At 56.9% G+C, this 113278-nt stretch carries 102 protein-coding genes, 2 tRNA genes, 5 pseudogenes and 1 riboswitch (2 of these 110 only partly in view); of the genes and pseudogenes, 52 read left to right on the top strand and 57 right to left on the bottom strand.

The features are described 5' to 3' along the window. Positions 1 to 736, top strand: the 3' portion of a protein-coding gene (locus ACMGGU_RS05715) for a YcbJ family phosphotransferase (protein WP_045908382.1). Its footprint begins 158 nt before the window's first position; 736 of the gene's 894 nt are visible here — the last part of the coding sequence; its start codon lies beyond the left edge, outside the window; its stop codon occupies positions 734 to 736. Here ACMGGU_RS05715 and elyC read toward each other — a convergent pair. After that, positions 713 to 1492 carry an envelope biogenesis factor ElyC gene (gene elyC / locus ACMGGU_RS05720; protein ID WP_048027210.1) on the bottom strand — a complete coding sequence of 260 codons (780 nt, stop codon included), beginning with the start codon at positions 1490 to 1492 and terminating at the stop codon, positions 713 to 715. The two genes, ACMGGU_RS05715 and elyC, sit on opposite strands and share 24 nt — an antisense overlap. A 124-nt stretch (positions 1493 to 1616) precedes the next feature. Between elyC and cmoM the strand changes: the two genes are divergently transcribed. From cmoM to ACMGGU_RS05755, 7 genes and pseudogenes are all read left to right on the top strand, one after another. Further along, positions 1617 to 2396: a tRNA uridine 5-oxyacetic acid(34) methyltransferase CmoM gene (gene cmoM, locus ACMGGU_RS05725; protein ID WP_032649174.1), complete on the top strand. Its 780-nt coding sequence runs from the start codon at positions 1617 to 1619 to the stop codon at positions 2394 to 2396. 3 nt (positions 2397 to 2399) lie between these two features. Next, positions 2400 to 3722: a chromosome partition protein MukF gene (gene mukF / locus ACMGGU_RS05730; RefSeq protein ID WP_008499955.1), complete on the top strand. Its 1323-nt coding sequence runs from the start codon at positions 2400 to 2402 to the stop codon at positions 3720 to 3722. Then, positions 3703 to 4407, top strand: coding sequence for a chromosome partition protein MukE (mukE, locus tag ACMGGU_RS05735; protein ID WP_008499954.1), 705 nt, complete (start codon positions 3703 to 3705; stop codon positions 4405 to 4407). Before mukF ends, mukE begins: the two co-directional genes overlap by 20 nt. After that, a complete protein-coding gene (gene mukB, locus ACMGGU_RS05740; protein ID WP_063621312.1) occupies positions 4407 to 8858 on the top strand; it encodes a chromosome partition protein MukB in 4452 nt (1483 codons plus the stop codon). Before mukE ends, mukB begins: the two co-directional genes overlap by 1 nt. A gap of 178 nt (positions 8859 to 9036) precedes the next feature. Further along, positions 9037 to 10860, top strand: a complete 1824-nt coding sequence (ldtD, locus tag ACMGGU_RS05745; RefSeq protein ID WP_262796044.1) for a L,D-transpeptidase — start codon at positions 9037 to 9039, stop codon at positions 10858 to 10860. A 174-nt stretch (positions 10861 to 11034) separates the two neighbouring features. Next, positions 11035 to 11585: pseudogene (locus ACMGGU_RS05750) on the top strand (DUF882 domain-containing protein). Between the two features lie 20 nt (positions 11586 to 11605). Next, positions 11606 to 12253: an MBL fold metallo-hydrolase gene (locus tag ACMGGU_RS05755; protein WP_008499950.1), complete on the top strand. Its 648-nt coding sequence runs from the start codon at positions 11606 to 11608 to the stop codon at positions 12251 to 12253. Between the two features lie 48 nt (positions 12254 to 12301). Here the strand turns inward: ACMGGU_RS05755 and aspC are convergent, their stop codons facing one another. From aspC to pncB, 4 genes are all read right to left on the bottom strand, one after another. After that, positions 12302 to 13492 carry an aspartate transaminase gene (aspC, locus tag ACMGGU_RS05760; RefSeq protein ID WP_008499949.1) on the bottom strand — a complete coding sequence of 397 codons (1191 nt, stop codon included), beginning with the start codon at positions 13490 to 13492 and terminating at the stop codon, positions 12302 to 12304. A 184-nt stretch (positions 13493 to 13676) separates the two neighbouring features. Beyond that, complete coding sequence (gene ompF, locus ACMGGU_RS05765) at positions 13677 to 14735, bottom strand: porin OmpF (protein WP_045908376.1); 1059 nt, start codon at positions 14733 to 14735, stop codon at positions 13677 to 13679. Positions 14736 to 15341: 606 nt separating this feature from the next. Beyond that, positions 15342 to 16742: an asparagine--tRNA ligase gene (gene asnS / locus ACMGGU_RS05770; RefSeq protein ID WP_023615887.1), complete on the bottom strand. Its 1401-nt coding sequence runs from the start codon at positions 16740 to 16742 to the stop codon at positions 15342 to 15344. A 166-nt stretch (positions 16743 to 16908) separates the two neighbouring features. Continuing rightward, positions 16909 to 18111 (bottom strand): nicotinate phosphoribosyltransferase, encoded by a 1203-nt coding sequence (gene pncB, locus ACMGGU_RS05775; RefSeq protein WP_048027215.1) that lies wholly within the window; start codon positions 18109 to 18111, stop codon positions 16909 to 16911. Between the two features lie 254 nt (positions 18112 to 18365). On the opposite strand from pncB, the gene pepN reads away from it, so the two are divergent. Continuing rightward, the gene (pepN, locus tag ACMGGU_RS05780; RefSeq protein ID WP_196346079.1) at positions 18366 to 20978 is read left to right on the top strand and encodes an aminopeptidase N; all 2613 of its coding nucleotides are present in this window, start codon (positions 18366 to 18368) and stop codon (positions 20976 to 20978) included. Positions 20979 to 21084: 106 nt separating this feature from the next. On the opposite strand, the gene ssuB is transcribed toward pepN, so the two are convergent. From ssuB to ssuE, 5 genes are read right to left on the bottom strand one after another with little or no spacing between them, the layout of a single operon-like run. Continuing rightward, complete coding sequence (ssuB, locus tag ACMGGU_RS05785; RefSeq protein ID WP_196346080.1) at positions 21085 to 21855, bottom strand: aliphatic sulfonates ABC transporter ATP-binding protein; 771 nt, start codon at positions 21853 to 21855, stop codon at positions 21085 to 21087. After that, on the bottom strand, positions 21852 to 22643 hold the full coding sequence (gene ssuC / locus ACMGGU_RS05790) for an aliphatic sulfonate ABC transporter permease SsuC (protein ID WP_420300323.1): 792 nt from the start codon (positions 22641 to 22643) through the stop codon (positions 21852 to 21854). The genes ssuB and ssuC overlap by 4 nt, the downstream gene beginning before the upstream one ends. A gap of 9 nt (positions 22644 to 22652) precedes the next feature. Then, positions 22653 to 23798, bottom strand: a complete 1146-nt coding sequence (gene ssuD / locus ACMGGU_RS05795; RefSeq protein ID WP_045908372.1) for an FMNH2-dependent alkanesulfonate monooxygenase — start codon at positions 23796 to 23798, stop codon at positions 22653 to 22655. Continuing rightward, entirely contained in the window at positions 23795 to 24757 is a 963-nt protein-coding gene (locus ACMGGU_RS05800; RefSeq protein ID WP_048027225.1) for a sulfonate ABC transporter substrate-binding protein, read from the bottom strand. Before ACMGGU_RS05800 ends, ssuD begins: the two co-directional genes overlap by 4 nt. Further along, positions 24750 to 25325 carry an NADPH-dependent FMN reductase gene (gene ssuE / locus ACMGGU_RS05805; RefSeq protein ID WP_008499940.1) on the bottom strand — a complete coding sequence of 192 codons (576 nt, stop codon included), beginning with the start codon at positions 25323 to 25325 and terminating at the stop codon, positions 24750 to 24752. The genes ACMGGU_RS05800 and ssuE overlap by 8 nt, the downstream gene beginning before the upstream one ends. Before the next feature lie 248 nt (positions 25326 to 25573). On the opposite strand from ssuE, the gene pyrD reads away from it, so the two are divergent. Together pyrD and zapC are read left to right on the top strand one after the other, a co-directional pair. Continuing rightward, complete coding sequence (gene pyrD, locus ACMGGU_RS05810) at positions 25574 to 26584, top strand: quinone-dependent dihydroorotate dehydrogenase (protein ID WP_023618346.1); 1011 nt, start codon at positions 25574 to 25576, stop codon at positions 26582 to 26584. A gap of 166 nt (positions 26585 to 26750) precedes the next feature. Beyond that, entirely contained in the window at positions 26751 to 27293 is a 543-nt protein-coding gene (gene zapC / locus ACMGGU_RS05815; RefSeq protein WP_032651189.1) for a cell division protein ZapC, read from the top strand. Here the strand turns inward: zapC and ACMGGU_RS05820 are convergent. Further along, on the bottom strand, positions 27290 to 28399 hold the full coding sequence (locus ACMGGU_RS05820; protein WP_420300324.1) for a YcbX family protein: 1110 nt from the start codon (positions 28397 to 28399) through the stop codon (positions 27290 to 27292). The genes zapC and ACMGGU_RS05820 overlap by 4 nt on opposite strands. A gap of 98 nt (positions 28400 to 28497) precedes the next feature. On the opposite strand from ACMGGU_RS05820, the gene rlmKL reads away from it, so the two are divergent. From rlmKL to rmf, 6 genes are all read left to right on the top strand, one after another. Next, entirely contained in the window at positions 28498 to 30606 is a 2109-nt protein-coding gene (gene rlmKL, locus ACMGGU_RS05825; RefSeq protein WP_196346082.1) for a bifunctional 23S rRNA (guanine(2069)-N(7))-methyltransferase RlmK/23S rRNA (guanine(2445)-N(2))-methyltransferase RlmL, read from the top strand. Between the two features lie 12 nt (positions 30607 to 30618). Next, the gene (locus ACMGGU_RS05830) at positions 30619 to 32526 is read left to right on the top strand and encodes an ABC transporter ATP-binding protein (RefSeq protein ID WP_196364796.1); all 1908 of its coding nucleotides are present in this window, start codon (positions 30619 to 30621) and stop codon (positions 32524 to 32526) included. 13 nt (positions 32527 to 32539) lie between these two features. Further along, positions 32540 to 33793, top strand: a complete 1254-nt coding sequence (gene pqiA / locus ACMGGU_RS05835) for a membrane integrity-associated transporter subunit PqiA (RefSeq protein WP_008499934.1) — start codon at positions 32540 to 32542, stop codon at positions 33791 to 33793. Between the two features lie 4 nt (positions 33794 to 33797). Next, the gene (gene pqiB / locus ACMGGU_RS05840; RefSeq protein WP_024907768.1) at positions 33798 to 35438 is read left to right on the top strand and encodes an intermembrane transport protein PqiB; all 1641 of its coding nucleotides are present in this window, start codon (positions 33798 to 33800) and stop codon (positions 35436 to 35438) included. Then, positions 35435 to 36001, top strand: coding sequence for a membrane integrity-associated transporter subunit PqiC (gene pqiC, locus ACMGGU_RS05845; RefSeq protein WP_045908366.1), 567 nt, complete (start codon positions 35435 to 35437; stop codon positions 35999 to 36001). Before pqiB ends, pqiC begins: the two co-directional genes overlap by 4 nt. A gap of 255 nt (positions 36002 to 36256) precedes the next feature. Then, positions 36257 to 36424: a ribosome modulation factor gene (gene rmf / locus ACMGGU_RS05850; RefSeq protein WP_013097261.1), complete on the top strand. Its 168-nt coding sequence runs from the start codon at positions 36257 to 36259 to the stop codon at positions 36422 to 36424. Positions 36425 to 36495: 71 nt separating this feature from the next. Here the strand turns inward: rmf and fabA are convergent, their stop codons facing one another. Next, positions 36496 to 37014, bottom strand: coding sequence for a 3-hydroxyacyl-[acyl-carrier-protein] dehydratase FabA (fabA, locus tag ACMGGU_RS05855; RefSeq protein ID WP_008499931.1), 519 nt, complete (start codon positions 37012 to 37014; stop codon positions 36496 to 36498). A 68-nt stretch (positions 37015 to 37082) separates the two neighbouring features. Then, a complete protein-coding gene (locus tag ACMGGU_RS05860) occupies positions 37083 to 38843 on the bottom strand; it encodes an AAA family ATPase (RefSeq protein WP_196352640.1) in 1761 nt (586 codons plus the stop codon). Between the two features lie 186 nt (positions 38844 to 39029). Here ACMGGU_RS05860 and matP point away from each other — a divergent pair, with 186 nt between their 5' ends. Continuing rightward, positions 39030 to 39482, top strand: a complete 453-nt coding sequence (matP, locus tag ACMGGU_RS05865) for a macrodomain Ter protein MatP (protein ID WP_008499929.1) — start codon at positions 39030 to 39032, stop codon at positions 39480 to 39482. Between the two features lie 66 nt (positions 39483 to 39548). Here matP and ompA read toward each other — a convergent pair whose 3' ends face one another. Both ompA and sulA read right to left on the bottom strand, forming a co-directional pair. After that, positions 39549 to 40604, bottom strand: a complete 1056-nt coding sequence (ompA, locus tag ACMGGU_RS05870) for a porin OmpA (protein WP_008499928.1) — start codon at positions 40602 to 40604, stop codon at positions 39549 to 39551. 354 nt (positions 40605 to 40958) lie between these two features. Continuing rightward, positions 40959 to 41468: an SOS-induced cell division inhibitor SulA gene (gene sulA, locus ACMGGU_RS05875; RefSeq protein ID WP_032637628.1), complete on the bottom strand. Its 510-nt coding sequence runs from the start codon at positions 41466 to 41468 to the stop codon at positions 40959 to 40961. A 217-nt stretch (positions 41469 to 41685) separates the two neighbouring features. Here sulA and ACMGGU_RS05880 point away from each other — a divergent pair, with 217 nt between their 5' ends. Beyond that, positions 41686 to 42312 (top strand): TfoX/Sxy family DNA transformation protein, encoded by a 627-nt coding sequence (locus tag ACMGGU_RS05880; protein WP_023618860.1) that lies wholly within the window; start codon positions 41686 to 41688, stop codon positions 42310 to 42312. On the opposite strand, the gene yccS is transcribed toward ACMGGU_RS05880, so the two are convergent. Beyond that, a complete protein-coding gene (gene yccS, locus ACMGGU_RS05885; protein WP_111966972.1) occupies positions 42269 to 44431 on the bottom strand; it encodes a YccS family putative transporter in 2163 nt (720 codons plus the stop codon). The two genes, ACMGGU_RS05880 and yccS, sit on opposite strands and share 44 nt — an antisense overlap. Before the next feature lie 19 nt (positions 44432 to 44450). Then, entirely contained in the window at positions 44451 to 44897 is a 447-nt protein-coding gene (locus tag ACMGGU_RS05890) for a YccF domain-containing protein (RefSeq protein ID WP_023343701.1), read from the bottom strand. A gap of 123 nt (positions 44898 to 45020) precedes the next feature. On the opposite strand from ACMGGU_RS05890, the gene helD reads away from it, so the two are divergent. Further along, the gene (gene helD, locus ACMGGU_RS05895; RefSeq protein ID WP_395299934.1) at positions 45021 to 47075 is read left to right on the top strand and encodes a DNA helicase IV; all 2055 of its coding nucleotides are present in this window, start codon (positions 45021 to 45023) and stop codon (positions 47073 to 47075) included. A 59-nt stretch (positions 47076 to 47134) separates the two neighbouring features. Here the strand turns inward: helD and mgsA are convergent, their stop codons facing one another. Further along, the gene (mgsA, locus tag ACMGGU_RS05900; protein ID WP_008499922.1) at positions 47135 to 47593 is read right to left on the bottom strand and encodes a methylglyoxal synthase; all 459 of its coding nucleotides are present in this window, start codon (positions 47591 to 47593) and stop codon (positions 47135 to 47137) included. Between the two features lie 80 nt (positions 47594 to 47673). After that, complete coding sequence (csgI, locus tag ACMGGU_RS05905) at positions 47674 to 48336, bottom strand: curli synthesis inhibitor (protein WP_045908361.1); 663 nt, start codon at positions 48334 to 48336, stop codon at positions 47674 to 47676. A 173-nt stretch (positions 48337 to 48509) separates the two neighbouring features. On the opposite strand from csgI, the gene ACMGGU_RS05910 reads away from it, so the two are divergent. Continuing rightward, on the top strand, positions 48510 to 48923 hold the full coding sequence (locus ACMGGU_RS05910; RefSeq protein WP_008499920.1) for a CoA-binding protein: 414 nt from the start codon (positions 48510 to 48512) through the stop codon (positions 48921 to 48923). Positions 48924 to 48960: 37 nt separating this feature from the next. Here ACMGGU_RS05910 and hspQ read toward each other — a convergent pair whose 3' ends face one another. Together hspQ and rlmI are read right to left on the bottom strand one after the other, a co-directional pair. Next, positions 48961 to 49278 (bottom strand): heat shock protein HspQ, encoded by a 318-nt coding sequence (hspQ, locus tag ACMGGU_RS05915; protein ID WP_008499919.1) that lies wholly within the window; start codon positions 49276 to 49278, stop codon positions 48961 to 48963. 60 nt (positions 49279 to 49338) lie between these two features. After that, a complete protein-coding gene (rlmI, locus tag ACMGGU_RS05920; protein ID WP_045908360.1) occupies positions 49339 to 50529 on the bottom strand; it encodes a 23S rRNA (cytosine(1962)-C(5))-methyltransferase RlmI in 1191 nt (396 codons plus the stop codon). Positions 50530 to 50698: 169 nt separating this feature from the next. On the opposite strand from rlmI, the gene ACMGGU_RS05925 reads away from it, so the two are divergent. After that, positions 50699 to 51508, top strand: coding sequence for a DUF4225 domain-containing protein (locus ACMGGU_RS05925; protein ID WP_048027254.1), 810 nt, complete (start codon positions 50699 to 50701; stop codon positions 51506 to 51508). Here ACMGGU_RS05925 and ACMGGU_RS05930 read toward each other — a convergent pair. Then, positions 51505 to 51819: a hypothetical protein gene (locus ACMGGU_RS05930; RefSeq protein ID WP_047071946.1), complete on the bottom strand. Its 315-nt coding sequence runs from the start codon at positions 51817 to 51819 to the stop codon at positions 51505 to 51507. The two genes, ACMGGU_RS05925 and ACMGGU_RS05930, sit on opposite strands and share 4 nt — an antisense overlap. A 201-nt stretch (positions 51820 to 52020) precedes the next feature. Here ACMGGU_RS05930 and ACMGGU_RS05935 point away from each other — a divergent pair, with 201 nt between their 5' ends. From ACMGGU_RS05935 to yccX, 3 genes are read left to right on the top strand one after another with little or no spacing between them, the layout of a single operon-like run. Then, positions 52021 to 52578, top strand: a complete 558-nt coding sequence (locus ACMGGU_RS05935) for a kinase inhibitor (RefSeq protein WP_395299935.1) — start codon at positions 52021 to 52023, stop codon at positions 52576 to 52578. Positions 52579 to 52588: 10 nt separating this feature from the next. Continuing rightward, positions 52589 to 53377 (top strand): AraC family transcriptional regulator, encoded by a 789-nt coding sequence (locus tag ACMGGU_RS05940; protein WP_262801897.1) that lies wholly within the window; start codon positions 52589 to 52591, stop codon positions 53375 to 53377. A gap of 11 nt (positions 53378 to 53388) precedes the next feature. Beyond that, positions 53389 to 53670 (top strand): acylphosphatase, encoded by a 282-nt coding sequence (gene yccX, locus ACMGGU_RS05945; RefSeq protein WP_196346086.1) that lies wholly within the window; start codon positions 53389 to 53391, stop codon positions 53668 to 53670. Here yccX and tusE read toward each other — a convergent pair. The 6 genes from tusE to ACMGGU_RS05975 all read right to left on the bottom strand — a co-directional run bounded on the left by tusE (position 53667) and on the right by ACMGGU_RS05975 (position 59883). Next, positions 53667 to 53996, bottom strand: coding sequence for a sulfurtransferase TusE (gene tusE, locus ACMGGU_RS05950; protein ID WP_008499913.1), 330 nt, complete (start codon positions 53994 to 53996; stop codon positions 53667 to 53669). The genes yccX and tusE overlap by 4 nt on opposite strands. A 68-nt stretch (positions 53997 to 54064) precedes the next feature. Further along, a complete protein-coding gene (locus tag ACMGGU_RS05955) occupies positions 54065 to 54616 on the bottom strand; it encodes a LuxR C-terminal-related transcriptional regulator (RefSeq protein ID WP_023617861.1) in 552 nt (183 codons plus the stop codon). 10 nt (positions 54617 to 54626) lie between these two features. Further along, a complete protein-coding gene (locus ACMGGU_RS05960) occupies positions 54627 to 55784 on the bottom strand; it encodes a CfaE/CblD family pilus tip adhesin (RefSeq protein WP_395299936.1) in 1158 nt (385 codons plus the stop codon). A 1-nt stretch (position 55785) separates the two neighbouring features. Further along, positions 55786 to 58503, bottom strand: a complete 2718-nt coding sequence (locus ACMGGU_RS05965; RefSeq protein ID WP_420300325.1) for a TcfC E-set like domain-containing protein — start codon at positions 58501 to 58503, stop codon at positions 55786 to 55788. 72 nt (positions 58504 to 58575) lie between these two features. Next, positions 58576 to 59082, bottom strand: a complete 507-nt coding sequence (locus ACMGGU_RS05970; RefSeq protein WP_045908356.1) for a CS1 type fimbrial major subunit — start codon at positions 59080 to 59082, stop codon at positions 58576 to 58578. A 75-nt stretch (positions 59083 to 59157) separates the two neighbouring features. Beyond that, positions 59158 to 59883, bottom strand: coding sequence for a fimbrial protein (locus ACMGGU_RS05975; protein ID WP_231597078.1), 726 nt, complete (start codon positions 59881 to 59883; stop codon positions 59158 to 59160). A 327-nt stretch (positions 59884 to 60210) separates the two neighbouring features. Between ACMGGU_RS05975 and ACMGGU_RS05980 the strand changes: the two genes are divergently transcribed. Together ACMGGU_RS05980 and ACMGGU_RS05985 are read left to right on the top strand one after the other, a co-directional pair. Continuing rightward, positions 60211 to 60966 (top strand): winged helix-turn-helix domain-containing protein, encoded by a 756-nt coding sequence (locus ACMGGU_RS05980; RefSeq protein WP_395299938.1) that lies wholly within the window; start codon positions 60211 to 60213, stop codon positions 60964 to 60966. Then, positions 60963 to 61439, top strand: coding sequence for a hypothetical protein (locus ACMGGU_RS05985; RefSeq protein ID WP_045908354.1), 477 nt, complete (start codon positions 60963 to 60965; stop codon positions 61437 to 61439). Before ACMGGU_RS05980 ends, ACMGGU_RS05985 begins: the two co-directional genes overlap by 4 nt. Before the next feature lie 53 nt (positions 61440 to 61492). Here ACMGGU_RS05985 and yccA read toward each other — a convergent pair whose 3' ends face one another. Next, positions 61493 to 62152, bottom strand: coding sequence for an FtsH protease modulator YccA (gene yccA, locus ACMGGU_RS05990; RefSeq protein WP_023335168.1), 660 nt, complete (start codon positions 62150 to 62152; stop codon positions 61493 to 61495). A gap of 270 nt (positions 62153 to 62422) precedes the next feature. Here yccA and ACMGGU_RS05995 point away from each other — a divergent pair, with 270 nt between their 5' ends. Both ACMGGU_RS05995 and ACMGGU_RS06000 read left to right on the top strand, forming a co-directional pair. Beyond that, positions 62423 to 64051 carry an ABC transporter substrate-binding protein gene (locus ACMGGU_RS05995; protein ID WP_069719487.1) on the top strand — a complete coding sequence of 543 codons (1629 nt, stop codon included), beginning with the start codon at positions 62423 to 62425 and terminating at the stop codon, positions 64049 to 64051. 130 nt (positions 64052 to 64181) lie between these two features. After that, positions 64182 to 64269 (top strand) — tRNA-Ser (locus ACMGGU_RS06000). Between the two features lie 64 nt (positions 64270 to 64333). On the opposite strand, the gene ACMGGU_RS06005 is transcribed toward ACMGGU_RS06000, so the two are convergent. Continuing rightward, entirely contained in the window at positions 64334 to 64738 is a 405-nt protein-coding gene (locus ACMGGU_RS06005; RefSeq protein ID WP_045908352.1) for a GNAT family N-acetyltransferase, read from the bottom strand. Positions 64739 to 65052: 314 nt separating this feature from the next. Between ACMGGU_RS06005 and ACMGGU_RS06010 the strand changes: the two genes are divergently transcribed. Further along, positions 65053 to 65310: a YjhX family toxin gene (locus ACMGGU_RS06010; RefSeq protein WP_420300326.1), complete on the top strand. Its 258-nt coding sequence runs from the start codon at positions 65053 to 65055 to the stop codon at positions 65308 to 65310. A gap of 106 nt (positions 65311 to 65416) precedes the next feature. Here the strand turns inward: ACMGGU_RS06010 and ACMGGU_RS06015 are convergent, their stop codons facing one another. From ACMGGU_RS06015 to ACMGGU_RS06035, 5 genes are all read right to left on the bottom strand, one after another. Further along, positions 65417 to 66253, bottom strand: a complete 837-nt coding sequence (locus tag ACMGGU_RS06015; protein ID WP_045908349.1) for an alpha/beta fold hydrolase — start codon at positions 66251 to 66253, stop codon at positions 65417 to 65419. A gap of 155 nt (positions 66254 to 66408) precedes the next feature. Continuing rightward, complete coding sequence (locus ACMGGU_RS06020) at positions 66409 to 66627, bottom strand: acyl carrier protein (RefSeq protein ID WP_008499867.1); 219 nt, start codon at positions 66625 to 66627, stop codon at positions 66409 to 66411. Between the two features lie 17 nt (positions 66628 to 66644). Beyond that, positions 66645 to 68078 carry an AMP-binding protein gene (locus ACMGGU_RS06025; protein WP_325818651.1) on the bottom strand — a complete coding sequence of 478 codons (1434 nt, stop codon included), beginning with the start codon at positions 68076 to 68078 and terminating at the stop codon, positions 66645 to 66647. Further along, a complete protein-coding gene (locus tag ACMGGU_RS06030) occupies positions 68075 to 69193 on the bottom strand; it encodes an MBOAT family O-acyltransferase (RefSeq protein WP_048222390.1) in 1119 nt (372 codons plus the stop codon). Before ACMGGU_RS06030 ends, ACMGGU_RS06025 begins: the two co-directional genes overlap by 4 nt. 128 nt (positions 69194 to 69321) lie before the next feature. Beyond that, positions 69322 to 70458 (bottom strand): D-alanyl-lipoteichoic acid biosynthesis protein DltD, encoded by a 1137-nt coding sequence (locus ACMGGU_RS06035; RefSeq protein ID WP_420300327.1) that lies wholly within the window; start codon positions 70456 to 70458, stop codon positions 69322 to 69324. Between the two features lie 278 nt (positions 70459 to 70736). Here ACMGGU_RS06035 and ACMGGU_RS06040 point away from each other — a divergent pair. Then, a tRNA-Ser gene (locus ACMGGU_RS06040) sits at positions 70737 to 70824 on the top strand. A 69-nt stretch (positions 70825 to 70893) separates the two neighbouring features. On the opposite strand, the gene ACMGGU_RS06045 is transcribed toward ACMGGU_RS06040, so the two are convergent. After that, the gene (locus ACMGGU_RS06045) at positions 70894 to 71775 is read right to left on the bottom strand and encodes an AraC family transcriptional regulator (protein WP_048222395.1); all 882 of its coding nucleotides are present in this window, start codon (positions 71773 to 71775) and stop codon (positions 70894 to 70896) included. A 228-nt stretch (positions 71776 to 72003) separates the two neighbouring features. On the opposite strand from ACMGGU_RS06045, the gene ACMGGU_RS06050 reads away from it, so the two are divergent. Genes ACMGGU_RS06050 through ACMGGU_RS06065 form a run of 4 tightly spaced genes read left to right on the top strand, consistent with a single transcriptional unit; the run spans position 72004 to position 76945 of the window. Further along, positions 72004 to 73842: a DUF2264 domain-containing protein gene (locus ACMGGU_RS06050; RefSeq protein WP_420300328.1), complete on the top strand. Its 1839-nt coding sequence runs from the start codon at positions 72004 to 72006 to the stop codon at positions 73840 to 73842. Next, the gene (locus ACMGGU_RS06055) at positions 73839 to 75119 is read left to right on the top strand and encodes an oligosaccharide MFS transporter (protein WP_262764464.1); all 1281 of its coding nucleotides are present in this window, start codon (positions 73839 to 73841) and stop codon (positions 75117 to 75119) included. Before ACMGGU_RS06050 ends, ACMGGU_RS06055 begins: the two co-directional genes overlap by 4 nt. Before the next feature lie 13 nt (positions 75120 to 75132). Beyond that, positions 75133 to 76323 carry a glycoside hydrolase family 88 protein gene (locus ACMGGU_RS06060; RefSeq protein ID WP_045908342.1) on the top strand — a complete coding sequence of 397 codons (1191 nt, stop codon included), beginning with the start codon at positions 75133 to 75135 and terminating at the stop codon, positions 76321 to 76323. A gap of 22 nt (positions 76324 to 76345) precedes the next feature. Next, entirely contained in the window at positions 76346 to 76945 is a 600-nt protein-coding gene (locus ACMGGU_RS06065) for a DJ-1/PfpI family protein (RefSeq protein WP_196346097.1), read from the top strand. Between the two features lie 123 nt (positions 76946 to 77068). On the opposite strand, the gene ACMGGU_RS06070 is transcribed toward ACMGGU_RS06065, so the two are convergent. The 3 genes and pseudogenes from ACMGGU_RS06070 to hpxO form a co-directional block, all read right to left on the bottom strand. Beyond that, positions 77069 to 78004 (bottom strand): PDR/VanB family oxidoreductase, encoded by a 936-nt coding sequence (locus ACMGGU_RS06070; RefSeq protein ID WP_252077334.1) that lies wholly within the window; start codon positions 78002 to 78004, stop codon positions 77069 to 77071. An 11-nt stretch (positions 78005 to 78015) separates the two neighbouring features. After that, positions 78016 to 79053, bottom strand: coding sequence for a molybdenum cofactor-independent xanthine hydroxylase subunit HpxD (gene hpxD, locus ACMGGU_RS06075; protein WP_048027296.1), 1038 nt, complete (start codon positions 79051 to 79053; stop codon positions 78016 to 78018). A gap of 14 nt (positions 79054 to 79067) precedes the next feature. After that, positions 79068 to 80221, bottom strand: a pseudogene (hpxO, locus tag ACMGGU_RS06080) (FAD-dependent urate hydroxylase HpxO). A 239-nt stretch (positions 80222 to 80460) separates the two neighbouring features. Here hpxO and uraD point away from each other — a divergent pair. Then, positions 80461 to 80961 carry a 2-oxo-4-hydroxy-4-carboxy-5-ureidoimidazoline decarboxylase gene (gene uraD / locus ACMGGU_RS06085; RefSeq protein WP_196346100.1) on the top strand — a complete coding sequence of 167 codons (501 nt, stop codon included), beginning with the start codon at positions 80461 to 80463 and terminating at the stop codon, positions 80959 to 80961. After that, positions 80958 to 81281: a hydroxyisourate hydrolase gene (gene uraH, locus ACMGGU_RS06090; RefSeq protein ID WP_248221106.1), complete on the top strand. Its 324-nt coding sequence runs from the start codon at positions 80958 to 80960 to the stop codon at positions 81279 to 81281. The genes uraD and uraH overlap by 4 nt, the downstream gene beginning before the upstream one ends. Here uraH and guaD read toward each other — a convergent pair. Further along, positions 81261 to 82580, bottom strand: coding sequence for a guanine deaminase (guaD, locus tag ACMGGU_RS06095; protein ID WP_252077333.1), 1320 nt, complete (start codon positions 82578 to 82580; stop codon positions 81261 to 81263). The two genes, uraH and guaD, sit on opposite strands and share 21 nt — an antisense overlap. 102 nt (positions 82581 to 82682) lie before the next feature. Continuing rightward, positions 82683 to 84179 carry an NCS1 family nucleobase:cation symporter-1 gene (locus tag ACMGGU_RS06100; protein ID WP_008499855.1) on the bottom strand — a complete coding sequence of 499 codons (1497 nt, stop codon included), beginning with the start codon at positions 84177 to 84179 and terminating at the stop codon, positions 82683 to 82685. A 144-nt stretch (positions 84180 to 84323) separates the two neighbouring features. Between ACMGGU_RS06100 and ACMGGU_RS06105 the strand changes: the two genes are divergently transcribed. The 3 genes and pseudogenes from ACMGGU_RS06105 to puuE all read left to right on the top strand — a co-directional run bounded on the left by ACMGGU_RS06105 (position 84324) and on the right by puuE (position 86728). After that, positions 84324 to 85040 (top strand): GntR family transcriptional regulator, encoded by a 717-nt coding sequence (locus ACMGGU_RS06105; RefSeq protein WP_126287638.1) that lies wholly within the window; start codon positions 84324 to 84326, stop codon positions 85038 to 85040. Next, a pseudogene (locus ACMGGU_RS06110) lies at positions 85040 to 85908 on the top strand (aspartate/glutamate racemase family protein); the annotation flags it as partial. The gene ACMGGU_RS06105 and the pseudogene ACMGGU_RS06110, both read left to right, overlap by 1 nt. Continuing rightward, a complete protein-coding gene (gene puuE, locus ACMGGU_RS06115; protein WP_252077534.1) occupies positions 85829 to 86728 on the top strand; it encodes an allantoinase PuuE in 900 nt (299 codons plus the stop codon). The pseudogene ACMGGU_RS06110 and the gene puuE, both read left to right, overlap by 80 nt. A 181-nt stretch (positions 86729 to 86909) precedes the next feature. Here puuE and hpxZ read toward each other — a convergent pair. The 4 genes and pseudogenes from hpxZ to hpxW all read right to left on the bottom strand — a co-directional run. Then, positions 86910 to 87229: pseudogene (gene hpxZ / locus ACMGGU_RS06120) on the bottom strand (oxalurate catabolism protein HpxZ); the annotation flags it as partial. Beyond that, complete coding sequence (locus ACMGGU_RS06125) at positions 87226 to 88623, bottom strand: AtzE family amidohydrolase (protein WP_252077332.1); 1398 nt, start codon at positions 88621 to 88623, stop codon at positions 87226 to 87228. The pseudogene hpxZ and the gene ACMGGU_RS06125, both read right to left, overlap by 4 nt. Further along, positions 88620 to 88808 carry an oxalurate catabolism protein HpxX gene (gene hpxX / locus ACMGGU_RS06130; protein ID WP_008499849.1) on the bottom strand — a complete coding sequence of 63 codons (189 nt, stop codon included), beginning with the start codon at positions 88806 to 88808 and terminating at the stop codon, positions 88620 to 88622. Before hpxX ends, ACMGGU_RS06125 begins: the two co-directional genes overlap by 4 nt. Before the next feature lie 10 nt (positions 88809 to 88818). Then, a complete protein-coding gene (gene hpxW / locus ACMGGU_RS06135) occupies positions 88819 to 90402 on the bottom strand; it encodes an oxamate amidohydrolase (RefSeq protein WP_252077331.1) in 1584 nt (527 codons plus the stop codon). Between the two features lie 144 nt (positions 90403 to 90546). Between hpxW and hpxU the strand changes: the two genes are divergently transcribed. The 7 genes and pseudogenes from hpxU (at position 90547) to hpxK (ending at position 96895) form a co-directional block, all read left to right on the top strand. Next, the gene (gene hpxU / locus ACMGGU_RS06140; RefSeq protein ID WP_048027314.1) at positions 90547 to 91386 is read left to right on the top strand and encodes a MurR/RpiR family transcriptional regulator HpxU; all 840 of its coding nucleotides are present in this window, start codon (positions 90547 to 90549) and stop codon (positions 91384 to 91386) included. A gap of 193 nt (positions 91387 to 91579) precedes the next feature. Beyond that, positions 91580 to 92362: a transporter substrate-binding domain-containing protein gene (locus ACMGGU_RS06145; RefSeq protein WP_262796066.1), complete on the top strand. Its 783-nt coding sequence runs from the start codon at positions 91580 to 91582 to the stop codon at positions 92360 to 92362. Positions 92363 to 92366: 4 nt separating this feature from the next. After that, the gene (locus ACMGGU_RS06150) at positions 92367 to 93032 is read left to right on the top strand and encodes an amino acid ABC transporter permease (protein WP_048027626.1); all 666 of its coding nucleotides are present in this window, start codon (positions 92367 to 92369) and stop codon (positions 93030 to 93032) included. After that, complete coding sequence (locus tag ACMGGU_RS06155) at positions 93032 to 93688, top strand: amino acid ABC transporter permease (protein WP_071882588.1); 657 nt, start codon at positions 93032 to 93034, stop codon at positions 93686 to 93688. Before ACMGGU_RS06150 ends, ACMGGU_RS06155 begins: the two co-directional genes overlap by 1 nt. Beyond that, positions 93669 to 94405: pseudogene (locus ACMGGU_RS06160) on the top strand (amino acid ABC transporter ATP-binding protein). Before ACMGGU_RS06155 ends, ACMGGU_RS06160 begins: the two are co-directional and overlap by 20 nt. 13 nt (positions 94406 to 94418) lie before the next feature. Further along, positions 94419 to 95660, top strand: a complete 1242-nt coding sequence (locus ACMGGU_RS06165) for a pyridoxal-phosphate-dependent aminotransferase family protein (RefSeq protein ID WP_262796067.1) — start codon at positions 94419 to 94421, stop codon at positions 95658 to 95660. Then, complete coding sequence (hpxK, locus tag ACMGGU_RS06170; protein WP_262796068.1) at positions 95657 to 96895, top strand: allantoate amidohydrolase; 1239 nt, start codon at positions 95657 to 95659, stop codon at positions 96893 to 96895. The genes ACMGGU_RS06165 and hpxK overlap by 4 nt, the downstream gene beginning before the upstream one ends. On the opposite strand, the gene ACMGGU_RS06175 is transcribed toward hpxK, so the two are convergent. From ACMGGU_RS06175 to ACMGGU_RS06195, 5 genes are all read right to left on the bottom strand, one after another. Continuing rightward, positions 96892 to 98142, bottom strand: a complete 1251-nt coding sequence (locus ACMGGU_RS06175) for an MFS transporter (protein ID WP_420300329.1) — start codon at positions 98140 to 98142, stop codon at positions 96892 to 96894. The genes hpxK and ACMGGU_RS06175 overlap by 4 nt on opposite strands. Before the next feature lie 48 nt (positions 98143 to 98190). Then, positions 98191 to 99747: an MFS transporter gene (locus ACMGGU_RS06180; protein ID WP_262796070.1), complete on the bottom strand. Its 1557-nt coding sequence runs from the start codon at positions 99745 to 99747 to the stop codon at positions 98191 to 98193. 39 nt (positions 99748 to 99786) lie between these two features. After that, positions 99787 to 101151 (bottom strand): glycoside hydrolase family 28 protein, encoded by a 1365-nt coding sequence (locus tag ACMGGU_RS06185; RefSeq protein ID WP_262796071.1) that lies wholly within the window; start codon positions 101149 to 101151, stop codon positions 99787 to 99789. A gap of 219 nt (positions 101152 to 101370) precedes the next feature. Then, the gene (locus tag ACMGGU_RS06190) at positions 101371 to 103050 is read right to left on the bottom strand and encodes a hypothetical protein (RefSeq protein WP_262796072.1); all 1680 of its coding nucleotides are present in this window, start codon (positions 103048 to 103050) and stop codon (positions 101371 to 101373) included. A 163-nt stretch (positions 103051 to 103213) separates the two neighbouring features. Further along, the gene (locus ACMGGU_RS06195; protein ID WP_262796073.1) at positions 103214 to 104215 is read right to left on the bottom strand and encodes a magnesium transporter; all 1002 of its coding nucleotides are present in this window, start codon (positions 104213 to 104215) and stop codon (positions 103214 to 103216) included. Positions 104216 to 104275: 60 nt separating this feature from the next. After that, positions 104276 to 104445, bottom strand: a riboswitch (M-box (ykoK) riboswitch). A gap of 159 nt (positions 104446 to 104604) precedes the next feature. On the opposite strand from ACMGGU_RS06195, the gene ACMGGU_RS06200 reads away from it, so the two are divergent. Next, positions 104605 to 105108, top strand: coding sequence for a DedA family protein (locus tag ACMGGU_RS06200; RefSeq protein WP_111966941.1), 504 nt, complete (start codon positions 104605 to 104607; stop codon positions 105106 to 105108). 1 nt (position 105109) lies between these two features. Here ACMGGU_RS06200 and ACMGGU_RS06205 read toward each other — a convergent pair whose 3' ends face one another. After that, positions 105110 to 105859, bottom strand: coding sequence for an SDR family oxidoreductase (locus ACMGGU_RS06205; RefSeq protein WP_048027333.1), 750 nt, complete (start codon positions 105857 to 105859; stop codon positions 105110 to 105112). A 100-nt stretch (positions 105860 to 105959) separates the two neighbouring features. Between ACMGGU_RS06205 and ACMGGU_RS06210 the strand changes: the two genes are divergently transcribed. Further along, positions 105960 to 106319 carry a winged helix-turn-helix transcriptional regulator gene (locus ACMGGU_RS06210; RefSeq protein ID WP_063621345.1) on the top strand — a complete coding sequence of 120 codons (360 nt, stop codon included), beginning with the start codon at positions 105960 to 105962 and terminating at the stop codon, positions 106317 to 106319. A 1-nt stretch (position 106320) separates the two neighbouring features. Here ACMGGU_RS06210 and ACMGGU_RS06215 read toward each other — a convergent pair whose 3' ends face one another. Beyond that, positions 106321 to 107115 carry an SDR family NAD(P)-dependent oxidoreductase gene (locus ACMGGU_RS06215; RefSeq protein ID WP_045908317.1) on the bottom strand — a complete coding sequence of 265 codons (795 nt, stop codon included), beginning with the start codon at positions 107113 to 107115 and terminating at the stop codon, positions 106321 to 106323. A gap of 124 nt (positions 107116 to 107239) precedes the next feature. Next, entirely contained in the window at positions 107240 to 107683 is a 444-nt protein-coding gene (locus ACMGGU_RS06220) for a winged helix-turn-helix transcriptional regulator (RefSeq protein WP_008499834.1), read from the bottom strand. A 152-nt stretch (positions 107684 to 107835) separates the two neighbouring features. Between ACMGGU_RS06220 and agp the strand changes: the two genes are divergently transcribed. Beyond that, positions 107836 to 109077: a bifunctional glucose-1-phosphatase/inositol phosphatase gene (gene agp / locus ACMGGU_RS06225; RefSeq protein ID WP_104948910.1), complete on the top strand. Its 1242-nt coding sequence runs from the start codon at positions 107836 to 107838 to the stop codon at positions 109075 to 109077. Between the two features lie 33 nt (positions 109078 to 109110). Here the strand turns inward: agp and ACMGGU_RS06230 are convergent, their stop codons facing one another. Together ACMGGU_RS06230 and wrbA are read right to left on the bottom strand one after the other, a co-directional pair. After that, a complete protein-coding gene (locus ACMGGU_RS06230) occupies positions 109111 to 109338 on the bottom strand; it encodes a YccJ family protein (protein ID WP_008499832.1) in 228 nt (75 codons plus the stop codon). Between the two features lie 20 nt (positions 109339 to 109358). Next, positions 109359 to 109955: an NAD(P)H:quinone oxidoreductase gene (wrbA, locus tag ACMGGU_RS06235; protein ID WP_006809323.1), complete on the bottom strand. Its 597-nt coding sequence runs from the start codon at positions 109953 to 109955 to the stop codon at positions 109359 to 109361. A 391-nt stretch (positions 109956 to 110346) separates the two neighbouring features. On the opposite strand from wrbA, the gene ACMGGU_RS06240 reads away from it, so the two are divergent. Next, positions 110347 to 110529, top strand: a complete 183-nt coding sequence (locus tag ACMGGU_RS06240; protein ID WP_420289722.1) for a general stress protein — start codon at positions 110347 to 110349, stop codon at positions 110527 to 110529. A gap of 104 nt (positions 110530 to 110633) precedes the next feature. Then, the gene (locus ACMGGU_RS06245; RefSeq protein WP_234082027.1) at positions 110634 to 111554 is read left to right on the top strand and encodes a DMT family transporter; all 921 of its coding nucleotides are present in this window, start codon (positions 110634 to 110636) and stop codon (positions 111552 to 111554) included. Positions 111555 to 111660: 106 nt separating this feature from the next. Here the strand turns inward: ACMGGU_RS06245 and rutG are convergent, their stop codons facing one another. Together rutG and rutF are read right to left on the bottom strand one after the other, a co-directional pair. Further along, the gene (gene rutG / locus ACMGGU_RS06250; RefSeq protein ID WP_196352613.1) at positions 111661 to 112983 is read right to left on the bottom strand and encodes a pyrimidine utilization transport protein G; all 1323 of its coding nucleotides are present in this window, start codon (positions 112981 to 112983) and stop codon (positions 111661 to 111663) included. A gap of 21 nt (positions 112984 to 113004) precedes the next feature. Continuing rightward, on the bottom strand, positions 113005 to 113278 hold the 3' portion of the coding sequence (gene rutF / locus ACMGGU_RS06255) for an NADH-dependent FMN reductase RutF (protein ID WP_420300330.1). It continues 221 nt past the right edge of the window; only the last 274 of its 495 coding nucleotides appear in the window; the start codon falls outside the window, past its right edge; it ends in the stop codon at positions 113005 to 113007.

Here is a 113278-nt window from a genome sequence, read left to right on the forward strand (position 1 = left end):
TGCCAGGCAGCTTGCATGGAAAATGTCGATGCTGGCGCGGGAGGGAACCGTGCGTATGCCGACGGTGTATGGCGTGATGACCCATGAGGAACACCCCGGCCCGGACGTACTGCTGATTGAACGTTTACGCGGTGTGCCCGTTGAAGCGCCCGCGCGAACGCCGGAACGCTGGGAGCAGCTGAAAGACCAGATTGTCGAGGCGCTGCTGGCCTGGCACCGTCAGGATAGCCGTGGGCTTGTCGGACCGGTTGACAGCACCCAGGAAAACCTCTGGCCGCTGTGGTACCGCCAGCGGGTTGAAGTGCTGTGGGGAACGCTTAACCAGTTCAACAATACCGGTTTAACCATGCAGGACAAACGTATCCTGTTTCGCACCCGGGAGTGCTTACCGGCCTTGTTCGACGGTTTTAATGACAACTGCGTGCTGATCCACGGCAATTTTACCCTGCGCAGCATGCTCAAAGACGCCCGCAGCGATCAGCTTCTGGCAATGGTGGGGCCGGGCATCATGCTCTGGGCACCGCGCGAATATGAGTTGTTCAGGCTCAGCGACAGCGGGGCGGCGGAAGGCTTACTGTGGCATTACCTCCAACGCGCCCCCGTTGCGGAAGCGTTTCTCTGGCGACGTTGGCTCTACCTGCTCTGGGACGAAGTCGCGCAGCTGGTGAACACCGGACGATTCAATCGCGCAAACTTCGATCTGGCAACAAAATCACTCTTGCCCTGGCTCGCCTGAGGATCCTTTCAGCCACTGCCAGAGGCGTCCGAGCGTCTCGTAGCCGACGCGGTCGCTATGCATCAGCCACACCGGGGAGGGGATCGCCCGTTCCCACGGGTTGAGCGGTGCGTCGATGGCCATCTGGTTTGCCGGTGCGGGAAGCGGGTGCAGGCCTTGCTTCTCAAAGAAAATCATCGCGCGCGGCAGGTGCGAGGCGGAGGTCACCAGCAGGAACGGGGCATCGCCAATCGCCTGCTTCACTGCAGCAGCCTCTTCTTCGGTGTCTTTCGGGCTGTCCAGCGTGATGATTGAGGAACGCGGCACGCCGAGAGATTCCGCGACCCTGGCGCCCGCTTCAGCCGTACTCACCGGGTTCGTTTTCGCCGCCGCGCCGGTGAAGATCATTTTTGATCCCGGATTCGCCAGCCACAGGCGAATACCTTCGTTCAGCCGTGGCAGGCTGTTGTTGATCAGGTTTGAGCTCGGAGCCCAGTCAGGATCCCAGGTATATCCACCGCCCAGCACCACGATGTACGACACTTTCTGATTTCCCTGCCATGTTGGGTACCTGTTCTCGATGGGGCGTAACAGGCCATCCGCGACCGGTTGCAGGCTCAACAGCAGCAAGACCAGCCAGCCGAGCGTGATAAGCGTTTTGCCACTCTTCTGAAAGCGACTGAACCACACCAGCGCCAGCCCCAGCGCGATGATGATGAGCAGCAGCGGAAGGGGAAGCATCATCCCTCCAATGTATTTCTTAAGGGTAAAAAGCATCCTTTTTGGTTCCTTTTTTGACCATATAGCAGGTGATTGCCGGTGATATTACACCAGAGAGGTTCATTCTCCGCGCGGGTGTGACAAAATAGCGGTTTTGCAGTTAGCGAGTGGAACTCTCCCAATGCGGGATCGCAATTTTGATGACATCGCGGAAAAATTTTCGCGCAACATTTATGGCACCACGAAGGGGCAGCTCCGTCAGACGATCCTCTGGCAGGATCTGGACACCATTCTGGCTACGTTCGGCGGCCAAACGTTGCGCGTGCTGGACGCCGGTGGTGGTGAAGGGCAGACGGCCATAAAAATGGCTGAACGCGGTCATCACGTCACGCTTTGCGATCTTTCTGCTGAAATGGTCGCCCGCGCGACGCGTGCGGCAGAAGAGAAAGGTGTGAGCGACAACATGCATTTTATACAATGCGCCGCTCAGGACATCGCACAGCATTTGGAAACCCAGGTTGATCTGATATTGTTTCATGCGGTGCTGGAGTGGGTTGCCGATCCGCAAAGCGTGTTACAAACCCTGTGGTCGATGTTGCGCCCGGGCGGCACGCTGTCGCTGATGTTCTACAATGCTAACGGCTTCCTGATGCACAACATGGTTGCGGGAAACTTCGACTATGTTCAGGTCGGGATGCCCAAAAAGAAAAAGCGCACGCTTTCCCCGGACTATCCGCGCGATCCACAGCAGGTTTATGGCTGGCTGGAAGCGATTGGCTGGCAGATTGTCGGGAAGACGGGCGTCAGGGTGTTTCATGATTATCTGCGTGAAAAACACAAACAGCGTGACTGTTTTGACACCTTAACAGAATTGGAAACGCGGTATTGCCGTCAGGAGCCTTTTGTCAGCCTTGGCCGCTATATTCACGTCACCGCGCACAAGCCGCAGATGCAAGGATAACCTATGAGTGAATTTTCCCAGACAGTCCCCGAACTGGTTGCCTGGGCCAGGAAAAACGATTTCTCCATCTCGCTGCCGGTAGACAGACTTTCATTCCTGCTGGCGGTCGCCACGCTGAACGGCGAGCGGCTGGATGGTGAAATGAGCGAGGGTGAACTGGTGGATGCGTTCCGCCACGTCAGTGATGCGTTTGAGCAAACCAGCGAAACCATTAGCGTCCGTGCCAACAACGCGATCAACGATATGGTGCGTCAACGTCTGCTGAACCGCTTTACCAGCGAGCAGGCGGAAGGAAACGCCATCTATCGCCTGACGCCACTGGGCATCGGCATCACCGATTATTATATCCGCCAGCGTGAATTTTCCACGCTGCGTCTTTCCATGCAGCTGTCGATCGTGGCGGGTGAGCTTAAGCGCGCCGCCGATGCGGCAGATGAAGACGGTGACGAATTCCACTGGCACCGAAACGTCTATGCACCGCTGAAATATTCGGTGGCGGAAATCTTCGACAGTATCGATCTGACCCAGCGCCTGATGGACGAACAGCAGCAGCAGGTGAAAGACGATATCGCACAGCTGCTGAATAAAGACTGGCGAGCGGCCATCTCCAGCTGTGAACTTCTGCTGTCAGAAACCTCCGGTACGCTGCGTGAGCTGCAGGATACGCTGGAAGCCGCAGGGGATAAGCTGCAGGCGAACCTGCTGCGTATCCAGGACGCGACGCTGGCGCACGACGATCTGCACTTTATCGACCGTCTGGTGTTCGACCTGCAGAGCAAACTGGACCGTATTATCAGCTGGGGCCAGCAGTCGATCGACCTGTGGATTGGCTATGACCGACACGTGCATAAATTTATCCGTACCGCGATCGATATGGATAAAAACCGCGTCTTTGCCCAGCGTCTGCGCCAGTCGGTGCAGACCTATTTCGATGCGCCGTGGGCGCTGACCTACGCCAATGCCGATCGTCTGCTGGATATGCGCGACGAAGAGATGGCGCTGCGCGATGAAGAGGTGACCGGTGAACTGCCGCCGGATCTGGAATATGAAGAATTTAACGAAATTCGCGAGCAGCTTGCGGCGATGATCGAAGAACAGCTCGCGGTCTATAAAACCAGACAAGCTCCGCTGGATCTTGGACTCGTGGTGCGCGACTATCTGGCGCAATATCCGCGCGCGCGCCACTTCGACGTTGCCCGCATTGTGGTAGACCAGGCGGTTCGCCTGGGTATCGCGCAAGCAGACTTCACCGGACTGCCGCCGAAGTGGCAGCCAATTAACGATTACGGAGCCAAGGTACAGGCGCATGTCATTGACAAATATTGAACAAGTGATGCCGGTTAAGCTGGCACAGGCGCTGGCGAATCCGTTATTTCCGGCGCTGGACAGCCAGCTGCGTGCCGGTCGTCACATTGGCTTAGACGAGCTGGATAATCACGCCTTTTTGATGGACTTCCAGGAGTACCTGGAAGAGTTTTACGCACGCTACAACGTGGAGCTTATCCGCGCGCCGGAAGGGTTTTTCTACCTGCGCCCGCGCTCCACGACGCTGATCCCGCGTTCCGTGCTCTCCGAGCTGGATATGATGGTCGGCAAAATTCTTTGCTACCTCTACCTCAGCCCGGAACGTCTGGCGAATGAAGGGATCTTCACCCAGCAGGAGCTTTACGACGAGCTGTTGACGCTGGCAGATGAGAGCAAGCTGCTCAAGCTGGTGAACAACCGCTCCACGGGGTCGGATCTTGACCGTCAGAAATTACAGGAAAAGGTTCGCTCTTCCCTGAACCGTCTGCGTCGTCTGGGGATGGTCTGGTTTATGGGTCACGACAGCAGCAAATTCCGCATTACGGAATCTGTCTTCCGCTTCGGCGCCGACGTGCGTGCGGGCGATGACGCGCGTGAAGCGCAGCTTCGCATGATCCGCGACGGTGAAGCGATGCCGGTGGAAAACCATTTGCAGCTCAATGATGAGCATGAAGAGAATCTGCCGGATAGCGGGGAGGAAGAGTAATGATTGAACGCGGTAAATTTCGCTCACTGACGCTGATTAACTGGAACGGCTTCTTTGCCCGAACGTTCGATCTGGATGAGCTGGTGACGACGCTCTCCGGCGGTAACGGTGCGGGTAAATCCACCACCATGGCGGCCTTTGTCACGGCGCTGATCCCTGACCTGACGCTGCTTCACTTCCGTAACACCACCGAAGCGGGGGCCACAAGCGGCTCCCGTGATAAAGGTCTGCACGGGAAGCTGAAGGCCGGCGTCTGTTATTCGGTTCTGGACGTCATTAACTCCCGCCATCAGCGCGTGGTGGTGGGCGTACGCCTGCAGCAGGTTGCCGGTCGCGATCGTAAAGTCGATATTAAACCGTTCGCCATCCAGGGGCTGCCAACGTCCATGCAGCCAACGGCGCTGCTGACGGAAACCCTGAACGAACGCCAGGCGCGCGTGCTGACGCTCCAGGAGCTGAAAGATAAGCTCGAAGCGATCGAAGGCGTGCAGTTCAAGCAGTTCAACTCGATTACCGACTACCACTCGTTAATGTTCGATCTGGGCGTGGTGGCGCGTCGTCTGCGCACGGCATCAGACCGCAGCAAATACTATCGCCTGATTGAAGCGTCTCTGTACGGCGGTATCTCCAGCGCGATTACCCGCTCCCTGCGCGATTACCTGCTGCCGGAAAACAGCGGCGTGCGTAAGGCCTTCCAGGATATGGAAGCGGCGCTGCGTGAAAACCGCATGACGCTGGAAGCGATTCGCGTGACCCAGTCTGACCGTGACCTGTTTAAACACCTGATCAGCGAAGCCACCAACTACGTGGCGGCGGACTACATGCGCCACGCTAACGAGCGCCGCGTCCACCTCGATCAGGCATTAGAATATCGCCGCGAGCTGTTTACCTCCCGTAAACAGCTGGTGGCCGAGCAGTACAAGCACGTCGAAATGGCGCGCGAGCTCGGTGAGCACAACGGTGCCGAGGGCGACCTGGAAGCCGATTACCAGGCCGCCAGCGATCACCTGAACCTGGTGCAAACTGCGCTCCGTCAGCAGGAAAAAATCGAGCGCTATGAAGCGGACCTCGACGAGCTGCAGATCCGTCTCGAAGAGCAAAATGAAGTGGTGGCCGAAGCCGCCGAGATGCAGGAAGAGAACGAAGCCCGCGCCGAAGCGGCCGAGCTGGAAGTGGATGAGCTGAAAAGCCAGCTTGCCGATTACCAGCAGGCGCTGGACGTGCAGCAGACGCGTGCGATCCAGTACACCCAGGCACTGCAGGCATTACAGCGCGCGAAAGAGCTGTGCCATCTGCCTGACCTGACGCCGGAAAGCGCCGACGAGTGGCTGGATACCTTCCAGGCCAAAGAGCAGGAAGCCACTGAGAAACTGCTGTCCCTCGAACAGAAAATGAGCGTTGCGCAAACGGCGCACAGCCAGTTTGAGCAGGCCTATCAGCTGGTCGTAGCGATTAACGGCCCGCTGGCGCGTAACGAAGCCTGGGACGTTGCCCGTGAACTGCTGCGCGACGGCGTGAACCAGCGCCATCTGGCCGAGCAGGTTCAGCCGCTGCGTATGCGTCTGAACGAGCTGGAACAGCGCCTGCGCGAGCAGCAGGAAGCCGAGCGTCTGCTGGCGGAATTCTGCAAACGTCAGGGCAAAAATTACGATTTTGACGAGCTTGAGGCCCTGCATCAGGAACTCGAGGCGCGTATCGCTGCGCTTTCAGACACGGTCTCCAGCGCCAGCGAACAGCGTATGACCCTGCGTCAGGAGCTGGAACAGCTGCAGTCCCGTTCGCAAGCGCTTCTGCAGCGTGCACCGGTCTGGCTGGCGGCCCAGAGTAGCCTTAACCAGCTCAGCGAACAGTGCGGCGAGCAGTTTGAATCCAGTCAGGAAGTGACCGAATACCTGCAGCAGCTGCTGGAGCGCGAGCGCGAAGCCATTGTTGAGCGTGATGAAGTCGGCACGCGCAAGCGTGAAGTCGACGAAGAAATTGAACGCTTAAGCCAGCCGGGCGGTGCGGAAGACCCGCGTCTCAATGCCCTGGCGGAGCGTTTTGGCGGCGTGCTGCTGTCCGAGATTTACGATGATGTCGGTCTGGACGATGCGCCATACTTCTCCGCGCTGTACGGTCCATCCCGTAATGCGATTGTGGTGCCGGATCTGTCGCTGATTTCTGAACAGCTTGCCGGCCTGGAAGATTGTCCGGAAGATCTTTACCTGATCGAAGGGGATCCGCAGTCGTTCGATGACAGCGTATTCAGCGTCGACGAACTGGAAAAAGCGGTGGTGGTGAAAATCGCTGACCGTCAGTGGCGTTACTCCCGCTTCCCGGAGCTGCCGCTGTTTGGCCGCGCTGCGCGCGAAAGCCGCATCGAAAGCCTGCACGCCGAGCGTGAAACGCTGTCTGAACGTTTTGCGACCCTGTCGTTTGACGTGCAGAAAACCCAGCGCCTGCATCAGGCGTTTAGCCGCTTTATCGGCAGCCATCTGGCCGTGGCCTTTGAAGCTGACCCGGAAGCGGAAATTCGCAAGCTCAATACCCGTCGCGGCGAGCTGGAGCGGGCGATTGCCAGTCATGAAAGCGACAACCAGCAGAGCCGCGTCCAGTTCGAGCAGGCGAAAGAGGGCGTCGCGGCCCTTAACCGTATTCTGCCGCGCCTGAATCTGCTGGCGGATGACACGCTGGCCGATCGCGTGGACGAGATCCAGGAGCGCCTGGATGAAGCGCAGGAAGCCGCGCGCTTCGTGCAGCAGCACGGCAATCAGCTGGCGAAGCTGGAGCCGGTTGTCTCTGTCCTGCAGAGTGACCCGGAACAGTTTGAGCAGTTGAAAGAAGACTATGCCTGGTCGCAGCAGGTGCAGCGCGAGGCGCGTCAGCAGGCGTTCGCCCTGACGGAGGTGGTGCAGCGTCGCGCCCACTTCGGCTACTCCGATTCGGCAGAAATGCTGAGCGGTAACAGCGATCTGAATGAAAAGCTGCGTCAGCGCCTTGAGCAGGCGGAAGCGGAACGTACCCGCGCCCGCGAGGCAATGCGCAGCCATTCCGCTCAGCTGAACCAGTACAACCAGGTGCTGGCCTCGCTGAAAAGCTCCTTCGATACCAAGAAAGAGCTGTTAAACGACCTGCAGAAAGAGCTTCAGGACATCGGCGTTCGTGCCGACAGCGGGGCAGAAGAGCGCGCGCGCATTCGTCGTGACGAGCTGCATGCTCAGCTGAGCAACAACCGTGCGCGTCGCAATCAGCTGGAAAAAGCGCTGACCTTCTGCGAAGCAGAAATGGATAACCTGACCCGTCGCCTGCGCAAGCTGGAGCGCGACTACTTTGAGATGCGCGAGCAGGTCGTGACCGCGAAGGCGGGCTGGTGCGCGGTGATGCGCATGGTGAAAGACAATAACGTTGAGCGTCGCCTGCACCGTCGCGAGCTGGCATATCTTTCTGCCGATGAGCTGCGTTCCATGTCGGATAAGGCGTTGGGTGCTCTGCGTCTGGCGGTGGCGGATAACGAACACCTGCGCGATGTTCTGCGCATGTCCGAAGATCCGAAACGTCCTGAACGTAAAATCCAGTTCTTCGTGGCGGTTTACCAGCACCTGCGCGAACGTATTCGTCAGGACATCATTCGTACTGACGATCCGGTCGAGGCTATCGAACAGATGGAAATCGAACTGGGTCGTCTGACGGAAGAGCTGACCTCCCGCGAGCAGAAGCTGGCGATCAGCTCCCGCAGCGTGGCGAACATCATCCGTAAAACCATTCAGCGCGAGCAGAACCGTATCCGCCAGCTCAACCAGGGTCTGCAGAGCGTGTCGTTTGGCCAGGTGAACAGCGTGCGCCTCAACGTTAACGTGCGCGAAGCGCATGCCACCCTGCTGGAAGTGCTGTCTGAGCAGCACGAACAGCATCAGGATCTGTTCAACAGTAACCGTCTGACCTTCTCTGAAGCGCTGGCGAAACTGTATCAGCGCCTGAACCCGCAGATTGATATGGGCCAGCGTACGCCGCAAACCATCGGTGAAGAGCTGCTGGATTACCGTAACTACCTCGAAATGGAGGTAGAGGTAAACCGTGGTTCAGACGGCTGGCTGCGTGCGGAATCCGGAGCGCTCTCAACCGGTGAAGCGATCGGTACCGGTATGTCAATTCTGGTGATGGTGGTACAGAGCTGGGAAGACGAAGCGCGCCGCCTGCGCGGCAAAGATATCTCCCCATGCCGACTGCTGTTCCTGGATGAGGCTGCGCGTCTTGATGCGCGCTCCATTGCCACGCTGTTTGAGCTTTGTGAACGTCTCGATATGCAGCTCATCATTGCGGCACCGGAGAACATCAGTCCTGAAAAAGGGACAACCTACAAGCTGGTGCGTAAAGTGTTCCAGAACAGCGAACACGTCCACGTTGTGGGGCTGCGTGGCTTTGCGCCGCAGCCGCCAGAGTCACTGCCAGAAACCACGGCGGACGCTTCCTGACGCGTTTTCCGATCCGAAGCGGCGCCCTGGCGCCGCTTTTTTTTTAAACTTAACTTGTGCTTAGGGCTGCGTTATCTTTAAACTTCTTTACATAAGGTAAGGCAACAGCTTAGCCGTCTACCTATAATGAAAGAAAGCCCCAACGTGATGGGCATGTCGTGAAAACAGGGGGCAAGGGATGTTGCTTAAGAAAGAATGTGGTCGTCAGCTGTCGGCGCTTAGTTTATGCCTGGCAGTGATGTTTGCTCCACTGTTAACCGCCCAGGCCGACGAGCCTGAAATTGTGCCGACTGACAGCTCGGCAACGACAGGCGCGCAGCCTACGTCGTTGTCCCAGCCGCTGGAACAGTCTCCGGCGACGGCTATCATGGCCGGTATTAAGCCGCTGCCGGAAGGCATCGATGCCGAATCGCTCAGCCAGCAGCTGCAGTCAGGGCTGCCGTCAGGCTACACGCCGGTCTATATCAGTCAGCTCACGCTCCTCTATGCTGCCCGCGATATGAAACCGATGTGGGAAAACCGCGATGCCGTGCGCGCCTTCCAGCAGCAGCTGGCGGAGGTCGCGATTGCAGGGTTTCAGCCACAGTTTACAAAGTGGGTTGAGCTGTTAACCGATCCTGCCGTGTCCGGTCAGGCACGGGACGTCGTGCTTTCCGATGCCATGATGGGCTATCTGCAGTTTGTGGCGGGTATTCCGGTCAATGGCAACCGCTGGCTGTATAGCGATAAGCCGTATAAGCTGGCGACGCCGGCGCTGTCGGTGATTAACCAGTGGCAGTTAGCCCTGGATAACGGCGAACTGCCGCGCTTTATTGCCAGCCTCGCACCAGCGCATCCACAATATGCCACTCTGCACGAGTCGCTTCTCGCGCTGGTGGGCGACTCGCGTCCATGGCCGCAGATGCGCGGCACCGCGACGCTGCGTCCGGGGCAGTGGAGCAGCGATGTGCCTGCTCTGCGTGAGATCCTGACGCGCTCCGGTCTTCTTGATGGCGGGCCACATATCGCTCTGCCTGGTGACGATCCACAAAACGGGGCGGTCAGTCCGTCAGCGCCCGTGAAAGAGAAAAAAGCGATTGCCGTCAACAATAAACCCGCAGCATACGATCGCGAGCTGGTTGCGGCAGTGAAGCAATTCCAGGCCGCTCAGGGACTGGGAGCCGATGGCGTCATTGGCCAGACGACACGAGACTGGCTGAACGTATCGCCTGCGCAGCGGGCTGGGGTGCTGGCGCTCAATATCCAGCGTTTGCGCCTGCTGCCTGGAACCCTCTCTACCGGGATTATGGTTAACATTCCGGCGTATTCACTGGTCTATTACCAGGACGGTAGCGAAAAACTGGCGTCACGCGTGATTGTCGGGCGTCCGGATCGCAAAACGCCGATGATGAGCAGCGCGTTGAATAACGTGGTGGTTAACCCGCCGTGGAACGTGCCACCGACGCTGGCGCGTAAAGACATTCTGCCGAAGGTCTGGAACGATCCGGGTTATCTGGAACGTCATGGTTATACGGTGATGCGTGGCTGGAACAGTAAAGAGGCCATCGATCCTTATATGGTCGACTGGTCGACAATCACGGCTTCTAACCTACCGTTCCGTTTCCAGCAGGCTCCGGGGGCGCATAACTCTTTAGGGCGTTACAAATTCAATATGCCGAGTTCTGACGCTATCTATCTGCACGATACGCCGAACCACAATCTGTTCCAGAAAGATACGCGCGCGCTGAGTTCTGGCTGCGTGCGCGTGAACAAAGCCTCGGAGCTGGCCAATATGCTGCTGCAGGACGCGGGCTGGAACGATACGCGCATTTCGGATGCCCTGAAGCAGGGAGATACGCGTTACGTTAATATCCGACACAATATTCCGGTCAATCTTTACTATCTGACGGCGTTTGTTGGCGAAGACGGGCGGACTCAGTACCGTACAGATATTTACAATTATGATCTCACCGCGCGATCCGGCGCACAAATTTTGCCAAAAGCGGAACAATTAATCAGGTAAATGAAGCAGTTCGGGAAAAATGATTGTCGTAAGTTAGGGTGAATAAGGGGCTATATCGCTGCAAGCCGCGTATTCACTGGGGTTGGGCGCCTTGACGTACCCGGTTTTGCCAGTTAAGGTGCCCTTCGTGCGCTAAGCATATTACGATTTCTTTTACCTGTAGACCTGATTATCATGGACAAATTTGACGCTAATCGCCGCAAACTGCTGGCGTTAGGTGGTGTTGCGCTTGGCGCAGCGGCCATCTTGCCGACGCCAGCATTTGCCACCCTCTCGACACCTCGTCCGCGAGTTTTAACGCTCAACAATCTTCATACCGGTGAGTCGTTAAAAGCGGAGTTCTTCGATGGCAGAGGCTATATTCAGGATGAATTAGCAAGACTTAACCATTTTTTCCGTGATTTCCGCGCGAATAAAATTAAAGCCATCGACCCAGGACTGTTTGATCAGCTTTTCCGCCTTCAGGGCCTGCTGGGTACCAGCAAGCCGGTGCAGCTTATTTCTGGTTATCGCTCGGTTGATACCAATAATGAACTGCGCGCCCACAGTCGCGGGGTAGCGAAAAAAGCTATCACACGAAGGGCCAGGCAATGGATTTCCATATTGAGGGCGTTTCGTTAGCCAATATTCGCAAAGCTGCGTTATCTATGCGCGCAGGTGGTGTAGGATATTACCCCAGCAGCAACTTTGTGCATATTGATACCGGTCCGGTTCGGCACTGGTAATAACGAAACACAGGAGCAGTATGAACTATCGTATTATTCCGGTTACCGCGTTCTCCCAGAATTGTTCACTCATCTGGTGCGAACAGACTAAACTGGCCGCGCTTGTTGATCCCGGCGGTGACGCTGAGAAGATCAAGCAGGAAGTCGCCGACAGCGGCGTGACGCTCATGCAGATTTTACTGACGCATGGTCACCTCGACCATGTGGGCGCAGCGGCTGAACTGGCTGAACACTACGGCGTGCCGATTGTCGGTCCGGAAAAAGAAGATGAGTTCTGGCTGCAGGGGTTACCTGCCCAAAGCCGCATGTTTGGCCTTGATGAGTGTCAGCCTCTGACGCCCGATCGCTGGCTGAATGAAGGAGAGCGCGTTAGCATAGGGAATGTGACTTTACAGGTGTTGCATTGTCCTGGGCATACGCCAGGCCATATCGTCTTCTTTGATGACCAGTCCCGTCTGCTGATCTCCGGCGATGTGATTTTCAAAGGTGGCGTAGGACGCAGCGATTTTCCGCGCGGCGATCACGGACAGCTGATTCAGTCGATTAAACAGAAGTTATTGCCGCTGGGTGATGATGTGACGTTTATCCCTGGGCACGGTCCGATGTCGACGCTGGGCTATGAACGGCTCCATAATCCGTTCCTTCAGGATGAAATGCCTGTCTGGTAACCCGCATAAAAAAAGCCTGCATAATGCAGGCTTTTTTATAGGCGCAAATTACAGTACGGCGACAATCGCTTCGCACAGCGGCGCCATGTTGTCAGGCGTCATGCCTGCAACGTTCACGCGGCCAGACGCCACGGCGTACACGCCGAACTCTTCACGCAGACGCAGAACCTGCTCTTTGGTCAGGCCGCTGAAAGAGAACATGCCGTTCTGTTTGATGATAAAGCTGAAGTCGCGATCCGCGCCTTTCTCCGCCAGGGTGTTCACAAACAGCAGGCGCATGCGCTGAATACGCTGACGCATATCGTTCAGCTCTTGTTCCCAGATGGCGCGCAGCGCATCGTTGCTCAGGATAGTCGCAACAACAGATGCACCGTGTGCCGGTGGGTTAGAGTAGTTAGCGCGGATAACGGATTTCATCTGACTGAACGCGCGATCGACGGTCTCATCGTTAGCCGCAACCAGCGTACAGGCACCTACACGCTCATTGTACAGACCAAAGTTCTTGGAATAGGAACTGGCAACGATCAGCTCCTGATGCACGGCAGCGAACGCGCGCAGGCCTTCAGCATCTTCTTCCAGACCACGAGCGAAGCCCTGGTAGGCAAAGTCAAACAGCGGCAGCCAGCCTTTCTCTACGGACAGCTTCGCCAGGTGTTCCCACTGCTCAAGCGTTGGATCGATACCGGTTGGGTTGTGGCAGCAGCCGTGGAACAGCACCACGTCACCCGCCTGCGCTTCGCTCAGGCTTGCCAGCAGGCCGTCAAAGTCCAGAGAGTGGTTTGCTGCGTCGTAGTAGGCGTATTCACGCACTTCCAGACCCGCAGAGTTAAATACGCTCTTATGGTTCGGCCAGCTTGGATTGCTTACCCAGACACGCTTCACAGAGGTGTTTTTCGCAAGGAAATCCGCCGCCACGCGCAGCGCGCCGGTACCGCCCGGGGTCTGAGCTGTACGGGCACGTTTGTCACTCACAATTGCGCTGCCTTTACCGAACAGCAGCTCCTGGGTGCAGCGACCAAATTCAGGGATACCATCAATACCGAGGTAGTTTTTGGTGGTTTCGTTTTCCAGCAGATACTGCTCAGCTTTCTTAACGCTGGTCAGTACCGGAGTTTTGCCGGTTTCATCTTTATATACACCAATACCCAGGTTGATTTTGCCAGGGCGGTCGTCGGCACGAAACAGATCGGCCAGGCCCAGAATCGGGTCGGCAGGAGCGGCGGTAATGTTCTCAAACATGACGAAGTTCCATTGTGATTACAGAAGTGAAATCCGCTATCAGGTTAACGGTAGATTTACAAAATGCCAACCGTTTGCGACGAAAAGCGTGCGGCTTTTCAAAAGTCGCCATTATTTTCTGTCACGCATAAAAAAACAGGGCCGTAGCCCTGTTCATTAAGCATATAACAAAGTGGTGTACTGATTAGAACTGGTAAACGAGACCCAGTGCTACGATGTCATCGTTGCTGAGACCCAGTTTGTTGTCATCTTTCAGCTGGTTGATCTGGTAGTCAACATAGGTGGACATGTTTTTGTTGAAGTAGTAAGTCGCGCCAATGTCGATGTAGTTGATGAAATCTTCATCACCAATGCCTTCAACGTCTTTCGCTTTAGATTTGTAGTAAGCGATGGATGGACGCAGACCGAAGTCGAACTGATACTGAGCGACAACAGAGAAGTCCTGAGATTTGTTAGCGAAACCGCTGCTGCCCAAACGTGCGGCGTTGTGCATTTCGCCGTACAGCGCTGCCAGGTAAATGTTGTTTGCGTCATACTTCAGGCCAGTTGCCCACTGCTCAGCTTTATCGCCTTTACCCCAAGCCAGAGTCTGCTGGTTGTTGGTACGGTCAGCTGCGCCGTACGCACCTACAACGCCAAAGCCTTCGAAATCATAGCTGACTGAAGTTGCCCAGCCGTCACCGTTAGAACGTACTGCATCAGCACGGTCATTTTTGCCCAGGTACTGAACGCCAAAGTTCAGACCGTCAACCAGGCCGAAGAAGCCGCTGTTACGGTAAGTCGCCAGACCACCATTACGGCTGGAGAAGAAGTTATCGCTCTTGCCAGTGTCGCCACCGAACTCTGGCAGCATATCGGTGATGCCGATTGCATCATACACCAGGCCATAGTTACGACCGTAGTCGAAGGAGCCTGCATCACCGAATTTCAGACCTGCGAACGCCAGACGGGTTTTGTTACCGGTCTGAGCATCGGCGCCTTCAGAGTTGTTACCCTGGAAGTTGTATTCCCACTGGCCATAACCGGTCAGCTGGTCGTTAATTTTTGTTTCGCCTTTGAAGCCCAGACGAGCATAGGTCTGGTCGCCATCGTTGCTGTCATCATCAGAGAAGTAATGCAGACCAACTGCTTTCCCGTAAAGATCCAGTTTATTAGCGTCTTTGTTATAGATTTCTGCAGCGTTCGCTGCACCGGCTACCAGCAGGGCAGGGATTACCACTGCCAGAATATTGCGCTTCATCATTATTTATTACCCTCATTGGTTTTTTTATGACACTCGCCACTGCCGTCAATAAATTCTGTCAATAAATATTTCCGGAACTATTGATGAGAGTTTGGTGTCTTTATGTATCTGACAGGCATCTTTCCATTCGCCGAAGCGTTTCGCTAGCCTGAAAGTGCTACAATTCTCAAGATTAGGTAACCAAAAGAAAATATGTGTAACTAAATGTGTATATTTGGGAACTTTGTGAACCACCTCAAACTTCAGAGCGTCCTGGCGAATTAAGCGACAGGACATATCCTATATATATGAATTCCTTATGATTAATTTGGATAAAGGCATTTCATATAAACAGACACTAAACGACTCGTTTTTTCTTATGGCGCCGAAAAGCCTTCTGGATGGCTGTAAAACTGGTTGAAATTTGTGCTATCGCTTGAGAATGTAATAATCGCAATAAGAATGGGGTTTATTTTTTGTGGCTGGATATTTCGTGGAAATAAAACGTAACAACCAGGGATTGTGACGGGGTGATGGTTTAAAGAAGCTGACTTTGCGCTGACGAAAACTGACAATGCAGAATAAAATAATGGCCAGCACAAGCTGGCCATTTTAGTCTTTTACCGATTAGAAGCTGGCGTTACGTGGTGTACGTGGGAACGGAATCACGTCACGAACGTTCTGCACACCGGTCACGTAGGCGATCAGACGCTCGAAGCCCAGACCAAAACCAGCGTGCGGTACGGTACCGTAACGACGCAGATCGCGGTACCAGCTGTAGTCCGCAGGGTTGAGACCCATCTCTTCCATACGTGCGTCCAGCACGTCAAGACGCTCTTCACGCTGTGAACCACCGATGATTTCACCGATGCCCGGCGCCAGGACGTCCATCGCCGCCACGGTTTTACCGTCTTCGTTAAGGCGCATATAGAAGGCCTTAATGTCTTTCGGGTAGTTTTTAACGACAACCGGCGCTTTGAAATGCTTTTCGGCCAGATAGCGCTCGTGCTCAGACGCCAGGTCTACGCCCCAGTAAACCGGGTTCTCGAACTTCTCACCGCATTTCTCGAGGATCGCCACCGCGTCGGTGTAGTCCACCTGCGCAAAATCGGCAGAGACGAAGCGCTCCAGACGGGCTACTGCGTCGCTGTCTACGCGCTCGGCGAAGAATTTCATGTCGTCCGGACGCTCTTCCAGCACCGCTTTGAAGACATACTTCAGCATCGCTTCTGCCAGACCCGCAACATCGTCCAGGTTGGCGAACGCCACTTCAGGCTCCAGCATCCAGAATTCCGCCAGGTGACGACTGGTGTTGGAGTTTTCGGCACGGAAGGTAGGGCCAAAGGTGTAGATTTTAGACAGCGCGCAGGCGTACGTTTCGCCGTTGAGCTGACCGGATACGGTCAGGAAGGCCTCTTTACCAAAGAAGTCTTTGTCATAGTCCACTTTACCTTCCGGGGTGCGCGGCAGGTTTTCGAGATCCAGCGTTGAGACGCGGAACATCTCACCGGCGCCTTCCGTATCGGACGCGGTGATCAGCGGGGTAGACACCCAGAAATAACCCTGCTCATCGAAGAAACGATGCAGCGCCTGCGCCAGCGTATGACGTACGCGAGCAACCGCACCAATCAGGTTGGTACGTGGACGCAGGTGCGCCACTTCACGCAGATACTCAATGCTGTGACGTTTAGCCGCCATCGGATAGGTATCCGGATCTTCAACCCAGCCGGTGACTTCAATGGCAGAAGCCTGAATTTCGAAACTCTGACCCTGACCCGGGGATGCCACGACCACGCCGGTGACAATAACGGAACAGCCCGTCGTCAGGTGCAGAACGTCATCATTGTAATTGGGCAGAGAATTATTAATGACGGCCTGTACAGGATCAAAGCAGGAACCGTCATAGACGGCAAGGAAGGAGATGCCAGCTTTAGAATCTCGGCGGGTACGCACCCATCCGCGCACGGTGACTTCCTGGTCAACGGCGACACGGCCCTGGAGTACGTCGGCTACAGGCACAACGCTCATAATATTCTCTCTGTTAATAGTCGGAAAAAATAAACACTTGTCCACCCTTATGGGGGGATATCTATGTTACCTGCCATCCGCTATCAGACAAGTAAATTTCGCAGTCAAAAGAGAAGAATTGAGAAATAAATAAGAAGAGGGGAGCCATGAAGGCTCCCTTAAGCGCTTAACTGGCTTTTTTGATCTGGGGAAGATCGAAGGCTTTGCGCAATGCGCGGACAAACGCCTTGTCATGGCAGATGGTTTTGCCTGGGCTGTCGGAGAGTTTCGCCACCGGCTTGCCGTTACATTCCACCAGCTTTATCACGATATTCAGAGGTTTTACCTGAGGAATGTCGCAGGTTAACCGGGTACCAATCCCAAAACTCAGGTTCACTCTGGCGTTGAAATGGCGATAGAGTTCGACGGCTTTCGCCAGATCGAGGTTATCGGAGAAGACCAGCACCTTGCTCATCGGGTCAATGCCCAGTTTCTCGTAATGGGCAATGGCCTTCTCGCCCCACTCAATCGGATCCCCTGAATCGTGGCGTAATCCCTGATAACGCTCCGCAAATTCAGGTCCAAAGTCGCGCAGGAAAGCATCCATCGTAATACAGTCGGTGAGGGCGATCCCGAGTTGATTCGGGTACTCCTCAAGCCATGCGGCCAATGCCGCGCGCTGGCTGTTTGCCAGGTCAGGGCTGATCTGCTGATGCGCCTGGAACCACTCGTGTGCCTGGGTACCCATTGGCGTCAGGTTGAGGCGGCGGGCCAGATCGTAGTTACTGGTGCCCACGAACCATGGCTCCTGTTGCAGACGTTTAACGATGGCCTCCTGGACGTCGCGCGAAAAACGGCGACGGGTGCCAAAGTCCATCAGGCGGAAGCGGGACATGTCCAGCCCTGCGGTCAGCGTGGAGAAGTCAGCGAGCTTATTTTCCAGCGAGGCAACCGCCTGCGCTACGCCCGTTTCCGGTGAGCGATAGCGGTGAGCCAGTTCACTGATCACCGCCAGAAGCGGCACTTCCCACATGATCACTTCCCGCCACGGACCTTCAAGGCGAATATCCAGCTTGCCGTTATCGTTAACCACGGTGACCTGCTCCGGTCTATAGCGGAAATCGCGCAGCCAGTTCAGGTAGTCGGCTTTGAAGAAAGGCAGGCCAGAAAGCCACTGATATTCCTCGTCCTGCAGCGTCAGATGCTGCATAGCATTGACCTGTTCACGAATGGCGTCTGCGTAGATACCGAGCAAGTCGTCGCCACGGCAGCGGAATTCCGCCGCGACATGAACGTCATAATAATGGTGGAAAACGGCTTGCTGCATGTGCAGTTTATACGCGTCGGTATCCAGCAACGTATGCAGAACTGGAGAAGCGAATTGAGTCATAGGTGCGCAGTAGCATCCTCTCACAGGAGCGTTTAGTACAATAAACAACTCCGGAGTATACCTTGTTTAGTGATTTATTGAACCCCGATCACAACATAAGCGCGTTTTATGGTCGAGGGCATTTTGTGCCCCGTGTTATACAAATGTAGCAAAAAAAGGTGTTGACCCTGAAAAGATGAACATTCTGCATAGCGCGTTTTGCGCAACAGGAATATATTGAAACGTTACTCGACAAACGATGCATAAGGTTTTCTATGACACAACAGCCACAAGCCAAATACCGCCACGACTACCGTGCGCCGGATTATCTGATTAGCGAAATCGATCTGACTTTTGACCTGGATGCCACTAAAACCGTTGTCACGGCGGTGAGTCAGGTGACGCGCCACAGCGCAACTGCCGTGCCGCTGCGTCTGGATGGCGAAGACCTGACGCTGGTCTCCCTGCATATTAATGATGAAGCCTGGTCGGACTATAAAGAAGAAAACAACCAGCTGGTCATCGACAACCTGCCGGATCAGTTTACGCTGCGCATCGTGAATGAAATCAGCCCGGCCGCCAATACCGCGCTGGAAGGGCTGTACCAGTCTGGCGTGGCGCTGTGTACCCAGTGTGAAGCGGAAGGGTTCCGCCACATTACCTGGTATCTCGATCGCCCGGATGTCCTGGCGCGCTTCACCACCAAGATCATCGCCGATAAAACCCTGTATCCCTTCCTGCTCTCCAACGGCAACCGCGTAGGTGAAGGCGAGCTGGAGAATGGCCGTCACTGGGTTCAGTGGCAGGATCCGTTCCCAAAACCGTGCTACCTGTTTGCGCTGGTGGCGGGCGATTTCGACGTGCTGCGCGACACCTTCAAAACGCGCTCAGGCCGCGAGGTGGCGCTGGAGCTGTTTGTTGACCGTGGTAACCTGGACCGCGCGCCGTGGGCGATGACCTCGCTCATCAACTCCATGAAGTGGGACGAAGAGCGCTTCGGCCTCGAATATGACCTCGACATCTATATGATCGTCGCCGTTGATTTCTTCAACATGGGCGCAATGGAAAACAAAGGCCTGAACGTCTTTAACTCCAAATACGTGCTGGCGCGCACCGATACTGCCACCGATAAAGATTATCTCGATATCGAACGCGTCATCGGCCACGAATATTTCCACAACTGGACCGGTAACCGCGTCACCTGCCGCGACTGGTTCCAGCTGAGCCTGAAAGAGGGCCTGACCGTCTTCCGTGACCAGGAGTTCAGCTCCGATCTGGGGTCACGCGCCGTGAACCGCATCAACAACGTGCGTACCATGCGCGGCCTGCAGTTTGCGGAAGATGCCAGCCCAATGGCGCATCCAATCCGCCCGGATAAAGTCATCGAAATGAACAACTTCTACACCCTGACGGTGTATGAGAAAGGCGCTGAAATTATCCGCATGATCCACACTCTGCTGGGTGAAGAGAACTTCCAGAAAGGGATGCAGCTCTACTTCGAGCGTCATGACGGCAGCGCGGCCACCTGCGACGATTTTGTGCAGGCAATGGAAGATGCCTCTAATGTCGATCTTTCCCACTTCCGCCGCTGGTACAGCCAGGCAGGTACGCCGATTGTTACCGTCAAAGACGATTACAATCCAGAGACCGAGCAGTACACCCTGACCATCAGCCAGCGCACGCCGCCGACGGCAGAGCAGGAAGAGAAATACCCGCTGCATATTCCGTTCAGCATTGAGCTGTACGATAACGAAGGCAAAGTCATTCCACTGCAGAAGGGTGGCCACCCGGTACACCACGTGCTGAACGTGACCCAGGCCGAGCAGACCTTTATCTTCGATAACGTCTATTTCCAGCCGGTGCCTGCGCTGCTGTGTGAATTTTCCGCGCCGGTGAAGCTGGAGTACAAGTGGAGCGATCAGCAACTGACGTTCCTGATGCGTCACGCGCGTAACGACTTCTCCCGCTGGGATGCCGCACAAAGCCTGCTGGCGACCTACATCAAGCTTAACGTAAACCGTCATCAGCAGGGCCAGCCGCTGTCGCTGCCTGTTCACGTAGCTGACGCGTTCCGCGCGGTCCTGCTGGATGAGAAAATTGACCCGGCGCTCGCCGCTGAAATTCTGACCCTGCCGTCAGCAACGGAAATCGCGGAGTTGTTCGAGATTATCGATCCGATCGCGATCGTGGCGGTGCGTGAAGCGCTGACCCGTACGCTGGCTGCTGAGCTGGCGGACGAGTTCCTCGCCATTTATAACGCCAACAAGCTTGACGCTTATCGCGTTGAGCACGCGGACATCGGTAAACGTTCTCTGCGCAACACCTGCCTGCGCTATCTGGCGTTTGGTGAAACCGAGCTGGCGAACACCCTGGTGAGCAAGCAGTATCACGAAGCGGATAACATGACCGACGCGCTGGCCGCGCTGGGCGCAAGCGTTGCCGCCGAACTGCCGTGCCGCGATGCGCTGATGCAGGAGTACGATGACAAGTGGCATCAGGATGGCCTGGTGATGGACAAGTGGTTCATCCTGCAGGCGACCAGCCCGGCGGCCGATGCGCTCAGCAACGTGCGCAGCCTGCTGAAGCATCGCTCCTTTACCCTGAGCAACCCAAACCGCGTGCGTTCGCTGATTGGCGCGTTTGCCAGCAGCAACCCGGCCGCGTTCCACGCCGAAGACGGCAGCGGTTATCAGTTCATGGTGGAAATGCTGACCGAGCTGAACAGCCGTAACCCGCAGGTGGCGTCGCGTCTGATTGAGCCGCTGATCCGTCTGAAACGCTACGATGCGAAGCGTCAGGCGAAGATGCGTGCCGCGCTTGAGCAGCTGAAAGGGCTGGAAAACCTGTCTGGCGATCTGTACGAGAAGATTGCTAAAGCCTTAGCGTGATGTAGAAAAAAAAGCCCGGTGGGCAGGTAAACGCAAAACGGCAACCTCGGTTGCCGTTTTTAGTGTTTCCTTCCTCTCCCCGTGGGAGAGGGCCGGAGTGAGGGTGTCAGACATTAGCCTTAACTCGCCGCAACTCCGTTTCCCCTCGCTTCATCACCCGATCCAATACCTCAGCCTCCAGCTCCGCCAGTCTTGCCGAACCCACGCGACGGGGCCGCGGAAGATCCACAGTCAGATCCAGACCGATTTTCCCGTCCTCTATTAACAGCACCCGGTCGGCCATTGCGACGGCTTCACTCACGTCATGCGTCACCAGCAGTACCGTAAAGCCGTGCGCCTGCCAGAGGGATCCAATCAAATCCTGCATTTCGATTCGCGTCAGGGCGTCGAGCGCGCCCAGCGGTTCATCGAGCAACAGCAGTCCCGGACGGTGAATCAACGCCCGCGCCAGCGCCACGCGCTGCTTCTGTCCACCCGAAAGGGCAGCAGGCCACTCATCGGCGCGATTTTCCAGCCCAACGGCGGCCAGCGCCTGGCGGGCTTCATCCCGCCAGCTCCCCTTAAGGCCGAGCCCGACATTGTCGATAACCGTTTTCCACGGCAGCAGCCGCGCGTCCTGGAACATCATGCGGGTATCGTCCTGGATATTCGCAAGCGGCGTTGTCCCTGCCAGAATGTCGCCGCCGTTGGGGGCTTCCAGTCCGGCCAGCAGCCGTAGCAGCGTACTCTTGCCGCCGCCGCTGCGCCCGACAACGGCCACAAACTGTCCGGCGGGAATATGCAGATCCAGCCCGTTAAGAATGGTGTTTTCGCCGTAGCGTTTGGTGACGCCGTTCAGCAGTAACGGGGTCCCCTGATTCAGTCGTGCCGTATTCATGCTTTCGCCTCCTGAAGGGTATAGGCCGGGTTCCAGCGCAGCCAGCTGCGCTCCAGCCACTGGGCGCTGACGTCAGCGAGTTTGCCGAGCAGGGCATAAAGGATAATGGCAACCACCACCACGTCCGTTTGCAGGAATTCACGGGCGTTCATCGCCAGGTAGCCAATCCCGGAGTTAGCTGAGATGGTTTCCGCCACAATCAGCGTCAGCCACATCAGGCCGAGCGCAAAACGCACGCCGACCATAATGGAGGGCAGGGCGCCCGGCAGAATCACATGAATAAAGAGGGAAAAACCCGATAAGCCGTAGCTGCGCGCCATCTCTACCAGACCGCGATCGATATTGCGGATGCCGTGCCAGGTATTGATGTAAATCGGGAAGAGCGTGCCCAGTGCCACGAGGAAGATCTTGGCACTCTCATCAATTCCAAACCACAAAATGACCAGCGGGATCAGCGCCAGATGCGGCACATTACGCAGCATCTGGATGGAGGTATTCAGCAGCCGTTCACCCCAGCGTGAAAGGCCGCTGATCAGGCCCAGGACCAGCCCGATACTGCCGCCGATGGAAAACCCGATCACGGCGCGCCAGGAGCTGATCGCCAGGTGCTGCCACAGTTCTCCGCTAACGCTCAGCGACCAGAACGCTTCTACAACGCCCTCCGGAGAGGGCAGAATGCGGCTCGACAGCCAGCCGGTAGACGATGCGAGCTGCCAGAGCGCCACAATGCCGACGGGTAAAAACCACGGTGCGGCGCGCAGCAGCCATTTTTGTGAGGTGGCAGACATGGTCACTCCTTAGCTCTGTGCGGCTTTGCGTGGAATGAATTCGTTCGCCACGGCTTCGCCCTGAAGCTGGAGCCGCTGCGGCTGTGGCACCTCCGGAATGGCGACATCCAGGTGCGGGAACAGCAGTTCGCCCACCTTGTACGCCTCTTCCAGATGCGGATAACCGGAGAGAATAAAGCTGTCGATGCCCAGTTCGGCGTATTCATTGATACGCGCGGCCACGGTCGGGCCATCGCCGACCAGCGCTGTGCCTGCACCGCCGCGCACCAGACCGACGCCCGCCCACAGGTTCGGGCTGATCTCCAGGTTCTCGCGCTTGCCGTTGTGCAGGGACGCCATCCGGTGCTGCCCGACGGAGTCGGTTTTGGCAAATGCGGCCTGGGCTCTGGCGATCGTTTCATCATCCAGATGGGAGATCAGGCGGTCCGCCGCCTGCCAGGCTTCTTCATTGGTCTCGCGCACAATCACATGCAGACGGATACCGAAGCGCACCTTGCGGCCATGGGCGGCCGCCTTCGCGCGAACCTGGGCAATTTTTTCTTTTACCAGTTCAGGCGGTTCGCCCCAGGTCAGATAGAGATCGACCTGCTCTGCTGCCAGATCCTGCGCCACATCCGACGACCCGCCAAAATAGAGCGGCGGGCGCGGCTGCTGCACCGGCGGAAAGTAGAGCTTCGCGTCGCGAACGTGAATATGCTTGCCTTCAAAGGTAACGGTTTCCCCTTCCAGCAGGCGTCGCCAGACGCGGGTGAACTCGGCGGAGGCCTCATAGCGTTCGGTGTGGTCGAGGAACACGCCGTCGCCCGCCAGCTCCTGCGGATCGCTGCCCGTCACCAGGTTAAACAAGGCGCGGCCGTTGGACAGTCGGTCCAGCGTTGCCGCCTGACGTGCCGCCACGGTAGGAGAGACCACGCTCGGGCGTAACGCGACCAGGAATTTCAGACGCTGAGTGACCGGGATCATCGACGCGGCGACCAGCCACGCATCTTCACATGACCGTCCGGTCGGGATCAGCACCCCGGTGAAACCGATACGGTCCGCAGCCTGAGCAATCTGCTGCAGGTAGCCATGGTCAACCGGGCGTGAACCCTCTTCTGTGCCAAGATAGTGTCCATCACCGTGGGTGGGTAAAAACCAGAAAAGATTCAGACTCATGATTTAGCTCCTTCTTTGCCTGCGGGTTGCCAGATGCGTTCGCGAATAGTGACCTGTTTTGGAACCAGGTGGTTTTGATAGAAGAGGTCGGCTGTTTGCTGCTGAAGCGCGGCGACGTGCGCGTCAACGGGCGTAATGGTGGTCGGCGGGCGGTGGTTGAGATAGCTCGCGATCACCGGCTCAGGTAAGCCCATGGTTTTCGCCAGCAGGGCAATGCTCTCCTGACGCTGGCTCTGAGTCAGGGCATCGGCCTGGGTAAAGGTATCCAGCACGCCCTGAATAAATGCGCCGTTCTTTTCCGCATAAGGGCGCGCGGCCAGATAGAACGAGCCGGTCTGCTTCAGCGTGGTACCGTCTTTCAGCACGCGAACGCCGCCCTGCAGTAATGCGGCGGAGTAGTACGGATCCCAGATGGCCCAGGCATCAACGTTCTTCTGCTGGAACGCGGCGCGCGCGTCGGCAGGCGTCAGGTAAACAGGCTGAATGTCAGTGAACTTGAGCCCGGCCTCTTGCAGGGCACGCAGCAACAGGTTGTGTGAGCTGGAACCTTTCTGGAATGCGACCTTATGGCCTTTGAGATCGGCGACACTTTTGATATCGCTGTTTTCAGGCACCAGGATCACCTCGGCTTTCGGCTTGGGCGGCTCAACGCCTACATAGACGAGGTCCGCTCCCGCCGCCTGGGCAAATATTGGCGGAATATCGCCCGTGCTGCCGAGATCGATACTGCCCACGTTAAGGGCCTCCAGCATCTGCGGGCCGGCAGGGAACTCCACCCAGGAGAATTTGGTGTCCGGGAAGCGTTTTTCCAGAAGCTGGTGGCTTTTTGCCAGCACCATGCTGACGCTGCCTTTCTGATAGCCGATACGTAAGCTTTCCGGAGCCGTTTCTGCGGCATGGGCCAGCGAGGTAAATGCCATCAAACCGGCCAGTCCGATGCGGGTTAAGATTTTAAACATGGGCGACTCCTTGAGGCTGACCAAACGCCGGGGCCTGGATATCCCGGCGATGCAGGGCATGCCAGAAGGTTTCCAGAGCGTTATCGAGGCGGGTTTGCAGGTTGGGCGTAAAGTGGGGTTTGTGCTGATAGTCGATAACCTGTGAGTCATCGGCGAAAACGCCGTGGAGGATCTCCTGCGCTTTCAGCGCGTTCAGCACCGGCTTCAGGGCGTAATCCACGGCCAGTAAATGGGCAACCGTACCGCCCGTTGCCAGCGGCAGCACCACCTTTCCGTCCAGCGCGCGTTCCGGAAGCAGATCGAGCAGGGTTTTCAGCGCCCCGGAAAAAGAGGCTTTATAAATGGGCGTTGCCACGATCAGGCCGTCCGCGCCGTTAAGTTGCTCAATGAGGGTTTTCAGGGCGGGGCTGTCGAAACGGGCGTAGAGCAAATCTTCAGGTTCGAAGTTATGCAGGTTCCAGTGGCACACTTCCACATCCAGAGCATTCAGTTTTTCACGGGCATATTCCAGCAGGGCGCTGGAGCGTGACGGGAATCGTGGACTTCCGGCCAGGGTAATGACGCGCATACTTCCTCCTTATAACTAATTGTTTGCTTTTATCTAACATTCATAACAATTTTAAGGAGTGTGACACCGCGCGTTTATTCCACTAAATGATTTATCTGCAATTAAAATGCGAAAAAGTGCATAAGAAACAGGCGGGGAGGTAAACGATTGCGTTTTGCGCTGATTTTTTGCCGCAGGTCAATTCCCTTTCGCGCCGGGATCGCCCATAATCCCCTCCCGGTTTGCACACCGGGAATCCAGGAGAGTTCATGTACTACCCCTTCGTTCGTAAAGCCCTTTTCCAGCTCGACCCTGAGCGCGCTCATGAATTGACATTCCAGCAATTACGTCGTATTACCGGAACGCCTCTGGCCGCGCTGGTGCGCCAGCATGTGCCGGTAAAACCTGTGCAGTGCATGGGGCTGACCTTTAAAAATCCGCTGGGTCTGGCGGCCGGTCTGGACAAAAACGGCGAGTGCATTGATGCCCTGGGCGCGATGGGCTTTGGCTCCATTGAAATCGGCACCGTTACCCCGCGCCCGCAGCCGGGAAATGACAAGCCGCGCCTGTTCCGACTGGTGGAAGCCGAAGGGCTGATCAACCGCATGGGCTTCAATAACCACGGTGTTGATCACCTCGTTGAGAACGTTAAAAAAGCCCACTTTGACGGCATTCTGGGCATCAATATCGGCAAAAATAAAGACACGCCGGTCGAGCAGGGTAAAGATGACTATCTGATTTGTATGGAAAAAGTCTACGCCTATGCCGGTTATATTGCGGTGAATATTTCTTCCCCCAATACCCCGGGGCTGCGATCCTTACAATATGGTGAGGCGCTGGACGATCTTCTGAGTGCCATTAAAAATAAACAAAATGAACTCCAGTCGATCCACCATAAATATGTTCCGGTCGCGGTTAAGATCGCGCCGGATCTTTCTGCCGAAGAATTGATCCAGGTTGCCGACAGTTTAGTTCGTCATAATATTGATGGTGTGATTGCGACCAATACCACCCTCGATCGCTCCCTCGTGCAGGGAATGAAAAACTGTGACGAAGCGGGTGGGTTAAGCGGCCGTCCGGTGCAATTAAAAAGCACCGAAATTATTCGCGCTCTGTCTGCGGAATTAAATGGCCGTCTGCCGATTATTGGCGTCGGTGGCATTGACTCGGTGATTGCTGCGCGCGAGAAGATGGCAGCGGGTGCATCACTGGTGCAAATCTATTCCGGCTTTATTTTTAAAGGGCCGCCGCTGATTAAAGAAATCGTTACTCATATCTAATCTTTTCTCTTAATCAGACAACCAGGGCTTTATTTCCAGCCCTGGTTGTTTTATATTCCGTCACTGTTGCTTATTTAGACATTATAGTCTTTTATTAATGGTGTTATAAACGAAGCGGCGATCAGGACATTTTTAGTACAGGACGTTTCGGGGACGGGAGAGAAACATGCGAATTAAACCTGACGATAACTGGCGCTGGTATTTTTGCGACGAGCATGACCGAATGATGCTCGACTTAGCCAATGGCATGTTGTTTCGCTCTCGTTTTGCCCGCCGAATGTTAACCCCGGACGCCTTTTCCCCGTCAGGCTTTTGCGTTGATGACGCTGCGCTGTATTTCTCCTTTGAGGAAAAATGTCGCGATCTGGTGCTCTCGAAAGAGCAGCGTGCCGAACTGGTATTAAATGCGCTGGTGGCTATCCGTTTCCTGAAACCGCAAATGCCAAAGAGCTGGCATTTCCTGCCGCACGGCATGAACTGGACCCCGGCAACGGGTGATGCGGCCAGCGTCAATCTGAGCGATACCGCAGAAGAGGTGAGCCTGCTGGTGGTGGAGCCCGGCGAAAATGCCGCGCTCTGTTTGCTGGCCCAGCCCGGCGTGACGATTGCCGGGCGGACAATGCAGCTTGGGGATGCCATTAAGGTTATGAACGACAGGCTGAAGCCCCAGCTTCGCGTGGATGCCTTCAGCCTCGAGCAGGCGGTTTAAGCTTCCAGCTGTACGGACGTTTTCGGGACGCAGCTACAGCACAGAATTGTGCCGTCATTTCCAATTGCCGATTTTTTCAACGCACTCACTTCGCCATCCACCAGCCTGATGCGGCAGCATCCGCAAATTCCCGCGCGACAGGAGTAGGGGATGCGGATCCCTGCTTGTTCCAGCTGCTCAAGCAATACCTGCTGGTTATTACCCCGGATCACGTTGCCCTGCCAGTGAATCTCTACCGCAGCGGCGACGTTTGTCTCAACGTCGACAAACTCCTCTTCCTGACCCGAGCCGTACACCCTTGCTGGCCCACGGGCGAGCACTTCTACCTCATCACCGACGCGGATCGCGCCGCAGGAGCGCGGGATCAGGTTCTGGCCGAAATCGACATCACCGTTATCCTGCGCGGTGCGGAATGACTGCAGCGTCTTCAACGGTTCGCCGGAAGGGTGCTTCTGGCCTTTCTCCGGGCTGACCGTCGTGAAAATGCAGCGGCTGCACGGCTTCACCACGTCAAAAATGACGCTGCCAATGCGGATCACTTTCCAGGTATCTTCGTCCCAGGCCTCTGCACCCGTCACCACCAGATTCGGACGGAACTGTTCCATCTGAACGCTGGCTTTGCAGCGGCTTTGTAAATCACGCAGCGAGGCTTCGTTGGTCAGCAGGAACGGGAAGCCATCGGCGAAGGAGAGAGGAACGGCGTCGTGGCGCTTCACGCGACGCGTCAGTTCAGGCCCAACCCAGCGCAGCTGCACGTCACGGGAAAAGAAGCCGCTCAGCCAGCGGTTAATCTCATCCGGGGCGATGCGCGCGGTAAAATGATTACCCCACACTTCCGTTGGCGCATCGACGGGCGCAAAATCAGCAAAGCGAATCACCGCGCTGGAACCGTCCGGCGCGGTAAGGTGCAAACCGTCGTGAAGCGGGGAAGGGGTAAAGCGAACCATCTGAGGGAACTGGCGTGCGGTAATGAACGTACCGTCAGGCTCGGTGACCATAAAAATACGATCGAAGGCAAATCCGCTCATGTCGGCCAGCGCGTGAGAGACGCCGATGCCGCGCATGGATTTCACCGGATGAATAAAAAGCCTGGATAACGTCGCCACTGCACACTCCCTCGAATGAAAATAAGCCTTCAACTTTATGACATACACGCCATATTAGCTATAATGCGCGACAATTTTCTAAGAGTAAAAGTGACGATATGAATTCTCTGTTTGCCAGTACGGCCCGTGGGCTGGAAGAGCTGTTAAAAACTGAACTGGAAAGCCTGGGCGCGCAAGAGTGCCAGGTGGTTCAGGGTGGTGTCCATTTTGAGGGCGACACGCGGCTTATTTACCAGAGCCTGATGTGGAGCCGCCTGGCGTCGCGCATCATGCTGCCGATGAAGGAGTGCAAGGTCTATAGCGACCTTGATCTCTATACCGGCGTACAGATGATCGACTGGACAGAGATCTTCACCCCGAATGCCACCTTTGCGGTGCATTTCAACGGCGTGAACGACGAGATCCGCAACAGCCAGTACGGTGCCCTGCGCGTAAAAGACGCCATTGTGGACTGCTTCACGCGTAAAAATAAGGAACGTCCCAACGTCGATCGTGAAAACCCCGATCTGCGTATTAACGTCTGGCTGAACGGCGACACGGCGAGTATCTCCCTCGATCTGAGCGGCGCGGGCCTGCACCTGCGCGGCTACCGCGATCGTACCGGTATGGCACCCATCAAAGAGACCCTGGCGGCCGCGATTGTGATGCGCTCCGGCTGGCAGCCGGGCACGCCGCTGCTCGACCCGATGTGTGGTTCCGGTACCCTGCTGATTGAAGCGGCCATGCTGGCCACCGACCGCGCGCCGGGACTGCACCGCGGCCAGTGGGGCTTCAAGGGCTGGGCGCAGCACGATGAAGCGCTCTGGAAAGAGGTCAAAGACGACGCGCAGACCCGCGCGCGCAAGGGGCTGGCGGAATATACCTCTCATTTCTACGGCTCCGATAGCGACCCTCGCGTCATTGAGCGTGCGCGCAGCAACGCCCGCCGTGCCGGTATCGGCGAGCTGGTTACCTTTGAAGTGAAAGACGTGGCGAACCTGACTAACCCGCTGCCAAAAGGCCCGTACGGTACCGTCATCAGCAACCCGCCATACGGCGAACGTCTCGATAGCGAACCGGCGCTGATTGCCCTGCACAGCCTGCTGGGCCGCAATATGAAGGACCACTTCGGCGGCTGGAACCTGTCTCTGTTCAGCGCCTCGCCGGAGCTGCTGAGCTGCCTGCAGCTGCGCGCCGATCGCCAGTTTAAAGCGAAAAACGGCCCGCTGGACTGCGTGCAGAAAAACTACCATCTGGCGGAGAAGGCGGCCGACAGCAAGCCGTCCGGCGTGGCGGAAGATTACGCCAACCGCCTGCGCAAGAACCTGAAGAAATTTGAGAAGTGGGCGAAGCAGGAGGGCATTGAATGCTATCGCCTGTACGATGCCGACCTGCCGGAGTACAACGTGGCGGTTGACCGCTACGCGGACTGGGTGGTGATTCAGGAATATGCGCCGCCGAAAACCATTGATGCGCAAAAAGCGCGTCAGCGCATGCTGGACGTCATTGCCGCCACCATCGCCGTGCTGGGTATTGCGCCAAACAAGCTGGTGCTGAAAACGCGTGAACGTCAGAAAGGCAAAAATCAGTACCAGAAGATGGGCGAGAAGGGCGACTTTATCGAAGTGGGCGAATACAACGCGCGCCTGTGGGTCAACCTGACCGACTATCTGGATACCGGTCTGTTCCTTGACCACCGTATCGCCCGACGCATGCTGGGCCAGATGAGTAAAGGCAAGGACTTCCTGAATCTCTTCTCCTATACCGGCAGCGCCAGCGTGCATGCCGGTCTGGGCGGCGCGCGCACCACCACCACGGTGGATATGTCCCGTACCTATCTGGAGTGGGCGGAGCGCAACCTGCGTCTTAACGGCTTAACCGGACGTCAGCATCGCCTGATGCAGGCTGACGTGCTGGGCTGGCTGCGCGATACCGACGAGCAGTTTGATCTGATCTTTATCGATCCGCCGACCTTCTCCAACTCCAAGCGTATGGAAGATAGCTTTGATGTACAACGCGATCACCTGCGCCTGATGACCGACCTGAAGCGCCTGCTGCGCAAAGGCGGCACCATTATGTTCTCGAACAACAAACGCGGCTTCCGTATGGATCATGACGGCTTAGCAGCCCTGGGACTGAAAGCACAAGAAATCAGCCAAAAAACGCTGTCTCAGGACTTTGCCCGTAACCGTCAAATCCATAACTGCTGGTTGATTACCGCGGTCTGAAAGGAAAAATAAATGTCTTTAATTAGTATGCACGGCGCGTGGCTCTCTTTCAGCGACTCACCGCTTCTCGACAATGCAGAACTGCACATCGAAGATAACGAGCGCGTCTGTCTGGTGGGCCGTAACGGCGCGGGTAAATCCACGCTGATGAAAATCCTTAACCGCGAACAGGGGCTGGATGACGGACGTATTGTTTACGAGCAGGATCTGATTGTCTCCCGCCTGCAGCAGGATCCACCGCGTCACGTGACCGGCAGCGTTTACGATTTCGTGGCGGAAGGGATCTCCGAGCAGGCTGAATACCTGAAGCGCTATCACGAGATTTCGCATCTGGTGATGACCGATCCGAGCGACAAAAACCTCAACGAACTGGCGAAAGTGCAGGAGATGCTCGATCACCACGGTCTGTGGCAGCTTGAAAACCGCATTAATGAAGTGCTGGCACAGCTCGGCCTGGAACCCGATATGGAGCTGTCGGCGCTCTCCGGCGGCTGGCTGCGTAAAGCGGCCCTGGGTCGCGCGCTGGTCAGCGGGCCGAAGGTGCTGCTGCTGGACGAACCGACCAACCACCTGGATATCGAAGCGATCGACTGGCTGGAAGGTTTCCTGAAAACCTTCAGCGGCACCATCATCTTTATCTCACACGACCGTTCGTTTATCCGCAATATGGCGACGCGCATTGTCGACCTCGACCGCGGCAAGCTGGTCACCTATCCCGGCGATTACGATACGTATCTACTGGAGAAAGAAGAAAACCTGCGCGTGGAAGAGCTGCAGAATGCCGAGTTCGACCGCAAGCTGGCGCAGGAAGAGGTCTGGATCCGCCAGGGCATCAAAGCCCGCCGTACCCGTAACGAAGGCCGCGTGCGCGCTCTGAAGGCGATGCGTCGCGAGCGCAGCGAACGCCGTGAAGTGATGGGCAGCGCCAAAATGCAGGTGGAAGAGGCGTCCCGTTCCGGCAAGATTGTTTTTGAAATGGAAAACGTCAACTATCAGGTTGACGGTAAAGTGCTGGTGAACGATTTCTCCGCGCAGGTCCAGCGCGGCGACAAAATCGCCCTGATTGGCCCGAACGGCTGCGGTAAAACCACGCTGCTGAAGCTGATGCTGGGCCAGCTGCAGGCCGACAGCGGACGCATTCACTGCGGGACCAAGCTGGAGGTCGCCTACTTCGACCAGCACCGCGCGGAACTGGATCCGGACCGCACGGTGATGGACAACCTCGCCGAAGGTAAGCAGGAAGTGATGGTGAACGGCAAGCCGCGCCACGTGCTGGGCTACCTGCAGGACTTCCTGTTCCATCCGAAACGCGCCATGACGCCGGTGCGCGCGCTGTCCGGCGGTGAGCGAAACCGCCTTCTGCTGGCGCGCCTGTTCCTGAAGCCAAGCAACCTGCTGATCCTCGATGAACCGACTAACGACCTGGATGTCGAAACGCTGGAATTACTCGAAGAGCTGATTGACGGCTATCAGGGCACCGTGATGCTGGTCAGCCACGATCGTCAGTTCGTTGATAACACCGTGACCGAGTGCTGGATCTTCGAAGGTGAAGGGCGAATTGGTCAATATGTCGGCGGTTATCACGATGCAAAAGGGCAACAGGCACAGTCGCTGGCGACGAAGCAGTCAAAGCCCAAAATAAGTGCTGAACCTGCTGTAACAAAAGCAGAAACTGTCAAGAAAACCTCGGCTAAACTAAGCTATAACCTGCAGCGCGAACTGGAGGGGCTACCGCAGCGTCTTGAAGAGCTGGAGGCCGCGCTTGAGGATCTGCAAACTCAGGTTGCTGATGCGTCATTCTTTACTCAATCGCATGACTATACTCAGAAAGTACTGTCAGAACTGTCCGCGGCTGAAAAAGCCCTGGAAGAAGCATTTGAGCGCTGGGAGTACCTTGAGTCTCTGAAAAACGGCGCATAAACAGGGATAACATATGTGTGACCAGCACCATGCCGACAGGCATATTTTATGCTCGCAATGCGATATGCTCGTGGCGTTGCCAGAGCTTGGTCACGGACATAAAGCCCTGTGTCCACGTTGCGGTGCGACGTTGACAACCGAGTGGGACGCGCCGCGGCAGCGTCCCACTGCTTACGCTCTGGCAGCCTTATTTATGCTGCTGCTCTCCAATCTCTTCCCCTTCATCTATATGAAGGTGGGGGGGATCACCAGCCAGGTGGATTTGCTTGAAATCCCGGGCGTGATGTTCTCGGAAGATTACGCCAGCCTGGGGACCTTTTTTCTCCTGTTTGTCCAGATAGTCCCGGCTTTTTGCCTGGTCGTCATCCTTTTGCTGGTGAACCGCGTCAGGATGCCGGCACCGCTGAAAATCCGACTGGCGCGTATTCTTTTTCAGCTCAAAAGCTGGGGGATGGCCGAGATCTTTCTGGCGGGGATTCTGGTCAGCTTCGTGAAGCTGATGGCGTACGGCGACGTGGGGATTGGCAGCAGCTTTATTCCCTGGTGTCTGTACTGCGTTCTGCAGCTGCGCGCCTTCCAGTGTGTGGACAGGCGTTGGGCGTGGGACGATATCGCGCCAGCGCCGACGCTTGCTCAGACGGTGAAGGTCGGGGTGCCCGGCATTCGCCAGGGGCTTCGCTCGTGTCCGTGCTGTACCGCCGTGCTGCCCGCCGATCTCGACGTCTGTCCGCGCTGCGAAACAAAGGGGCACGTACGCCGTAAAAATAGCCTGCAGTGGACGATGGCGCTGCTGGTCACGTCCGTCATGCTGTATCTGCCAGCCAATATTCTGCCAATCATGATCACCGATTTGCTCGGTGACAAAATGCCCTCGACGATCCTCGCCGGGGTGATACTGCTCTGGGGCGAAGGTTCCTATCCGGTCGCTGGCGTCATCTTTATCGCCAGTATTATGGTGCCCACCTTAAAAATGATCGCCATCGCCTGGCTCTGTTGGGATGCGAAAGGTCATGGGAAACGCGATAGCGAACGCATGCACCTGATTTATGAAGTGGTCGAGTTTGTCGGACGCTGGTCAATGATTGACGTGTTTGTCATCGCCGTTCTCTCTGCGCTGGTGCGGATGGGCGGTTTGATGAGTATTTATCCTGCGATGGGGGCTTTAATGTTTGCACTGGTCGTGATCATGACCATGTTTGCGGCCATGACCTTCGACCCTCGTTTATCGTGGGATCGTGAGCCTGAATCAAGCCATGAGGAAGAGTAAGAGCATGGAAAATAAGAGTGGAGAGGCGAAAGTGCAGAAGGTCAAAAACTGGTCTCCGGTGTGGATTTTTCCCATCGTGACTGCGCTGATCGGTGCCTGGATCCTGTTTTATCATTACAGTCATCAGGGACCGGAAGTGACGCTGATAACCACCAATGCCGAGGGGATTGAGGGCGGTAAAACGACCATCAAAAGCCGTAGCGTGGATGTGGGCGTGGTCGAAAGCGCAACCCTGACGGACGATTTAACCCATGTGGAGATTAAGGCGCGCCTTAATGCCGGCATGGAAAAACTGCTGCACGGCGATTCCGTTTTCTGGGTCGTTAAGCCGCAGGTGGGGCGTGAAGGGATCAGCGGCTTAGGGACGCTGCTTTCGGGCGCCTACATTGAGCTGCAGCCCGGCGCTAAGGGTAACCAGCCAGCTAAATACCAGCTCCTGGACTCACCGCCGCTTGCGCCGCCTGATGCCAAGGGTATCCGCGTGATCCTCGACAGTAAAAAAGCAGGTCAGCTCACGGCGGGCGACCCGGTTCTGTTCCGCGGCTACCGCGTCGGGTCGGTTGAGAAAAGCACGTTTGATCCACAGAAACGCGCGATCAGCTATCAGCTCTTCATCAATGCGCCAAACGATCGCCTGGTCACCAGCAATGTCCGTTTCTGGAAAGACAGCGGGATCGCGGTGGATCTGACCTCGGCAGGCATGCGCGTTGAAATGGGGTCGCTGACCACGCTGTTTGGCGGCGGCGTGAGTTTTGATGTGCCGGAGGGCCTTGATTTGGGCCAGCCGGTTGCAGAGAACACCGCTTTCCGTCTCTTTGACGATCAAAAAAGCATTCAGGATGCGCTCTATACCGATCACGTTGACTTCCTGATGTTCTTTAAAGACTCCGTTCGCGGCCTGCAGCCGGGGGCGCCTGTTGAGTTCCGCGGTATTCGCCTCGGTACGGTTGGGCAAGTGCCGTTCTTCGTCCCGGGTCTGAGCCAGATGCTGGATGATGACTATCGCATTCCGGTGCTGATCCGCATTGAGCCGGAGCGTCTGCTAAACCAGATTGGCGAAAATCAGGATATTGCAGCCCATATCTCTCAGTTGATGGAACGCGGTTTGCGCGGGTCGCTGAAAACCGGCAACCTGGTCACCGGTGCGCTGTATGTGGATATGGACTTCTACCCGAAAGCACCGCCGATTACCGGTATCCGTGAATTCGGTGGCTATAAGATCATCCCAACGGTGAGCAGCGGCCTGGCGCAGATCCAGCAGCGTCTGATGGAGACGCTGGATAAGATCAACAATCTGCCACTGAATCCGATGATTGAAGCGGCGACCGGGTCGTTACATCAGAGTCAGGAGACAATGCAGCGCCTGCAAACCACGCTGGATAACATCAACAAGATCACGGCGAGCCAGAGCATGCAGCAGCTGCCGCAGGACATGCAGAAAACGCTGCGTGAGCTGAACCGCAGTATGCAGGGCTTCCAGCCGGGCTCAGCAGCCTATAACAAGATGGTGGCAGATATGCAGCGTCTTGATCAGGTCCTGCGTGAACTGCAGCCTGTTCTGAAAACGCTCAACGAGAAGAGCAACGCGCTGGTGTTCGAAGCGAAAGATAAAAAGGATCCTGAGCCGAAGAGGGCAAAAGAATGAAAAAGTGGCTATTGATGGTTGGCGCTCTGCTGTTAACGGCGTGCAGTTCAGGGGTAGAGAATAAAAGCTACTATCAGCTGCCTGTGGCGACCCACAGCGGCGGGCAAAGCACGGCGAGTCAGGGAAACCGCCAGCTGTGGGTTGAGCAGGTTGCCGTGCCGGATTATCTGGCAGGAAACGGCGTGGTCTATCAGACCAGCGACGTTAAATATGTGATTGCGACCAACAACTTGTGGGCCAGTCCGCTGGATCAGCAACTGCGCAACACGCTGGTGGCCAATCTGGGTAGCCAGCTTCCGGGCTGGGTTGTCGCGTCGCAGCCGCTGGGTAACGATCAGGATACGCTGAACGTCACCGTAACGGGCTTCCACGGCCGCTATGACGGTGCAGTGGTGATCAGCGGGGAGTGGTTGCTGAATCATCAGGGGCAGCTGATTAAGCGTCCTTTCCATCTGGAGCTGAAGCAGCAGAAGGATGGCTATGACGAAATGGTGAAAGTCCTGGCTCAGGGTTGGGCGCAGGAGTCGGCCAGTATCGCGAGAGAGATTTCCCGGCTGCCATAAGTAAAATTCATCATCAAAAACCGCAATCGGTCTGTTGCTGATTGCGGTTTTTTTTCGTTTTCACTTCAGGTTGTTACTTGTGCCACGTCACAATTTTTGTACAAATGATCTTCCAGGTAGCTCACAAATATGACACCCGTATGAATTTTGAACATTGACGATGCGACTAATTCGGGGTATTCGTTATCTGTGCCTGTGCAGATAGTGCAGACACTGTTTTCTTTCCACCAGACAAAAGAATGAGGGAAACGAGGCATGAAGAGACAGAAACGAGATCGCCTGGAACGGGCTCATCAACGTGGTTATCAGGCCGGCATCGCTGGACGTTCTAAAGAAATGTGTCCTTATCAGACGATAAATCAAAGGTCACAATGGCTTGGAGGCTGGCGAGAAGCCATCGGCGACAGGGCACTCATAGCCTGATAACGTCTCTTTTAAAAAAGAAACCTCCGCAATGCGGAGGTTTCGCCTTTCCGGGGGTGCAAAAAGCACGATCAGAACGCGGACGTGTCCTGGAACAGGCCAACCTTCAGGTCGCTTGCGCTATAGATCAGACGACCGTCGACCAGCACTTCGCCATCTGCCAGGCCCATAATCAGGCGGCGGTTAACGATGCGCTTGAAGTGAATACGATAGGTCACTTTCTTCGCTGTAGGCAGAACCTGGCCGGTGAATTTTACTTCGCCTACGCCCAGCGCGCGGCCTTTACCTTCACCACCCAGCCAGCCCAGATAGAAGCCAACCAGCTGCCACATCGCATCCAGACCCAGACAGCCAGGCATTACCGGATCGCCGATAAAGTGGCAACCGAAGAACCACAGGTCCGGGTTGATATCGAGTTCTGCTTCTACGTAACCCTTATCGAAGTTGCCGCCGGTTTCGGTCATTTTCACGACACGGTCCATCATCAGCATGTTCGGGGCCGGTAACTGTGGGCCTTTCGCGCCAAACAGTTCACCGCGACCAGAGGCAAGAAGATCTTCTTTTGTATAGGATTCGCGTTTATCTACCATGTTCTCAGTAAGCCTTATTTTAGTGAAGGACGCAGGATAGCTAACACGTGTACGCTGAACAAGTCCGATCAGTTCGAACTAAACCAGCCCAGCCAGCGTAACGGCCATGGATAACGATGACGAGCATCCTGCTGTGTCGCCTGAGCAATACGTTCCTGGATAGTCTGCATCAGGGTGGTTTGCCCTTCGCCATCCCATACCAGGTTTGTCAGTAAGGGTAGTGCATCCTCAATCCCTTCGATGGCCCAGATAGCGAACTGCTCTTGTTCAACCGCATCCAGGATCTCCTGACTGAGGCTTAAATGGCGTGCGTTGGGAGCCGGAATAATCACACCCTGCTTGCCGTTTAAACCGCGCTGCTGACAGATAGAGAAGAAACCTTCAATTTTCTCGTTGAGGCCACCCACAGGCTGTGCACGACCAAATTGATCCACCGAACCGGTGATCGCAATGTTCTGATTGATAGGCACTTCCGCCAGGGCGCTGATTAAGGCGCACAGTTCAGCCATAGAGGCGCTATCGCCATCCACTTCGCTGTAGGACTGCTCAAACGTCAGCGAGGCGGAGAAGGGGATCTGTTGCTCAAGCTGCAGTTCAGACATCAAAAACGCCTGCATGATCATCATGCCTTTGGCGTGAATGTTTCCGCCCAGCTCGGCTTTGCGTTCGATATCGGTAAATTCACCATCGCCAATATGCACAACGCAGCTGATACGGGATGGCTCCCCGAACGCGCGCGGATGGCCAGGAAATTCAATCACCGACAGGGCGTTAATCTGACCGACGCGTTCGCCTTCGGTTTCCACCAGAATTTGTTCCAGCAGAATTTCATCCTGCATACGGTCAGCAAGATAGCCTTCTCGCCACTCTCGTTGAGCCAGCATCTGGGTGAGTTGTTCTCCGGTGAACGCACCGTTACCGCTAATCACACCCACTTCACGCAGCTGCTTGCCGATCCAGAGCGGGCAGAGTGGCAGCGTTTCCTGGTCACCGGTATAGCGCACCGCTTCGCGGATCAGGCCTGGCCACGCGTCAGCCGCAGGCGTTGGCAGCGCAAATCGTTCGGCAACGGCCATCACCCACTGACACCACTGCGCCATATCGTCGGCATCGGCAATCTGGATATTGTCTTCGTATTCGCTATATACCGCCTGCTCAGCCAGTTCCGGCTCCATTTCCTGGAAATCCGCCAGCGATTCACGATCGCCCGTCAGCACGACGGTTAACGACAGCGGCATAGACGGAACAGAGACGGGCAGAGGACGGGACTCATCGTAGCCGACCCAGTCGAAACGCTGCTGGTGCACGATGGTTTTCAGACGCATCCACAGCAGCGGCTGCGAGAGCAGGGTACGCAGTGAGATAATCAGAACACCGCCATTTGCGCGATGTACCAGCCCCGGCTGCAGCGAAAGCTCGCCGTTAAACTGGCGCAGACAACCAAAGAGTTGTTCTGCCTCGACCCAGTTCGCGGTAATCACCTCGCCCTTGGCGGCAAAACGACCGTCGGCCTGTGCCGCCGGTTCGAAAGTGACATCATGTCCCGTAATACGATACTGGCCGCCAAAAACGGCATTCGCTTCCGGCTTTAACTGACGCACGGCATCCCCGAACAACGTCAGGTATTCCGCTTCTTCCGGGGCTTTGAGCAGCATAAAAGGCGCAGTTGCCCATGGGCTTAATACCTGCTCCAGCGCGTAATGCAAACGGGGCTGCGTATCGCTAAGGATGAATTCGTGTTCTTTTGCGAGATCTGGCTGTGCAAACAGTTCCTGATAACTTTCGGTATCCGGAACAAGGTCACGCCATGCAAGTTTCGTAATGGTCAAAGTTGATGTTTTTTAGTCAGATGTAAAAGCGTGGAGTATACCGTAAGCGGGGGGCTGTACCCAAGCAGGATTGGGGATTTCGACAGGGTGATTGGCTGCATTCACTCACAGGATATGATTTCTTTTCAGCAGATTGCTAAAAAACTGATATTCTGAACAGAGTTACGTGGTAACACTGAGATCGCAATGAAATATCAACAACTGGAAAATCTCGAAAGCGGCTGGAAATGGAAGTACCTGGTCAAAAAGCACCGTGAAGGGGAGCTGATCACCTGCTACATCGAAGCCAGCGCTGCACAAGAAGCCGTGGATATTTTGCTGACCCTCGAAAATGAACCGGTACAGGTTAACGGCTGGATTGAGAAACACATCAATCCAGCCTTGTTAAACCGGATGAAGCAAACTATCCGTGCGCGACGCAAACGGCATTTTAATGCTGAGCATCAGCACACACGCAAAAAATCAATCGACCTGGAATTTGTTGTCTGGCAGCGCCTGGCCGGGCTGGCGCAACGACGGGGCAAAACGCTGTCGGAAACCATCGTGCAGCTGATTGAGGATGCAGAACATAAAGAGAAATACGCCAACCAGATGTCGACACTGAAGAACGACCTTCAGGCGCTGTTGGGTAAAAAGTAGATTTTTTTACTTTTCTTCAGACAATAAAAAACCCCGCATTGCGGGGTTTTTTTATAAGACGATAACTTATGCCGCTGGCTGAGTTACAACGTCTTTGATGCCTTTAACTTCGATCTCTACGCGACGATCTGGAGCCAGGCAGTCGATCAGTGCAGCGCGAGCTTTCACGTTGTCACAGGTGTTGCCAGTAACTGGGTTAGATTCGCCCATACCACGTGGGGAGATCTTGTTAGCTGGGATACCTTTAGAGATCAGGTAATCAACAACAGACTGAGCACGTTTCTCAGACAGTTTCTGGTTGTAAGCGTCAGAACCGATACGGTCGGTGAAGCCCAGAACCACTACAGAACCGTCTTTAGGATCCAGGTTGCTCAGCTGGGTGTACAGCTGATCCAGTGCCTGCTGGCCTTCTGGTTTCAGAGTCGCTTTGTTGAAGTTGAACAGAACGTCAGACTTCAGAGTGAAGTGCTTGGTCTGTACTTCTGGAGCTGGAGCCGGCGCTGGAGCAACAACTGGTGCTGCTTCTTCCTGCTGGCCGAAACGGTAGGAAACACCTACGCTCAGCATGCCGTTGTCTGGACGAACACCAACGGTGTTGCCGTCGCCGATGTTGTTAACCCACTGGTATTCCAGACGGGTAGCGATGTCACGGGTCATAGCCCACTCAACGCCACCAGCGAATACTGGGGAAACACCGGTGTCATGGTCGTCGCCAGCGATGCTGTTGCTGGAGTCAGCGCGCCATACCATGCCGCCCAGACGGGTGTACACGTCCAGATCGTCAGTTACTGGGTAACCCAGTTTAGCGGTCAGCTGAACGCCCTGTGCTTTGAAAGCGCCGTTTACGGTGTCGCCTTTGTATGGCATACGACCTAACCAGTCGTAACCCATTTCAAAACCAACATACGGGTTAACCTGATAGCCACCGAACGCACCTGCACCAAGCTGGCTCTCGTGAGTTGGGCCATCATTGTTCAGGCTGCTGTTGTACCAGCCAGTGTCGTGGAACTGAGACCAGCCCAGTTTACCACCTGCATACCAGGTATTATCTTTCGGAGCGGCCTGCGCTACGGTAGCGAAGCCAGCCAGTGCCACTGCAATCGCGATAGCTGTCTTTTTCATTTTTTGCGCCTCGTTATCATCCAAAATTCGCCATGAAAGTCTCAAGAGAGAATCACGGTTAAATCCTTCACCGGGGGGCGTGGTCAAATATAAATCTACCGATATCTTCGGCTTAGGCCGAGCACCCCTGGCGATGTAAAGTCTACAACGTAGCTGAAAACTTACAAGTGTGAAGTCCGTCAGGCATATGAAAAAAAAAGTTCCGTATACCGATTATTTAACATTTTTCGAACGAATTTTGTGCAATAAAATGAAGGAGAACCGCACCAGACAAGCCTTGCCGCAATTTTGAGGTCGGGAACTAAAACCTCATCTTGCGGTCAAAAAAAATTCCAGGAAAAATCTTAATTTCACTCAATGATACAAATTTGAGTGAATTTTTAGCCCAGAAAGTTGTCCTCTGCGGTAAGAATCCGATCGAACCGGACGCATAATGAACCCGATCGCATTCCCTTCTTCAGCAGCTTCAGTCAGGCGGAAATGTTCCTCTTCCGTCAACTCTTCCGGTAACCAGCCAATCACCACGCTGTAATTCCCTGTGCGTAACGCGCGGATCATCGACTCAACGGTATCGCAAGGCGAGAGCTGATTAATCTGCATGACCTTGGTCAGCGGCAGGCCAGCGGACTGAACCCACTCGCGGCTCAGCTTTTGCTGTGGCGTGAGCCAAAGCTGCCAGCGCGATTGCTGACCGAGCTGTTGTAATAACGGCAGTAAAAGAAGTTGCGTTAACAAGGGCTGGTCTTCACGATAAACCACTTCACTGATAAGCCCTGTGGAAACACGCTCGACGGAATTCTGCGCGACATTGCCTGCGGCAGAAGAGAGAGAGATTGCGCGATTTGCATAGCCTGAAGTGTGCATATTCATTCCAGCCCTGTAGTTACTGTATGGATATACAGTAACCCCTGTATGCCCAAAGATCAACCTCATTTTCGGAAAGCGACTCGCAAAATTCATTCAATCTTGATGCCCCTCGAAAAATCATCTTGCTCAACGACGATAAGTTGCCTATTTTCCTGCTAACGGATCCGCTAGTAAGAAATTTTGTTGTTAGTCTATGATTCTGAAGGGAAATATCATGAAAAAGATATCTTATGAACGGATTTATAAATCCCAGGAATACCTGTCCCCGTTGGGCGAGATTCATCATCGCGCGCTGTTTGGCGGCTACACCCTGGCGGTGGATGATGCGGTCTTTGCCATGGTGTCCGATGGCGAACTTTATCTTCGTGCGTGTGAGGAGAGTGCAAAATACTGTGTAAAAAACGCCTCCTCCTTTTTGACGTTGATGAAGCGAGGCCGCCCGGTGCTGCTCAACTATTATCGTGTGGATGACGGATTATGGCAGGACAGGGAGCGGTTGCTTCAGCTCTCCTCGTTTGCGCTCAGTGCGGCAAGGAAAGAGCGCTACCAGCGTCACCAACGAAACCGTCTTAAGGATCTGCCGAACCTGACCTTTCAGCTTGAAGTCTTGCTCTTTGAAGCCGGTATCACCAATGAAGAAACGCTGCGGGCGCTGGGCGCCAGAGCGAGTTGGCTGAAGATGCGGGCTAAGAATAAAGCACTCAGTATTAAAGTTCTCTTTGCGCTGGAAGGGGCTATCGAAGGGCTGCATGAGGCGGCACTCCCGGCAGGCATCCGCCGGGAGCTGACGGAGTGGTTTAATGCGCTGCCTGAGCCACAGGAGAGTCGTTCCTCCAGGTAGCGATGTGCTGTTGCAGCCGGCAAATTTCAGGCAGCAGAGCGATAAGCAGGCCTATCTGCTGAAGAACCAGCGGCGCTTTGCTGTCGTTTCCCGGGTCAAGGTGCGCAATGCGTTGAGCCAGTTCATCCAGAGCCTGTTGCACACGCGGTTCATCGGCTGGGCGGTGATGCAGTGCATCATCGACATAGCAGACGGCGTCATCAAGGAGGTTGAGAATTCCCGGGTTGGTGAGCTTCTCACGGTGGGCCCCCAGCGTCGAAATATAGCTGGTGAACGTATGGTTAAGGCAAAGCAGGCGAAACGCGGTTTCACGAATCTCTGCCGTGGCGCGTGGCTCCGTTGACATATTAGAGACAACGGAGGCCAGTTCAGCATCACTGTTATGCGCGTCGCGACGTGCTATCCGGTAAGCCAGACGGTTATCGCGGCCCTGGTGATACTGCTCCAGAATAGCGTCAAGGTAACGACAGTTGGCATTCATCGCCCTGTCTACCACGCGCGGCAAATTGCGAAAACGCCAGTCCGGCCAGATAAAGCTGACCGCGGCCCAGGCGATCGCGCAGCCAATCAGCGTATCAATCACGCGGGGCAGGGCGACTTCAAACCCTTCACCCAACAGATTAAAGCAGAGCAGCACCAGCAGCGTGATGAACATGGTGGCATGGGCGTACTGCACGTTGCGAAACGCGAAAAACAGCACGCCAGTGATCACGATCAGAATCAGTTGCCCTTCGACGGAAGGCACGAAATAGAGCACCGGCAGGCCGATTGCGACGCCGACCAGCGTGCCGATAATGCGCAGCGCAAGACGGTGTCGGGTGGCGTTATAGTTCGGCTGACAGACGAACAGGCTGGTCAGCAGGATCCAGTAGCCATGATGCAGCCCGGTTATCTGGATAAAGGCATACCCCACGCACAGCACCAGCGACATTCTCACCGCGTGGCGGAAGAGAGCCGACTCCGGGGTAAAGTTGCGGCTCAGGCGAAGCCACATATCGCTAAAACCGTGCACGCTGTCATCAGCAAGCTGATTGTCCACTTCACTGCCCGGAAGCGCCATCGCCTGCTCGGACTCAATGGTCGCCAGCTGCGCGTCAATCGCCCGCAGGTTGTTCAGCAGAAAGCCCAGCGCTTTGATGTGTTCCGGTGACGTTCCGCTGGCCTGAACGCGGTCGAGCGCCGCGTCAAGATGACTGAAGACGCGTTCAAAACGTGGGTCATGCTGATAGGGCGTGCGCAGCAGAATGGAGCGCGAGAGCTGCTGGCACGCCTGGGACTGCATGGACAGCAGGCGCTGGAAGCGGAACATCACGTCGCTATAGCGGAACTTCTCGCGCAGGGCGGCATACTGCACGTGCGAGGAGCTGGCACGTTCATGAATGTCCTGGGCGGCAAAATAGTAGTGCAAGGTTCTTCGCGTTCCGCGCTGACCACGATCGCCACGCAGACGGGTCAGCAGAGAGGCTTTTGTCTGGTTGAGGGTGGCAACCAGCTGGCCATTAGCCAGCGCCAGATCGTAGAGCGGCGCCTGGCTTTCTTCCTCGATATCCGGGTCGAACAGCCGGGATTTCAGTTCCAGATAGTGGGCTAGCTGCTCAAAGCTGCGGGCAAGGTTGTCCTGCAGAGGGCGAACCGGGAAGAGCAGATGACCGGTTAAGGTCAGCAGGTTATACCAGATGGCACCGAGCAACAGCAGAACCGGCTGCTGGTACCACTGGTCGTAGAGGGATGCGCCCAGCATGGTGTAGATGGCGATCAGCAGGGCGCCAAATGCGATAGTGGCATAGCGCTGCCCAAGGCCGCCCAACAAAATAAACCCGCTGGTTGAGAGCGTCAGACCCAGGGCAAACAGCCAGGGCCAGGGGAAAAGTAACTCAACGGACGCTGAAGCAATAAAAAAGCAGACGAGCGTAATGACCAGGTTACGTAAACGTCCGGCCAGACGATCGTCCAGGTCCGCCAGCGCCCCGGCCACGACGCCCAGCGTGAGTGGGATGGTGAGCTTGACATCATTCAGCCACCAGGGCAGGGCAACCGTGCCGCAAAGCGCGATAAATATCCTGACGTTATAAAGCCAGGTGCTGTTCCAGGTATAACGGCGAAGCAGTGGGCTTAGCATAAACGCGGCCAGTCCTTAGTTACTGAAAACGACGACGCGCATTGGCTTCACGCGCCGCCTGGGCCACTTCGACCGGAACAACCCTGCGCCCGACGGGCCAAAGGGCGATCGCGGCGATCTTAAAGTTCGCGATCCCCACCGGAATACCAATAATCGTGATGCACTGCGCAATACCGGCAAAAATATGCATGATGCAGAGCCACCACCCGAAGAAAATCAGCCACAGAATGTTCAGCAGGGTTCCGCCCGTATTCATCAGGGCGTTTTTGTTCTCCGGATTCAGCTCGTCAACGTGGATGGCTTCATTCCCGTAGGGGACGAAGGAGAGTTTTGTGATTTCCCAGCAGGAGCGGGTCAGGGGGAGCGTAAAAATCAGGACGATGCTCACCAGCGTGGCAAAAAGCCAGGAAAGGGTGGTGGCAAAACCGCCCAGCACAAAATTCAACACATTCAGAACGGTACGCATAAACCCTCACTTCCTTTCGATAAAATTAACGCCCAATGATTGTAACGTTTTTTTAGGCTGGAGCACCTTAAAACTGGCAGTTACACTGTCAGGTAAATTATCTCTTCGTGGATTTGGCGGAACATGGAACTGAAAGCAACGTCGTTAGGCAAACGTCTGGCGCAACACCCATACGACCGGGTGGTTCTCCTTAATGCCGGGGTGAAAGTCTCCGGAGAACGCCACGAATACCTTATTCCGTTTAATCAGCTTCTGGCTATCCACTGCAAACGCGGGCTGGTGTGGGGCGAACTGGAGTTCGTACTGCCTGACGATAAAGTCGTGCGTCTTCACGGCACCGAGTGGGCAGAAACCCAGCGTTTTCATCATCACCTGAACGCGCTCTGGCAGCGGTGGAGTCAGGATATGAGCGTGATTGCCGCCGGGGTGCTTCAGAAGGTGCTGGACGATATCGCGCAAAGCAACGCGCAGCATTCGTGGCTCACCCGTCAGCAGACCGCCGGGCTACAGCAAAAAATCCGGCAGGCACTCTCGGCGCTGCCGATCTCCGTGACGCGTCTCGAGGAGTTTGACAACTGTCGCGACGCCTGGCGCCAGTGCCAGGCCTGGTTGAATGATAAGGATAAAAGCCGGCTCGCCCATAATAAGGCCTGGACGGACGCCATGCTCACCCAATACGCCGACTTTTTCAGTACGGTGGAGTCTTCGCCGCTCAACCCGGCCCAGGCGCGCGCGGTGGTTAACGGCGAGCAGTCGCTGCTGGTGCTGGCGGGGGCCGGTAGCGGTAAAACGTCGGTGCTGGTGGCCCGTGCCGGCTGGCTACTGACGACCGGGGAAGCGGTCGCCGATCAAATTCTGCTTCTGGCCTTTGGTCGCAAGGCGGCCCAGGAGATGGACGAACGGATCCAGGAACGTCTGCATACCCGGGATATCACGGCCAGAACCTTCCATGCCCTTGCCCTGTATATTATTCAGCAGGGCAGTAAAAAAGTGCCTGCTATCAGTAAGCTGGAAAACGACGCGCAGGCGCGTCAGGCGCTGTTTATCAAAACGTGGCGCCAGCAGTGCAGTGAGAAAAAGGCGCAGGCGAAAGGATGGCGTCAGTGGCTCGAGGAGGAGCTCAACTGGGACGTGCCGGAAGGCAGCTTCTGGCAGGATGACAAACTGGCGCGTCGGCTGGGTTCACGGCTTGACCGCTGGGTCAGCCTGATGCGAATGCACGGTGGAACGCAGGCAGAGATGATTGAAAGCGCGCCGGAGGCGATCCGCGATCTGTTTTCGAAGCGGGTCAAGCTGATGGCGCCGCTGCTGAAGGCCTGGAAAACCGCGCTAAAAGCGGAAAATGCCGTCGATTTTTCCGGCCTGATCCATCAGGCCATCATCATTCTTGAGAAGGGGCGTTTTGTCAGCCCGTGGAAGCATATTCTGGTGGATGAGTTCCAGGACATCTCTCCGCAGCGCGCAGCATTGCTCTCAGCGCTGCGGGCGCAAAATAAGCATACCTCGCTGTTTGCGGTGGGGGATGACTGGCAGGCCATCTATCGCTTCAGCGGGGCACAGCTTTCGCTGACGACCGCATTCCACCACTATTTTGGCGAAGGCGATCGCAGCGATCTGGACACGACCTACCGCTTCAATTCACGGATTGGTGAAATCGCCAACCGCTTTATCCAGCAGAACCCGCATCAGCTGGCAAAACCGCTCAATAGCCTGCGGCCAGGGGATAAAAAAGCCGTGACCCTGCTGGCGGACGATCAGCTGGAACCGCTGCTGGACAAGCTCAGCGGTTACGCGAAGCCCGATGAGCGTATCCTGGTGCTGGCGCGTTACCATCACCTCAAACCCGAGGCGCTGGAAAAGGCGGCCACCCGCTGGCCGAAGCTGCAGCTTGAATTTATGACGATTCACGCCAGCAAAGGGCAGCAGGCCGACTATGTGATTGTCATGGGGCTGAAAGAGGGCAGCGACGGTTTCCCGGCTCCGGCCCGCGAGTCGGTCATGGAGCAGGCCTTGCTGCCGGTGCCGGAAGACTTCCCGGATGCCGAAGAGCGGCGTTTGCTGTATGTGGCCATGACCCGCGCGCGCCATCGCGTGTGGCTGCTGTTCAATAAAGAGGAGCCATCCGTGTTTGTCGATATTTTGAAGAGTATTGATGTGCCGGTGGCGCGGAAGCCTTAACGAAGACGGGCAAGGATGGGTAGGCCGGGTAAGGCGTAGCCGCCACCCGGCAAAAAAAGCTACTTCAATCTCTCTGAAAGATAACGCTGATAGTCCGGAATAAGGATATCTACCGGTGAGTTAAACTGCGGCGATTCGATGATGAAATCCGCCGTCGAGAGGTTTGTCGCCACCGGAATATTCCACACCGTCGCCAGACGCAGCAGGGCTTTGACATCCGGGTCGTGCGGAACCGCGTTTAGCGGATCCCAGAAGAAGATCAGCACATCAATCTTCCCTTCGGAGATCTGCGCGCCGACCTGCTGATCGCCACCCATCGGGCCGCTCAGCATGGCGTTCACCTCCAGACCCGTTTCGCGCTGGATCAGGTTACCGGTAGTGCCGGTTGCCGACAGGGCGTGCTTTTCCAGCAAAGACTGATGGCGGCGAACCCAGTTAAGCAGCATTTGTTTACAGTGATCGTGCGCCACCAGAGCAATGTGTTTGCGTTCCGGGAGCGTGCGTGTTGTCAGTTCCATAATCATATCCATCAGGTTAACTGCCTACACGATGACGGGAACCGTTTGACGCTGCAAGAGAAAGGCGTAAAAAATGTGGCTTATGATGAAGGTTGTTGTTTTGCCCACTGTAAAAATCGGGCCCGCGTGTCGGCATCGGCCTGCTGGAACCAGAATTTAAGGCGTTGTTCCGTCAGGGTCTGGGACTGGGGAGGAATGACGTCCAGTTCTGAGACGCCGGAAAGCAGCGTACTGTCGTCAGCCATCATGGTGGCAAACTGAGGAAGCGACGCGCGTTTACCCGCTTTGTTATAGGTCTGCGTCGCGGCCTCGTAGTCCGGACCTTTCGGTGAGGTCGTCAGCGCCAGAATATCCAGCTTCACCGGAATCGGCATCGCATCCCCGTCCAGCAGTTCAATGCGGGGTGAAGCGTCGAAGGCCGCCGATTCCTTCTCGGTTTCAAGACGAGGCAGTGTAATGTTAACCTGACTGATTTGCCGGGTATTAAAGCTGACAATCAGCGGCGGGGAGATATACATCCTTTGCTCGTGATTCGCCAGACCGATCGATTTTTCCACCCGGAATACCAGCTGATGCGGCCCGTTATCCAATTCGATGCTGTCCGCACCGCGCAATAAGGAACTGGAGACCTTTTTTCCGTCCAGTACCAGGAGATCAATATCGGTAGAGAGCCGGAGCGTGGTAGCAAAAACGCAGACCGGCATCACTAACGCAATCAGAGCAGTGGCAATACCGGTTTTCATAGAAGGCTCCCGTCAGAAATCCTGTCGCCGCATTAATGTATCTAAATTTTTCGAGAATCATGTTTACTAACATATAGACATATTTCGCCGTTTTGCCCTCATGCGTCGGTATGGGATGGATGGTTGAGATGTGCGGTTTGGCGTACACTTTTAAAAAAGCCAGGAGAAAAACCATGAAAGAGAACGATATTGCCGAGATTCTGACATCCACGCGTACCATTGCGCTGGTGGGCGCGAGCGATAAACCCGATCGTCCAAGCTATCGGGTGATGAAATACCTTCTCGATCAGGGCTACCACGTCATCCCGGTCTCGCCAAAAGTGGCGGGGAAAACCTTACTGGGCCAGCAGGGTTATGCCACGCTCGCTGACGTGCCGGAAAAAATTGATATGGTTGATGTCTTCCGAAACTCCGAGGCCGCGTGGGAAGTGGCGCAGGACGCTATTGCCGTCGGGGCGAAAACGCTGTGGATGCAGCTGGGCGTGATTAACGAGCAGGCTGCGGTGCTGGCGCGGGATGCGGGGTTAAACGTCGTCATGGATCGCTGTCCGGCGATCGATATCCCCCGTCTGGGGCTGGCGAAATAATAAAAAAAAGCCCGTTCATCGGGCTTTTTTTACACGCTTAGTTCCGCAGGCGCGGAGCCTGTAACTGTTTGCGGATAGTCTGAGCAAGTTCATCCATAGTGGGTTGCTCCGGATGCTCTTCCTGCAGCTCGCTGCTTAGCTGCGCTTCAGCAAGATAGGTGTGAACGGGTTGTCCATCATCCCCCTCCATCACCACATGGTACCAGGGCGCGGCGCGAAGCTCTGCGTTCACCGCCAGCTCGTCTGCTGACGGTTCATCAAGGGAATACTCCGGGTCGATATCCACGACCACACCCAAATACCCGAGCAAAGTGTGGCGGACCTGCTGGCCGATACCGAATTTGCTGGCAATCATAGTCACCTCCCGGGAAATACGACTTACACGTTATGTGCGGGCAATATTTCTCTTTTCAAGTTACATGACGCGACAGGCAAACCCTTTCAGATACAGTCCTTCCGGGTAGGTAGCAATCACGGGGTGATCGGCTGCCTGACGGAACTGCTCTATAAATTGTACATCACGGCCAGCATCTATTGCGGCATCGGCGATGATTTTCTGAAATAAATCTGTGGTCATCAGGCCGGAGCAGGAGAAGGTGAGCAGAACTCCGCCCGGGTTCAGCAGCTGGATGGCCAGCATGTTGATATCTTTATACCCACGGCAGGCGCCCATCAGTTGGCTTTTGTTTTCCACAAACTTTGGCGGATCCATCACGATGACGTCGAACTTCTCGCCCTGGTCGCGGTATTTACGCAGCAGCTTGAAGACGTCGTCGCGTATAAATTCGGCTTTGCTCAGATCCAGTTTGTTCAGCTCGACGTTTTGTTTTGCCACGTCCAGCGCTTCCTGTGAGGTATCCACGCTGACCACCTGGGCACAGCCGCCCATCAGCGCCGAAACGGCGAAACCACCGGTGTAGGAGAAGCAGTTGAGCACGCGTTTGTCGGCAACGTACTGACGCGTAGCCAGACGACTGTCGCGCTGGTCGAGGTAATAACCCGTTTTGTGCCCGCCCTGAATATCCACCAGCAGCTTCATGCCGTGCTCTTCAATCGGCAGCAGGGCAGGCGGCAGTTCACCTGTGACCGGACCCTGCGTCAGCTCCATGCCCTCTTTTTTGCGCACCGCCACATCGCTGCGGTCGTAAATGGCGCACTGCGGGAACAGCGTTTGCAGGGCGCTAATCAGCGCAGCGCGCTGGTATTCCGCCCCGGCGCTCAGAAGCTGTAGCACCAGGAAGTTACCGAAGCGATCGATGGTCACGCCCGGCAGACCGTCAGATTCACCGGCAATCAGGCGGTAGCTGTCCAGCCCGTCGCGTTTTGCCAGCCACTCACGCCACTGCTGCGCCTGCTGCAGACGACGCACGAAGAAGTCGATGTCGATGGTTTCGTCTTTATCGAAGGTCCAGACGCGGGCACGGATCTGGGACGCTGGCGAGTAGGCGCCTCGCGCTAACCATTTCCCCTGGTGGTCCACGATATCAATGGTTTCACCGAGGCTGGCTTTGCCTTCCATACGGGCAACCGCGCCGGAAAAGACCCAGGGATGACGGCGCAGTAATGATTTCTCGCGCCCTTTGGCTAACACTAAACGTACACTCATAATTTGCTGTTCTGTCGATTTCAGGGAAATGGCGCGTAGAGTAGCACATCAAAACGGATCAGAGCTTGTTGAAATCATTTTCTGTTGTTCCTGATCGCGTCGCACATAAAATAATCAAAGCGATGGAGTAATTAAGCTCGTTACCGTTAAAAAGCCGGAGGGAATCAAAATGGATATTGCGTTACTAAATAAGGGAAGAAACAGGGCATGGTCTGAGACCATGGTTAATCTGGAGGCGCGTAAGCTCGTTGATACAGCCAACCAGTTATCAGCCTTCTACCTTCAGGACGGGCTTTGTCGTATCAAGTTTGTAGAAGAAATAAAACAGGTCGTTGAAAAGGAGTTTGCAACAGCGCGTCGTGCCAGAACAGATGAAGAATGTATGGTTTGCATCAAGAATCTTCGAGCTGAAACGGAAAATCTTCGTGAGCAAGAGCATCTGCTAAGAACCCGCGCCGCGCAGCTTTATGCAAAAGTCGAGTTTGTCAGGGAAAATAATAAAATTGTCGGATATGTCATTTCGGCAGTGAATGTTGTGCTATCAGGCGTCGTTTTGTTTGGTGGATTTGTGATGTTATCCACTATGGGGCCGATAGGCATGTTTGCAGGAGCTGTCCTTATTGCTGATGGAATTAACGGGTTGACCCGGGAAGTACTCAACTTTGATCTACCAGCAGGACAAAAACCTTCACAGGGAATGATTGCTGATACCGTTATGGAAACAGCTCAGTTTATGGGGTTCAGTCCCAACTCAGGATTGGCTTTTTATAACGGTGTTACTCTTGGTGCCAGTGTCTATAGTATCGCTGGACTAGCCCGAAAAACGGGAGCGTGGAGATTGTTTCGATGGCTTCCACACGATTACTATCGCAAAGTCAGTACGATGGGCGCGCCTAAACTCACGATGAAGATTGTCGGATATGGCGTTAAAGCCAAGGTCATTTTTGATCTGATAACAACAGATAACGGAACCCGTTAATCTCTGGTGCTTTTTCGGTAACGCCAGGATTTATACGACAGTACAGGAGGCTGTGCGAGAGTCATAATGCTTACCCCTATGATAATCGCCAGCCCCCACGCCAATGCTTTGAGAGGTGAACTGAAAACGACAAGTATAATCAGGATCGTGAAGCATACACTGGCTACCCAAAGTAAGGTATTAAATCGACGGGCGAGATCGTAAATCGCCTCTTCAAGCGTTCCACCGTATCTCTCAACGTTATTTTTTATCTTCTGCAAGTCAGACAGTGTGAAACCAGAACGCAACAGAGCTTCATCAGTGACATTCATATCGTTTTCCTTTCACGCAAAAAATCCCATTTACTGTTTATACACGTACATACTCACGGTGCGTAGAGTAGCACATTCAGCAAGGCGCAATCATCTGCGGATGCCGTTGAGCGTTTCGGCACAAAATCAAATCGCTTAGGCACATTGAGGCATTGTTGCGTGCTTTATCTTAGGGCTTCCGGTTCAGCAAAGGAAATACCCATGAAAAAGCGCAGTGTCATCACAATAGCCGCTCTGACGGCAATGAGTTTTCAGGTTTTCGCAGCAACGTCTTTCAGCATGACCAGCCGGGATATTTCCGGCGATCGGCGGTTAACGTTACCGCAGGTGTTTGAGGGATTTGGCTGCCACGGTGGGAATACCTCACCGCAGCTGGTGTGGGAAAATCCGCCTGCGGGTACGAAAAGTTTTGCCATTACGGTCTATGACCCGGATGCGCCTACCGGCAGCGGCTGGTGGCACTGGACCGTAGCCAACATTCCCGCGAAGACAATGACGCTGCCCGCTGGTGCCGGTAACCCAAATGGCGAAAAATTACCTGCTGGCGCTGTGCAGGGGCGTAATGATTTCGGTTATTCTGGATTCGGCGGCGCATGTCCCCCTACCGGGGACAAGCCTCACCGCTATCAGATGACCGTCTGGGCGCTGGACGTGGATAAACTGCCCATCGACAAAAATGCCAGCGGCGCGCTGGTCGGTTTTATGCTCAATAGTCACGTTCTGGCAAAGGCTCAGTTAACAGCAACCTACAGCAGATAAGGATGGCGGGGTGCAGGAGTTCCATTTTCGACATAAACATCTCACGGCGGGTGAAGTGAGTGCCAGCAAAATGCATCGCCTGCACCAGGTTAAGCTCTTTTTCCCGGCGATTTGCCATATCACTCACGGCAGTAAGGTGATTGTGCAGGACGATAACCGCCTGGTGGCCACCCGGGATGAACTCATCATTATCCCTGCCAATACGGCAATGGAGATCATCAATCAGCCTGCAAACGGTCTGTTTCACTCGGACTTGCTGATGTTATCGCCGGAAATCGTTGCCGAGTTTAAAGCGCATTACCTGAAATCCTGGCCGCGCATGACGTTACATTCGCTCTGTGCTCCGCTGAGCGAGGGGCTGGCGTTTATGTGGGATAACCTGCTGCACGCCGTGCGTCAGGAGTTACCGGAGGCGTTGCAAAAACATCAGGCCTTCGGTCTGTTGCTGGCATTGCTGCATGACGGCGTGGCAGGTCCGCTGCTTATTGAGCGAAACAATAACCTGACCGAGCAGGTGCGACAGTTCATCATGCTGTCGCCCGCCAGAGCCTGGACCGCGCAGGATGTCGCCAGCCGTCTCGCATTAAGCGTGCCGACGCTGCGCAGGCGGTTACGCGAGGAGTCACAGAGTTTTCGCCAGATTGTGGAGGAGGTGAGGATGGGCGTTGCGCTGTCACAGTTACAGTCAACCCGATTACCGATCGGCGAAATCGCATTACAATGTGGGTATCTGTCCAGCTCTCGTTTCACCGCCCGTTTTCGGCAACACTACGGCTGTTTGCCGAAAACGCTACGTTAAGGAGAAGAAGAATGTCAAAAGTCTGCACTATTGCCTGGGTTCACGGCCTCGTTCAGGGCGTCGGGTTCCGCTACAGCACCCAGCGCGAGGCTGTTCAGCTTGGGCTAACGGGATACGCGCGCAACATGGATGACGGCAGCGTTGAGGTGGTCGCCTGCGGCGAAGCGGAGCAGGTCGACAAGCTGGTGGCGTGGCTAAAGGCGGGCGGGCCGCGCAGCGCGCGGGTTGATAAGGTGCTAACGGAACCGCATCAACCCGGCCGGGAGTACGTTAACTTCGGTATTCGCTACTAAATGCACTTCACCGGTTTAGGCAGGCCGGCAATTTTGGTGGCCTGTTTTGCCGGGCCTTTCGGGAACAGACGATAGAGATAGCGGCTGTTGCCTTTCTCTTCACCGAACTTATTGGCCATCGCCTTGACCAGCATGCGGATGGCCGGAGAGGTGTTGAATTCAAGGTAGAACTCGCGGACAAAACGCACCACTTCCCAGTGTTCGGGGGAGAGGGTAATGCCTTCGTTTTCCGCAATTTTCTCCGCCAGCGGTTCGCTCCAGAGCGTCGTATCTTTCAGATAGCCTTCGCTATCGGTCTCAATTTCCTGGCCTGCAAAAATGAACATAATCTTCTGTCGTAGGTGAAAAATCGGCGACAGTGTAGCAAAAAAGCGGGCTCAGGATAAACCGTGACCTACAGGAGCAGCTGAAGCAGGTTGTTGGCATTGAGCTTCTTCAGCGCGTTGCATTTATGGGTTGAAACCTGTTTCTCCGACATGTGCGTCACGATGGCAATGTGGCGGACCGGCAACCCGGTCAGCATCAGATCGAGCACGTTGAATTCAGGAACGGTCAGGCAACAGTCCAGGCTTCGAACGCGACGCGGCTCTTTTGCCAGCAAATACGCCGCATCGGCAACGGCGATCCTGTCGTCGATGATATAAAGCGTTAGCGTACCGAAACGCTTGCGTAAATGCGTCGCCAGCGCCCACCCCTTTTCGTTGCAGACCAGATAAAGGCTGCCTTTCCAGCGGGCGGCTTCCAGCCTGAGCAAAATGTTGATCAGCGCCTGATGCGTCGCCGCCACGGAAAAACGGCAGCGGACGACCACCACGCGACGGGTAAGCAGCGTTGGCTGCCACTGTACGGTATCGCTTATGACCTCTGGCTGGACGCCCCGACGCAGCAGCGCATAGCGCAACCCTTCGGCGTAAAATCGATTATTGTCGAGAATGGCGTAACTCACGGTGACCTCGTTATAACGTGCTGGGCGTATAGATAACGCGCAGCGTGCCGGTATAGTCGCCTGCGTTTTTGCTGCTGGCGGCAAACGCAGGGGTTTTCAGGATAATAGGGGCAGGAATGCACAGTACGCTTTCGCGTCCGCCCGGCAGCACGACCTGACGCAGAAACTGCGGATCGTTAGTGCCCTGCCAGACCAGGGTTTTACCGTTCGCGACCGTTTCGGTTGCGCCTGTGATGGGATTAGTGACGGAGACCCGATAATCGAGTCGATCCCGCGCGTCGGTCTGGCTTCCACCGCGCCGCCTGATAGAAAACGCCCCTTCGGCACGCCCCTCTGAGGGAAGCCCGTCATCCTCAAAGCGCAGATAGGCGCGGGTGCTGGTGCTGTTTTTGCCGTCGTACAGGCACATATCCAGCGTGTTTTCCCCCTGGATCTCGCTGCCCCCGGGGCGCCCCGGGAAGTTGGTCAGGTTGAGGTTAACGATGGGCGTGGAGTGCGGAAAGGCCGGCAGATAGATCTGCTGGTTTCCTGGGTCGACTACCTCAATGCGAATATTGGCCTGCCATTTGGCGATGGTGAGATAGCCAGGACAGCCGACATTCACGTCATTGAAGTTCCCGCCGCAGTCGGCGCTTCCCCACTGGCGCAGGTTCTGCTTCAGCGTGGCGGTCCAGATCCCCGGCAGGGCGAGCTTATCCAGTTCGCTTTTCACGATATAGAAATCGAAGTAGGGCTCTCTGTTCCAGGCTGAGACGTCGACCGTTCCTCCTGTCACGAAGCTGGCGAAAGTAAACACTTTATTGTTGATAAACATGTAGTGATCGCCATACACCTTGATATCCACCGTCTTGCTGGTGAGGGCATGCGTAAAACGCAAGTTGATGGCATAAGGCGCAGCTGGGTTCGCCGAGAACCAGACCGGGGCGTTCATGCAGGCGCCGTTCGTGGTGTCAGTCCGGGACTCACAGGTCAGGGTGTTACGCCCCCACTTTTGCGGATCGGCGGGGTCATAACCACCCGATTCATGAAACCAGATGTCAAAACGCGCAGGCGGTGCCATACGATCGAAGCTGATCCCAACGCTGGAGTTTCGTCCCGCGGGAGCGCCCGCCAGCGTCTGGCCGGCCCACAGGCTTAATAACAGTAAAATAAAGAGGCACTTAATCACATCATTTCCCTTTAGTGAGGCTATCGGTATTCATGGCTGTCGGGCCAGCAGGGACCGACCGTCCGGCCAGCATCAGCTGCGCCTGCTGCTGGACAGCATCCGGCAGGGCGGAGAAGGTTAATTCCTTACAGGGAATCGAACCGACGTAACGCACGACGTCGCGCATACTCTTCACGTTCAGCGCGCACTGATAAAATTGCTGCTGACGCACCAGGTAGAGGTTATGCAGCAGGGCGTCGCTTTGCGCGCTAAACCCGCCGTTGCCAAGGTCGCTCCAGCCGTTCACGTTCAGCGGCACGCCGCCGATAAACGGCGAATGGTGCTCGTCGGTTAACTGGCCAAGCCAGGTGTAGCTTGCGGTCGTTTGCACGTCCCGGCGCAGCAGTTTGCCTGGCACCATAAACAGCGTTCTGCTGCCTGACCCTTGCGTGATTTCACTGCTGGCTCCCCGGGAGACGTCCAGCGATTCGTTAATCGTCAACGTCGTCTGCTGATAGCCCGGTACCGCGAAGAGGGCGCGGCTATTGCCCGGAATGTCTGCGCTCCCGCTGTTATCCAGCGACACGGCGACGCGCGGATCCTGAGCATCTTCCGGCGTCGCCACGTTCACCGCGACGGCGGAAGCAGGGCGACCGTCGCTCCAGCGGCCCAGCCACAGGCCAGAGCGGGACAGCGCGAGCGTTGAGCTGTAGTTGCCGCTGCTGCTCAGCGTATGGCGACGATCCTGACGATCCCAGGCGTCGCTGACGGTCAGGCTTCCGTTGCCATATCGTCCTCCCTGGCGCGTATAGGCTGAGGTATTCAGCGAGTCGCTGTTAATGCCCGACGCGCTGAGGCCGTACTCATTTTCACCGCGGGCATCGGCATACCAGTTATGCGCCACGCTGTAGCTCAGCTGGTTTTTTTCACGCTGCTGGTGCTGCCATGTCGCGCCCAGAGAGGTGTAGCTTGAGGCATCACCCTGACGGTTATGCGCCATGGACAGGCTCACGCTCAGGTAGCCGCCTTTATCCCTGCCGTCGCGGGCGTCATCGTTACGCATAAACAGGTTAATGCTGCTGTTAATGTTCAGGCCTCGGGTGCTAAAGGCATTGCTCAGGCCAGCCTGCCAGGCCCGCGTGCGCGAGCGGGTCATATAGACCGATTCCCACGGCAGACCCGCATCGTGGCGATTGTCACTGTTCGGCAGTTCCCGGCGTGAAACGTACCGGCCTTCGTTGCGGTTATCTGAATACCCCAGGCTCGCATACCAGGCGCCGACCGGGACGGAGAACATCACCGAGAGGGTGCGATAACAGCCATTCACGGCGTCAAATCCCGCGCTTTGGGTGTTGCAGTTTTCAGCGGATAACGCGTTGCGATAGACGCTCAAAGAAAAACCGTCGTTGTAGCTGATTTGCTGAATATTGCCGCGCTGGCCTTCGCTGCCGTAGAGGTAGCTAAACCGGGTACTCAGCACGCCATCGATCGGGCCCGCGTTGAAGCCCCGGCTCCAGTCGAGCGCGTTCTCCAGGAAACGCTGGTTTTTCTTGAACGTTGCGCCGCTGGTCAGCGCCAGCGTCGGGGTCACGGGCAGACGAACGCCCGCCTGCGCAACCGCGCGGCGTTCTTCGTTTTGATCGCTGTTGTCGGTTTCGCCCGCCTGCAGGAACCACTCGACGCGGTCAAATGGCGTAATGCCGGTTCGGGTAAACGGCACCTGCTCGGTGCGCGTCAGCCGGTTATTTTCATAGATGGAGAGCGTCACGGTGTAGCTCCCGTCCGGGAACGAACGCGTGTCCAGGGTTTGCGCCCCGGCATTCAGATAGAAGCTCGCCAGTAGCTGATTTCCCCGGCGGGCATCGATACGCGCATCATGGGAAAGCAGCACGGTAACAGGGGTTCCCTTCGACTGCTGAACCGGGTTCATCCATGCTCGTGTTGAACCCGTGCGCAGGCCGCGAATTTTGCCCAGCGGCAGCTGGCTGAGGTTGATATTTCCGCCCGCGTTACTGAACAGATCGCGGGTATCCATCTCACCTAACTGGACATAGTACTGACGCAGGATATCCTGGCGGAACCAGGCGTTGTTGACGGTGACCTCCTGCTGCTGCTGGTGCCGTGAACGCTGCCCCAGCCAGGTCCAGTCGAGATTCACATAGCCGTCATGGGTGAGCGCCAGCGCGCCGTTGCCCTGCACGGTTGCCGACTGATAATCCCTGTCGGCCACGAAGTTAATGTTCTGCTGATGGATCAGCGCATTTTCGGTGCCCTGAGTGGGCTGATACCATTGATTCTCTGCCGTCTGCTTAGGTAGATATTTCTTGTCCAGGAATAGGTTAATGCGGGCGTTATTCTCGTCATAAATAATGGCCGCGCGGTCGGTATTGATGTAATCACAGCCCGTTGCGGAGCCGTTACTGCTGCAGGCCAGGTTGCCGTTACGGGCAAGCGGAACGGCCAGCGCGGCAGACACGGTGGCAACGAGGGATGGGTCGTCATTAAACCGGCGTTTGATGGCCGCTACCACGGTTTCAGGTGCGACAAAGCTGACCGTTTCAAGCGTGATATCCGTTTCAAAAAGGCCCAGCGCCTCGCCGTAGAGGTTCACCTCTGTCCACAGGCGCTGCGTCTTCGCCAGGTCTTCAAAACCTGGCGGGACGGCCATCCCTGCGCAGGCGAGTTGGATGGAAGCGGGTAACAAAGCAACAAAGAGGAGGGTATTTCTGTGAAACGCCATGAACGAGCCTCGACATCATCCTGACGTCAGAGGGTGAGCACCCTCTGACGTTATTCCTTAGGTGCTGTGGTGTTACGCACCGCCTTCCGTGGTCGTCGCCTGCGTCAGCATCAGGCTGACAACGCCGCTGTACTGACCGGTTTTCAGAATGCCTTTGGTGGTCTGGGAAATGGTCAGCGGCAGTACCGCTGAACCGTTTTCAATGCTGCCCGGGAACAGTTCGGCGCCGGTATATTCCACATCTGCGGTAGAGAGGGTTTTATCACCCAGAATCACCGTCATTGGGATGGTCTCAGCACCGTCGGCATTCGCCAGCTTCGCGGCGCTTACCAGACGGACTTTTACGTTGCTGGTCGCGGAGTTAGACCACACCTTGGTATTCAGACGGTAGCTTTCCAGGCCACGGCCAGGCAGGTACTGCATATCGATGCTTGCCGGCAGCGGCGTGTTATCGGCCTGGGTCATATCCAGCTGTGAATCAACGCTGGCGTTGACGGTAATATCTTTTTGAATCGCCAGCGCGTTAACGGACGTGGTCATCGCGGCAACAATCATCAGAGGTTTAAAATACTTACGCATTGATATCTCCATATTTACAAATGAGCACCCTGGCTCTTTAAACAAACCCTTTGGGGTCTTTACGGTAACGTCGTGTTATTGCACGACGGGTAAATCAGCTTCTTCAGCGGTTTTATTCAGCCAGTTGAAGTAGCGGAATTTATATTTCTGGCCTTGTGCCTTCGCGAGCGTTTTTAATTTCCGTTCGGTATCCGGATAAATCGTCGCGTCTTCTTTAATCCATCTGCACGACGAATCCGCATCACAAATACCGATCTCTCTCAGCGGCACGCGCAACGTGCCGTTGTTTTTTAACGTTCCCCTCTGAGGGTCAATCGACAGAGAAACCACGCTTTTTTCCGGTGCGAGATGGATCAGGGCGCCCCAGATTACATTGACGCCCAGTCTTGCCGTCGCAGCAGGGCTTTCTGCCTTGCCCGGAATAATGCTGTCAGGCTGCTTGACCCCTTCAAAATAGACGCGCCAGGTCGTCTCTTTTTCCGGGGGCGTAAGCGATACCAGGCGAACCACGCGCATTGCGCCTGCCGCAAGGGCGAATTTTTCCGGCGTGACAACAACGCCACCCTCTTTCCACGACGCCACATCAATCTCTTTTTCCAGGGCCGTGCCGGGATTAAGAATTTTCTTTTGCCTCACCCGAATGAACTGAATATCATCCGTTTTTGACGCCACCTTAATTTGCGCCGCACCGGACTTATCCACGTTAAGTTCCATGGGATACACGCTCATATTGGCCAGTGCCATTTCCGGGAAAAATGGCAATGACAGCGCGGCGACATAAAAGGCGGTTGTGACGCTCACTCTTTTTTTCTGTTTCACGATCAAGTCTGCCTGCTCTGAGTTTAAAGGCGGCGCGTTAACACCAGGACACCGTCTGCTTTCGTATCGCTTCAGGGCAGGGAAACTTTAACCAGAACAGCGGCTTGTGAAAATTTGTATTAATTAACTCGTTATATACAGTTTTTTATCCTGATTTTCTGGCTTTAAGGTTGTATAGTTAAGCGAAAATACCGCGACCAGGGATGGAGAGAAAATTCCTTCTGATGAAAAAATAAGCAAGTCAGGAGGGGGTTTTCATGTCGATGTACCAGGGATTAAAAAGCATGCGGTAACAGCCGAGAATAAAAGATGTTTTTTATATGCAATAATTCGTTGTTATTTGATCCTGAAGCACATGCAATAAGTCTTGTTGGGCAACCGGAATCTGTATTAACGCTTTCGGCCCCCGCCGTTCGCCTTTTACAGGAATTTATTAAGCACAAAGGGCACGACCTGAGTCGGGAGGAATTGATTACCCGCGTGTGGGAGGAGTTTGGCTTTACGCCATCGGGAAATAATCTCAATAAAGCGGTGAGCGAATTACGTAAAAGCTTCCAGGCACTGGGAGAGGGGTACGAATTTATCGTAACCGTACCCCGTTATGGGTTTCGTTTTGAGGCCGATGTGATTTTTCAGCCCGGAGAGTGTATTCAACCCGCCGAACCGCAGCCTCCGTCTGCAGCGAAAGTGGAAAAGCCACAACGCGCTTCCCTGAAAAGGTGGGGGATGCCGGCCGTATTGATTATTGCTGCATTGGGGGCGAGCTTCTACTTTAGCCGGCAGCAGGGGATATTCGTTCCGGCGAAACTCATGCCGGTTAAGGAGAAAATCGCGCATTGTCGTCTCTGGATTATCAACGATCACGGAAGACCGCTGGTGTTATCGAAATTAGCGGCGCAGCTGGCGGCCAATAACGTGGCGTGCGAACGTGAGGAGTACGACATTTATTATTTCAGCGCCCGTTTTTCTATTGCCGCCGCAGATGAGGTGTTCATTGGCGCCTGCCCGGTCAGTCAATCCAGCCTGTGCAAAACCATCCGTTATAAAAGCGGGGCACAAAAATGAAAATAAAACTTCTTTTTGGGCTGGGTGGTGCATTGGTGGGCAGTGCCCTGGCGCTGTTTTACTATTCCGGCTGTGTGTTTAAAAAGGATGTGCTGGCCTGCAGCACCGAATTTAACTTTACGCGCAATGAGGGAAAAGCCAGCGAAGTGAAGGTCAATACTGTTGCCCAGTTCTATTTTCATCGGGACGGTACCGGAGTGACCACCTATAAAGGCGCGGCAAGGGCTGACGGGCAAAATCTGATCGTTGACAGGGACGTGGACTTTACCTGGCAGCAGCGGGACGATGATAACGTCATTGTGTTGAGCTACACCGAAACCTGGCGTCGACACAACGACAATACGCCCGACGCCCAGTGGGGGAGCTTTGCCAGTCCGACCGCACGCTACTATCTCACCATCTCTGAACTCTCGCCTTCCGTGTGGCTGATTCAGGACCGGCGCTATCCGACCTATATTTGCCGGGGTGAGTAGGGCATAAAAAAAGGAGAATGCCGGGGCATTCTCCTTTTTCGTATCGGTTGTGCTTAATCGCGGCTGGCGAAGCCCAGGATGCTCAGCAGGCTGACGAAGATGTTGTACAGCGACACATACAGGCTCACGGTGGCGCGAATATAGTTCGTTTCACCGCCGCGAATGATGTTGCTGGTTTCAAACAGGATCGCGCCGGAAGAAATCAGAATAAACACGGCGCTGATCGCCAGATGCAGGGCAGGCAGCTGCAGGAAGATGTTGGCCACCATACCCACCAGCACCACCACAACACCCGCCATCAGCATGCCGCCGAGGAAGGACATGTCCTTACGGGTGGTCAGCACGTAGGCCGAGCAGCAGAAGAACACCAGTGCGGTACCGCCCAGCGCCATACCGATAAGGTCACCCATACCGGCTGACAGATACGCGTTCAGCATCGGTCCCAGGATGTAGCCCAGGAAGCCGGTGAAGGCGAACGCGGACAGAATACCGACCGGTTTGTCAGCGGTTTTGTAGGTCAGAAACATCAAACCATACATACCCACCAGGGTCAGAATCAACCCCGGAGACGGCAGCATCAGCACGGTGCTGGCGGTGGCGGTGATCGCGGAAAACGCCAGCGTCAGGCTGAGCATGAAATAGGTATTGCGCAGCACCTTGTGGGTGCTGAGTAGCGATGTGCGGTCGCGTGAGGAAGTAATTATACGATCCATGAGTCACTCTCTTATGACAGATGTAATTAACGGAAAGAATAGGAAACGGCGCGTCACTCTCAAAGTGGTTTTACCCATCTTTACTCAGCAGGTTAGCGCGGGAGCTGGTTGTTTCTTCTGCATAAATACGTTTCACCAGTATGAACAGCGGTTTGACGCGATTAATCAGATCAACCTCTTATAGGTTACTGAAAATTATTGCGTTATTACCATAAGGCCGCTAAGAGTTATTTCCGGATCGTCACAAAAACAGACAATAAGGCGAAGGAAATGAAACCACAAACACGCACGCGCTTTACGCTCTCTTTACTTACCGCCGGGATCCTGTGCGCCAGCACGGCAGCCTGGGCGGCTAACGTGCCGGCAGGAACGCAGCTGGCCGATAAGCAGGAACTGGTCAGGAACAACGGTAATGAGCCCGCTTCGCTCGACCCGCATAAAGTCGAAAGCGACGTCGAATTCAATATTATCAGTGATTTATTCGACGGGCTGGTCAGCGTTTCCCCGTCGGGTGAAGTTCAGCCACGGCTGGCGGAAAAATGGGAGAACAAGGACAACACCGTCTGGACGTTCCATTTGCGTCCAGGCATCACCTGGAGCGACGGCACTGCGATTACCGCGGAAGATGTGGTCTGGAGCTGGCAGCGTCTGGTTGATCCTAAAACCGCTTCACCGTATGCCAGCTATCCAGGCAACATGCACATCGTAAATGGTGCGGATATCGCCCAGGGGAAAAAAGCGCCCGATACGCTGGGCGTGAAAGCCATTAACGACACCACGCTGGAAGTGACATTGACGCAACCTAACGCGGCGTTCCTCGCGATGCTGGCGCACCCGTCGCTGGTGCCGGTGGATAAAGTGCTGATTGGCCGCTTTGGCGACAAGTGGACCAAGCCTGAACATATCGTCACCAGTGGGGCCTATAAGCTATCCCAGTGGGTGGTCAACGAACGCATCGTGGCGGAGCGCAACCCGCGCTACTGGGATAATGACCATACCGTGATTAACAAGGTGACCTATCTGCCTATCACCTCCGAGGCCGCGGATGTGAACCGCTATAAAGCGGGTGAAATTGATATTGTCTACACGGTGCCGATCAACCAGTTCGCGCAGCTCAAGAAAACCCTGGGCAGCCAGCTGGATGTCTCTCCGCAGCTGGCGACCTATTACTACGAATTCAATACCACTCGACCACCGTTCAACGACGCCCGCGTGCGTAAGGCGCTGAACATGGCGCTCGATAAAGACATCATTGCCGGGAAAGTCTTAGGGCAGGGGCAGCGCCCGGCGTGGCTCATCAGCCAGCCGGATATCGGCGGCGTTAAGCTTCAGAATCCAGACTACGCCAGTTGGCCGCAGGACAAGCGCATCGCTGAGGCGAAAAAACTGCTCAACGAGGCCGGGTACAACGAAAGCCACCCTCTGAGCTTTAACCTGCTCTATAACACTTCTGAATCGCACCAGCGTATCGCGATTGCGGCCAGCTCTATGTGGAAGAAAAACCTCGGCGTGGAGGCGAAGCTGCAAAATCAGGAGTGGAAAACCATGCTGGATACCATGCACACCCACAACTTTGACGCGGTGCGGTACGCGTGGATTGCCGACTACGACGACGCGGCGACCTTCCTGAACACCTTCCGCACCGGCGACAGCGAAAACACCAGCCAGTACAGCAATCCGGAATATGACCAGGCGCTGGTGAATGCCGCAAAAGCCAAAACAACGGAAGAGCGGGGTAAGTTCTACCAGCAGGCGGAAGATCTGCTGGGACGCGATGTGCCCGCCATTCCGGTTTATCACTACGTCCGTACGCACCTGGTTAAACCGTGGGTGGGCGGATTTACGCCGGATAAGCTGGGGTACTATTACACGAAAGACATGTACATCAAAAAACACTAGGCCTGTGCTGATAAAATCGTCGATGTGTTGTCAGTTCAACCGATTAAACACGTTTTGACTATTTTTACAGCGAACGATTGCTGGCACTCTTTACAGCACGCGGTGAGGTGTTTATAGTTCGCCTCACTCAGGAAGTGTGGCCGAGCGGTTGAAGGCACCGGTCTTGAAAACCGGCGACCCGAAAGGGTTCCAGAGTTCGAATCTCTGCGCTTCCGCCAGATATAAACCCCAGGTTACTTGTTAACCTGGGGTTTTTCTTTTGCCTTAACGCAGGTTCGTCCTTCACCAGATTCTTGCCATTCCTTCGCTTGCCGGGCGAACGAGCGTAAAACCAAATTTAGTATAAAGCTCAGGCACATCGGCCATTAAGCAAACGTACGCTCCTTTACAGGCGTGGTTATCCAGCCAGGCAACAAGCGTTTCCATAATGACTCTGCCCAGTCCTTTCCCCTGATGAAGCGGATCAACCGCGACGTCGACGATATCAAAATTCAACGCACCATCCCCTACGATGCGCCCCATACCGACCGGTTTTCCCTGAAACACTATATGCATTCCATAGCAGCTGCCGGGCAGCGCTTTTTGGGCCGCCTCCAGCGGGCGAGGGCTAAGACCCGAGATTTCGCGCAGCCGGCAAAACGCTTCTGCAGTGGGGACGGTTTCAACCACGGTATAGTTATCAGGCATAAGAAGAGCTCCAGTCGGTGTTCAGTAAAGGGCTTCAGTCTGGCAGTAAAATTGACGAAAGACGATTTTACGGACCGATCCCGTTCACACTTTTAACCTCTCACTATTCCCCTGTAAAAAACTGGCGTTATCATTCACCCCGTAAATACCTTTTCATCGCTTACCGAGGCTTTGATGCTGGAGAATGTTTTCATCAGATAATCAGCTTCCCGCCCTTTTCAGGACGGACTGGTTATCGCTGCGCTTAAACCTTACGCACGCACCTGCGGGTGTGGGCACGTTTTTACGCATGATGATTACACAGGTTTTCCAGTATGAATTTATCCCGTCAGGAACAACGTACCTTACACGTTCTCGCCAAAGGTGGACGTATTGTGCACGTCCGCGACAGTTCTGGCCGCATCACGTCCGTTGAGTGCTATACCCGTGAAGGGCTGGTGCTGAGCGACTGCACGCTCAGCGTCTTCAAAAAACTCCGCACCAAAAAGCTGATCCGATCCGTGAACGGGCAACCTTATCGGATCAACACCACTGGGCTGAACAACGTTCGCGCCCAGCTGGATAATCGCTAAGCAGAATAAACAACGCCACCCTCGGGTGGCGTTCATGCATTTAATGGAATATCGTAGCGGAATGTAGGCCGGGTAAGCGCAGCGCCACCCGGCAAGAAACGCGGCGTTATGAGCGAATAAAAGCCAGAATGTCCGCGTTGATAGTATCCGCATGGGTGGTATGCATCCCGTGCGGGAAGCCCGGATAAATTTTCAGCACGCTGTTCGCCAGCAGCTTGTCCTGGAGAAGGGCGGCATTTTTATACGGTACAACCTGATCGTCATCGCCCTGCAACACCAGAACGGGAACCGTGATTGTTTTCAAATCTTCCGTCTGGTCGGTCTCTGAAAACGCCTTAATCCCCTCATAGTGGGCTTTGGCGCTTCCGATCATACCCTGTCGCCACCAGTTCTGGATCGTACCCTGCGAAACCTCGGCGCCATCGCGATTAAAACCGTAGAAAGGACCGCTGGCAACGTCGAGATAAAACTGGGCGCGGTTAGCCGCCAGCGCTTTGCGGAAGCCGTCGAAGACCTCGATGGGCGTTCCGCCGGGATTCGTCTCCGTTTTGACCATCAGAGGCGGGACGGCGCTGACGAGCACCGCTTTCGCGACGCGCCCCTGCGGTTGTCCATACCGCGCAACATAGCGGGCGACCTGGCCGCCGCCGGTGGAGTGACCGACGTGCACGGCATTGTGCAGATCCAGGCTTTCAACCACGGCTGACGCATCGGCCGCATAATGATCCATATCGTGGCCTTCACTCACCTGGTCCGATCGTCCATGTCCGCGGCGATCGATAGCGATAACGCGATAGCCTTCTGCAAGGAAGAAGAGCATCTGGTTATCCCAGTCATCGGCACTCAACGGCCAGCCGTGGTGGAAGACAATGGGCTGGGCCTCTTTTGGGCCCCAGTCTTTGTAGTAAATATTGACGCCGTCTTTCGTGGTTACGAATGCCATACCGCAGACTCCTCTGTTAAGAACAACACGACCCCTAAAGTGTAGGAGAAATCACAAAAGCGGTTGGTTTAATTCCGGTGAAGGATATTCATTTTGCGTCTGGGCTCTGGCGCGATGCGCCAGAGCCTTCAGGACAGGATTAACAGCAGGGGCGTTTAGCGGTTTTCTTCAATATAGCGGGCCAGGTCCGCCGGGGTTTTCAGCACCGTCGCCACGTCTGTCGGCGGGATCATGCAGCCGTAAACGTCCTGTACTTCCAGGACCATATCGACCGCCAGGATGGAGTCGAGAATGTCGGATTCAATCAGTTCATCGTGAAAGCCCACCTTACGGGATAACACTTTTTCGAACAGGGCGAGAATTTCTTGTTCCATAATTTTTCCTGGGGTCATTAATTTGTGCGGGCGTAAGCGTCCAGCAGCTTGCGGTCAATTTTGCCGTTAGGATTCAGCGGCAAAGCGTCTTTTACGATAATTTGTGAAGGCACCATATAGTGGGGAACCACCTTCGACAGCGAGGTTTTAATGGTATCCGGCGCCAGCTCCGTCACGCAGAACGCGGCAATGCGCAGCACGCTGCCGCAGGATTTCATCAGCGGCAAAACCACCGCTTCGTTAATGCCGGACATCGCCAGCAGGCGGTTTTCGATCTCGTTAATTTCAATACGGTAGCCATTCAGTTTGACCTGGCTGTCGTTGCGGCCCTGACAGTAGATGAGCCCCGCTTCATAACCCAGATCGCCGGTCCGGTAGCCGCGAAACGCCTCGTTTTCCCGATGAAGTAATTTCGCCGCGTTCTCCTGCGGCAGGCCGAGGTAGCCGCGCATGACATTTTTCCCCCAGATGATCAGCTCGCCTTCAGCGGAAATTTCCATTCTGCTCTCAGGCATCATGACCCCCACCGGCAGCACGGCGCTGTCGCTGTTCAGGATCGCATCCGTGATCTCGACGACGGTTGTTGCGATGGTCGCTTCCGTTGGGCCATAGGAATTAATAATTTTGGCCTGCGGGAAACGGCGGCGCAGCTGTTTGACCAGCGCTTTATTCAACACTTCACCAATGAAGATAAAGACGCTCAGCGCAGGCAAATACTCGCTGTTGAACTGCGGGGAAAGCAGCTGCTGATACGCAAAAGAGGGGGTGGAAACCCAGGCGGAGACGGCGTTGCTTTTCAGTCGCTCCAGCCAGTTCTCTTTCTGAATATCGTCTTTGGCGTTCAGCACGATGTGTCCACCCATCGCCAGATTCGCCAGCAAAGGGATCAGGGAGAGGTCAAAACTGAACACCGCGTGGTTCATCAGCACCGGTTTTTCCGGCAGCGAAAAGTCCTGGCTGACCCATTTCATGAAGTGCCACACGCTTTCACGCCCAATCTGCACACCTTTAGGCTTGCCGGTGCTGCCTGAGGTAAACATGATATAGGCCAGATCCTGCTCCTCCAGCACCTTGCCCGGTTCACCGGTGGCGATGAACTGCCGGGTCACGACGTCGTAATAGTAAGGGGCGCTGGCCAGATGGCAGATCTCCCGCAGGCGCTCCTGCGGGTAAATGCAGTCCACCGGAATGTACGGAATGTTGTGTAGCAGGCAGCTATAAATCGCCACGGCGAACTCGGCCTGCTGGTGTCCGTACAAGACGACCGGCGTACCGGCAACAGGCTGGCAACGCTGATAGCGCTGAGCCCAGTCCGTCACGGCAGCGGAAAGCTGCAGCCAGCTTAAGGCTTCGTCGCTGCCGCTGATGGCCAGCTGCTGCGGGGAGGCGGGATCGTATAATGCCGCACGCAAGAAATCCTGCAGTTCCTGAAGATCGGAGTGATTTTTCATAGAGGTGACATTCCACTAAAGATGTAAAGGGAGCCCGCGGCGCTTCCCAGCGTCAGAATGCGTCCCAAAAACGCAACAGCCGGATACTGCAACCCGCGGTGTAACGCCGGGCTGCGTTTGGCTGACCACAGCAGCATGTTGTGAGCGACAGAAATGGCGCCAAACAGCGCGCCGCTGATGACGTAATGGCGTTCCAGGCCATTCCATGCCCCCATGCAAAACAGGGTGCAAAAAATACCGATATTTTGCGCCAGCGTTTTGTTCTGACGGAAAAAGTTGAACTTCATCAGGTTCATATAAACGGGCATAAAGACCACATCGCGCAGCCATTCAGACAGGCTAATGTGGAAGCGGCGCCAGAAGTCCTGCGGATTCTTTGCCAGAAGCGGCATATTGAAGTTTGCCGGAATATTCAACCCAAACAGGCGGCCCGCACCGATGGCCATATTGCTGTAGCCCGCAAAATCAAAGTAGAGGTAGGCGCTATAGGCAATCGACATCACCACGCCCACGGTCAGCGTAAACGGCTTATGGCTCCAGGGCTGCACGACAAGTGAATCAACCAGCATGGCAAACAGGAACTTCTGGACAATGCCGGTAATGATTTGCTCCAGCGCCACTAAAAACTGTTCGCGGTTAAGGGCAAAGACGGGCTTACTGACGTCGCTCATCCATGTCCGCCAGCGATACATTGGGCCCGCCAGAATAATAAAGGGCATAAACAGATAGCAGAAATAATGCAGGAAATTCTGCCCTTCTTTTTTACTGCGATAGAGCAGCACGTCCACCGCGCGGAACGTCATAAAAGAGAGGCCGATCATGCCGAGATGATGATTAAGGTGCAATTTCACCAAAAATAAAGGCAGCAGCGTTAACACAATCGCCTGCCAGGTTTTTAACCATCCTTTTTCTTTTAACGTGGCGACAAGGTAAAAACTGAAAAAAACGACCGCGGGAACACGGTAATCACCCTGAAAAATATAGCCCCAGCCTAATGCGGCGAGGACGGATAACGCCGATAAATACGTCAGGCGATGACGTAATACGCGATTGACCAGCGCAAACGCCAGGGCGGATGAAAATAAATAGACAAAAAACATGCCTGAGCTATACATTATTCGGCCTCAGAACTTTTGATATTCAAAATGCAGCTGCATACTCATGCTGTCATCGACAGAGGTCCACGCGACGATGGTGATCGCCAGCAGGAGATAAAGGAAAAAAAGACGGATCGCGATTTTCATTATTTAAAGCTCTGTGCAATAAAGCGAATCATAGGAACCCAGGCCAGCTCGGAAGGGTGCAAACGATCCCAGTTCCAGCCATTCTGATAAGGCATGGCGTACATATCTAAATAGGGGATCTGGTTCGCTTCCAGAATGGTTTGAATTTGCTTATCAACCGGGCGGAAGGTATCGGTGTTGTAAAGCGCCCAGGGGTTAACCGGGTCGACGATAGCAATCACCTGCACGTGACGGTCTTTCAGCAGCTGGACGGTTTTTCTGAACGCGGCGATTTGCGCAGGTACGACCGGCGTGTCATCCCACTGCTGTCGCGTACCGTCCTCCTCGTAAATCGTTTTGTCCATCCACAGGGTGGCCGCGCTCTGCTGGCGTTTTTTATTTAACTCGCGGGCATTCGCCAGCTCTTTATCCCAGTCTGGGGCAATATGGGTGGTTGGCTGCGGCGGCCACGGCTGTACCGTCCGGGGCGTAACGTTGAGCAGCGCCAGCCAGTCGTTTTTTATCAAGGTGCAGATGTTGGCAAACTGAAAACTCACCTCGTCCCATATCAGATCGGGGTGCCAGCCAAAGACACGCATTTGACCAAAGGTTAAATGGCTTATTTCTTTACTATCAATATGTTTTAAATAATTGACTAATATTGGGCGCGCCTGCGGATCCTTCATCAAAGGATTAAAAATAGAGCCCGGGAAATTATCGGCGTAGATAGCGGGTGGCAGACCTTTTGAGTAAAAGCTGTCAGGTGCCAGAAGCAAAACAACTTTACTGTTTGCGTTAAGGCTATTTTTAAAACGTGAGAACAGTAAAAACTGCGTTTCGTCATCGACAAACGCATCGCCATACGCCACGACGGGTTTGTGTAATTGCTTATTAAAATAATTATAGACAGCGTAATGTTCATCTTCTGAGGTCGCTACCTCAGACGCACCAATGAAGAATATCGCATTCCCTTCTAAAGCATGAGAAATAGTGGCAATTTTTTCCGCTTGTTCTTTAGGCGTGCCCGCCATTGATTTAATCAGCGGCTGGAAGGCGAGCGGTGGATCGAAGCTCGTCACCAGCGGGTGAATACAAAGGAACAAAATGGCCAGGGTTGCCATCAGGATATGTAAGCAAAGCGTATTCTTGATTTTCATCATCAACCCGTAACACTGCATGGCAGTAATGTCTAAAATCTGCGGGAATTCAGATTTATAACAATTACACTACAAATGACCGTCTATTTTTGTGGCATTCTATACCAGAGCGATTTAAAAGGATGAGCGTTGCTATGTTACGGTATGTACAAGGTCGTGGAGAGTGACGTAAGGTCAGCATGCGGGTGACTTTTTGCGCAGTCAAACGCGTGTGGGGAAAAATAGAAAAATTCCTGCTTTACAAGGCGCTAATAGATGTTTATAGTGCGCCTCACTTTGGAAGCGTGGCCGAGCGGTTGAAGGCACCGGTCTTGAAAACCGGCGACCCGAAAGGGTTCTAGAGTTCGAATCTCTACGCTTCCGCCAAATTCGAAACCCAGGTCGTTATGCGACCTGGGTTTTTTTGTGCATAAAACCTCCGGCCAGGCTGGAGGTTCAGCAAACCTGTCCAAAATCGCCCTGAGAGAGAATCCTGGTGCAGCGGATACTGCGCCGATACTGCAGTGGCGTCTGACGCATCATCTTTTTAAAGCAGGTAATGAAATAGGTCACCTCGCTAAACCCGACTGCCAGGGCAATAGCGTCAACAGGCTCATCGCTGTACCGTAACAGCTCGCAGCTGCTTTTTATTCGCCGGGTCAGCAAATATTCGTGGATGGTACCGCCGGTCTGCTGGCGGAAAATGCGTGAGGTATAGCTGCGTGAAAGCCCCAAGTCGTGAGCTAACTGGTCGAGCGAAAACTTGCTGGCATAGTGGGCTTCGACCCAGCTCATAATCCGCGAGGCGACGGTCTGCTGGCGCGGCGGGTAGGGCTGCGGCTGCTCGGGCAGAAACGTCATGAGTTGCATCATCAGAAAGGCCACCTCGCAGGCCTCTGTCTGCTCGTTGCCCTCCAGGCGCTGAAATTGTTCAAGGATCCTCTCGATAAACGCCGCGTGATTGCTGAGATCGTAAATCTGTGCTGGCAGATTGCTGGCGGCCAGCGCGGCGAACCGGGCCTGATGGCGCGGGAAGGCGCCGAGCGCACTTTCGACGACCGATTGCTCAATGTGCATCGTCGTGCGGTGATAGGGGTTCTTATCGCTATGATCGACCTGCACTTTGTGCAAACGGAAGGGCGGGAAGATAAAGAGTCGCCCCGGACGGGCGGTGTAGTGCTGGTTATCCACCACCACGATGCCGTAGCCGCTGGAGATATAGAGCAATTCAACGCATTGATGCCAGTGGTAGTAAATCGCGCTGGTGGTGTACATGCGGTTAAAAGAAATGGCCTGCCGATCGAGCGTAATGCGTTCCAGTAGTTGCGTTTCACCCATATTACCTCCAGAACAACAGATTTAAATTTTTAGGCCATCATTTGTAATTTATCCCCCTCGCGTTCGACAAAATCCAGAAAAAATGAAATGGCGGTTTAATTTTGTGAGTCTGCTCACTCAGCGCCAGGAATAAAAGCAGTTACTCTTCATTCAGACGTCGCATTCGTGGCTTTAAAAAGCCTAATAACAATAACTTATCTCTACCCTCGTGTAATGCGGGAGGACCCTGTGCAACCTGAAAATATTCATCTGGATAATCCACTGACAAGCCGGGAAGAGGTGCTACGGCTGGTCAACGACATGCTGAACGCGGTGGCACCCTGGTTTAAAAAAGACGCCAGCCGCATTGATTTAGCGAACTTTACCGCTCACTACGGTCAGCAGGTGGCGAGCATGGAAACGTTTTCCCGCCTGCTGTGGGGCGTGACGCCGCTGTTGGCTGGCGGCAGCGAGCCGCAGCACTTCTCATTCTATTTACAGGCGATAAAAAACGGTACCGATCCGCAGCATGCCGATTACTGGGGCGATGTCGGGCCTTACGATCAGCGAATCGTCGAGATGGCGGCCTACGGGCTGCTGCTGGCGCTGGCGGGTGAAACCGTACTGGCACACTTCACTGAGACGGAGAAAGAGCATTTATGGCGCTGGCTAAAGCAGTGCGAGACCCAGGAAATCCCCGATAACAACTGGCACTTCTTCCCGATTCTGGTGCAGGTCGGCTTCCATTATTGCGGTATGCCGACCAACCCGCAGGCGCTGGAAGATCATTTTGCTGCCATGGAGCACTACTACCTCGGCGATGGCTGGTATTCCGATGGTCCGGGACGGCCGCGCGACTATTACATCTCGATGGGCTTCCATTTCTATGGACTGATTTACGCGAAGCTCATGGCCGGGGTCGATCCGAAGCGCTGTGCAACGCTGCGTGACCGGGCCGCGCGTTTCTCCTCTGACTTCATCCATTTCTTTGCCGAAGACGGCGCGGCGATCCCGTTTGGCCGTAGCCTGACCTACCGCTTTGCCGAGGCGGCGTTCTGGAGTGCGGCGGCCTTCGCCGGGCTGGAGGTCTTTTCGCCCGGCGTGATGAAGGGCATCGTCCTGCGTCATCTGCGCTGGTGGCTGAAGCAGCCGATATTCGACCGCGACGGCGTTCTGAGCGTCGGTTACAGCTATCCGAACCTGGCGATGGCGGAAGACTACAACGCGCCGGGGTCGCCGTACTGGGGCCTTAAGACCCTGCTGGTGTTGGCATTAGATGAGGACGATGCCTTCTGGCAGGCGGCTGAGCTGCCGCTGCCGCCGTTGCCCGCGCAGCACACGATAGCCCACGCGGATCAGGTGGTGGTACATCAGGCCGACCACCTGTGGATGCTGACGTCCGGCCAGCTGGAGCTGAACAACTTCGTGAACACCGAAGCGAAATACTGCAAATTTGCCTATTCCACCCGCTTTGGCTTCACCATCGAACGCGGCCGCTACGGCCTGAACCATGCCGCGCCCGATTCGATGCTGCTGCTGGCCGAAAAGGACAACTACTGGCGTGGCCGTCGCGAATGTCAGCACGTGGTCACCGCTGACGGCACTATATACAGCCGCTGGCTGCCGTGGCACGACGTGGTGATTGATAGCTGGCTGCTGGCGCTGGGCGACTGGCAGCTGCGCGTTCATCGTATCAATACCCGACGCGCGCTGGACTGCGCGGAAGGCGGCTTTAGCCTGGCAAACCGCCCGCAGCCGCAGGTCCACGAGAGTGACGGCGCCTGCTGGTTACGCAATGCCCGGGATGTCTCAGCCATTTTCTGTTTACATCCGCACGCTCGCCGCGGCGAGACGGTGGTGACGCCGCCAAACAGTAATCTGCTGTTCGCCGAGCGCGCAGCGGTGCCGGTGCTGCGCGGCGAGCTCGACCCCGGTACGCATGTGTTAATCAGCGCGGTGTGGGCGGGAAATGCCGCCGACTTCGAGCCGCAACGCTGCCCGCAGGCCTTCATTAGCGATGACGCGGTACGCTTCGTGACGGCACGACAAGAAACGACGCTCCTTCTGGCTCCGGAGGCATCGCTATGAGCACATCATCGTCCGTACGCGCCGCGCAGTACAAAATGAGTACCTTTATTTTCCTTTACTTCTTCACGTGGTCATCCAGCTTTGGCCTGTACGCCCTGTGGCTGAGCCAGAAAGTGGGCCTTGATAGCGTCACCATCGGCAGCGTGTTCGCTATAAATGGCGTCTTCGCGGTGGTCCTGAAGCCGGTGTACGGCTACATCATGGACAAAATTGGCATGAGCAAGTGGCTGCTCTATTTTGTCTGCGCCATTTCTGCGCTGATGGCGCCGTTTTTTGCGCTGGTTTACCAGCCGCTGCTGCAAAGCCATGCGATGGCGGGGATTATCATCGGCGCGCTGTATCTGAGCCTGGGCTGGTACGCCGGTGTGGCGGCGTCTGAATCTTACGCCGACCGCTTTAGCCGCCTGTACGGGCTGGAGTTTGGCCGCATCAGAATGTGGGGCTCACTGGGCTGGGCGATGGCGGCGTCGGTCTCCGGGCTGTTGTTTAACGTCACCCCGCTGGCCAACTTTCTCCTCAGCAGCGGTACCTCGGTACTGATGCTGCTGGTGCTGATTAGCCTCAAAATCGGCGATGAGCAACTGCGCAATAACAGCGTCATTTCCGCTAATAAGATCGTCTTCGCCGATGTGCTGATGCTCCTGAAAAACCGCAAATTCTGGATGTTCAGCCTCTATGTCGCCGGGGTCGCGTGGATGATGTTTATCGCCGAACAGCAGTTCCCGCGCTACTTCGTCTCGTTCTTCGCCACAAAAGAGCAGGGGAATGCCTGGTACGGCTACCTGAGTACCGTCCAGTCGGGGATGGAGTTCGTGATGATGATGTTTATCCCGTGGCTGGTGAACCACTACGGTGCTAAGCGCGGCCTGCTGTTCTGCGGCTGCGTGGTCGGGGCACGGCTGATCGCCTCCGGGCTGACCAGTGACCCGATTGTTATCTCCATCATCAAACCGTTTTATGGCGTCGAGATCGCGCTGCTGCTCATCTCCGTCTTCAAATACATCGCCGAACATTTCCATCGTCGGGTTAACGCCACGATGTACCTGCTGGGCTACCAGGCGATGATTTACGTGGGTTCGATTGTGGTCGCCCCACCTGCCGGCTATCTGTACGACAAGATTGGCTTTGAGCATACCTATCTGCTGATGGGCAGCTGCGCCCTGGTATTTACGCTGATTTCCGCCTTTACGCTGTCGCGCTGCCAGTCGACGCGCGATGACTCACGATCCTTTGCTCCGGCTATAGATACCGCCCCGGTTGAACCGGCCAAACATTAATTCAGGAGTTGTTATGACCAAATCTGTTATCACCGAAGCGTTGCGGCCGATCGAACTGCATCAGGTCGATCGCCTGGCACTGAGCCAGAAGCTGGAAGCGGCGTTAGCCCGCGTCACGCGCAAGCTCGACAACAATATTGTCGCCTTCGGCGATAAGTTCCCCGGTGAGGCCTGTGAGAAGGGGGTCTGGCCGCGCACCGATAACGTGGAATGGACCACCAGCTTTTGGCCTGGCCAGCTGTGGCTGGCGTGGGAGATGACCGGCAAAGCGCATTATCGCGAAGCCGCCGAACGCTATTTACCGTCGTTCGCCCGGCGTATTGAGCAGCGCATCGACACCGCAACGCACGATCTCGGGTTCCTCTATTCGCTCTCCTGCATCAGCGCCTGGCGCCTCACCGGTAACGAAGCCGCTCGCCAGTCGGCGCTGCTGGCAGCCGAGCGCCTGATGGAGCGTTTTAACCCGACGGCCAACATTATTCAGGCGTGGGGTGATTTAAACGACCCGGAGCAGCAGGGGAGAATGATCATCGACTGCAACATGAACCTGCCGCTGCTGTACTGGGCCAGCGAACAGACCGGGGATCCGCGCTATGCGCAGGCGGCGACGGCTCATGCCGGACAGGCCGCGAACTATATCGTGCGTGAAGATGCCTCGACTTATCACACTTACTATATGGATGTGCAGACGGGTGAGCCGCGCTTTGGCAACACCCATCAGGGCTACAGCGATACCTCGTGCTGGTCGCGCGGCCAGGCATGGGGCATTTACGGCTTCTTGCTCAGCTATCAGCACACCGGTGATAAGCAGATGGTAGAGCTGTCCCGCAGCCTGGCGCATTACTTCCTCAACCGTCTGCCGGAAGATGATGTTTGCCACTGGGATCTGGCGCTGCTCGGTACTGACGCCGTGCGCGACAGTTCAGCGGCGGCGATTGCCGCCTGTGGCCTGCTGGAGCTGGTCAAGGCGCTGCCGACGCTCGACGCAAACCGTGCATATTATGAAGAGATGGCGCTGCGTATTGCGCTGTCGCTGACCGATAACTACCTTGCTCACGACGACGATCCGACCGAAGGGCTGCTGCAGCACTCGGTTTATCATATGGGCAGCGGTAAGGGCGTCGATCAGTGCTGTAGCTGGGGAGACTATTTCTATCTTGAACTGCTGGCGCGGCTGCGACAGATTTGGCACCCGTACTGGTAACCCTTAAGCAATGGAGAGCGAAATGAAAAGCGTAGCCGTGCTATTAGCCCCTGGTTTTGAAGAAGGGGAAGCGATTGTCACTATCGATATCCTGCGCCGCCTGAATATTACGGTGCAGACGATTGCCTGCGGCGAGAGTCGCGAAGTGGTGAGCTATCACGCCATCCCTATGGTGGCGGACAGTACTCTGCAGGCCAGTCTCGACCGGACCTTTGACGCCGTGGTGTTACCGGGCGGCCCGCAAGGCAGCGTTAACCTGGCGAAAAGCGCGGAGGTCATTGCCTTCGTCCGCCGCCACGATGAAGCGGGCAAATATATCTGCCCGATTTGTTCCGCCGCCGCCCGCGTGCTGGGCGGCAATGGACTGCTGAAGGGACGACGCTATGTCTGTTCCGGCGATCTGTGGAAAACAGTCAGCGATGGCATCTACGTCGATGCCGACGTGGTGGAAGACGGCAATCTGCTGAGCGGCCGTGGGCTGGGTAAAGTGTTTGATTTCGCCTTTACCCTGGCGGCGCGATTGCAGGGCGATGACGCGTTGGCGCGCGAGCAGGCCAGCCATATTGATTATGCGTGGCAGGATAGCGAGCCCGTTTACGGGCTGGCAAAGCGCGATTTGTAAGTTTCGCCCGGCGGCGCTACGCTTGCACGGGCCTACAGTGAATAGTGCAATATATTGATATTGTTACGGATTGTAGGCCGGGTAAGCGCAGCGCCATCCGGCAAGAAAGCGTGTGCAGACGGTTTACAGCCCAATCACCAGCTCCCCGGAATGGCTCCGCGAGCAGCACAGCGCCACCTGCTGGTCCGTTGCGCTTTTTTCCGCCTCCGACTGCACGCTATCCCGGTGATCCACCACGCCGTCAATCACCGGCGTCAGGCAGGCTCCGCAGATCCCCATCTCACAGGAAAGGGGGACCGCCACGCCATTTTCCTGCAGCACCTGGGCGATGGTTTTATCCGCAGGCACCGGCCAGCGCTCCCCAGTGGAGGCCAGCTTGACCGTGAAGATCTCCCCGGTTTCACCGCCTGCGGCGGGCGCAACGGGCTGAAACGCCTCGCTGTGAAGATGGGCGTCATCCCATCCCTTTGCCGTGGCGACCTCACGCACTTTTTCCATAAACCCCGCAGGTCCGCAGATCCAGGCGTGAAGGCCCGATTCGGCCGCCGGGAGATGTTCCGCCAGCACTGTGCGCGGGCTGGCGGTATGAATGATGCACTCATCGCACTGAGAGAGTTCGCGCGTAAACGCCGCGCTTTCCCGGTTCCTGACGTAGTAGTGCAGCGTGAACGGCGTTCCGGTCGCCTTCAGCTGCAGAGCCATCGCATACAGCGGCGTTATGCCAATTCCCGCAGCCAGGAGCAAAACCCGCTCTGCCTGCTGAAGCGGAAACAGGTTGCGCGGGGCCGATATCATCAGCTTCTGCCCGGGACGCAGCGTCTCGTGAACATAGCGCGACCCGCCGCGTGAGGCGGTTTCTCGCCCCACGCAGATCAGGTAGCTCTCACCGCCACACGCTCCGGTCAGGGAATACTGGCGAACCACGCCGCAGGGCAGATGAACATCAATGTGTGCGCCGGGCTGCCACGGTGGCAGCGCTTCGCCGTCTTCCGCCACCAGCCTGACGGCGAGGCTTTTGTCGCCCTCGCGCCACAACCCGTCAACAATCACGCTCAGCATATCGGCCTCCGTCATACCAGGAAAAACTCGCCAAAGCCCATCTTCTTCAGTCCCCGACGGTAGGCAATCGAGCTTTTATCTGCGGGGATATGCGCTTCCAGGGTCAGGTCCAGCGGCAGGCTTTCCGGGCGCTGGGTTTCCACCATCAGACGGTCCTCTTCAAAAATCCGCAGATTGAAGGCATGCACATCCTCCACCGGAATATGCAGGTCAAAATTGCGGGCGATAGGGGCGAACATGCGGGTCACGCGCGATGACACCGGCGATGCGGCGTTCATAATGACCAGTCTCGACTCACCCGGAAAATGAATCGTCAGGGTGGCGGTGAACGGCAGGTGCATCTCAAAATGGCGCAACCACTGGAACCCTTCCGGAGCCTGCACGGGGGAGCTGGCGGGATAGTTGCTCACGGAGCTCCAGTAATCCGCCACGAAGCCAAACGGCGTCTCCTGCGGCTGATAGTGGGGCACCAGCGGGTTATTCGGGTCCGCAAAGGTATCGGTGTGGATCCAGGCAAAGTGCGCCACGTCCAGAAAACCCTCTACCTGACGTCCGGCAAAGCCGTTGACCTCAAACGCCGGGCAGTTAATCTGCTGAAATCCGTCGTCATCCCAGTGCGGCATGGTGGGCAGCGGCGCGGGGTTTTCCGGATCAAACGCCAGGCAGGTCCAGATGAGCCCGAACCGTTCCTCCACGGCGTAGTTAATCAGGTTCAGCTTCGCCGGAACGGGCTGGTCGGGGCTGGAGGGAATACGGTTGCAGCGTCCGTCCTCCCCAAAGCGTAAGCCATGATAGGGGCAGATAATCCCGTGCTCGTCGTGAAAGCCGAGCGTCAGCGGCACGCCGCGGTGCGGGCAAACGTCACGGGCGACCACGACCTGGTCGTTAATGCGGTAAATCACCAGCTGTTCATCCAGTAGCGTCGCTTTGACCGGCGCCGGACCGACGTCGCAGGCACGCGCGACCGGATGCCAGCATTTCGCCAGACGCAGCCAGTCCTCTGGCTCAAACGTACAGTGGGCGGGTGGAGTCGGTTCTCTTTTCATCATTATCCCTCTTACATTCAGCCTAACGGGCCGCCCTGAATGGTCTCGCACAGACCGTTGATGATGCGCTCTCCGGTCTCCTCGCGAAGCTCCTGATACCACGCCTGCGTCAACGCCATGTCTTTGCCGTGGGTGACGTCGCAGCGCTTACGTGCCTTCAGCACCAGGTCGCGCACCCGGTCGCAGCGCAGCGCCTCGTACTGCCGAAGCGCCAGCGTGATGTTGTGGTTTTCACGCAGGCATTCCCCCAGCACCACGGCGTCTTCCATCGCTGCGCAGCCGCCCTGGCCGATATCCGGCGTGGTGCTGTGCCCGGCATCGCCCAGCAGCGCGACGTTGCCGCGTACCAGACTGTCGAACGGCTCAATGTCGTGGATTTCAATCCGGTTGGTGGTTTCAGGATCCAGCGCCGCGATAAGCGTCTGCACCGGCGGCGCCCAGCCGCGGAAGTAGCCCGTGAGATCGGCGCGCAGGGTAGTGCGATCCTCCGCCAGACCCGCAGGGAGCGGCACGTCAAAGAAGAAGTAGAAGCGTCCACCGGAGACGGGCATCAGCGACACCCGTTTGCCTTCGCCAACGAAGGTGGTCCACTGGTGCGCCGGGGCGATCTCCTCGTCAATCTTCACCAGCCCGTTCCAGTTCACGTAGCCGGCGTAGCGGCGCTCGGGGGTATACCCCAGCACGTACGGGCGAACCGCCGAGTGGCTGCCGTCGGCGGCAATCAGGAAATCCCCGGCAGCTGTGCTGCCATCGGTGAAGGTGACGCTCACGCCAGCCTCGTCTTCATGGACGCGTTCCACGCGCTTGCCGAACTGCACCTTGTCGCGCCCCAGAAGTCCAGCATTTCGCGCTGAAGCTCAGCGCGCGAGACGGGGCAGGGACGCCCGCCGGTACGCTCAACCAGCGGGGCAAGGCTAAAGCGGGTCAGGGTATCGCCGCGACGGTAATCCTTATAGGCCATAAAACGCATCGGTCCGCCGTAGGTCTCGATGATGTCGCCCATGCCGAGGTGCTGCATGCATTTCACGCCGTTCGGCCAGATGGAGATGGCCGCCCCGACGGGCCTGATCTCCTTTACGGCTTCAAACACGGTACAGTCGATGCCCGCTTTCTTCAGCGCGACGGCGGCGCTCAGGCCGCCAATACCCGCACCAATAACGATTGCTCTCATGCTTCTCTCCTTTTGCAGGGTGTAAAGACATTCAGCAATTTGCGTACCAGGCTGCAGAGTGGTGAAAACGGCGTTGTGAGGGAGATGTTTGCACTGCTAAGGTGCGCAAAGGCGGTGAGCGTGCCTTTTTATGAATCAAAAATTTCCTGGTTAGCCATCCGGAATCGACTGTTTCACGTTTGTCTCAAGAGTGGCGTGGTTTGTGCACTAACCTGAAGGAGGATAATCAAGGAGAACCTATGATCGCACTGCACGACTTCAATCAGCTGCCTGAGAAAGACGCTTTTACGCTGCTTCAGCCCTGCGTGGCGATACCCGGCTGGGCCGACGCGCTGGTGAGTGGGCGGCCTTATTCGAGCCGGGACGCGTTGTTCATTGCGGCGCAGGCTCTGACGCAACGCTGGGATGAAGCGGCCTTAACGCAAGCCCTGAGCGCCCATCCGCGCATCGGGGAAAAGCCCGCGGGTTCAGCGGCGGAGGCGGCACTGTCGCGCCAGGAACAGGGCGCGGTGAACGATCGCGATACCGCCCTTGCCAAGGCGCTGCGTGAAGGTAATGCCCGCTATGAAGCCCGCTTTGGGCGCGTCTTTCTGATCCGCGCGAAGGGACGCAGCGGCGAGGAGATATTACAGGCCCTGCACGCGCGGCTGGAGAACAGCGACGCGCAGGAAATCCGTGCCGCGCTGGAACAGCTGCGGGAAATTACGCTGCTGCGACTGGAAGGAGTCATTCACGAATGAGCACACTCAGCACCCATATCCTCGATATTTCGACGGGCAAGCCCGCACAGGGCGTGACGGTTCATCTGCAACAGGACGGGAAGACGCTGGCCACGGGCGTGACCAACGTCCAGGGACGCATCGCCGCGTTCGTTCCCTCTCTGCCCGCGGGCCGCTATCGGCTGGTGGCGGAGATTGGGGCGTGGTTTAGTGATACCGGCCGGGAGACGATCTATCCCTGCGCGCACATTGAGTTTGTCACGGGAGAAACGGCAGACGAGCATTTTCATCTGCCGTTTGTGATTGCTCCCGGCGGGTGGTCAACCTACCGGGGAAGTTGACCACACCCGCTCGCCGTTGACCCAGGTCTCGCTGATGTTGCGCTCGTCGCCGAGGGTCATCAGCACAAAGAGCTGCTCATAGATATCCTGGCAGCGGCGATTGCGCAGGCGCTGCAGCGGCGTCACATCGGGGTCGATAACCACGAAATCCGCCTCTTTGCCTGCCGCGAAGTTGCCAATCTTATCGTCCAGCCGGAGGGCGTGCGCACCGCCCAGCGTGGCGTGATAAAACGCCTCGCTGGCGCGCAGGCGGTAGCTCTGAAGCTGGCCCACCTTGTAGGCCTCCCCCAGCGTGCGCAGCATGCTGAAGGTGGTGCCCGCCCCGACGTCGGTGCCGATGCCCATCCGCACCCTGTGCTGCCAGCAGGCGGGCAGGCGAAACAGCCCGCTGCCGAGAAACAGGTTAGAGGTGGGGCAAAACGCCACCGCCGAGCCGGTGTCATGCAGGCACTGCCACTCGCTGTGGTGCAGATGGATCGCGTGGGCAAACACGCTGCGTTCGCCGGTCAGGCCGTAGTGGTGATACACGTCCAGATAGCGCTCATGCTCCGGCCAGAGATCGCTCACCCAGGCCACTTCGTTGGGGTTCTCGCTCAGGTGGGTCTGCAGCCAGGTGTCCGGGAACTCCTCTCTGAGCAGGCTGACCGCCGCAAGCAGCTCGGGTGATGACGTCGGCGCAAAGCGCGGCGTAATCGCATAGCCCAGCCGTCCACGGTGATGCCAGCGCTGGATCAGCGCCCGGGTCTGCCGGTAGCTCTGCTTCGCGTCTTCGCTCAGGTAGTCAGGCGCGTGCCTGTCCATCATCACCTTTCCGGCGATAAGGCGCATGTTCAGGCGCAGGGCCTCGGTAAACAGTGCCTCGACCGATTCCGGATGCAGCGTGCAAAACACCAGCGCGGTGGTGGTGCCGTTGCTCACCAACTGGTTAATGAAAAATTCGGCGATCTCTTTTGCGTAGGCCTCATCGGCGAACTGGCTCTCCACCGGGAAGGTGTAGGTGGTCAGCCACTCCAGCAGCTGTTCGCCAAAGGCGCCAATCATCTCCGTTTGCGGATAATGGATGTGGGTGTCGACAAAACCGGGTAGCAGCAGCCTGCCGCGCAGGTCGGTATAGCCTTTGTGCGGGTCAAGATACTGCTCGCCCTCCTGCCACGGCATCTGTGCCAGAATTTTTCCGTGCTGGATAAACAGCAGGCCGTCCTCAAGGTAGCGCGCGTGCTGGGCAATGGCGTCTGCGCTGTCGCAGACCCGGGCAATATCAAAAAAAGCACCGCGTATCGCAGTCTGGTATTCCATCATGGTTCCTGCCTTCGTGTGTGCGTAGCGGGGGGGTAAGAAGGCTCAGCAAGAACGGTGCCAGAATGAACGGGCCGCAGAGATGCTGCGGCCGGAGGGAGGGAATTACTCTTTTTGCGTCGCCACGCGGGAGCCAAACGACGTCGCGCCTGCCGTCTCGCGCTCTTCCCGCGCCAGCCAGCGGTAGGTGACGCCGCCGAGGAAGACGCCAATAAACCAGCTGAAGTTTGCCACCTCATGCAGGGCCGGGATAAAGCTAATGACCAGGCCCACGGCAACGGACGGGATCAGCGCCCCAATGGCTTTCGGGTTAAAGCCGTTGCGGTACCAGTATTTGCCCTTTGGCGTGTCGTCGAACAGATCGTCAACCGACACCTTGCCGCGTTTAATCAGGTAGAAATCGGCGATCAGAATGCCGAACAGCGGGCCGATAAACGCCCCGAGCACGTCCAGGGTGTAATGGATAAGCTCCGGCGAGTTGAACAGGTTCCACGGGGTGAGCAGGATCGAGCCGACGGCGGCAATCATGCCTCCGGTGCGGAAGCTGATTTTCTGCGGCGAGCAGTTAGAGAAATCAAACGCCGGTGAGACGAAGTTCGCCACGATGTTGATCCCGATGGTGGCGGTGATCATCGTCAGCAGGCCAATCGCCACGGCCAGATCGTTGCCCACGCGGCTGACGGTCTCAATCGGGTCGGTGATCATGCGGCCAAACAGCGACTGGGTGCCAGAGACAATCACTACGGTGACGATGGAGAACAGCAGGAAGTTAAACGGCAGCCCCCAGCGGTTGCCGCGGCGGATCTCACCCATGCTTTTGCCGTAGCGGGAGAAATCGCCAAAGTTGAGCAGCGGACCGGAGAAGTAGGAGACCACAAGCGCCGTGGCGGTGATCATCTGCCAGGTCTGCTCGCCCGCGCTCAGGGATTTACTGGCGAGGGTAAAGGAGATGCCGTCAAAACCGGTCTTGTATACAATCCAGCCGGCGAGGGCCAGCATCACTACGTAAACCGCCGGACCGGCGATATCAATAAAGCGCTTGATGGCGCTCATGCCGTGCCAGAAGACCATCGCCTGCAGGACCCACATAATGGCAAAGCAGATCCAGCCCAGATGCGACAGGCCCAGGAATGCGCCGGTAGTGAGTGAAGAGAGCGATGGCCAGAACTTCAGCGCCACCAGCATCAGGGCGTTGGCGGCGAGGTAGGTCTGAATGCCGTACCACGCGAAGGCAATCAGCCCGCGGATCACCGCCGGAATATTGGCCCCGAAGACGCCAAACGCCTGACGGCTGATCACCGCGTAGGGCACGCCCGCCATCTGGCTCGGTTTGGCCACCAGGTTGGCGCACAGCTGCACGATGCAAATCCCCACCAGCAGGCAGAGCAGCACCTGCCAGCTTGCCAGCCCGAGCGTAAAGAAGCTCGCGGCGACAACATAACCCCCCATGCTGTGAACGTCAGACATCCAGAACGAAAAGATGTTGTACCAGCTCCAGTTCTGGTCACGCGTCGGTGCCAGATCCTCATTGCAAAGACGTGGGCTGTAAACCGCACCGGAATCAGCGGCCGTACCTTGCTGTGCGTTTTGACTGTTTGGCATGAAACCTGCTCCTGTGAATGAAAACCCGTTGAGTGGGAGTGCAAACGGTGTTGCAGGATCCAGGCCAAAATAATAAATCTTGTATGCAATATTTTATTTTTATGTATACGATTCGATAACGGAAAGTAAAATTCGGAGTGGTGAATGAACAACATAAACGCCCTGCAGACCGCGCCAGACCTGCATGATAAAGACGAATCCATCTTCCAGGCGCTGATGACCGCGATTGTCGAACACCAGCTGCTGCCGGGGAGCAAATTACCGGAAGAGGCGCTGGCCGAGGTCTTTGGCGTGAGCCGCACGGGCATCCGCAAGGTGCTTCAACGACTCGCCGCTGTGCAAATGGTCACCCTGACGCCCAAGCGTGGTGCACACGTCGCCAGCCCGACGGTGGAAGAGGCGCGGCACATCTTCCGCACCCGCGCCCTGCTGGAGGTCGCTAACCTGCCGGACGTGCTGGCGCACTGCCAGCCGCCGCATCTTGCCGCGCTGGAGGCCATTATTCGTCAGGAGCAGCAGGCGCACGAGGCCTATGACGGCCCGGCGGCGATCCGCCACTCCGCCAATTTCCACATTCAGCTGCAGGCCATCTCCGGCAACCAGGTGCTTACTGAGATGGTGACCAGCCTGAGCCAGCGTTCTTCGCTGGTGATTGCCACCTGGGGCGCGCCGTGGCGTCAGGGCTGCCGTTGCAACGATCACGAGCAGCTGGTGGATCTGCTGCGCCAGAAGGCGCTTGAGCCATTAAGCGATGCCCTCATGCACCATTTTGAACATATCGTCGCCAGCCTCTGCTTCGAGCGGGCAGGCGAGTGCCTGCCTGATTTTGCCCGGCTGTTTGCCGGCCACAAGGAGTCGTAATGTCTGTCTGTATACAAGTGATCAACCCCAACACCAGCCTCGCCATGACGGAAACCATCGGCGCGGCGGCCCGCGCGGTGGCGGCGCCGGGAACGGAGATCCTCGCGGTCTGCCCGAGCGCGGGCGTGCCGTCTATAGAAGGCCACTTTGATGAGGCCATCGCCGCCGTCGGTGTCCTGGAGCAGATCAAAAAAGGCAGGGAGCAGGGCGTGGACGGTCACGTGATCGCCTGCTTTGGCGATCCGGGCCTGCTGGCGGCGCGCGAGCTGGCGCAGGGGCCGGTTATCGGCATCGCCGAAGCCGCCATGCATATGGCGACGCTGGTCGCGACGCGCTTTTCGGTGGTCACCACGCTGCCGCGCACGCTGATCATTGCCCGACATCTGCTGCACCAGTATGGCTTTCAGGACCATTGTGCGGCGCTGCACGCCATCGACCTTCCGGTGTTGGCGCTGGAAGACGGCAGCGGTCTGGCGCAGGAGAAAGTGCGCGCGCGCTGTATACAGGCGCTGAAAGAGGATGGCTGTGGCGCCATCGTGCTGGGCTGCGGCGGCATGGCGACGCTGGCGCAGGAGCTGACCCGCGAGCTGCGCGTGCCGGTGATCGACGGCGTCAGCGCGGCGGTGAAGATGGTGGAATCGCTGGTGGCGCTGGGGCTGTCGACCAGCAAGCACGGGGATCTGGCGTACCCGGAGAACAAAGCGTTAAGCGGGCATTTTCAGGCATTGAATCCATTTTAATTTTTGGGGGTGGCAATGGGGCTTTTTGAACAGGATTATCCGCGGGATCTGCGCGGCTACGCGGGCAACCCGACGCACGCGCGGTGGCCGAATCAGGCGCGCATCGCCGTGCAGTTTGTGCTCAATTACGAAGAAGGGGCAGAAAACCACGTTCTGCACGGCGATGCCGGATCCGAGCAGTTCCTGTCGGACATCATCGGCGCGGCCAGCTACCCGGACAAACACATGTCGATGGACTCTCTCTACGAATACGGCAGTCGCGCCGGGTTCTGGCGGATCCACAATGAATTTCAGAAACGGGGCCTGCCGTTGACGGTCTTCGGCGTGGCGATGGCGCTGGCGCGTCACCCGGAGATAGTCGAGGCAATCAAAGCCGCGGATTACGACGTGGTCAGCCACGGCTGGCGCTGGATCCACTACCAGAATATGGACATCAGCCAGGAGCGCGAACACCTGCACAAGGCGGTGCACGTTCTGACCGACCTGTTTGGCAAGCCGCCAACGGGCTGGTACACCGGGCGCGACAGCCCCAACACCCGCCAGTTGGTGGTGGAGCACGGCGGTTTCGACTACGACAGCGACTACTACGGCGACGATTTGCCCTTCTGGACGGAGGTGGCCTGCAGCGATGGCTCCCGTAAACCGCACCTGATTGTGCCGTATACACTGGATGCGAACGACATGCGCTTCGCGACTGCGCAGGGGTTTAACACCGCCGAGCAGTTTTATACGTATCTGAAGGACAGTTTTGACGTGCTGTACGAAGAGGGGGAAAGCGCGCCGAAGATGATGTCCATCGGCATGCACTGCCGCCTGCTGGGGCGACCGGGGCGTTTTCGCGCGCTGCAGCGGTTCCTGGATTACGTTGAGCAGCACGAGCGGGTGTGGGTCTGTACCCGCCAGCAGATTGCCGACCACTGGCGGGAGGTACATCCGTTTCAGAAGTAAGTGTGCGATGTTTTGCCGGGTGGCGGCTGCGCCTTACCCGGCCTACAGGGCCCACAGGGCATACGGGACATCGTAGGCCCGGTAAGCGCAGCGCCACCGGGCAGGTTTTTCAGCGTTACACCATCAAACTCACCTGCGCCGCCACGATGCGCCACCCGTAGGCAAACCGCACCCACGTCTGCTGCTGGCGGCCAATGCGTTCTGTGCTCTCCCGGTAAACTCGGTGCTGCACACGGCATAATCCTCCCCGAAAGTGGTGATTACGGTGTGGCGCAACGTCCGCTGCAGCCCGGCGGCGGGGCGCGCCGCGCGAAAGGCGCGGATTTCATCAATTCCGTACAGGTTTTCCCCCGCCCCCAGCCGCACCGTGTTTTTGTCGTGCCAGAACAGCTCGTCCAGCACCGCAACGTTGTTGCTCACCAGCGCGTCCTCATAGCGGTAAAACGCGGCCGTCACCTCGGCAACCACCCACGGGAGGTTAATGTCATCGTGATTCATCATGCAGCTATCTCCGCCGGACGGGCATCGGTGATTCCGCTCTCCTCCAGAACCCGCGCGACGCGCAGGCAGGCCTGCTCGTTAAACGGCGCGGCAATCAGCTGCAGGCCGATGGGCGCGCCCTGCGCGGTGCGCAGCGGAACGGTGGTGACGGGCAGGCCCAAAAACGAAATTGGCTGGGTCAGCATCCCCATGCTGGCGCGAATGGGCAGCGGCTGACCGTTAATTTCCATGGTTGGCTCGCCTGCCAGCGTGGCGCTGCGCGGGGTGGCCGGGGCGATCAGCACGTCGGCCTGCGCGAATAAGGTTTTAAACGCCTGCCGGGCGTGAGCGCGAAACCGCTGGGCCTGAATGTACCAGGCGGAGGGGATCATCGCCCCGGCCAGCAGGCGTTCGCGGGAGTGCGGTTCAAAACGCGCCGGCTCCTGGCGAAGCGCGGGCAGGTACTGATTTCCCCCTTCGGCGGCGCTGATGATAAACGCCGCGGAACGCGCCAGCTCGGCGTCCGGGAACGCCAGTTCATCCTGCACGTCGAGCGCCTTCGCCACCCGCGCCACGGCCTCTCTGGCGTCCGCGTCGCACCAGGTGGTGAAGTAGCCGCCGAGTACCGCGCAGCGCAGGCCGTCAAGCCCGCGATCGAGCAGGGGGCGCGTCTGCTCCCGCGAGCTCTCTGCCTGAAAACCGTCGCTGGTGTCCCGTCCCTGCAGGGCGTCATATACGGACGCCAGGTCACACACGCGGCGGGCGAAGGGGCCGATATGATCCAGACTCGGGACAAACGGATGGCTTCCGGCGCGCGACAGGCGGCCAAAGGTGGGCTTCAGGCCGTAGATGCCGCACAGGGAGGCCGGAACGCGAATCGACCCGTTGGTGTCGGTGCCGAGTGAAAAGTGCACCAGCCCGGCAGCCACCGCGGCCGCTGACCCGCCGGACGACCCGCCCGTAATGCGCGCCAGGTCGTGCGGGTTACGCGTCGTGCCGTAGTGGCTGTTCTCGGTGGTAAAGCCGTAGGCGTAGGCGTCCATATTGACCATCCCGGTCAGCAGCCCGCCCGCGCTGCGCAGCTGGCGTACCGCAAAGCCGTCAGCCGCGGCGGCAGGGCGCTGGCTGAACAGCTCGGCCCCGACGAGGGTGGTGTGACCGGCAACGTCGAACAGGTTTTTAACCGCATAAGGCACGCCCGCCAGCGGCGGCAGGGGACGCTTTTCCCGTCGCAGGGTATCAATATTATCGGCTTCGGCGAGCATGCGTGCTTCCGTCACGGTGGTCCAGGCGTTGATCTGCGGATTTACGCGCGCAATCGCCTCCAGCGTCTGTTGGGCGATCTCGTGGGCGCTCAGCTCTCCCGCGCTCAGCGCCTGCTGGATCGCGCTGATACTCATCTCGTGTAGCGTCATGCTTTATACACTCCTGCAATCTCCAGACGGTCGTCGAGCGGCAGCGCCATCAGCGGGGCGGCCATGCTGGCAATGCGGCTGAACTGCAGCTGCAGCTCGGCGCGGCGGGCGTCATCCAGCGTCACGCCGAGTACGGTTTCCATTTGCGCCAGGTACGCCTGCCAGTCGGGTTGGTGTGTCGTCATTGTTTTCTCCTCAGAATCCGGCGGCTGTGCCGTTGCTGCGCGGGTCAAATGCCCCTTCGAACAGCCCGTTGGGGTGGCGGACAATCGCGCCTGCGTGGCCCATGGCTTCACTAAAGTCAGGAAAAAGCTCCACCTCGTGACCGAGTGCCTGCAGGCGCGCGACCGTCTCGGGTGAAAAACGCCCTTCAAGCTTTAAGGTGTCCGAGGTTTGTCCCCAGGTGCGCCCTAGCAGCCAGCGCGGGCGGGTAATGCTCTCCTGCAGGGGGACGCCCTGAACAACGTAGCGGGTAAAGAGCGCGGCCTGGGTTTGCGGCTGTCCGTCGCCACCCATCGATCCGTAGACCATCACGCGACCGTCCTTCAGACGCGCCGCCGCCGGGTTCAGGGTGTGGAACGGCTGTTTGCCCGGCGCGAGGGCCAGAAGATGGGCGGGATCGAGGCTGAAGGATGCGCCGCGGTTCTGCCAGACGATGCCGGTATCGGGCAGCACCACGCCGCTGCCGAACTCGTGATAAAGGCTCTGGATAAACGACACGGCAAGCCCGCTGCTGTCCATCACCCCCATCCACACCGTATCGCCGGGACCTTTTCCGGTTCCCCACGGCGCCGCGCGGCTGTCGTCAACCCTGTCGGCAAGCGCCTGCAGGGCGGCGGGATCCAGCAGTTGCTGAACATCGGTGTTCAGCGCGCGCGGGTCGGTGATGTGGGCATCCCGCAGGCCAAAGGCCAGCTTGGTGGCTTCCACGATGCGGTGCAGGGTGTCGGCGTCGTCGGCCTCCGCCATGTTCAGGCGATCGGTAATGCCGAGTATCGCCAGCGAGACCAGTCCCTGCGTCGGCGGGGCATGGTTAAAGATCTCTCCCTGCTGATGCTTGAGCTTCAGCGGCACGGTGCGTCGGGCGGCGTGCGCGTTGAGATCGGCCCACGTCACGGGCAGGCCCAGCGTCTCCATGCCCTGAGCCAGCACTTCCGCCAGCGGACCGCGATAAAAGCTGTCCAGACCGTCCTGCACCAGGCGCGTCAGGGTCGTGGCCATGGCGGGCTGGTAAAAGCGGCTCCCGACCTGCGGCGGCTTGCCGTCCACCAGCCAGGTTTCCGCGAAGCCGGGAACGTCCTTCAGTTCGTCGAATTTACTGGCCGTGGCGTGGGCCTGAGAGGCCGTGACCGGCGTGCCGTTTTGCGCATAGTCAATAGCGTCGGCCAGCAGGCGGGCCAGCGGCAGCGCCTTGCCGGTCATCTCGCGCGAGACCTTCAGCGCCTCGTCCCATCCGCTGACGGTTCCGGCGACGGTCAGCGCCGCACGGGGGCCGCGATGGGGGATCTGCGTGAGCCCGTCGTAGGCGGCCAGCGTCGCGCGCGATCCCGCCGCGCCGCTGGCATCGATGGCGATGGGATCGCCTTCCGGGGGCACAATAAGCCAGAAGCCATCGCCGCCCAGTCCGTTCATATGCGGATAGACCACGGCGATGGTGGCCGCCGCCGCGACCATCGCTTCGATGGCGCTGCCGCCTTCGCGCAGCACCGCCAGCGCGCTCTGGCTGGCGAGGTGGTGGGGCGCAACCGCCATACCGTGTGTGGAGACATTACTTTGCATGAAGAGTCCTCGTAACCCTGAAAGTCACAAGGTGCTGCAAAAGCTGTTCCAGTTCTGAATAAAAAGTTTCATGCCAGTTGCCGCAGAAGCTGGCATGCTTAATGAATAATGAGCATGAGATGAAACAAACGTTACAGAGGCGTTATGGAACAGCTTGATGAACGACTGAAAGCACAATACGCGTCATTGTCGCCGCAGGAGCAGCGGGTGGCGGATTTTATTTTCGATCATTTTGACGACCTCATTAGCTACAACAGCGCCGAGCTGGCGCAGCTGAGCGGGGTATCAAAAGCCACGGTGAGCCGTCTGTTTAAGCGTCTGGGCTATGAGAAATATAAGGACATGCGCGAAGAGCTGCGCACCCTGCGCCAGAGCGGGATGCCGCTCACCGACAATCGCGATGCGGTGCAGGGCAATACGCTGCTGGCGCGCCACTATAAGCAAGAGATGGCAAACCTGACCCAGTGGGTCAATGCCCTCGACGCGCAGCAGTTTGCCGACGCCATGGCCTGCATGGTCAGGGCGCGCCGGATCGTCATTATCGGCATGCGTAACGCCTATCCGGCGGCGCTGCACCTGCGCCAGCAGCTTCTGCAGGCGCGCGGTCAGGTGCTGGTGCTGCCGCAGCCGGGGCAGAGCCTGAGCGAGGAGCTGGTGGACTTAACGCCGGACGATCTGGTGGTGATGATGGCCTTTCGCCGTCGCCCGCGCATCATTCGCCCGCTGATGCAGCAGCTTCAGAGTAGCGGTATTCCGGTGCTGCTGATGTGCGAGCCGCAAGCCCACAGCCTGTTCCCGCTGGCGAGCTGGCAGCTCTGCACCCCGCTGGACAGCGTCTCCGCCTATGACAGCTATTCGTCGGTCAACAGTCTGATCAACCTGCTGGCGAACGCCTTCCTGCATGACATTCTCGATAAAGGCCGCCCGCGCATTCACGAGATTGCCTCCCTCTACCAGCAGCTGGACGAGCTGGAACAGCGATAATGGGGCATCAGGCTGGTGCTTTGCATTAAAACAGTGCAATCAGACGGGGCGTAAAAGAGCGCCCCCCTTTTCGCCATTCCCCGCTTTATCAGGCTTTATGACAATATCCCCCGTTTCGCCTGACCTGGCACATTAGTTGCAAAATCACACTCAAAGAATCTTTTGTTTCATGTTAACGTTACGGGGAAGCACCATGAAAAAATTGTTGATTGCACTGGCCGGGGCAGCATGCCTCTTCACACAGCTGCCGGCAAAGGCTGACCAGCTTCAGGATATTGAGAAGCGCGGCACCATCCGCATTGCCGTTCCGCAGGATTTCCCGCCGTTTGGCTCGGTGGGAACCGATCTGCAGCCGCAGGGCTATGACATCGACATGGCGCGCTATCTCGCTAAAGAGATGAAGCTCAAGCTGCAGCTGGTGCCGGTGACCAGCGCCAACCGCGTGCCGTACCTGCAAACCGACAAGGTGGACCTGGTCATTTCCAGCCTCGGTAAAAACCCGGAGCGCGAGAAGGTAATCGACTTCAGCCGCGCCTACGCGCCGTTCTTCCTCGGCGTGTTTGGTCCGAAAGGGGCTGAACTGAAGGATGCCGCCGCGCTCAGCGGAAAAACCATCGGCGTGACGCGCGGGGCGGTGGAGGACATGGTGCTGACCGGCCTGGCACCGAAAGACGCGGATGTGAAGCGCTACGAAGACAACAACACCACGCTGTCGGCATATCTGTCCGGCCAGGTGCAGTACGTGGCGACCGGCAATCTCGTGGTGGCGGCCATTTCGCGCCAGAACGCGGCGAAAGCCCCGGTGCCGAGCTTTATGCTGAAAGACTCGCCGTGCTTCATTGGCCTGAAGAAAAACGAACCGGCCCTGAAGGCAAAAGTGGACGCGCTGATCGAGCAGGGCATTAAGGACGGCACGCTGAACGGTCTGTCTGAGCAATGGCTGAAGGCCCCGCTGCCGGCAAACCTTGGCGCCTGAGCCGATGACTGAGCAACTTGATTTTTCCGCCCTCTGGCCGCACTGGCCGGAGCTGCTGGCCGGGCTGTGGGTCACTATTCAGCTGACGGTGATGGCCACCGTCGGCGGGCTGGCAACAGGGATTGTCGGGGCAGCGATCCGCAGCGGACGCACCACCTGGTACAGCCGGATTTGGGGCGGGTATGTGGAGATCATCCGCAACACGCCGTTTGTGGTGCAGCTGTTTTTCATCGTCTTCGGCCTGCCGAACCTGGGGCTGAAGATGACGGCGGGGGAAGCGGCGCTGCTGGCCATGGTGGTCAACCTGGGCGCCTACAGCACCGAGATTATTCGCGCGGGCATTCAGGTCACGCCGAAAGGGCAGTGGGAGGCCGGTCGCGTGCTGGGGCTGACCCGCCTGCAGACCTTTATCCGCGTGGTGCTGCCGCCCGCGCTGCAGCGCATTTACCCGGCGCTGGTGAGCCAGTGCATCATCGTGATGCTCGGCTCGTCGGTGGTGTCGCAGGTCTCCTATGAAGAGCTGACCTTCGCCGCCAACCTGATCCAGTCCAGAACGTTTTTGAGCTTTGAGGTCTATCTGGTGACCACCGGGATTTACTTAGCGCTGTCGATTACCCTGCGCCAGCTGATGATGGCGGCAGGACGCAAATGGCTGGGGGTGCAGGCATGATGACCACCTTTACCGACTGGGACATTATTCGCAACCTGCTGCTGGCCGGACGCTGGACGGTGCTGCTGTCGCTGGTGGCGTTCGTCGGCGGGGCGGTGGTAACGCTGCCGCTCCTGCTGCTGCGCCTGACGGGCGGGCGCACGGTGAAGCGCATTATCCGCGGCTATATTGAGCTGTTTCAGGGCACGCCGCTGCTGATGCAGCTGTTCCTGGCCTTCTTCGGCGTGGCGCTGTTCGGCATCGACGTTTCGCCGTGGACCGCCGCCTCGCTGGCGCTGACGTTCTACACCAGCGCGTTTCTGCTCGATATCTGGTACGGCAGCATTCGCGCCCTGCCGAAAGGGCAGTGGGAAGCGTCGCGCTGCCTGGGGCTGACCTTCGGCCAGACCCTGTTTCGCGTGGTCGCCCCGCAGGCGCTGCGCATCGGCATTGCGCCGACGGTCGGCTTTGCCGTGCAGGTGATCAAAGGCACCGCGCTGGCATCGATTATCGGTTTTGTCGAGTTGACCAAGGCCGGGACCATGCTGACCAACGTGACCTATCAGCCGTTTAAGGTCTTTGCGCTGGTGGCGCTCGGCTACTTTATTCTGTGTTATCCGCTGTCGCGCTACAGCCGCTATCTGGAGACGAAATTCAATGCCTCTCATCACCATTAATCAGGTGCAGAAGTACTACGGCGATAACCACGTGCTCAAGGGCGTCGATCTGGATATCGACATGGGCCAGGTGATCTCCATCATCGGGCGCAGCGGATCGGGCAAAAGCACGCTGCTGCGCTGCATTAACGGCCTGGAAGGCTATCAGGACGGCAGCATCAAGCTGGGCGGCATGACCATTACCGACCGGGATTCCCAGGCGCGTGAAATCAGCCGCTCGGTTGGGATGGTCTTCCAGAGCTTCAACCTGTTCCCGCACATGACGGCGCTGGAGAACGTGATGCTCGCCCCACGTCGGGTGCTGAAAAAAGCGCCGCCGAATGCCGGGCGCTGGCGCAGCAGATGCTGGAGAAGGTTGGCCTTGGCGATCGTCTGGATTACTACCCGTCGAGCCTCTCCGGCGGCCAGCAGCAGCGCGTGGCGATTGCCCGCGCGCTGGCGATGTCGCCGAAAGTATTACTCTGCGACGAGATCACCTCCGCGCTGGATCCGGAGCTGGTGGGCGAAGTGCTCAAAGTGCTGGAGCAACTGGCGGCCGAGGGGATGACGCTCATACTGGTTACCCATGAAATGAATTTTGCCCGCGAAGTGGGCGACCGCGTGGTGTTTATGCACCAGGGGAAAGTCTGGGAGCAGGGCGACAGCAAAACGCTGTTCGCCAACCCGCAGACCACGGAACTGAAGCAGTTCATCTCCTCCGTGCGCGGCCTCAACTGATAAGGACTGAACAATGGATATCGCACACTTTCCGCAAATCAACCCGCCGCAGCGCCTGCTGATGGGCCCGGGCCCGATCAACGCCGACCCGCGCGTGCTGCGCGCCATGTCGAGCCAGCTGATCGGCCAGTACGATCCGGCCATGACCCACTACATGAACGAGGTGATGGCGCTCTATCGCGGCGTATTCCGTACCGAAAACCGCTGGACGATGCTGGTGGACGGCACCTCCCGCGCGGGAATTGAAGCCATTCTGGTTTCCGCCATTCGACCGGGAGATAAGGTGCTGGTGCCGGTTTTTGGCCGCTTTGGCCACCTGCTGTGCGAAATTGCCCGCCGCTGCCGTGCAGAGGTGCATACCATCGAGGTGCCGTGGGGCGAGGTGTTTACCCCGGACCAGGTCGAGGATGCGATAAAACGTATTCGTCCGCGCCTGCTGCTGACCGTGCAGGGCGACACCTCCACCACCATGCTGCAGCCGCTCGCGGAGCTGGGCGCGATCTGCCGCCGCTACGACGTGCTGTTTTACACCGACGCCACCGCGTCGCTCGGCGGTAACGCGCTGGAGACCGACGCCTGGGGGCTGGATGCCGTCTCGGCCGGGATGCAGAAATGCCTCGGCGGCCCGTCGGGCACGTCGCCGATCACCCTGAGCGCGCGGATGGAAGAGGCGATCCGCCGCCGCAAGTGCGTGGAGGAGGGCATTCGCACTGACGCCCACCGCGATGGCGACGAGGAAATGATCTACTCCAACTACTTCGATCTCGGCATGGTGATGGACTACTGGGGGCCGGAGCGGCTGAACCACCACACCGAAGCAACTACCGCGCTGTTTGGTGCCCGCGAATGCGCGCGGCTGATCCTGCAGGAAGGGCTGGATAACGGCATCGCGCGTCATAAGCTGCACGGCGATGCGCTGTTTAAGGGGATTCAGGCGATGGGGCTGGAGACCTTCGGCGACCTGAAGCACAAGATGAACAACGTGCTGGGCGTGGTGATACCGCAGGGCGTCAACGGTGACCAGGTGCGTAAGCTGATGCTGGAAGATTTCGGGATTGAAATCGGCACCTCGTTTGGCCCGCTGCACGGCAAAGTGTGGCGCATTGGCACCATGGGCTATAACGCGCGCAAGGACTGCGTGATGACTACCCTGAGCGCGCTGGAGTCGGTGCTGAACTACCTCAAATTTACCACCACGCAGGGGGCCGCCATGCAGGCCGCGTGGGACCACTATCGCCGCGAGACGCCGCAATGAGCCCGGCGGCAGAACGGGTGATGGCGCGCGCCGACGCGCTGGCCACCATCAGCGAAACCCCGGATGCGCTGACAAGGGTGTATCTCTCCACGCAGCATCTGCAGGCCAACCAGCTGGTCGGGGAGTGGATGCGCCAGGCGGGCATGACCGTCTGGCAGGACAGCGTGGGCAATATCTGTGGACGCTATGAGGGCGCGCAGGAGGGGGTCCAGGCGGTGCTGCTTGGCTCGCATCTGGACACCGTACGCAACGCCGGGCGCTACGACGGCATGCTCGGGGTGCTTACCGCCATCGAAGTGGTGGATAGTCTACACCAGCAGGGTGTGCATCTGGCGCAGGCCATAGAGATTGTCGGCTTTGGTGACGAAGAGGGAACCCGTTTTGGGATCACCCTGCTAGGCAGCCGGGGGCTGACGGGCACCTGGCCGCAGGGCTGGCTGGAGACGTGTGATGCTCAGGGCATCAGCGTGGCGCAGGCGATGGTGCAGGCGGGGCTCGATCCTGCCCGCGTGGCGCTCGCGGCACGTCATCAGGACGATTTTAGCGCCTGCCTGGAACTGCATATCGAACAGGGACCGTGTCTGGAGCAGGAAGGGCTGGCGCTGGGCGTGGTGGAAGCCATTAACGGCGCGCGCCGCCTCAACTGCCGCTTCACCGGCGAGGCCGGGCACGCGGGTACCGTGCCGATGCATCACCGTAAGGATGCCCTGGCCGCCGCCGCCGAATGGATGGTGCTGATTGAAAATACCACCCGACAGCAGGGCGGCAACCGGGTGGCGACGGTCGGTGAACTGCGCTGCCTGCCCGGTGCGGTCAACGTCATCCCCGGCGAGGTTGCGCTCTCGCTGGATATTCGCGGCCCGCAGGATGCCCCGCTTGACGCGCTGCTCGCTAAGCTGCTGGCGCAGGCGCAGGCGATTGCCGCTCGTCGCGGGCTGAGCTTCAGCGCCGAGGAGTTTTACCGGATCGCCGCCACGCCGTGCGATGCGCGTTTGCAGCACCTACTGGGTGACGCCGTGGAATCGGTGCAGGGGCGCTCGTTATCCCTGCCCAGCGGCGCCGGGCATGACACCATCGCCCTGGCGGAACGCTGGCCGGTGGGGATGCTGTTTGTGCGCTGCAGGGGCGGGGTCAGCCACCATCCGGCGGAATCGGTGATGGCTGAGGATGTCGCTCTGGCAATTGAGGCGTTTGGGCGAGCGGTAAAAAAACTGGCAGGCGATGAAACGGCTTAAGCGTTCGGGCGTGCCGCCGTTTCCGGTAGGCGCAGCGGTACCGTCATCAGGCTGGCGGCGAAATAGAGTACTGCTATCACCCACAATGTCCCTTCCACACCCAATGGCGCGACGCACACGGTGACGATGAAGGGGCCGGCGAAATTGCTTAGCCCCGAACCAAGGTTGAGACAGGAGATCGCCGCCCCTTTGTTTTCCGGCAGCAGCGTGGGGATCAGGGCGCTCAGCGGGCCAAACGCCCCCAGGCCGATAGCGTAAAGGGCGAGCGCCAGAAACAGGGCGAGGGTGCTGTGGCCAAACAGCACGGGGGCATAACACACCGCGATGGAGGCTACGCCGCATAGCGTACCGGAAAACCACATCACCGTTTTTCGCCAGCCCAGGCAATCGCCCAGCCAGCCAAACAGATAGCTGGCGAAAATATTCACAATATTGACCAGGCCCCAGACTGTTAGCCACTCGGCAATGCTAAAGCCGAATTGCGGTAAATAGACCGGCATCAGGATCACCAGCGAAAATTTACCGATGTCATTGATGGTTTTCACCACGACCGCCAGACGCATTTTCGGCTCTCGCACCAGGACGATAATCCCCTCCAGAAGCGCTGTTCTCAGCGGATAACCGTCCCTGAAAACGGGCCGGTCGTGGTTGAGGACCAGTGCACAAAACCCGCCGCAAAGAACAAACGCTAAGCCGCTCAACAGCGTGCCCGTTTCGCCCATGCGGGCCAGCATCATGCTGGAGTACCACGGGGCAACAATTGTCATTCCGACACCGAAGGCTATCCAGAACCAGGAGACCGCACGGCCTAAAATACGGCTTTCGCAGCGCTGGTTTATCCATACCAGAAACGAGTAGGCAAACAGCGGGTAAGCCACCCCGCGTAGCGCGTAGGTTGCGACCATGAGCGGATAGTTATTCTGGGGGAGGGCAACAAAAATAAAGGGCACCGAGCCGATAAAATAGACCACCGTCGCGATCCACATCAGCCGGCGCACCCCCAGCACGCCTGCTCCGATACCGGAAAACCAGGAGACAGCGGCAACGCACAGGCCGAAGATGGATGAGAGCAGGCTAATTTCAACAGGATCAAAGCCCCGCTGCTGCAAAAGTGAAGCCAGCCAGCTTTGTTCGATGGTCGCTCCGGTTATAAATAAAAAAACACCGATGAATCCCCAGCTAAGCTCCCGGGGTAATCCTATCCGCGCCCATATCCCTTGCTGCATCATCAGGTTATGTTCAGTCATGTTGTTCTCTTCTTCCTGCCGGGCGGGCACGGTTGCCCGCCCGGAACATCAGGCATTTTTCAGTTGTACGGTCGAACGGGATTTCATCTGGCTACGATTGACGTGGCCCACCGTGTTCTGCCCCCAGCACTGCTCGTAAGGTAAGCCGGTAAGACTTTCAATCACGGCTCTGTTTTCAGCGCTGACAGCGTCTTTCTTTTCGCCACGTTTGAGGCGTGCAACCTCGTCGTTAAGGATGGCATGAGTACGGCTGTTCACCTTGAACTGGAAGGCCGACCATATCCCCCAGAGCGTGAGCACAACGGGGAGCGCAATCATGATAATCACGATCATTGTGATGGCCGTTCCCGGCTGGTGGCTCTGCCCTGAAACGAAGCCGGAGAGTTGCAACGCAACGCCGACCAGGAAGATTGACAGCGCCTGGGAGGCTTTACGCAACAGGCTCATAAAGCCAGCAAAGATCCCTTCGCGGCGGCTGCAGGTAAGGATTTCATCCACGTCCGCCACAAAGGTGTAGTTGTTCCACGGGATCGCGTAGATCCCCCCGCGCGCCAGACCCGCAATCCCTGCCGTCAGATAGAGCAGGGCCATACTGGTAGAGCCGTTTACCCATGCCGCGCCGAAAAGGAGAAAAGCCAGAAGGGCGAGTGTTGCCTGGGTGGCGAACGCGCGTGAGGGTGAGAAACGCAGCGTGAGCCAGGTTGCCACACCGACGCCAAAGAACTGCATGCCGTTGATGGTCGCCAGGAGGTTGGAGGCCATGACCGGGGTGGTCATCAGGGCGAAGACGACAAAGTAGGTGAATACCGAATTGAAGATATCCTGGGCAACTGAGCCGCCCAGATACATCCCCAGATGCGAGCGGAAGGTTTTTATTTTCAGCGTGGACAGGAAGTCGTAGCAGATGGCGTGAACGCGGGCGAGGAGCGGCTGCTTTTCCCCCTGGTCAACGTGACGCTCGCATTGCTCTATCTCATCAAGCGAGCGTTCCCAGGTACCGAAGTAGACAAAGAACAGGACGACCATAAATGAGAGCGTGAAGATCGCGCCGGCATAAAAGAACGAATCTGCGGAGTCTGAACCAAAATAAGCCACCAGGCGTCCCGGCAGAAAGGCGGCGGCAAATCCCGCCAGTTGGGCGATATACATACGGGCGCTGGTCAGCTTCGAACGCTTGCTAAAATCGGAGGTCATTTCTGCGGAGAGCGTATCGTAAGGGATAATAATCATCGAATAGACGATTTCGAACAGAATATAGACCAGCAGATAGATCCAGTAGTTAAACCCCTCTACCCACAGCAGGCTGTAGACCGACACCAGTGGAATACTGACCAACAAGAAGAAGCGGCGACGACCAAAACGACGGCCCAGCCGGGTTTTATGGAAGTTATCGGAGACATAGCCCATCAGCGGACACATGATGACGTCGACAATGCGCGCCACGGCAAACAGCGAGCCTGCTTCAATCGGCGTTAAGCCGCAGAAGGTGGTCAGGAAGAAGAGTAACCATGCGCTCACCAGCGTGAACGCGCCAGAGCCTATTACATCAGCAAGACCATAACAAACGTAGTTTTGCAGTTTTATTTCACGTACTTTTTTTATCATTTTTATCCCCAGTGACGAAGTCGTCCAAAGGTTCCACCTTTATGCACAGGCGGAGTCGGTGATGAGGTTCTGAACGTTAAGCAGGACGGTTTTTTCCGCGTTCCAGCCTGCAGGCAAGGGCACCGGTCGGCAGAGGTGCGTGGCGCAGAGCCGCAGCCCGCTTACGCCGTTGGCGTAAAAAACGGGCATACCGCCAGGGTAGGGCTCTACCCCATGCGCACGGCCGGTAGACGGATTGATGTTGTAGGCATTGTCCAGCCCCATTCCGGTGGGACGCGCGGGGTTGCACGGCGGACGAATATCGTAGAAGCCTTGTTCCTGCGAGTCGCTGAGGCATTGTTCAACGCAGAGACCATTAAACATGACGTCGCGAATGTTGCCCGGCGTGTCGCTGTGCAGGTTAATCGCGCCTTCAGCGTGGCCTGCAAGGTTACTGAAAATGACGTTTTCGATGGTGCCAGGCTGAACCTCTGGCGCACGGTGGCGTACCGAAATATAGATCGGATCGGCTTTTCCCCAGTGACAGGGATGGCCGTGACGGCAGTCAAACAGAATATTGCTGAACACCAGCCGTTGAAAACGCCCCCCATCGCGTGAGACCAGCCCAATACCCCGGTTGGACTCAAAAATCGTGCAGTTGCTGACAGTGATGTTCTCAATATCGGCAAAGGTTTCCGTACCGATTTTGATGGCGCAGCTTTTGGAACGCACAATACAGTTGTTCACCGTTACGTTACGAATGGGCTGCTGTAGCGCCGCGGGTTTCCGGGTGGTTTTCAGGCAAATCCCGTCGTCGGCGGCGCTGAAGTAGCTGTCGCTGATATGGACGTGCTGGCAACTGTCGATATCGAGCGCATCGGTGTTGGCGAGCGCCAGGTCATTATCAATGGTGATGTTCCGGACAAAAACGTGGTTGCAGCTCACCAGGTGAGCGGTCCACATCGGCGAGTTATGCAGGGTAATATCCTGCAGGCGTACCTGTTCGCAGCCTTCAAACACCACCAGTCGCGGGCGCTGTGATTTAGGCTGGCGATAGCCCTGGTCATCCGCATCTGATGAAAACCAGCTTGCGGCGTCTCCATCAATTTTTCCTTCTCCACTCAGCGTGATGTGCTGCCCGCCACGGGCGTAAAGGAGCGCCATGTTTGACATTTCTGCGAGCGTCACCGTCTCCGTATGTTGGTAATCGGCAGGGTTTGCGCTGGCGCGCAGGCAGGCACCGGCTTCCAGATGCAGGGTAAAATGAGAGGGTAAAACCAGCGTACCGGTGAGCCAGATGCCGGGCGTCACGACAAGCGTTCCGCCCCCGGCGGAGGCTATCTCATCGATAAGCTGTTGCAGTTGCGTCGTCAGTACCGTATTGCCACTGCGGTCGAGTGGCGCATTGTCTAAAGAAATTTTCATCGTCATTCCTGTTCATCAACCTGATGACCAGGATTTAACGCGTTTTTACCGTCGCCGGAGTGCGCAGAAACGGTGCTTCTTGACGTAACGGTGAAGCACTTCACGTTTGATTTCTGCAGGACAATTAATTATTGAAAATTGTCACATTTCGCGTTTTTTCAGACCGAAAGGGTGTTGCAAAAAAGAGAAATCGTGGTTGTCAGAGACGCAGGTGAGGGGTTATGAACGCCCTTTCAGCGACGTTAATTCATGGCTCAGACTGTCAGCCAGCGCACGTACCCGCGAGGCATCAAATAACACATGCAGACCGGGTGAGGCGTCAGCGTGTTTAAGGCAGTAATCCTCCATTTCACAGGCGCATCGATAAAGCTCCTGAATATTGATATGGCTAATCTCCTGCATGCTCCAGCTGTTCTCGACCTCACGGGCATAGTGCAGCGTGAAGAACGCCTTTTGCGCATGTAAAAAGAGACGACAATAGAGGGTAAAGCCCTGCCACTCTTCATACCAGCGACGTTCAAGCGAGCGGGGAAACGCGGCGCGTTTTACGAAATGCAGTGCCGCTTCCTGCAGCGCGGCGGCAGCGTTGCCCGCCTCGTCTTTCTCCCTTGCGATACGTGACAGGCAAGCGGCGGACGTTTCTGGATCGTTGCGATCGAAGGTGATTGCCCGTTCTGAGCCGGGCAGCCAGTAATTGCGGTTTAGCTGGCCGTAAAGGCTCCACACCGCCTGGCCATAGCTTTCGGGTACCTGGCTGTGACGATGGAAAACGTGCTTGCGGACATAAATAGCGCTGTATAACACCTGTCCCGCTTGCTCAAGCAGGGAACAAAATGTCTCCAAGGTCTGCTCGTCGGGTTGCCAGCCATAGCTTTCGTGTAGCCAGTCGGTCATCAGCTGCGCTTTCGTCAGCGTTGTCCCCTCGTTGCTTAGCATTCTGCTGCAGGCCACCAGATTACATTCGCTGAGCGTACCCATGATCCAATGGTTATCCAGACTTTCCCAGCTCACTTTGCATACCGCGCCAGTGATGGCCGGGTTACTGCGACACCAGAGCAACCGCCCCTGGAGTTCATCAATACGCGGGAATGGAAAGATGCCCCAGCCAACCTCTTCCCCGACAAGGTCGATCTCTGTCCAGACCTCGCGCTCCCGAACCTCCAGCAGTGCGGGGTTATTAGGAAAGGATGGCCAGAAACGTTCGGGGGTGAGCTTGATCGAGACGCTGACGCTCGCCGGTAAGGGACGGATGGCCTCCAGCACGTTGCCAAGATCGTGGTTATCCGCCGGAAATACACGCAGCACCAGATGTTTATTTTCCTGCTGCATCACGCGGGAGAGGGCAGTGAAGCAGCAGCTATAAATCATGAAGCTGCGATCGTCGCGTTGTAACGGGGCGGGTTTTTCCGTTGATGGCTGCTCCCAACTGGGGCGTGAGACTGGCAGCAATCCGTCGGTATTAGAAATCGCAATCATCAGGCCGCTGAGAGACGGAATGCGCTGGCAGATCTGCGAAATCTTATCCGCAAGGTAACTGCACCAGAAGTCGACGTCGAAGCGTACACCCTGGTTGGGATCAAACAGGTGCGGATGGGAAAGCAAGAGATCGGTTGGAAAGTTGAGCTCTTTGGCCTGAAGGTAAAATCGCAGCCCCTGACGTCGGCACAGCTGGCCCAGGCGGTTGAGATAAACGCAGCGCGCCCGCTGCTGGCTGGATAAGCGGTCATTGTAGTGATGTGGCGTATACCCTTTCGGTGTGGCAAGCAGATTAAAGAGGTCAGCCTGCCCGACAATAAGGGTATTGAAGCCATGGGCTACAGCCCACTCCACCAGTTCACCGGTTTTATTCCAGTCCCAGTAAGCCTGGGTATTCAGTTCTACCGCTCGCGTCTGCCACATATCCCTATCCATTCGTCCGACGAAAACAGGGCTACTATCTCGCTTTATTTATGCCTTTCGCAAGCAGAGCAATACGTTCCGGAATTTATAAAGACGAACTGACCGCTCAGTTCGTCAGTAAGGTGTGTTCAACCTCCAGTGGGAGGTTGAGGCGCGTGATCGTTCACTCCAGCCCCAGCGTATATTGCGCGATCTTAAAGTAGATAATCAGCCCGGTACCGTCGATAAGCGTCGCGATAAACGGTGCGGAGACGACCGCCGGGTCAATGCCGCAGCGCTTGAGCACCATTGGAATGACGGACGAGACAATGGCGCTCCACAGCGTAATGCAGACCAGCGTCAGGCTGACGATGAGCGTAATTTCCAGCCCTATACCCATCATCCAGGCGCGGATGCACCCGGCAAGACCCAGCGTGGCGGCAATCATCAGCGAGGTGGTCATCTCTTTACGCAGCACGCGGCCCACGTCGCGCAGACGCACTTCCCCCAGCGCCATGGCGCGCACCAGCGTGGAGGTGATCTGCGTCCCGCTGTTGCCGCCCGTGCCGATCAGCAGCGGAATGAAGAACGCCAGCGCGATGGCGGACTCCAGCGCCTCTTCAAAATGCTGAATAACCGAACTGGTGTAGGCTTCGGCGACAAACAGCAGCAGCAGCCAGACGGAGCGTTTTTTCCACAGGCTATACGGGCTGGTCTCCAGATAAGGCTTCTCCAGGGGTAGCGTCGCCCCCTGTAGCTGGGCATCTTCGGTGACGTCATCTTCCAGCAGATGGGCGATTTCGCGCTCGGTCAGGCAGCCGACGAGCTTGCCGTGGGTGACCACGGGTACGACATCCGCGCCGCCGTGCGCCAGCAGTCCGGCAACATCGGCACGTTCATCCTCCGGTTTGACCTGCAAAAACTGCGAAATCATCAGCGATTTCAGCGGCTGCACCGTATCGGTGGTCTGCAGCAATTTGCGCACGGCAACCATCCCCGCCAGGCGACCATGGTCTTCGATAAAAATATGCGACGGAATATCATCGTCTTTTAATTTTTCGAAAAACTGTTCGCGTGCCAGCGCCACGCATAATGCTATATCGAGGACGATAAAATCGGTATTCATATATTGCGCGATCGCGCTGTCATTGAATGCCAGGTTTTGGTTGTGAATAGCGTAAGACATAGTGAATTCCCTTTGAATAATAAAATCTCTCAGGGGCGAGCAAGACAGGGCATGTCGAAGAGGAGATCCCCACGTCCTGGGTTCAGCACTGTACACCGTATCCCGCGAGGGAAGTTATACTGACAAAGCCTTGATTCGACAGTGCCTGTTTTACCCTGTGTCGATTCTCTCGAACCTACCAGAGCGATAACGTGTATTTGTACAGGAGCCTCGCCATAACGAGATCGTTGTAAAACGAGAGGAATAATACGCTTATTTAACGCTACCGCTCAGGAATTTAAAAAATGTTTAAGAACGGTTTAGGAGAATATTATTAATAGAATGTTGAGGGTTTATTTAAGGTTATTCATTTTAAATGGAGAATTAAATAATTAACGGGGGAGGGGAAAATGGCGTGGCTTGATAATCTGCTGAATCATTTTGCGCTGTATCCGGCACATCTGTTCGCGCTGTTATTTATGATGGCGCTGAGCAAGTCGACGGTGCTGATCTCCTCCGTGCTGCCGCCTGCCTCGGTAATGCTGCTGGCGGGCATTACCGTCAGCCAGGCAAGCATGCATCCTGCCCTGGCGTGGCTGGCCGTGGTGATGGGGGCAACGGCGGGCTCGGCGCTGAACTACCACTTAGGACAGCGGATGGGGCACACGCGCTGGATGACCCGCTTCACGGCAAAACACGCCGGTAAATTTCTGCGGGTGCAGCATCAGCTACAAAAAAACGGGGTGCTGGTGCTGTTCACCGCGCGCTTCCTGGCGGTACTGCGCTACATCGTGCCGCTGGCGGCAGGCATGCTCAGGCTGAACGTGGTGAAAGTTTACGGCGTGAGCCTGGCCTCTGCCGGCGTATGGGCGGCGCTGTATGTCGGCATCGTCACCGGCATCAGCGCCTTTTGAGTTACAGGCTCCCCATTCCGCCGTCCACCAGCAGTTCCGTTCCTACCGTGTAGCTCGACTCGTCGGAGGCGAGATAGAGCGCGGCTTTTGCCAGCTCCGTCGTCGAGCCCATTCTGCCCAGCGGCACCAGCTTAATGATCTCCGCCATCATTGCGTTAAGCGCCTCTTCGCTTAAGCCCGTTTTCGTAAAGGCCGGGGTTTCCACCGGACCGGGGCTCAGGCCGTTGACGCGGATCCCGCGCGGCAGCAGTTCCGCCGACAGCGTGCGCGCCAGCGACAGCAGGGCGGCCTTGCTCGCGGCATACACGCTGCTGGTGGGCAGGCCGATGCGCGCGCTCACGGAGCCGCAGAGGATCACCGACGATGGGTTATTCAGCAGCGGCAGCAGCGCCTGGATTAAAAAGAACGGTCCCTTCAGGTTGATGTTCATCAGACGGTCCCAGGTCTCTTCCTGCCAGGCTTCCAGCGGCGCGTGTGTCACGTCGCCGGCGTTGAGAAAGACCGCGTCCAGGCGTGGCCAGCGGGCGGCGAGGGTTGCCGCCAGCGCTTTTTGCGACGCGATATCGCCCGCATCGGTTGGGATCACCCAGGCCTTATCGCCCAGAATGCGCTCTGCTTCGGCGAGGGTGTCCGGGTTGCGTCCGGTCACGGCGACGTGCGCCCCTTCGGCGATAAATGCCTGCGCGGTGGCGAGACCGATACCGCTGGTGCCGCCGGTAATCAACGTATACTTATCGGTTAAACGACCCATGTTCTTCTCCTGAAATGTCACTGGAGAAAGCACTATAGAAACGTTAGTATCGAAAGGAAACCAGGTACCAAATGGATACTAAAGAGGCAAGAGGTGTGCTATGGCTGAAATGCTGGAGGAGTGCTGTGAAAAAAAATCTGAGGCCTATACCTGCCCGATGACGCAGTTTGTAAACCTGATTTCCGGCAAATGGGCGATCCCGATCCTCTATCGTCTTATTGTGATTAACACGCCTGTCCGCTTTGGCGACCTGCTGCGGGCGGCTGCCCCCATCACCCAGAAAGAGCTGACAAAGCAGCTGCGCCTGTTTGAACAGCGCGGGCTGGTGACGCGGACGGTCTATCCGGAGATCCCGCCGCGCGTGGAGTATCAGATTACCGGGCTGGGGTTAACCCTGCAGGATGCGCTCTCGCCGCTGGCCGCCTGGATGAGCGAGTACGGCGACCAGCTTCAGCGTTAGGCTACTGTTTTACGTAGCGCGGTGCCGGGATGCCGGTGCGCGCGCTGCTAAACAGCTCAAGGCGCGCCGCTTCGTAGCGGTCCCACAGGCCTGCATCATGCATCGGCGGGATGGTGATCGGTTCGCCCTGATCCAGACCCGCCAGCGACGCATCCACCATATCGTCGGTGGTCATTACCGATCCTTCCGGCAGATCGTCCACCGTGACGCCTGAATGGCTCCAGATCTCCGTTGCGGTAGCGGCGGGCAGCACGGCCTGAATGCGCACGCTGCTGTCGGCAAATTCTTCCTGTAGCCCACGGGTAAAGCTCAATACCCACGCCTTCGTGGCGCTGTAGAGCGCGCTGCCCGCCCGGACGTGCAGCGCCAGCACGGACGCGATATTGATCAGCGTGCCGCGATTGTTCTGTGCCAGGCGCGGCAGGATGGCGTAGGTCAGACGCATCAGCGCCGTGGTGTTTAGGGTGTTAATGGCCTGATGCTGCGCCACCTCGCCCGCGAGGAACGGTGCCATCTGCGCGGTGCCCGCGTTGTTAATCAGCGTATCGATGGCGGTATTGCTGCGCAGTTCGTCTTCCACCGCCCGGATCCCGGCTTCATCGGTGAGATCGGCCACCAGAATATCGACGGCCACGCCATAGCGTGCGCGCAGGTCGGCGGCGAGGGCTTTCAGGCGATCCTCGCGGCGGGCGACCAGGACCAGGTTAGCACCGCGCGCGGCAAGGCGATCGGCATAGACGGCACCGATCCCGGAAGAGGCACCCGTAATCAGGGCGGTGGTGATTTGCGTAGTCATCGTGTATTACCTCAGGCAAAGTGGGTTATTTGGTTTCAATATGAAACTGAATTAACTCTCGGCTATTTGGTTTTATAATGCAACCATATTGGCGATCATTTTGTGCTTTTGCCGTCGGGAACGGTCAGGAGGGGAGTTTAGCCACGATCTCTTCAGGCGTCAGTTCGCGGCCATCGTCGGCGATAAGCATCAGTTTACGCAGAGGTTTGCGCTGTTCGCTATCGACCAGCACGGTGCCGCATTCGTTTTCCGCGAACAAAAATTCATTGCCCCACTGGGACAGGGCAACCAGCACGGTTTGCAGGGCGCGTCCCTTGTCGGTCAGGACGTATTCCTGCCAGGCGCTGCCGTCGGAGGCGGGCTGAAGCCGGAGAATGCCTTCGTCTACCAGCAGCTTGAGCCGCGTGGTCAGCATGTTTTTTGCGATACCGAGGCTTTTCTGAAACTCGCCGAAGCGTTTAATCCCGCGGAGCGCGTCGCGGACGATCAGCAGCGACCACCAGTCGCCGATGATATCCAGCGAACGGGCGACGGGGCAGGTGCTCTCTTCAAGGCGGGTACGTTTCACAGCGAATTCTCCGGTGGGGTATGGTTTTATTATAAAACTAATCCGTACACACCGTAAGCACGTTAATCATCAGTTTGAGAAATGCTTCCCGGAAAATTGTGACGAATCTGTCACACTGAGCGCGACATTTTAAAACGAGTGAGGAATTAGGGATGAGAAAAGCACTACTCGCGCTGGCAGTCGCCGGTTCCATTTCAGCAACGTTTGGCGTGCAGGCGCAAGAGACGCCGGAAGGGTATCAGCTGGAGCAAGTTTTAATCATGAGTCGCCATAACCTGCGCGCGCCGCTGGCTAACAACGGCAGCGTGCTGGAGCAGTCCACGCCGAAGCAGTGGCCGGAGTGGGAGGTGCCGGGCGGCCAGCTCACGACCAAAGGGGGCGTGCTGGAGGTCTATATGGGCCATTACATGCGCGAGTGGCTGGCGCAGCAGGGGATGGTGAAGACGGGAGAATGTCCACCGGCGGAGAGCGTTTACGCCTATGCTAACAGCCTGCAGCGCACCGTCGCCACTGCGCAATTCTTTATCACCGGCGCGTTCCCGGGCTGCGATGTGCCCGTGCACCATCAGGAAAAAATGGGCACCATGGATCCGACATTTAATCCGGTGATCACCGATAATTCGCCGGAATTCCGCGAAAAAGCGCTCAAGGCGATGGAGGCGGAACGGCAGAAAATGCAGCTTGGCGAAAGCTATAAGCTGCTGGAGCAGATGACGAACTACGCCGACTCGCCGTCCTGCAAAGAGAAAAAGGTCTGCTCGCTGGCGGACGCGAAAGATACCTTCAGCGCTGACTATGAAAAAGAGCCTGGCGTATCCGGGCCGCTGAAGGTGGGCAACTCGCTGGTGGATGCGTTCACGCTGCAGTATTACGAAGGCTTCCCGGCCGACCAGGTCGCCTGGGGAGAAATCAAAACCGACCAGCAGTGGCGCGTGCTGTCGAAGCTGAAGAACGGCTATCAGGACTCGCTGTTTACCTCCACCGAGGTGGCGCAAAACGTGGCGAAACCGCTGGTGAAATATATCGATAAAACGCTGGTTACCGACCAGGCGAAAGCGCCGAAAATCACCCTGCTGGTGGGGCATGATTCGAACATTGCTTCCCTGCTTACCGCCCTCGATTTCAAACCGTATCAGCTGCACGATCAGCAGGAACGTACCCCGATCGGCGGCAAGATTGTCTTCCAGCGCTGGCATGACAAAAATGCCAACCAGGAGCTGATGAAAATTGAGTATGTCTACCAGAGCTCAGAGCAGTTGCGCAATGCCAGCGTGCTGTCGCTGCAGTCTCCGGCACAGCGCGTGACGCTGGAGTTGAAGGGCTGCCCGGTGGATGCGAACGGCTTCTGTCCTGTCGATAAATTCAATGCGGTGATGAATAACGCGGCGAAGTAAGAGAGAACCCCCCGCTGCGGCGGGGGGAAACGCTTAGACGTTTTTACGTTCGATGGTTTGCTCACCCCAGAAGAGCGAGTCTTTGTCCGTTTTTTCGAAGGCGCGCACCAGCACCTCATCGTTACCTTCCTCCCAAATCTGCTCGGCCAGCTTTTCATCGTATTTCGCGACTTCAAAGATAGCTTCGGCAATCTCCGGAGAAGTGTTGCGTAAACTTGCCCATTCGCCCACGTGGTGAGCTTTGGATTCTTGAGTTGGCATGCTTGTCCTCCTGTTGGGTGTTAGCCGTTCAGTTTTTTGGCCAGACCCGCGACGTATTCACCCTGATAGCGGGCGATAGACAGTTCTTCATTGCTTGGCTGACGTGAGCCATCCCCACCGGCAATGGTGGTTGCGCCGTACGGCGTACCGCCGCGCACCTGGGAAACGTCAAACAGCTCCTGCGCGCCGTAGCCAATCGGCACAATCACCATCCCGTGATGAGCAAGGGTAGTCCAGGTTGAGGTAATCGTCTGCTCCTGACCGCCGCCGGTCCCGGTAGAGCTGAATACGCTGGCGAGTTTGCCGTAGAGCGCCCCGGATGCCCAAAGTCCGCCGGTTTGATCGAGGAAGGTACGCATCTGGCCTGACATGTTGCCGAAGCGGGTCGGGGTGCCGAAGATAATGGCATCATAATCCGCCAGCTCCTGCGGGGTGGCGACCGGGGCATTTTGCGTTTTTCCCCCGGCTTTCGCGAAGGCTTCCGCCTGCATGGTTTCCGGTACGCGTTTCACCACAACCTCTACGCCATCAACCCTGTTTGCACCTTCTGCTACCGCGTGAGCCATGGTTTCAATGTGTCCATACATGGAATAATAGAGCACCAGAACTTTTGCCATTTTGCTTCACTCCTCGTTGGTTTCTCTGACAGCGGATCGCTGCGCTCTTTTAAAGATATGTCATCACAGCCAGACTGCAAAAATGAACGCCATTTATTTGATTTATAACAACATGAGGAGAAAAATGACTTTGTAGCAAAATGATACAACTTTCCCGGTGCGGATTTTTAAAATGATAAGAAAGGCTTATGGATTGCCGCCGCGTCATCTCACCCGAAAGACTGAGATCATGTTGCAGGATATTACCTTCGACTTGCCGGATGACCTCATTCCACTAAGCTTAGTTTCACGCGGCACAGATAAAGGCGTTGTCCTTGAGCCGCGAGGTGAAAGAATCCTCTTTTACTGAATGCAATATGATGTCTAATGTTTCACATTCTGGAGGTTAGAGATGGCAAACCATCGTGGTGGTTCAGGTAATTTCGCAGAAGACCGTGAAAGAGCATCAGAAGCAGGCCGTAAAGGTGGCCAGCATAGCGGGGGTAACTTCAAGAATGACCCGCAACGCGCATCTGAAGCTGGCAAGAAAGGGGGAAAAACAGCCACGGCAGCAGTAAGTAACACGCCGGGTTGAACCCCTGCCGCCGGGATATCCCGGCGGTTTTTTTATTTCTGCAACATTGAACTGTAACCAAAGGCAACGCACACTACAGAATTGTTCTCACTTGCTGGTGCCGCATGTCTGTCTCACGCTTTAAATTCTCCGTAAAACCGCAGGAAGCCATCCTCATTCTCATCACCATGTTCTGGGGCGGGACGTTTCTGGCCGTTCAGTACGCGGTGACCCTTAGCGATCCGTTCTTTTTTGTTGGTCTGCGCTTTGCAACGGCGGCGATAGCCGTGGGACTGATATCCCTTAACACGCTGCGGGGTCTGACGCTGAAAGAGCTTAAGGCGGGCGTGGCGATTGGGGTGGCGATCGCGATGGGCTACAGCCTGCAGACGTGGGGATTGCAGACCATCTCCAGCAGCAAATCCGCATTTATCACCGCCATGTATGTGCCCCTGGTGCCGCTGCTGCAGTGGCTGTGCCTGGGACGGCTGCCGGGGCTGATGTCCTGTATTGGCATCGTGCTGGCGTTTATCGGTCTGATTTTGCTGGCCGGGCCGGAAAACAATCTTCTGGCGCTGGGACAGGGTGAAATCATCACCCTGATTGGGGCCATTGCCATTGCGGCGGAGATTATTCTGATCAGCGCCTGGGCGGGCAAGGTGGACGTCAAACGGGTGACGGTGGTGCAGCTCGCCACGGCCTCGCTGGTGGCCTTTGCGACCATGGTGCCGGCAGGGGAGTCCGTGCCGCCGATGTCCACCGGCCTGGTCGTGGTGGCGCTGGGGCTGGGGATTTTCAGCGCCATTATCCAGGTCACCATGAACTGGGCGCAGCGTAGCGTATCGCCGACCCGGGCAACGGTCATTTACACCGGTGAACCGGTCTGGGCGGGCATTTTCGGGCGACTGGCCGGGGAACGTCTGCCGCTGCTGGCCCTGGTGGGCGCGGCGTTTATTGTCGCCGGGGTGCTGGTGAGCGAGTTGAAGTTAAAAAAACGACGTAAGGCGATTGCCGGGTTGGGCGCAGAACAAGGGGCAGATCGCTAGCAGCGTGCTGCCCGTTTTGCCCGGCGGCGCTTCGCTTGCGCGGGCCTACAACAGGCATGTAGGCCGGGTAAGCGTAGCGTCACCCGGCAAGAAAGCGACATTTATTTCAGGTGGAGGGACTGATGGCTTCTCCTTGCGTTTCATCCCCTTTCCGGCGGCTCAGCAGGGCGTTAAGCAGGATCGCGCCAAAGGTCGCCGTGCCAATCCCGCCGATCGTAAACCCGCCCAGCGTCAGGGCAAAATCGCCCGCGCCCAGCACCAGCGTAACGGCCACCATAATCAGGTTGCCGTTCTGGCTGAGATCGACCCGATGCTGCACCCAGATCCGCGCGCCGGCCACGGCGATCAGCCCAAACACCACGATTGAGGCTCCGCCGATCACCGGTGACGGAATGGTGTGGATCAGCGCGCCGAATTTCGGCGAGAAGCCGAGCAGCATCGCCATCACCGCCGCCGCGACAAAGACCAGCGTCGAATAGACTTTGGTTACCGCCATCACGCCGATATTCTCGGCATAGGTGGTGACGCCGCTGCCGCCGACTGAGCCCGAAAGCATGGTCGCCAGCCCGTCTCCGACGAACGCGCGGCCCATGTGCGGGTCCATACTGCGTCCGGTCATCCCCGCGACCGCCTTCAGGTGACCCAGGTTTTCCGCCACCAGGATCACCGCCACCGGGGCGATGAGCATCATCGCCTGGGTGTTAAAGGTGGGCGAGGTCACTTTCGGCAGGCCGAACCAGGCGGCCTGATGCAGCAGGGTAAAATCAACCGGCTTGCCGAGACCAAAAACGTTCGCCAGCAGGGCATACACCAGACAGGCAACAATCAGCCCGACCAGGATCAGCAGCCGCTGGATCATCCCTCGCGTGAACACCGCCACCAGGCCGATGCACAGCACGGTGATCACCGCCATCCAGCTTTCAAACGGCGAGCCGGAGACGCTCCTGACCGCAATCGGCGCAAGGTTAAGGCCGATCGCCATCACCACCGCGCCGGTGACCACGGGAGGCATCATGCGCTCGATCCAGCGCGTGCCGATCTTCATCACTACCAGACCAATCAGGGTATACACCAGACCGCAGGCGATGATGCCGCCGAGGGCCACGCTCAGGTTGGGGTTGATTCCCTGGCCGTTAAATCCGGTGGTGGCGATCACCACGCCGACAAAGGCGGCGCTGGATCCCAGATAGCTGGGCACGCGCCCGCCGGTGACAAAAAAGAACAGCAGGGTGCCGATACCGGACATCAGAATCGAGAGGTTGGGATCGAGTCCCATCAGCATCGGCATCAGCACCGTGGCGCCAAACATGGCGACCGCGTGCTGAACGCCCATTACCATCGTCTGCCCGAGCGGGAGGCGTTCATCCGGCGCGACCACGCCAGCGTCTGTGGAGGTCGATTTCAACTGCCAGTGGGGAAATCCGAACATGGTCTGTCTCCTTAGAGCGCCTTAACAGGCGGGTCGCATCAGCGCGTGGTAGCCGCGGTCAAACCACACCAGGCCCTGCGGCGCGGGGTGGCGAATAATCGAAACGATGTCGCAAAACAGAATGTCATGGGTACCGACGCTCACCACCTGGCTGATGCGGCAGTCAAACGAGGCCAGCGCATCCTCCAGACGCGGGCAGCCGGTATCGCCCGTCTGCCAGCGGGCGGCGGCAAAGCGTTCTTCCATCGGCGTTTTGCCGCCAAACAGGTTTGAGAGCGGCTCCTGTCCGGCGCTG

The organism is Enterobacter sp. BNK-8 (assembly GCF_048685095.1).
Lineage (GTDB): Bacteria > Pseudomonadota > Gammaproteobacteria > Enterobacterales > Enterobacteriaceae > Enterobacter > Enterobacter quasiroggenkampii.

Excerpts from the sequence above, each read along its gene's own strand:
- elyC (WP_048027210.1), bottom strand. The coding sequence starts at position 1,492 with ATGCTTTTTACCCTTAAGAAATACATTGGAGGGATGATGCTTCCCCTT.
- cmoM (WP_032649174.1), top strand. The coding sequence starts at position 1,617 with ATGCGGGATCGCAATTTTGATGACATCGCGGAAAAATTTTCGCGCAAC.
- mukF (WP_008499955.1), top strand. The coding sequence starts at position 2,400 with ATGAGTGAATTTTCCCAGACAGTCCCCGAACTGGTTGCCTGGGCCAGG.
- mukE (WP_008499954.1), top strand. The coding sequence starts at position 3,703 with ATGTCATTGACAAATATTGAACAAGTGATGCCGGTTAAGCTGGCACAG.
- mukB (WP_063621312.1), top strand. The coding sequence starts at position 4,407 with ATGATTGAACGCGGTAAATTTCGCTCACTGACGCTGATTAACTGGAAC.
- ldtD (WP_262796044.1), top strand. The coding sequence starts at position 9,037 with ATGTTGCTTAAGAAAGAATGTGGTCGTCAGCTGTCGGCGCTTAGTTTA.
- ACMGGU_RS05755 (WP_008499950.1), top strand. The coding sequence starts at position 11,606 with ATGAACTATCGTATTATTCCGGTTACCGCGTTCTCCCAGAATTGTTCA.
- aspC (WP_008499949.1), bottom strand. The coding sequence starts at position 13,492 with ATGTTTGAGAACATTACCGCCGCTCCTGCCGACCCGATTCTGGGCCTG.
- ompF (WP_045908376.1), bottom strand. The coding sequence starts at position 14,735 with ATGATGAAGCGCAATATTCTGGCAGTGGTAATCCCTGCCCTGCTGGTA.
- asnS (WP_023615887.1), bottom strand. The coding sequence starts at position 16,742 with ATGAGCGTTGTGCCTGTAGCCGACGTACTCCAGGGCCGTGTCGCCGTT.
- pncB (WP_048027215.1), bottom strand. The coding sequence starts at position 18,111 with ATGACTCAATTCGCTTCTCCAGTTCTGCATACGTTGCTGGATACCGAC.
- pepN (WP_196346079.1), top strand. The coding sequence starts at position 18,366 with ATGACACAACAGCCACAAGCCAAATACCGCCACGACTACCGTGCGCCG.
- ssuB (WP_196346080.1), bottom strand. The coding sequence starts at position 21,855 with ATGAATACGGCACGACTGAATCAGGGGACCCCGTTACTGCTGAACGGC.
- ssuC (WP_420300323.1), bottom strand. The coding sequence starts at position 22,643 with ATGTCTGCCACCTCACAAAAATGGCTGCTGCGCGCCGCACCGTGGTTT.
- ssuD (WP_045908372.1), bottom strand. The coding sequence starts at position 23,798 with ATGAGTCTGAATCTTTTCTGGTTTTTACCCACCCACGGTGATGGACAC.
- ACMGGU_RS05800 (WP_048027225.1), bottom strand. The coding sequence starts at position 24,757 with ATGTTTAAAATCTTAACCCGCATCGGACTGGCCGGTTTGATGGCATTT.
- ssuE (WP_008499940.1), bottom strand. The coding sequence starts at position 25,325 with ATGCGCGTCATTACCCTGGCCGGAAGTCCACGATTCCCGTCACGCTCC.
- pyrD (WP_023618346.1), top strand. The coding sequence starts at position 25,574 with ATGTACTACCCCTTCGTTCGTAAAGCCCTTTTCCAGCTCGACCCTGAG.
- zapC (WP_032651189.1), top strand. The coding sequence starts at position 26,751 with ATGCGAATTAAACCTGACGATAACTGGCGCTGGTATTTTTGCGACGAG.
- rlmKL (WP_196346082.1), top strand. The coding sequence starts at position 28,498 with ATGAATTCTCTGTTTGCCAGTACGGCCCGTGGGCTGGAAGAGCTGTTA.
- ACMGGU_RS05830 (WP_196364796.1), top strand. The coding sequence starts at position 30,619 with ATGTCTTTAATTAGTATGCACGGCGCGTGGCTCTCTTTCAGCGACTCA.
- pqiA (WP_008499934.1), top strand. The coding sequence starts at position 32,540 with ATGTGTGACCAGCACCATGCCGACAGGCATATTTTATGCTCGCAATGC.
- pqiB (WP_024907768.1), top strand. The coding sequence starts at position 33,798 with ATGGAAAATAAGAGTGGAGAGGCGAAAGTGCAGAAGGTCAAAAACTGG.
- pqiC (WP_045908366.1), top strand. The coding sequence starts at position 35,435 with ATGAAAAAGTGGCTATTGATGGTTGGCGCTCTGCTGTTAACGGCGTGC.
- rmf (WP_013097261.1), top strand. The coding sequence starts at position 36,257 with ATGAAGAGACAGAAACGAGATCGCCTGGAACGGGCTCATCAACGTGGT.
- fabA (WP_008499931.1), bottom strand. The coding sequence starts at position 37,014 with ATGGTAGATAAACGCGAATCCTATACAAAAGAAGATCTTCTTGCCTCT.
- matP (WP_008499929.1), top strand. The coding sequence starts at position 39,030 with ATGAAATATCAACAACTGGAAAATCTCGAAAGCGGCTGGAAATGGAAG.
- ompA (WP_008499928.1), bottom strand. The coding sequence starts at position 40,604 with ATGAAAAAGACAGCTATCGCGATTGCAGTGGCACTGGCTGGCTTCGCT.
- sulA (WP_032637628.1), bottom strand. The coding sequence starts at position 41,468 with ATGCACACTTCAGGCTATGCAAATCGCGCAATCTCTCTCTCTTCTGCC.
- ACMGGU_RS05880 (WP_023618860.1), top strand. The coding sequence starts at position 41,686 with ATGAAAAAGATATCTTATGAACGGATTTATAAATCCCAGGAATACCTG.
- yccS (WP_111966972.1), bottom strand. The coding sequence starts at position 44,431 with ATGCTAAGCCCACTGCTTCGCCGTTATACCTGGAACAGCACCTGGCTT.
- ACMGGU_RS05890 (WP_023343701.1), bottom strand. The coding sequence starts at position 44,897 with ATGCGTACCGTTCTGAATGTGTTGAATTTTGTGCTGGGCGGTTTTGCC.
- helD (WP_395299934.1), top strand. The coding sequence starts at position 45,021 with ATGGAACTGAAAGCAACGTCGTTAGGCAAACGTCTGGCGCAACACCCA.
- mgsA (WP_008499922.1), bottom strand. The coding sequence starts at position 47,593 with ATGGAACTGACAACACGCACGCTCCCGGAACGCAAACACATTGCTCTG.
- csgI (WP_045908361.1), bottom strand. The coding sequence starts at position 48,336 with ATGAAAACCGGTATTGCCACTGCTCTGATTGCGTTAGTGATGCCGGTC.
- ACMGGU_RS05910 (WP_008499920.1), top strand. The coding sequence starts at position 48,510 with ATGAAAGAGAACGATATTGCCGAGATTCTGACATCCACGCGTACCATT.
- hspQ (WP_008499919.1), bottom strand. The coding sequence starts at position 49,278 with ATGATTGCCAGCAAATTCGGTATCGGCCAGCAGGTCCGCCACACTTTG.
- rlmI (WP_045908360.1), bottom strand. The coding sequence starts at position 50,529 with ATGAGTGTACGTTTAGTGTTAGCCAAAGGGCGCGAGAAATCATTACTG.
- ACMGGU_RS05925 (WP_048027254.1), top strand. The coding sequence starts at position 50,699 with ATGGATATTGCGTTACTAAATAAGGGAAGAAACAGGGCATGGTCTGAG.
- ACMGGU_RS05930 (WP_047071946.1), bottom strand. The coding sequence starts at position 51,819 with ATGAATGTCACTGATGAAGCTCTGTTGCGTTCTGGTTTCACACTGTCT.
- ACMGGU_RS05935 (WP_395299935.1), top strand. The coding sequence starts at position 52,021 with ATGAAAAAGCGCAGTGTCATCACAATAGCCGCTCTGACGGCAATGAGT.
- yccX (WP_196346086.1), top strand. The coding sequence starts at position 53,389 with ATGTCAAAAGTCTGCACTATTGCCTGGGTTCACGGCCTCGTTCAGGGC.
- tusE (WP_008499913.1), bottom strand. The coding sequence starts at position 53,996 with ATGTTCATTTTTGCAGGCCAGGAAATTGAGACCGATAGCGAAGGCTAT.
- ACMGGU_RS05965 (WP_420300325.1), bottom strand. The coding sequence starts at position 58,503 with ATGGCGTTTCACAGAAATACCCTCCTCTTTGTTGCTTTGTTACCCGCT.
- ACMGGU_RS05970 (WP_045908356.1), bottom strand. The coding sequence starts at position 59,082 with ATGCGTAAGTATTTTAAACCTCTGATGATTGTTGCCGCGATGACCACG.
- ACMGGU_RS05980 (WP_395299938.1), top strand. The coding sequence starts at position 60,211 with ATGTTTTTTATATGCAATAATTCGTTGTTATTTGATCCTGAAGCACAT.
- ACMGGU_RS05985 (WP_045908354.1), top strand. The coding sequence starts at position 60,963 with ATGAAAATAAAACTTCTTTTTGGGCTGGGTGGTGCATTGGTGGGCAGT.
- yccA (WP_023335168.1), bottom strand. The coding sequence starts at position 62,152 with ATGGATCGTATAATTACTTCCTCACGCGACCGCACATCGCTACTCAGC.
- ACMGGU_RS05995 (WP_069719487.1), top strand. The coding sequence starts at position 62,423 with ATGAAACCACAAACACGCACGCGCTTTACGCTCTCTTTACTTACCGCC.
- ACMGGU_RS06005 (WP_045908352.1), bottom strand. The coding sequence starts at position 64,738 with ATGCCTGATAACTATACCGTGGTTGAAACCGTCCCCACTGCAGAAGCG.
- ACMGGU_RS06010 (WP_420300326.1), top strand. The coding sequence starts at position 65,053 with ATGAATTTATCCCGTCAGGAACAACGTACCTTACACGTTCTCGCCAAA.
- ACMGGU_RS06015 (WP_045908349.1), bottom strand. The coding sequence starts at position 66,253 with ATGGCATTCGTAACCACGAAAGACGGCGTCAATATTTACTACAAAGAC.
- ACMGGU_RS06020 (WP_008499867.1), bottom strand. The coding sequence starts at position 66,627 with ATGGAACAAGAAATTCTCGCCCTGTTCGAAAAAGTGTTATCCCGTAAG.
- ACMGGU_RS06025 (WP_325818651.1), bottom strand. The coding sequence starts at position 68,078 with ATGAAAAATCACTCCGATCTTCAGGAACTGCAGGATTTCTTGCGTGCG.
- ACMGGU_RS06030 (WP_048222390.1), bottom strand. The coding sequence starts at position 69,193 with ATGTATAGCTCAGGCATGTTTTTTGTCTATTTATTTTCATCCGCCCTG.
- ACMGGU_RS06035 (WP_420300327.1), bottom strand. The coding sequence starts at position 70,458 with ATGAAAATCAAGAATACGCTTTGCTTACATATCCTGATGGCAACCCTG.
- ACMGGU_RS06045 (WP_048222395.1), bottom strand. The coding sequence starts at position 71,775 with ATGGGTGAAACGCAACTACTGGAACGCATTACGCTCGATCGGCAGGCC.
- ACMGGU_RS06055 (WP_262764464.1), top strand. The coding sequence starts at position 73,839 with ATGAGCACATCATCGTCCGTACGCGCCGCGCAGTACAAAATGAGTACC.
- ACMGGU_RS06060 (WP_045908342.1), top strand. The coding sequence starts at position 75,133 with ATGACCAAATCTGTTATCACCGAAGCGTTGCGGCCGATCGAACTGCAT.
- ACMGGU_RS06065 (WP_196346097.1), top strand. The coding sequence starts at position 76,346 with ATGAAAAGCGTAGCCGTGCTATTAGCCCCTGGTTTTGAAGAAGGGGAA.
- ACMGGU_RS06070 (WP_252077334.1), bottom strand. The coding sequence starts at position 78,004 with ATGCTGAGCGTGATTGTTGACGGGTTGTGGCGCGAGGGCGACAAAAGC.
- hpxD (WP_048027296.1), bottom strand. The coding sequence starts at position 79,053 with ATGATGAAAAGAGAACCGACTCCACCCGCCCACTGTACGTTTGAGCCA.
- uraD (WP_196346100.1), top strand. The coding sequence starts at position 80,461 with ATGATCGCACTGCACGACTTCAATCAGCTGCCTGAGAAAGACGCTTTT.
- uraH (WP_248221106.1), top strand. The coding sequence starts at position 80,958 with ATGAGCACACTCAGCACCCATATCCTCGATATTTCGACGGGCAAGCCC.
- guaD (WP_252077333.1), bottom strand. The coding sequence starts at position 82,580 with ATGATGGAATACCAGACTGCGATACGCGGTGCTTTTTTTGATATTGCC.
- ACMGGU_RS06100 (WP_008499855.1), bottom strand. The coding sequence starts at position 84,179 with ATGCCAAACAGTCAAAACGCACAGCAAGGTACGGCCGCTGATTCCGGT.
- ACMGGU_RS06105 (WP_126287638.1), top strand. The coding sequence starts at position 84,324 with ATGAACAACATAAACGCCCTGCAGACCGCGCCAGACCTGCATGATAAA.
- ACMGGU_RS06125 (WP_252077332.1), bottom strand. The coding sequence starts at position 88,623 with ATGACGCTACACGAGATGAGTATCAGCGCGATCCAGCAGGCGCTGAGC.
- hpxX (WP_008499849.1), bottom strand. The coding sequence starts at position 88,808 with ATGACGACACACCAACCCGACTGGCAGGCGTACCTGGCGCAAATGGAA.
- hpxW (WP_252077331.1), bottom strand. The coding sequence starts at position 90,402 with ATGCAAAGTAATGTCTCCACACACGGTATGGCGGTTGCGCCCCACCAC.
- hpxU (WP_048027314.1), top strand. The coding sequence starts at position 90,547 with ATGGAACAGCTTGATGAACGACTGAAAGCACAATACGCGTCATTGTCG.
- ACMGGU_RS06145 (WP_262796066.1), top strand. The coding sequence starts at position 91,580 with ATGAAAAAATTGTTGATTGCACTGGCCGGGGCAGCATGCCTCTTCACA.
- ACMGGU_RS06150 (WP_048027626.1), top strand. The coding sequence starts at position 92,367 with ATGACTGAGCAACTTGATTTTTCCGCCCTCTGGCCGCACTGGCCGGAG.
- ACMGGU_RS06155 (WP_071882588.1), top strand. The coding sequence starts at position 93,032 with ATGACCACCTTTACCGACTGGGACATTATTCGCAACCTGCTGCTGGCC.
- ACMGGU_RS06165 (WP_262796067.1), top strand. The coding sequence starts at position 94,419 with ATGGATATCGCACACTTTCCGCAAATCAACCCGCCGCAGCGCCTGCTG.
- hpxK (WP_262796068.1), top strand. The coding sequence starts at position 95,657 with ATGAGCCCGGCGGCAGAACGGGTGATGGCGCGCGCCGACGCGCTGGCC.
- ACMGGU_RS06175 (WP_420300329.1), bottom strand. The coding sequence starts at position 98,142 with ATGACTGAACATAACCTGATGATGCAGCAAGGGATATGGGCGCGGATA.
- ACMGGU_RS06180 (WP_262796070.1), bottom strand. The coding sequence starts at position 99,747 with ATGATAAAAAAAGTACGTGAAATAAAACTGCAAAACTACGTTTGTTAT.
- ACMGGU_RS06185 (WP_262796071.1), bottom strand. The coding sequence starts at position 101,151 with ATGAAAATTTCTTTAGACAATGCGCCACTCGACCGCAGTGGCAATACG.
- ACMGGU_RS06190 (WP_262796072.1), bottom strand. The coding sequence starts at position 103,050 with ATGTGGCAGACGCGAGCGGTAGAACTGAATACCCAGGCTTACTGGGAC.
- ACMGGU_RS06195 (WP_262796073.1), bottom strand. The coding sequence starts at position 104,215 with ATGTCTTACGCTATTCACAACCAAAACCTGGCATTCAATGACAGCGCG.
- ACMGGU_RS06200 (WP_111966941.1), top strand. The coding sequence starts at position 104,605 with ATGGCGTGGCTTGATAATCTGCTGAATCATTTTGCGCTGTATCCGGCA.
- ACMGGU_RS06205 (WP_048027333.1), bottom strand. The coding sequence starts at position 105,859 with ATGGGTCGTTTAACCGATAAGTATACGTTGATTACCGGCGGCACCAGC.
- ACMGGU_RS06210 (WP_063621345.1), top strand. The coding sequence starts at position 105,960 with ATGGCTGAAATGCTGGAGGAGTGCTGTGAAAAAAAATCTGAGGCCTAT.
- ACMGGU_RS06215 (WP_045908317.1), bottom strand. The coding sequence starts at position 107,115 with ATGACTACGCAAATCACCACCGCCCTGATTACGGGTGCCTCTTCCGGG.
- agp (WP_104948910.1), top strand. The coding sequence starts at position 107,836 with ATGAGAAAAGCACTACTCGCGCTGGCAGTCGCCGGTTCCATTTCAGCA.
- ACMGGU_RS06230 (WP_008499832.1), bottom strand. The coding sequence starts at position 109,338 with ATGCCAACTCAAGAATCCAAAGCTCACCACGTGGGCGAATGGGCAAGT.
- wrbA (WP_006809323.1), bottom strand. The coding sequence starts at position 109,955 with ATGGCAAAAGTTCTGGTGCTCTATTATTCCATGTATGGACACATTGAA.
- ACMGGU_RS06240 (WP_420289722.1), top strand. The coding sequence starts at position 110,347 with ATGGCAAACCATCGTGGTGGTTCAGGTAATTTCGCAGAAGACCGTGAA.
- ACMGGU_RS06245 (WP_234082027.1), top strand. The coding sequence starts at position 110,634 with ATGTCTGTCTCACGCTTTAAATTCTCCGTAAAACCGCAGGAAGCCATC.
- rutG (WP_196352613.1), bottom strand. The coding sequence starts at position 112,983 with ATGTTCGGATTTCCCCACTGGCAGTTGAAATCGACCTCCACAGACGCT.